Origin of the sequence: Pseudomonas caspiana, assembly GCF_040224095.2 — a bacterium.
Classification (GTDB): domain Bacteria; phylum Pseudomonadota; class Gammaproteobacteria; order Pseudomonadales; family Pseudomonadaceae; genus Aquipseudomonas; species Aquipseudomonas caspiana.
The window spans coordinates 3,104,050-3,218,386 of the sequence record NZ_CP167995.1 but is presented as its reverse complement, the minus strand read 5'-3'; the positions used below and the strand labels follow the sequence as shown (position 1 = coordinate 3,218,386).

The window sequence follows — 114,337 nt, the reverse complement described above, 5'->3', positions numbered from 1 at the left end:
ATACGCCCAGCGGCGACCGGGCTGATGGGAGAGCCAAAATGCGGGTTCAGACCAAGGCCGGAAAACGCAAACTCGCTCATGTTGGTGCGACCCAGCAGGATAGCCCCGGCTGCTCTCAGGCGCTGGACGACAGGCGCATCGCTGACCGCCGGGGGCGCATCGGCAAGTACTTTGGAGCCCGCCGCGGTGACCTGCCCGTTCACATCGAACAGGTCTTTGATCGAAACCGGCAGACCGGCCAGCGGGGAGGGCACATAGCCCGCAGCGCGAGCCATATCACTGGCTCGCGCCGTTTGCAGCGCGCTTTCAGCATCCACTGACAGGTAAGCGCTGCCGCCCTGGGCGCGGTGCGCATTGATTCGCTCCAGAGCCGCGCTGACCAAGGCCTCGCTGGTAGTAACGCCCTTGGCAAGGTCCTCAGCCAGTTCTCTGATTGGCTTCATCTGCATTACTCCGCGACAGGCAACGGTTCGACGCTGTAGACGTGGCGCAGGCTGCGATCAAGTACAGGGTCAAACAACTCCATTTCGAACGCTTCGCCATAACCCAACTCACCGATCACCGGTTGTGTGCCGCAGAACATCGCAGTGCCTTGCGCCAGGCTCGCCGTGTCGTTGAGTTTGCTCAGCAAGGTGTCGGGTGCCAGCAGGCTGGTGACCGGGCCTTCCTGGTAAAGCGTGCGAGCACCGTCACGTGTACGCCAGGTGCGCATGATCAGTTGATCCCAATGACCCTGCACCTCATCGAAACGCCAGGCCGTTGCGGCAATCGGCTTGTCGCACATTTGCTTGGAAACCGTCACATCGAACGCTTCAACCTTGCGGTCGGTGTGGTCCGAGCCCAGGCCGACCAGCAGGCCCACGCTGCTAGGGATCAGCACGAATTCGGTTTCCCCTGAAGAGTCTTTGCCCGGAACCTGGATAGTTTCGGACGGGTTAAGCAAGCTGGCAGCTACGCGATAGAAGCACGGGATTTGCGTGGGGCGGCGAACGCCGAGGGCTTCCAGTTCCGCAATATGGTGCTCCACAGCCTCGCTGTTACGGCCAGCCCAGCCCGCGATGATCAAGTGATCGATGTCTACGGTGACTTCGCCGTGGTTGGCGACCTGAAGATTAAGCTGAGTCAAGGTGTTGCCCTCGTTAAAGATGGAAAGAACACCAGTGCGATCTGAAGTTACACTGATATATCACAGGATTATCAATACGCAATTGGTATGCCAGCCACTTGTCTAGAGGATTAATAACTCTATTTATCAGTTGGTTATGGACTTTATCTGTTGTATGGGGATCAGGCCAAAAACGGACCGTGTTACCAAAACGCACCACTTTTGCGCAGGCTGTGCATGCTAATGGCGCGTTTCTGTTACCGGTTTGAGAGGCAGTGGAAGCGACAATCTGGATGAGATGAAATACAGTGATATATCAGCAACGCCATTGAGGATTTTCGTATTGCTCGATTCAACTGACCTGCCCAGCGCCGATCCGGCGGAGAAAACCGCCGTGAAAGGCGGAGCCAGCCTGCGCGAACTGGCGTACCTGCAGATCAAGCAACGGATCATTTCCTGTCACCTGCGCCCAGGCGAAGCCATTAACGAGGCGCAACTGACGCAGTTGCTGGGGCTTGGGCGAACACCTGTGCATCAAGCGCTGCACCGCCTGGAAATGGAAGGCATGGTGACGATCCTGCCGCGCAAGGGCGTGATGGTGACGCCCATTTCGCTCAACGACATCCTCGACATGATCGAGGTGCGTCGAACCAACGAGGAGTTGTGCGTGAAGCTGGCGGTAGAGCGCGCTCAGGAGGAAGACTTCGTACGCATGCGTGAAATCATCGGCCGCACTCAACCGTTGCTGGAGCGGCGGGACGTGAAGGGGCTGATGGAAGTCGACTTGCAGTTTCACCTGGCTATTTCCGCTGCGGCGCGCAATCGGGTATTGGCTGAACTGCTACGCACGCTGCATGAAAAACAGGCGCGTTTCTGGTTTCTGACGTTGTCTGAAATGCACCACAGTGAACGCATCTATGACGAGCATTTGCAGATCCTCACTGCAATGGAAAATCGCGACAGCGAGGCCGCTATCAAGGCTATCCATCATCACATCGATGACTTCCGCCGAGCCATCGTGCGTACCCTCTAGTCGCCATCGGCCCCATCGTTTTAGAACCTGCAAATCCCGTGGGACGCCAATGCACTCGGCGTTCCGATCAGGGTGCCTCCTATGAGATGTCGAACACTCTGGCGTGTTACTTGCGTATGCAACCTGCTTGCTGACGCCCTCTGCGTGAGTTGATCAACTATTTTTGTACGGGCAGTTGTGCATGAACATGAAGTTTCTGGAAACATTTGTATGGGTCGCCAGGCTGAAAAGCTTTCGCCTGACCGCCGAAAAAATGTTCACCACTCAAGCCTCCATATCCAACCGCATTGCCGCTTTGGAGGAGGAGCTCGGCGCAAAGCTGTTTCTTCGCGACTCCAAACGGGTATCGCTGACGCCTGAGGGGGAGCGGGTACTTGATTATGCCGAGCAAATGATCGATACCCTGCACGCGCTTCAGCAATCCATCAGCGCCACCAGCGACCTCAAGGGATGTATGCGCCTGGGCGTCATGGACACCGTGATCCATACGTGGTTGAGCCCATTTGTATCAACCTTGATGGAGTGCTATCCCGCGGTTGAAATCGAACTCACGGTCGATACATCGCTCAACCTGTGCGACCAGTTGCAGAAGGGTTATCTCGATCTGATCGTGCAGACCGATATGGTGCGCAGTGACTCGGTGCGCAACCAGCATTTGGCGGTACTGCCGATTGAGTGGATTGTCCCGGCCGGGTCGATCTATGAGCGCAGCTATGCGTCCATTGAGGAGCTGGCAGGGGAACGCATCATCACGTATTCGCGTAACTCCCGTCCGCATCAGGACATTCTCAATCTGCTGCATGCGGGCGGTGTCGAAAGCCCGCGCATCAGTTGCGTCAACTCTGTCGCCGCCATGACCCAGTTGGTTTGCGATGGCTTTGGTATTGGCGCGTTACCAACCGCACTGGTCAGCAAAGAGCTGGCCGATGGCAAGTTGTTCATTCTCGAGAACGTCGCCCGACCTCAGGCGCTGGACATCATCGCCTGCTGGCGCGCCGGAGTGGGTCTGGAGTTGACTGAGCAAGTAGTCAGCATCGCCAGCCATACGCTGGAGCAATATGCCCGCCAGATGGGGCCGCAAATGGTGATTCTCAGCCGTCCCGATAGCAGCAGAAAAACACCTGGAACCATTTGATTAACATCGATTCCGCTGGCGCGAAGCTTGCCCGCGAATCAGACGATGCGGTATCTGACACCACCACGTTTTTTCGCCTTTCGCGGGCAAGTCGAATGACTGCCCACTCGCCCCAACAGATCCCGAGTCCGCAGCCTGACGAGTGACGCTCTACTTCTTACCCTGCCGAAGTTTTACGTAACTGAGGCGCATGTCATTGGCCCAGCCATCCAGGACCGGCTTGACGTCATCCACGGTCAATTGGGTCTTATTGTTTTCCAGCGGTTTGCCACTGCCTTTGCGCACCACCTGGGCCAGGACCTTTTTGCTTTGTCCGTCGAGAAAAGCCGCTTCGGTGGCGATTTCCACGTTCTGGTCACGGCCACCGGCCGCTGTGTTTACCGCTGCTGCCACGAGTGCAATCGGGACAACTTCGTAAGGCCTCAGCCCCTCAGTGCTGGTCGACACTGCGGTAATCGCCGGACGTACGACGATGGTATTCGGGCCTGGCCCCTGAGCTAACGGCATGTCCTTGCCAAGTTCACGTTTGAGAGCCGCATCGAAATACCGGGTGATTGATTGCAACGCCTGGGCCGAAATCACGGCGGTCGGCTGCGGCTGAGGGTAAAACTGGCTAGGTTCGATGTACACATGGGTGTACTGATTCAGTTTGATGTCTGGATCAATCCAGCGCATGACCGGCGCGCCAGTCGCACTTTTTTCGGGCTTGAGCAAACTGTAATCCTTGAGGAAACCCGAGTATTGGCTTGGGTCGACCTGTGAACTGGCGCAGCCGACCAGACCCAGGATGGCGCAGCAAAGCATTGTGTTGAGCATCGGCATTTTCATCGCAACTCGTCCTTTTGTTGTTGTTCACGATCAAGAGCGTGATCTCGTACTCCAGTGGCGTGTGCGAAAGCCGATATTGCCATGCCCGAGCACGAAGCCAAGCGAGGTGTGCCAACGGTTCCGTGCCATCCGACACCCTGTGTGGGCAGCAGCGAGTGCCGTCATTTCCGGGGGGGTGGACGAACGATGACTTGCATGACTATAGACGGCGGGAACAAAGCCTCCACCCGCACGCGACCGCCGTGATGCAGGAAGTGCGGCAAAAGCTCAGGCGATGTCCTCTGTTTATGTAAAAAAGTCTGACGGGGATAAGCAGATGGTGTCTCAGGATAAGAAGTAACGTAACGTTCGAGGACCGATACTGAAGAACACTGTTTAAACTTGCGCACTCTTATCATGCGCAATTTATTTGAATGCCCGGCTGGTATTAGTCAACAGACAGCGACCGTAATGATGCCCGGTTCGTCAGCCAATTTTTAAAGTGTTTTTCCTCGGGTTTTTAAAGAAACTGAAACGTCTGCCGTTGCGCCAGGTTCACGCTGCCAGGTACATATTCCATTTGATTGCCCGATGCAGGATCGGGCCAACTCAGGTGAATACTGAAATTTTTTCCTGTACCGATTAACTTTATTTTTTATCAAAGGCCTTTATAGGCCGAAGAGTTAACTCATTTGATCTGCGGTGTTTTGCCCCGCACGCATTTATACGCGCGACATTTTCGGGCGAAGCGGCATCCGCTTCCTTCATAGCTGACGGGGTAGCTACACATGCTTTTGAGACAATTGAACATCGCCAGTCGTGTCATTACCTGTTTCGCTTTGATCGTGCTGATTGTGGGAGGACTGGGTCTTTTCAGTCTTCACCAAATGGCAAGCGTCCGTAACGAAGGTCTGATTATTGAAAACAGTTCGCTACCTGGTATCGCGTTGGGCGACGACATAGCACTGGCATTTTCCAATACGCGGGTAGAGGCCGTGAAACTGGTGTCCAGCGATGAGCCGCAATTGCAAACCGCCTATAACAATCTGCAATCGCAGCTCGAAGCGTTCAATGGAGCGATCGCCGCGTATCGTCCATTGATCGGTTCAAAAAACGAAGCCGACCTTATTGATGGTATCGCCGCGTCATTTGGACAATACAGCGCAACTGCGGGACGTGCCTTCGAATTATTGAAGAACCATCAGCAAGAGGCCGCCCGTAGTCTGGTGATGGTGGGGATGGCGACTACTGCTAAAGAGATTAATCATTATCTGAAGCAATTGGAGGAGTTCAACGATAACGAGAAGTCGACTGCCAGCGATCGCGCAAGTGATGCTTACGATAATGCTGAACTGGTGATCTGGTGGGTGCTTGCGTTTGCAGTGCTGGCGACGGTTTTGCTTGCCTGGCGTCTGACCGTCAGTATTGCCGGGCCTATCAGCCAGGCGCTCAGCGCGTCTGAAAAAGTGTCTTCCGGGGACCTGCGCAGTCAGGCGCAAGATATTACCGGCACGGACGAAGCGGCAAAGTTGCTGCAGTCGATGGAGCGGATGAGGTCCAGCTTGCAGTCCACGCTGGCCCAAGTGGGTGGTGCTTCAGACCAACTCGGCTCGGCGGCGGAGGAGATGGATGCGCTGATGCGCGACAGCAACGCGGATCTCAATGTGCAGAACGGCGAAATCGAGATGGCCGCCACTGCTGTGACAGAGATGAGTCAGGCCGTTGAAGAAGTTGCGCGAAATGCAGTGGCGACTTCCGAGGAGTCACGCTCCTCTACACAGGCTGCACGTGAAGGGCAAGAGGAGCTCAACAGAACGGTCAAATCCGTTTCCGAGCTTGCCGAGTACGTCGCCAGCGCCTCAACTCAGGCACAACTGCTGTCGTCTCACACCAAAGATATCAGCCGGGTATTGGAAGTCATCCGCGCAGTCTCTGAGCAAACCAACCTGCTGGCGCTTAACGCAGCGATCGAGGCCGCGAGGGCAGGGGAAGCCGGTCGTGGCTTCGCGGTGGTGGCTGATGAGGTCAGGGCACTGGCGCACCGTACGGGTGAGTCGACGCGGGAGATCGAAACGATGATCGGGAAAATCCAGCAGGGTACAGCGGACACCGTAACCGCGCTGTCTTCTAGCACCGAGCAAGCGGCCCACACACGCAACCAGGCGGAGTCCGCAAGCCAGGCGTTAGCGTTGATTGCATCGTCGGTGGCCGGCATCGATGAGCGCAATCTGGTAATTGCCAGCGCCTCGGAAGAACAGGCTCAAGTCGCTCGGGAAGTTGATCACAACCTGGTGCGCATTCGTGATCTGTCAGCGCAGTCCGCTGTTCGCTCGGAACAGACCATTGGCGCGAGTGTGGCGCTTGCGCAACTTGCGAGTGAATTACGAGTGTCGTTGCAGAAGTTTCAGCTTTAAATCGCTGTGATCCGTAAAGCTGGCGCTCTCGAGTCACGCGAGGCAGCGATGGCGGTGTATCAGCCTTAATGCTTCGCAGACTTCGGCAGCTCCTACAGAAAAGCGCGTTTATTCAGATAGTCAGGCTTCAGGCTCGAAGGTGGGGCGAGCTCGACGGTGCGGCAGTAATCCATGAATAACCGGGTTGCGCGAGTGGGCTGGTTATTACGTAAATACGCCATTACCAGGGTCGAAGCGGGCATTTCATCTTCGATATCAAGCTGCGCCAGTAGCTCGCCGTCGTAGGTTATGTTGGTGCAAGGCCGTGTGACCAGTACCGAAAACCCCAGGCCCTGGCCGACCATGCAGCGCACCATTTCAATCGAGGGTGAGCTGTAAGCCACCACCGGCGCGTAGCCTTTCTCGGTAAAGATATCCATGAAGTAGGTTCTGCTGGGCACGGCGTCCAGCAGGATCATGGGTTCCTGACTCAACTCGCGCAGTGTCACTGTTTGCTGCTGGGCAAGAGGATGCGCTGCTGGCAGCAGTGCATAAGGCTTGTGCGGTGCATTCAAGGCTTCTTTGTGGATCGTCGCACCCAGTTCAAGATCGTAAAGAAACGCCAGATCGAAGCGACCGCGGTGCAGCCCATGCATCAATTCGTGTTGCTCCCCGTCGCAGAGCTGAATAGTCACGTCGGGATAGAGTTGTTTAAAACCGGCAACAAGCCTGGGCATATACAGCGGTGCGGCTGATTCAAAACAGCCCAGTGCGATAGTGCCGGATACATTTTTGCTCTCTGCGCGAGAGTCCTGTTCCAGTTCTTCGGAAAGTCTCAGTAACTCTTTGGCCTTTTCGTACACTTTTCCACCGCCGGAAGTCAGGGACACCCCTTGCGCGTGGTGACGTACAAACAGTGGCTGATTGAAAGCTTCTTCCAGATTTTTTATCGCCACGGAAATAGATGGCTGCGAAATATGCAGCTGTCGTGAAGCCTCGGCAATACTGTCCATTTCAACGGCAGTGACAAAGTACTTGAGCTGTTTCAATGTGAAATGCGTCACCGCGTACCCCGCCAACAATTGGCCATGAATGGAATCGCCTGAATAGCTTTTGCCTATGCTTAGCGAAGAGCGTGCCAGGCAATACGATTCGTGCTGATTCGGGTATTCGGCTGCCAGTCAATCCTTTAATCAGTGCTAAACGCGCTGCGCCTTAACTAATCCATTGCTCTGTACGGCCCACAGAATCTGGGGCTTGCACTGAAAGTGAGCGAATCAAAGCGGGTAAAACAGTTACCGCCCTAATAATGTGCGGCATATTCAGCGCAGGGTGAATAGTTTCGTTGTGCTGTTGCATTGAGCATATATCGCGCCGGTTCTGCTTAGGATTTTCCTACGCTATGAGCAAAAACTTACTATTGGGTCGTTCGACACAACTTCGCTCATGATGGCCTCAGAAGGGAGAGCGGGGCAGCGCTCAATATTCAACTTGCGTTGGATGTAACCCGCCATTGTTCTTAGCCGAGTACTTAGACGAGCGAGCCGACGATGACGTTTGACTGGAAATACATGTTTGGTCTGTTCAGCGATACCGAGTTCTGGATGGCAACGTGGACCGTCATACAGCTCAGTACATTGACCTGGCTGATCAGCATTGTTTTGGGCTTCGTCGTAGCGCTGGCCAAACAATCTTCCAGCCCGCTGATCAACTTGCCTGCTCGGGGCTATATCTGGTTGTTCCGCAGTCTGCCTTTGCTGGTGTTGCTGATATTCGTCTACAACTTGCCACAGGCGCTGCCCGCCACGTCCGCGGTGTTGGCCAACCCGTTCTGGGCCGGGTTGATCGCCCTGGTGTTGTGCGAAACCGCTTATGTCGCGGAAATCCATCGCGGCGGGCTGTTGTCGATTGCCAAAGGGCAAAGCGAAGCAGCCAGAGCATTGGGATTACGCTTTGTCGGTACGCAGTGGCGCATTGTGATTCCACAGGCGCTGCGCGTGGCGTTGCCGTCGCTGACCAACGAATACATTTCAATCGTCAAGCTCAGCTCGCTGGTGTCGGTGATCTCGCTGACCGAGATTTTGATGGTGGGTCAGCGCCTGTATTCGCAGAACTTTCTGGTCATGGAGACCATGGCGGCGGTGGCATTTTACTACGTGCTGATCGTTACCGTGTTCGACTTCCTGCTCAAGCGGCTGGAGCGTTATCTGGATGTCACTCAACGCAAAGTGGTGCGTGAGCCTGACGCTGAAATGCTCCAGCTTGCCACTCGGGAGCGTGCGGTAATTGATCGTCCTGTCCCCGACTTCACAGGCCCGGCACTTCAGGCCACCAAATTACACAAGGCCTACAACGACATTGAAGTGTTGGGCGCAGTCAGCCTGCAGATTCATCCGGGGGAAGTGGTGTCGGTGATCGGGCCTTCCGGCTCGGGCAAGACCACGTTGATCCGTCTGCTCAATGGCCTTGAGCAGATCGATAACGGTGATATCAGGATCAATGGCCAGCCGTTTATTCACCTCGTCCGTCAAGGTGCGCAACCGCCGCGCTACGTCGAGCATACAGAGCATCGTCTGAACATCGGCATGGTGTTCCAGAGCTTCAACCTGTTTCCGCACCTGACAGTGCTCAATAACTTGCTGCTAGCTCCGCGTTATCACCGTTTGGCTTCAGCGCAGGAGTTGAAGCAGCAAGCGTATGAGTTGCTGCACAAGGTCGGCATGCTCGAGCACGCCTGGAAATACCCGCATCAGTTGTCCGGCGGGCAACAGCAGCGCGTGGCGATTGCCCGTGCGTTGATGATGCGTCCGCAAATCATGCTGTTCGATGAACCCACATCAGCACTCGACCCGGAGAAGGTCAACGAGGTGCTGCAGGTGATCGAAACCCTGGCGAAGGAGGGTATCACCATGGTCATCGTGACCCATGAGATGAACTTCGCCTTCAAGGTCTCTGACCGAATCGTATTCATGGAGAAAGGCCGGGTGGTCTGCGACGACAGCCCGCAGGCCCTGCGCGATGGACAGCACCCGCGAGTGGAAGCTTTTCTGAAAGATGTTTCGTTGGCTTGAAACCTTAACGTTTTGTTTGCAGGGGAGAAGAACATGATCGAGCAATGGCAGATCGACCAGTTTCACGCGCAGGGTTTTCTGGTCGTTGAGGGCGTGCTGGCAGCCGACGAAGTAGCGGCGTTGCAGCATGACTTCGACCAGTGGGTGGAAGACAGCCGCACTCAAGACCGTGCGTGGGGACAGACGCTGGACGGTCGGCCGCGTTTCGATCTTGAAAGCGACCATCGCCCGGATCATCCGTCGTTGCGGCGCGTGACCTCGCCGACGGAAATCTCACCGGCTTACCAACAGACTGCCTTTCAGTCGCGCATGGCCGCCATTGCTGCGCAATTGATCGGAGGCAACGGCACGCGCTTTCATCACAGCAAGATCAACTCCAAATTGCCGCACACGGCCACCCAGGTGAAGTGGCATCAGGACTTTCTGTTCACGCCGCACAGCAACGACGACCTGGTGACAGCGCTACTGATGATCAGTGACGTAACTCCCGAAAATGGCCCGCTGAATGTCGTGCCGGGCAGCCATAAGGGCGAGCTTTGGTCACATTGGCAGAACGGACGTTTCACGGGGGCAGTGGAAGACGCGGTTGTTGAAGAGCATTGCCAGCAACCTGTGGCCTGTTATGGGCCTTCGGGTTCGGTGTGCTTCATGCACACCCGATTGCTGCACGCCTCAAGCCCGAATGAAACCGAGTTCCCGCGCACATTGTTCATCAGCGTGTACGCCGCAGAAGACGCGTTGCCCTTCGGGGAGAACCCGCTGCCAAGCGAACACACCGGCTTGATGGTGGCGGGACACGAAAGCGGCCTGGTGCGCAGCACCGCGAACCAGATCCGTCTGCCGCAGAAACCCAAGGGTGCTTCGTTTTTTGTACAACAGGCCGGAAACGACCTGGCCACTGCCTGATGCCTGAATAGCCACTGCCTGAACCTTACTGACTCCACGAGGAATACTTATGAAGCTGACCCGTCTGTTCGTTCGTCCCGCTGCGATGGTTGTACTAGGCGCTGCGGTTGCCATGGCTTCATCGATGGCTTCGGCTTTCCAGCAGCCAGGCAAGATCATTGCCGGTTCCGACATGACGTTCTATCCGTATGAGTACATGGACAACAACCGTCCAGCCGGCTTCGACATCGAGTTTCTGGATGGTCTGGCTAAGGTCATGGGGATGAAGGCCGAGAATCTCGACACCCGTTTTCCCAACCTGATCGGCGGGCTGCAAGGCGGCCGGTTTGATATCACCAACTCGTCGATGTACATCACCGCCGAACGCCTGAAAGTCATCGACATGATCCCTTACCTGAAAAGCGGGGAGTCGATTCTGGCGGTCAAGGGCAGCGCGTATCAGCCAAAGACTCCGGAAGATTTCTGTGGCCACAAGATCGGCTCCATGGCCGCCACGTCCTGGCTGCAACAACTGCAGAAACTGTCCACCGACTACTGCGTAAAGAACGGCCTGCCGCCTATCGCGATCAGTGAATACGGCACTGATCCGCAAACCACTCAAGCGATGCTGGCTCACGCGGTTGAAGCTCAGATCACCGACGCGGCTGTGGCGCGGGGCGTGGTTGAAAAGCTCGGTAACCGGGTAGTGATTTCATCCGAGACATTGATCTATCCGGTGCTTAACGGCTTCGGCGTGAAGAAAGGCAACGATGTCGTCCGCAATGCGTTGATTGAAGGGCTAGAGAAGTACAGCAAAACACCTGAATACAAGGCTTTGCTGGACAAGTACAAGTTCCAGGCGCCGACGGCGGATGACATTGCAGCGCTGATGCCCAAGCCCTGATTGGCACGTTTGCAGACGCGCAGTAAACGCTGAACCTGTAGGAGCTCACCGAGGTTACGAGGCCAGCGATGGCGGAGATCAGACATCCAGTGATCGCTGGCCTCGTAACCTCGGTGAGCTCCTACAGGACTGGTTTCAACCTGGAATTTTGCCTTTATTTGGCAGGAGGATTTTCGACATGGCCCTTAACTTCGAGGAGCAGACGCGTCTGGATCTGGCGGCGACCTTTCGCATCATTGCTCACCTGGGCATGCATGAGGCGGTGGCCAACCATTTCAGTGCGGCCGTTTCATCTGACGGAAAGCAGTTTCTGTTGAATCCGAAGTGGAAGCATTTCTCGCGCTTGCGTGCCAGTGATCTGCTGCTGCTCGATGCCGATGATCAAGACGCCGCGCAGCGACCGGGTGTGGATGCGACAGCCTGGTCCATTCATGGACAGATGCACCAGCGTCTGCCTGAAGCCCGCGTGGTTTTGCATCTGCATCCGGTCTACACCACTGCGGTGGCGTGCCTGGCGAAGCCGCACATTCCGGCAATCGATCAGAACACGGCCCGCTATTTCAACCGGGTGGCGATAGACGAGCTTTACGGCGGTATGGCCGACACCACCGCCGAAGGTGCTCGCCTGGTCGGGTTGCTGGATGGCAAAAGCCGCCTGTTGATGGGCAACCATGGCGTGATGATCACCGCGCCGACAATAGGTGAGGCATTCGACGACATCTGGACCCTGGAAAGAGCCTGCCAGATTCTGGTCACGGCCTGGTCCACAGGTCAGCCATTGAAGACGCTGCCGGACGATGTCGCAGAAAAGACAGCCCGCGACTGGGAAAAGATCACCGATTTTTCGCAGCAGCATTTCGAAGAAATGAAGTGGCTGATGCTTCAGGCGGATCCTTCACTGGCCGACTGACCCAAACATTTCACTGACTGTATACGCGTCTGCGGATGCCGTAGGGCTTATCGCGCCTGCACGCTGACATTTTCGTTATTTTTACTGCGTCAACCCGTCACAAAGGGCGTGTTGAAGGATGCCAGGATGACCGAACACATCACAGAAATTGACACGCTCGTCGTAGGGGCAGGGCAGGCCGGTGTCGCCATGAGTGAACACCTGAGCCGACTGGGCATTGCCCATCTGGTGCTGGAGAAACACCGCGTTGCCGAAGCGTGGCGCAGCGGCCGCTGGGATTCGCTGGTCGCCAATGGGCCGGCCTGGCATGACCGCTTTCCGGGCCTCGAATTCGACATGGACCCGGACGGGTTTGCCGGCAAAGAACAGGTCGCCGACTACTTCGAACGCTATGCACGTAAATTCAATGCACCGATCAAGACCGGCGTCGAGGTCAAGCGTGTGACCCGCAACGTGGAACGTGCCGGTTTCACTGTGGAAACCAGCGCGGGTACTTACATCGTCAATCATCTTGTGTCTGCGACCGGGCCGTTTCAGAAGCCCGTCATTCCATCGATTGCGCCCAAGGATGACGCGCTGCACCAGATCCACTCGGCGCAGTACTTCAACCCTCAGCAATTGCCTGCCGGCGCCGTGCTGGTGGTCGGGGCGGGCTCGTCCGGTGTACAAATCGCCGATGAGCTGCAGCGTTCCGGTCGCCAGGTCTACCTGTCAGTGGGGCCTCATGATCGTCCACCGCGAGCCTACCGCGGCCGTGATTTCTGCTGGTGGCTTGGCGTCCTCGGGCTGTGGGACAGCGAAACCGTGCAGCCCGGAAAAGAGCACGTCACGATTGCCGTCAGCGGCGCGAGAGGCGGCCAAACCGTTGATTTTCGCCGCCTTGCTCAAGCGGGCATGACGCTGGTCGGTCTGACGGAAAGCTTCGGCGAGGGCAAGGTGCGCTTCCAGAATGACCTCGGCGAAAACCTTGATCGCGGCGACGAGAACTACCTGTCGTTGCTCGATGCCGCCGATGCGTATGCCCGTCGAAATGGTCTGGATTTGCCACTGGAACCCTTAGCACGTGAGCGCGTAGCTGACGCGGCATGTATCACTGATCCGCTGCGTGAGCTCGATCTGGCTGAGGCCGGTATCAGCTCCATCATCTGGGCCACGGGCTATTCCCAGGACTACAGCTGGCTGCAGGTCGATGCGTTCGACGCCAAGGGCAAGCCGATGCATCAGCGCGGGGTGTCCAGCGAGCAAGGTCTGTATTTCGTAGGTCTGCCCTGGCTGTCGCGACGCGGCTCGGCATTCATCTGGGGCGTGTGGCATGACGCTAAACATGTCGCTGATCAAATCGCCACCCAGCACAAGTATCGCTCGTATGACCAGGGCAAGCGTGCTGCCCCCGCTGTTCGGTTGCGCAACGTTAAAGGTTGAGCGTCGTTAATTGGGCGCAGGTCGCGCGCCCCCCAGTGTTCACAGGAGTTTTCCATGGCTACCCCGACTCACACGCGTATTCGCATGTTCAACACCAAAGATACCTACCCCAACCAGAGCCTGGACAACGACCTCTGCCAGGCGGTGCGTGCCGGCAATACTGTGTACGTACGGGGCCAGGTCGGCACCGACTTCGAGGGGAACCTGATCGGCCTCGGCGACCCCGGCGCTCAAGCGCATCAGGCCATGAAGAACGTCAAACAACTGCTGGAAGAGGCCGGTAGCGATCTGTCTCACATCGTCAAAACCACCACCTACATCATTGATCCGCGTTATCGCGAGCCGGTTTATCACGAGGTGGGCAAGTGGCTTAAAGGGGTGTTCCCTATTTCTACCGGGTTGGTGGTCTCAGCTCTGGGTCAGCCGCAATGGCTGATGGAAATCGACGTGATCGCCGTCATTCCCGAATAAGGACTTTCGTCATGACCTTTTCCATTGCTGCACGTTGCGCCGAAACTGGCCAGTTGGGTATTGCCATCAGCTCATCAAGCATCGCTGTCGGCGCCCGTTGCCCCTGGCTGCGCGCTGGTGTTGGCGCTGTGTCTTCGCAAAACATCACACTGCCAGCCTTGGGCTCGCAAACGCTGGATTTGATGGCGCAGGGCGCGTCATCTGCTCAGGCATTGGAGCGGTTGTTGGTAGACCAATCGTTCATGGAATATCGGCAAATTACAGCAATTGATCACTTGGGCCGTGTCGCGCATTTCAGCGGCAGCGAAACGCTCGGGCTCAACAATGCCGTCAGCGGTGAGCAGTGCGTGGCGGCCGGCAATATGCTGGCTAATCCTCATGTGATCAACGTTATGGTGCAGGCTTTTGAGCAGGCCTCAGGGCATCTGGCTGAGCGTCTGTTGCAAGCCATGCGCGCGGGACAGGCAGCGGGCGGAGAAGCCGGACCGGTACATTCCGCAGCGCTGAAAGTAGTGGCTGATGTGCCTTGGCCTATTGTTGATTTGCGTGTCGATTGGGCCGAGCATGACCCGATCAATGTTTTGGGAGACCTGTGGCAGGCTTATCAGCCGCAGATGCAGGATTATCTGGACCGCGCCCTGAATCCCGCCGGAGCACCAGGTTACGGCGTACCGGGAGATGATCGATGAGCGACAGTCGTGAGTTATTGGCTCGATTGGTGGCATTCGACACGACCAGCCGAGAATCGAATCTGGCGCTGATCGATTTTGTGCGTGGTTACCTCGATAGCCATGGCGTTTCCTGTGAACTGATCTACAACGCGCAAAAGACCAAGGCCAATCTGTTCGCGACCATCGGTCCGGCGCAAGTTCCTGGCATCGTCCTGTCTGGCCATACGGATGTAGTGCCGGTAGACGGCCAGGCCTGGACTTTTCCGCCGTTCAAGTTGAGCGAGGAGGAGGGTAGGCTATACGGCCGTGGCACCGCCGACATGAAAGGCTACATAGCGTGTGTTCTGGCGATTGTTCCGCAGTTGACGCAGAACACGCTGCGCATGCCTGTGCACATTGCTCTTTCCTACGATGAAGAAGTGGGATGCCTGGGCGTTCGTTCATTGCTGGAAGTGCTGGGTTCAAGGCCGGTGAAACCGCTGCTCTGTGTGATCGGTGAACCCACGGAGTTAAAGCCGGTGCTTGGGCACAAGGGCAAAGTAGCCATGCGTTGTGATGTGCATGGCCTGGCTTGCCATTCGGCCCATTCGCCCAGTGGTGTCAACGCCATTGAGTACGCGGCGCAGTTGATCAGTGAGCTGGGCCGTCTTGGGAAAGCATTGCAGGCTGAAGAGCTGCAGGATGCGCGTTTTGATCCACCGTTTTCAACCGTACAGGTTGGCGTGATCGGCGGTGGAGCAGCGTTAAACATTGTTCCCGAACATTGTCGTTTTGACTTTGAAGTGCGCTCGCTGCCGGTACAGGATCCGCACGGCGTTATCACTGCCATGCAGGCGTACGCACAACATAACCTGCTACCCGCGATGCAGGCTGTCAGCGGGTTGGGTGACATCCGCTTTACCGAGTTGTCGAGTTACCCCGGCCTGGATACTTCGATGCACAGCCAGGCCGCAGAATTGATTGCGCAGTTCTGTGGCTCTCGGGCATTCGCAACCGTTGCCTTCGGCACTGAGGGCGGGCTATTCGATCAATCAGGAATTCCGGCGGTGGTCTGCGGCCCAGGTAGCATGGCGCAGGGACACAAACCGGATGAGTTCATCAGCATCGGCCAGCTTGAGGCGTGTGATCAGATGCTGAGACAGGTGTTGGCGTTTGTACGGCGCTAACCTGTCAAGCGATCCGCGTAGTGCTCACAGCGCAAACCACGGATCACACCCATTCTGGAAGATGTTTTTGCACTAACTTTGCGCTGGTTAAGCGCTGGTTATGTACTAGTTTGCACTAGAGCCCAACGTATTAATTAGTTAGCAGTAGCACAGCACATAAACACAAGTCGCTGTACATCTTTTGGAAGTTTTCGACGTGGATGGCAGCCAGTCTATTGGCGTCAGAAAATAAATTTTAAATTCTCCTAAACTTATACGAAATCTTCGCCGATAGGTGTAACAAGGTGTGTAAAGGCTAAGTCGCTACCGAATCGTCATGGATTCGAGTAGGTCGCCTTGTCACAGTTAGAGCATGGAGCGCTATTGCTGTTACTCCAACGAGATTTCGTCTATGTCTATAAGAAACATGAATATCGCTCCCCGGGCGTTTCTTGGTTTTGCGTTCATTGCTCTGTTGGTTATAGCGCTGGGTTTCTTCGCGTTGAACCGCATGAGCTTGATTCGCCAAGCCACGGTGGACATGGAGACCAATACGTTGCCCAGCATTACGCTGATCGGCAACGTCAATGAATCCGTGCTCCGCCTGAGAGTGTTTTCACTGCGCATACTGGTCAATCGCGAGCCGGAAATGCTACAGGAGAGTGATCAGCGGATTGCGGAGATCATTACTCAATTACAGACTGCGAAGTCTGCTTACAGTGCATTGCCAGCCGAGGCTGATGAGCGGGCTACTTTTCAACAGTTTGACTCAACATTAGGTCAGTATCTGGGGTTGCTTAACCAGGCGGTGCAACTGTCGCGTGATAACAAGGTTGAAGAAACTCGCGCCATGATCAACACCAGCATGAGACAAACTTCCGACTTGATGACCAAACAACTCAAGGACCTCGTTGATATCAACAGGGCCGGTGCTATTGCTGGATCCAAGTTAGCCGGCCAGCAGTATGACGGCGCCACGGTTGCTATTATTGCTGTTGCCGTTATTGCTTCGTTAATGACGGTATTACTGGCCTGGTTACTCACGCGCAGTATTGTGGCGCCTTTGTCCCGAGCCGTGAGTGCTGCCCAGGAGATCGCTGCGGGCAACCTGACCAAACATATCGAAGTGGATGGCAAGGACGAACCGGCACGCTTGCTTGAAGCACTGGTCATCATGCAGCAGAACCTTCGTAAAACTATCGAGATGATCTCAGGATCGGCCACGCAACTGGCCTCTGCAGCGGAAGAGTTGAGCGCTGTCACTGAAGAGTCTTCGCGTGGCTTGCAACAACAGAACGACGAAATTGAACAGGCTGCGACCGCGGTGAATGAAATGACGGCGGCTGTGGAGGAGGTTGCCCGTAACGCGGTTTCGACATCCCAGGCTTCTGAGCAGTCCACTGACACCGCACGTCAAGGCCGAGACAAAGTCGTGCAGACTGTACAAGCGATTCAGAACATGACTCAGGACGTACAAACCACCTCGACTCTGGTCGAAGGCCTGGCGGAGCAGGGCCGGGACATCGGCAAGGTGCTGGATGTCATTCGTTCGATCGCCGAACAAACCAACCTCCTGGCATTGAACGCGGCTATCGAAGCCGCGAGGGCTGGGGAAGCAGGTCGTGGTTTTGCTGTAGTCGCTGATGAAGTCAGAGCATTGGCACACCGCACTGCGCAATCGACACGCGAGATTGAACAGATGGTCGCCGGTATTCAGAGTGGAACCGGTAATGCCGTTCAGTCGATGGCGTTGAACACTAGCCGCACGCAAACCACTCTGGAACTGGCCCGCGCTGCCGGAGATGCTCTTGAGCAAATCACCGAAGCCATTTCGCAAATCAATGAGCGCAACCTGGTGATTGCCAGCGCCTCTGAAGAACAGGCTCAGGTTTCTCGTGAAGTGGATCGCAATCTGGTCAACATCCGCGACCTGGCCACTCAATCAGCTGCAGGTGCTAATCAGACCAGTGCCGCCAGTCATGAGCTGTCGAGACTGGCAGTAGACCTGAACGGCATGGTGGCGCGCTTTGTCATTTGATGAAGGATAGCCAGTGCCGCGGGTACTGCGCTGTCGCACTGCCAACATAGGCCTGTAGGAACTAACTTGTTGGCGAGACGTAGGGCCTGCTAGCCAGGAATTACGCATCGCCGACAAGTTGCATTGTGTTTGACAGGTGCGGTGCCGGGCATCCCTTGCACCGCGCTTTCGCCTTAATGCACCAATATCAGTGGACAGGGCTCAAGGGCTGGGCGAGGGCGGACGTACGCCGTTCGCTGATGCGCTCCACGGTTTCCATATGCTCCGTTCCCCACACGCAGAGCGCTCCCAGCGCTGTGGCCAGTGACTGCCCGAAAGGTGTCAGCGAATATTCGACCTTCGGCGGTATCTCCTGATAGTCGATACGGGCAACGATTTCATCGCGCTCCAACTCCTTGAGCTGCTGGATCAGGACCTTATCGGTTACGCCACCAATCGCACGTTTCAATTCGCCATAGCGGTGAACATCCCGCGTCAGGTTATAAAGAACCAGTGGCTTCCATTTGCCTCCAAGCACCGCGAGGGCTGCTTCGAGCCCGCATTTAAATGTGTTGTTCGACATTATTCTGGCCGCTCCGTTGGTACTTACCAAAAGGTGCATACTATTCAAATAAATAGCGTCGATCTACAGTGAGTCCTCACATTCTGAGGGCACCATCATGAGCAGGCTTACCGGGAAAGTAGCAGTAATTACTGGCGGCAATAGTGGTATCGGCCTTGCCAGCGCAATTCGTTTCGCAGAGGAGGGTGCACAGGTCGTCATCGTGGGTCGACGGCAGGAGCAGCTGGATACGGCGTTGCAACTGATCGGCCATGACGCGATGGCGATTCAGGCTGACATCTCGAATCTGAACGACCTCGATCGCGTCTACGCCGAAGTCAAAACTAACCTGGGCCGGATTGACGTACTGTTCGCAAACGCGGGGTTAGGCGATTTCGAGCCACTTGGATCGATCACCGAGGCATCGTTTGATCGCACGTTTGGCATCAACGTCAAAGGCACGCTGTTCACGGTGCAGAAGGCGTTGCCGCTGATGAGCACGGGCGGCTCGGTCATCCTGACCGGTTCGACAACAGGGACCATGGGCACACCGGCATTCAGCGTTTACAGCGCAACCAAGGCTGCACTCCGTAATTTCGCCAGAAGCTGGGCGCTGGACCTTAAAGGTACGGGGATTCGCGTTAACGTCATTTCGCCAGGACCGATTTCTACACCGGGACTCGACTTGGCACTGGCGCCGACTGGCCAGGCAGAGGCCATTGTTGACGGCATGATTGCGCAGTTGCCGGTTGGCCGTATAGGGCAGCCCGAAGACGTTGCCGCAGCAGCTGTGTTCCTGGCGTCCGATGAGAGCAGTTTCATGACCGGTAGCGAAATGTTCGTGGATGGGGGATTTGCTCAGGTTTGAGCTGAGCAGAGGTTCTGCCAATTGAATCTGGCTGGATAACGGACCACCAGCTCAAACGCTCACTTTGGTGGCGGTACCGGGCATCTCATCCAGCCAGATAATTCGCGGTGCGCAGGCACATTTTTGGGCTACTCGACGGCGTTGTGGGGTGGACCTGTGAAATCCGCGTGAAAAAAATTACTTTTCTAGATGTTTCAGATTGACATCGAGATGTTGCGCTCGCTATAAAGCAGATGTTGTACGACGACAGACGAATTGTCGTCGACCAAAGCTAAAAATAAAAACAGAGTGTCGTCCATCATGAGCCCAGATCGCTTGAATATCTCGCTGATTGCCGTCGTTGCAGGTTCAGGTTTTATTGCACGCCCACGGGCGCAATCAAGCCCGGCGCTGCCGAACCCTCAGTACACCCGATAACCTCAGTTTTAAATCCGACTCCAGCCATCAGGCGTGGAGGGCGTACACCTGCGCTCTCGAAATGTTGTCGAGAGAACCATCAGCATAATCCAATAATAAAGTGATGCTATGAACGTTAATGAAGCGGTACACGCGCAAAGCGTTAGCCACGCCATAGGCAAATATCGATGGACGATCTGTGCGCTGTTGTTCTTTGCGACGACGGTCAACTATCTGGATCGTCAGGTTCTTAGCCTATTGGCGCCGGGCCTTTCAACCCAGTTTGGCTGGAGTAATACCGACTACGCCAACATCGCCTCGGTCTTCCAGTTCGTCTATGCGATTTCCATGCTTTTCGCGGGTCGCTTCGTCGACAAGATCGGCACCAAAGCAGCCTTCATGGTCGCAATCGGTGTGTGGTCGACAGGTGCGGTGATGCATGCGTTTGCAGTGCCGCTGGGTGAGGGAATAGCCTCTATATCCGGCGCGTTGGGCCTCGCTGTTATTCCGGTATCCATTGCAGGGTTCATGCTGGCACGTGCAGTACTGGCGATTGGTGAGTCGGGTAACTTCCCGATTGCGATCAAGGCCACAGCTGAATACTTCCCGAAAAAAGAGCGCTCTTTCGCGACGGGTATTTTCAACTCGGGTGCCAACGTGGGCGCGATTCTGGCGCCGATTTCTGTTCCGCTGATCGCGGCTGCGTGGGGCTGGGAGGCAGCATTCATCGTTATCGGGATGCTTGGCTTCGTCTGGCTCGGTGCGTGGATTTTCCTGTATGAAAAGCCGGAGAATCAGACCCGATTGACGCCTGAGGAATTGGCGTACATCCGCAGTGATGTGGTTGTGCCCGCAGACGCCCGTACCGCGGTGGATACAGGCAAAAAAGTGTCGTGGTTCAAGCTGCTGACCTATCGTCAAACCTGGGCGTTTGCTTTCGGCAAGTTCATGACTGACGGTGTGTGGTGGTTCTTTCTGTTCTGGTTGCCGACTTACCTTGGCGCCCAGTACGGCATGAAAGGTCAGGCAATTGTTTTACCGCTGGCCGTGCTCTACAGCATGACGATGGTGGGCAGTATTGGAGGAGGCTGGTTCCCCAGCTATTTCATGTCACGTGGGGATAAACCTTACGACGGTCGCATGAAAGCCATGTTCGTGATCGCGCTTTTCCCGCTGCTCGTGCTGCTGGCGCAGCCGTTGGGCTATATCAGTTTCTGGATACCCGTCTTGCTGATCGGTATCGGGGCATCAGCGCACCAGGCCTGGTCGTGCAATATCTTCACCACGGTGTCCGACATGTTTCCCCAGAAATCCATTGCCTCGGTGGTCGGTATCGGTGGCATGGCGGGTGGATTGGGAGGCGTCGTCATGACCAAGGTCGGCGGATGGGTTTTTGATTACTACAAAGCCGTCAACGATATTCACACCGGCTACATGATCATGTTTTCCATCTGTGCACTGGCTTATCTGGTGGCCTGGAGTGTGATGAAGGCATTGGTACCGCGACACAAAGAGATCACTGATCTGTAAACCTTCGACACAAGCAGGACATGGCGTGCGGTCGATAGTCTTTGAGAGATTGCCATCGAAGAACTGCGACCGCGTGCTTTCATCATTTAGCACGCCGACCAGGGCCGACCAGACAGGTTGGATCGCGATTGGCTGGCATCAGTTATTTAGCGATAACTGATGACAAGCAGCGCGATTGGAGAATGGCAGCATCGAATCAGAGTTAAATGATCACCAGAAGCACCGCCGTAGAGAAACCCATAGGTACGCATAATGTATATTATGTTAAATCTGACGCTATGTTAGAAATGTTCATGAGCTGCCTAAGCCACTAGTACCCGGAAGTAAATGTACAAATTACTGAGGAGTAAATATCCGAATCCGGGGATCCCGCCCCATTTCGGACATTTACTTCCGTCAACCAAAGCTCATACGGTTGATGGTAAGGATTGCTCCACGATTTGATAAGCCTGCGGCCCAACAAAGCCCAGGTGTGCTGTCCATGGCAAGCGGCGATGTGGCCAACTCCTGCTCAATGGCCCAGGTGGTCGGCAGCCCCAACGCAGCGACGCGCACTTGGACCTGCCGCTGGCCAGGCAGGTGTGAGATATATGGCGCCGCTGTACCAGTGGCCACAGGCCGCACATCTAGGGGTACTCGCAGGAATTGGACAAATTGTCCGCTAAGCCGATGTGGCATCCGGCTCAGTCAGAAAACGCATTCAAAATGCCCGCATCAGCAGGCCAAGGTGTGACAATCCTTTCCCCATAGGATGGACTCCTACTTAGATGAGGAGCCGCTTGTATTGCCCAAAATCGACGTTCGATGGTGCACGATAACTACCGTCAGTACTCGCTCAGCAGAAAGGATGCAAAACTGTCTGCCGGTTTGCTCGACCCCTCGTATTGGGGAGCGACGAAAATCCATAAGTAGTCCATGCATGCAGAGCAATGTAAGGACTCAGTACAAAGCTTTACCATTGATAAGATCACTGATGAACACTCCATCATCTTCAATGATGACGGCAAAGGTAAAAAATCGTTGACTTGTTGGCAAGTCGGTAAAACAAAGACGTCATCTACCTCGACCTTTACCACTGCAAATTCCGCCCTAGGACGGATGGCGTGGCCGCCCTCCCCTGAGCTGGATTTCCGCTAATGGGGGTTGGCGGAAATCGGAAAATTGGGTGCTTAGGTGTCGCCGGCTACAGATAACTTGTCGCCGGTTACAGATAAATGGAATCCCCCTTTTTGGTCGTAACTCTTTGATTGTGCATGGATTTAAAATTTCACTACCAACGAACACTCTTTCTGAGAGTCTTAGATCGCTGGAATTCTTGGCATTCAACGCCTTACAAGCTGAGCTCGTCGGTGGGGTTTTCAGCGATATGTGATTCTCAGCGATGCATTCTTCCAGTGATCCTTGAACGGTGAAGTCGTTAAAAAGCCTTGGAGTGCTTGGTTTCACTACGTCGGATCAAATTTGTCTGGTGAATTTTGTGTAACCATCCTGTGGTCTTTTCCAGCGATCATCGATGATCGCTGGAAAAACTAAAGTCAGGCAGTGACGCAGCCAGTTCCTTTCTCGAGCTATTCCTGGAAAGGGTCAACTGATGTTTGTGATAAGTGTCGCTCCCCACTAAAGCTCATACGGTTGATGATAAGGATTGCTCCACGATTAGTTACGTGCGGCTTAACGGAGACTAATGACCCGGCATAACCGCTTGTGATGGGTTTGCCGCTGATGATATCGAGCGGCTGGCGCAGCAGGTGATCGACAGTCCGCTGCAACGCAGCCAACATGATTCAGGCGCTGTTTTCGATCATCCGTTGATGACCAATTGCAGGAGGCGGCACTGCCGCAGAGGCCTGTCCGGAGTGTGGAGCGGAAAGTCGAGTAGTGAGCTTAAGCGGATGAGGCCTTGCGCTCACGCCGCACCCAGCACGTTCCAGACACTTCCTGATTTGCCATTGGCGTAGTATTGTCCCAAACACCCTGTCAGGAGGACTAAACATGATGTCATCGATTGGTACCCCAAAGCAGCCAAAGGCTCGGGTGAAGAAAGCATTCCAGGATCCGGTCGTGGTGGTGGAGTCGGCAGCATGTGTAGGTGATGCCCACTTCCAATATTTCGGTGAAACGGGACGACTTTTGCGATCTGAGTCGAAGCCGCAGCCTAAAAACCGAGTCGGGCAAGGTCCGAGGGTTTAGATTAGTAAGCAATACGGATATCGCTATAACCGCGGAGCAGATGGCCTTGTTTGAACCTGACCGTCATGAGCGCACCCTTTTTCTATTGGCGACGCTGTTTGCGATGTAAGAACTCGGAAGTAATATTAGAGATAAATTGTGAAGTAATTAGCTGGTAGCGTCGTTTGACGCCTTGTTCACCATTTACCTCCTAGCTCTCACCTTGCAAACCAACGCACTCTCATTGTCAGCAAATTACTTCCGTAAGCTTATCTCCGAACGCGTTATCAACTGATTGGTTCATAATTGGTCTGCGGCGAAAGCTCCGCCAAGTGACGAAAAACCGCCAAGGCCATGATTTTATGGGATTAAAACCTCGATACCGCCTGTGGTCTTTTCCAGTCATCATTGATGATAGGTGGAAAAACTTAAGTCAGGCCGTGACGCAGACAGTTCCTTTCTGAGCGATTTCTAAACTGAGGGCTGGCACTGTTGTGATCAGCCAGCTAGGCGTCCAATTGGCTCACTATCATTGCCACTCTGCAAAGCTATGTCGAGAAACCTACTTGGCCCCGCGGACCTGCTCCGAAGAATCTCCCGAGCCTCAGTTTCGATGGTGGATTTCAAATGCCACTTAAGCGTTTTGACTTTTCGCCGTCCTTTCATAGATTTTCTCCACGCGCTGGGTTGTTTTGAGCCTGACGCCTGATAATACGGCTAAAAAACTCGTCCCTTGCAACCAACCCGAGATCATCAGAGGCCAATGCAAGATCGATTTTCACCGAGCATACCCTGCACCCGCCGCTCCTGCTTAATCTAAGAAATCGTACCGAAGAAGCAGCTTTAGCCGCCACGCAAATTGAGCAATTGCAAACGTAGCATCGCTTCATCGCGCTGAGGGCTATTCATCACCCCTACGATTTCCAGTAAAGGGCTGACGAGGTATTTCTTTTCGCTTAATCGAGAAAGCAAGCGCGCCATTCCATGGCTCACGTGGCAAAGGCATACAACCTAGAATAAAGGGTTCATCAAATGGGAAACTTTAATGCTTCGCTCCGGGGTGTTCTGACGCTTGCTTTTAAGGTGCCGCTGCACTTTCACTTAAGCGGGGACCTAGGCGTGCTTAATCCTCTGTTCTAACTCGGTATAGTCCAGTTTCCCCAACAGCAACTCCCCCGTTGACGACCAACACATAAGGGGTCTTTTGTGGGTACTTGGAGCGGTTGCGACTTTTGCTCTCAGAAGGGTTGTCTGAGCTACCCGCCGGGAACTGCAAGAGTAAAAGCGCGCCAGCTGATAATGCGCACGTTAACTGAGTCATTTTTTTTCCATCCGCGAGCATCTCTTTCTGTACATCTTCGGGTACGCCAACCTTCAGCGGCACGCGCTCCCAGTCGTCAGGTGAGTCAAATTGGACAAACATTGCAAAGCCTTTTCTATCTTTAACGACTTTCAAGACTGCTTCATTACCGGGATGATTGGCGAAACTACCGACAAATCCGTCACAGGAGTAATCAGCCGCAGTTACTGTCGTGCCAAAGGTCATTGCAATGAGCGAAAGAAGCGTAATAAAGGTCACTTTCGAGACTGGTAAACAGAGAAATTTAAGCATGGAAAGTCCTTTATGGATGTGATTTGACTCAAGGCGTAAGCCATCACCAACAAGGGGCTTATTCTACGCGGTAGCGGTGGATCTGTCAGGCTGCGAAGATATCGATGCGCTGCTGAAGTTTTGCAAAAGGGATCACTGGGGCTGCTGATTTATCAGGCTACCCCCGCCCCTTGCAACGCCATATGTCGTTAAAAAAGAGAGTCGCATCTGGTGTAGCAGGCGTTGTCATGCGATCCGAAATAAGTTGAATAACGGTTTATCCGCTCCTCAACCTCGGCAGCTGGGACGTGCTCCGGCAGCCCCTTGATGCTCGCACCCAAGACATAAAGTGGGCTGACATATGCACGAAAATAATCAGTTACGGAGGGAGCCTTCCTGTTCCAGTATACGAACGGCAACGGTTGTCGAAGGAAGCTGGAACGTAACCGTCCGGGCAACACACCTTCCTGACACCGTCGCTTGAGGCGATGGTGTCCACCCAAATATAGGTGGACACCATTTTTAGCCTTTTTAAGCGGACGCCCATGCCACAAGAACGCCGTTCCTATTCCAAGTCCTTCAAGGCCCAGGTCATTGCTGAGTGCGCCCAACCTGACACTTCAATTGCCAATGTCGCCTTGACCCACAACCTCAATGCAAACCTCGTCCATAAATGGATTCGGGTGCATGCACAGAAAAACCTGACACTTCAAACCGCCTTCATCCCGGTCAAGACATCGCCGCCGGTGCCGATGCATCAGGCCCTTCCTGCCACGATCCGAATCGAAGTGCCGCATTCAAAAGGCGTAGTCGTGGTGAGTTGGCCGGCAGAAAATGCAGCGGCGTGTTCTGCTTTCCTGCGAGACCTGCTGCGATGATCCGCATCGACTCCATCTGGCTTGCCACCGAGCCCATGGACATGCGCGCAGGCACTGAAACTGCGCTGGCGCGGGTCGTGGCGGTGTTCGGTGCGGCGAAGCCGCACTGTGCTTATCTGTTTGCCAACCGTCGTGCCAATCGCATGAAAGTGCTGGTGCATGATGGCTTGGGGATTTGGCTTGCTGCCCGGCGCTTGAATCAAGGACGTTTTTTTTGGCCGGGCGTGCGGCACGGCTCTGAAGTCGAGTTGGATGCAGAGCAACTTCAAGCCTTGGTGCTCGGCTTGCCTTGGCAACGCGTCGGTTCCGGAGCAGCCATCACGGTGCTCTAATTCGCCTGCCATGGCCTGCTTGCCAGCGCAATTGGCCCATCAGTCTATCGCCGCCACTAGCCCTCTCTGGCAAAATCGGCGGCATGACTTCGCATCCGAATCTCGATCAATTAAACCCTGAAGAACTGCGTGCCTTGGCGGCGCAGTTGATCCAGCGCGTCGAGACGATGGACAAGCAAATCACTCATCACAAATCGGTCAACGAGAAGCTGGCCCACGAGATCGCGCTGCTCAAACGCTTCAAGTTTGCCAAGCGCAGCGAGCAGTTGAGCCCGGATCAAGCCAGCCTGCTCGACGACTTGATCGATACGGATATCGCCGCTATCGAAGCCGAGTTTGAGGCGCTGCAACCGGCACCTGTCGAAGCCAAAGTGCGCCAGCAACCCAAGCGCGCACCGCTGCCACCGCAGTTTCCTCGCACACTGATCCATCACGAACCGGACAACAGCCACTGCCAGTGCGGCTGCGCACTCAAGCGCATCGGCGAAGACGCCAGCGAAAAGCTCGACTACACGCCCGGCGTGTTCACAGTCGAACGCCACATCCGTGGAAAGTGGGCCTGCGAACAGTGCGAAACACTGATCCAGGCGCCGGTACCGGCGCACGTCATCGACAAAGGCGTCCCGACCGCAGGCCTGCTGGCCCACATCATGGTGGCCAAGTTTGCCGACCATCTGCCGCTGTATCGCCAAGAGAAAATCTTCGGCCGCGCCGGGCTGCCCATCGCCCGTTCGACCTTGGCGCAGTGGGTGGGCAACTGCGGCGTGCAATTACAGCCGCTGGTTGATGCGCTGCGCGAAGCCGTGCTGACGCACGACGTCGTTCACGCCGACGAGACGCCGGTACAAATGCTGACGCCTGGTGCGAAAAAAACTCATCGCGCTTACGTCTGGGCCTATGCCACCAGTCAGTTCTCCAACCTGGCGGCGGTCGTTTACGACTTCAGCCCGAGCCGCGCTGGCGAACATGCCCGAACCTTCTTGGGCAGTTGGAACGGCAAGCTGGTCTGCGATGACTTTGCCGGCTACAAGGCAGGCTTTGAACTGGGCGTTACGGAGATCGGCTGCATGGCCCATGCCCGCCGGAAGTTCTTCGACTTGCACGTGACCAACAAGAGCCAGGTCGCCGAAAAAGCGCTGAACTACATCGCGGCCTTGTACGAAGCTGAACGAGAAGTCCGAGAGCTGGAGCCGGGTGATCGGCAGCGAATACGGCAGGAAAAAGCAGCGCCAATCGCCGACGCACTTCATACCTGGATGATCGCCCAAAGACAGCTTGTGCCTGAGGGTTCGGCCATCGCCAAGGCGCTGGATTACAGTCTCAAACGCTGGATAGCGCTGACGGTGCCGTGCCCATCGATAATAACTGGTGCGAGAATCAAATCCGGCCGTGGGCTCTTGGGCGTTCGAACTGGCTGTTCGCGGGATCGTTACGCAGCGGTAAACGTGCAGCGGCGATCATGAGTTTGATCCAATCGGCGCGACTCAACGGCCATGATCCGTATGCTTATTTGAAGGACGTCCTCACGCGCCTGCCGACGCAGCGGGCAAGTGAGATTGCGGAGCTACTACCGCATAGGTGGCGACCGGTTTAGTTGCGCAAGACGGGATGCCCGGACGCACCTCCAACTGGTGCCATTACCGGTCTACTTAGCCTTTATGCTGGTTATCCATGCATTCCTCCCTACAGCTTCGCCCGGTTCAGCCGATAGTTTTCGTACCAAGAGAAGCGCGGCAATTCGATCCTGTAACAAAGGAGAGTAAGCGGCTTTTGAGGAAGATCTCTTGGAATGCTTTCATTACCTCATAACCATAAATGAGAGATGGGCACTTTTTAACGCCTAAGAAAGCACTCACAGACCTTGAGTGATCGAGAACCCGATGAATTTATTAGCGCCTGCCCTGTTCGTTACCAACCGTGTTCGATTCCCCATGAAATTCGCAATTTTGGGATTTATTGTCCTGATTCCTCTGCTCCTGCTAGGCACCCGGGCGATGCTTTCACTGAACACGAGCATCACGGGCATCAAGCATGAACAGGTGGGTCAACAATACTTGTTGGACGTCACCCCTATCCTGCGTCTAACCATGATTCAGAGGGCGCTGACACACGGCATGCTCAGCGGTGACACCAACGCAGTAGCCAATGCAGCACGCAATGCTGAAAAGCTTAACGATGCCTATGCGACTCTTGCTGCGCAGGACGCAAAATTTAGCACCCAACTGGCAACGACAGACCGAGTTCAGACGTTGCGTACCGCTAGTGTGCAGCTGGTTGAACGCGCCAAAGCAGGCGAAGCACCTTTGGTGATCTTTTCCGCGTGGAACGACCAGTTAACCGACCTAATGAATTTCGTTTACTACATTACGGCCACTTCCGGCATGATTTTGGACGAAGATGCAGGTTCGTTGTACCTCATCGATCTAAGCTCTATACGTCTGCCTCGGCAAATAAATCTGGTCGGACAGATTCGCGGTCTGGCCAGCGGTTTTAGCGCTGACCGTCCTCTGGACGACACCACTCGTATTTTTGCCCAGACTTTGTTGAAACAGGAGCTGCTAATGCGTCAAGAGTTGCAGCAGAGCCTTTCCCTGCTTCGCCGAGAAGAGCCGAAATTATCTGGTGTAGTTCAGCCGTCTGTAACAACAGCCATTACCGACCTGGAAAATCTGCGTAAAGACCTGGTGGACTACCTCGATCCGAGCAAGCGCTCAAACGTGAATGCCAACACCTTGGGCGAGCGTGGAAACGCCGTCGTTGCTCAGTTTTACAAAGCTCAGGATCAGATGCAGGAATCGCTGCGAATTCGAATTGATGAGCGTCTGAATACACTGAGTAATGAGCGTACTTTCGGCACTGAGCTATTTATCGCCATTGCGATACTGCTGCTCTATGCGTTCGTCGGCATCTACAAGGCTCTGCGGATTGGGGTTGATGAGCTCCTAGCTGTGACGGCACGTATTGCTCAAGGCGATCTGAGCGCGCGCGTCCGAATCAACAGCCACGATGAAATCGGTGATGTAGGCGAGGGACTTAACCGCATGGTAACGGCCTTCTCTGGCTCACTGAGCCAGGTGGAGCGTAGCTCGCATTCAGTCTCAGATGCGGCAAAGCGACTAGAGATCTCCATAGGCCAAGCCAAAGCCTCAATGAACTCACAACAGGCTGAAACCGAGCAGGTTGCTACTGCCATCAACGAAATGACCGCGAGCGTTGCCGACGTGGCCCAGAATACCGAGGGCGCAGCACGTGCCGCTGAATCTGCAAGCAGTGCGTCTAACGACGGCTTGAAAGTTATGATTGAAACAAGTGCCGCTATTGAGGCGTTGGCCAACGAAGTGGAGCTCAGTGCAAGCAAAGTCGAAGCGTTAGCGACACACAGCAAAGAAATCGGTGGTGTCATCGAGGTCATCAGTACCATCGCGGATCAGACTAACCTGCTGGCCCTCAACGCGGCCATCGAGGCGGCGCGAGCTGGCGAGCAAGGCCGTGGTTTCGCGGTCGTGGCTGACGAAGTGCGGACTCTGGCCTCGCGCACACAAAACTCCACAGAAGAAATTCGACGGATCATCCAACAGTTGCAAGGCGCTACTGATGCCGCTGTTCAACAGATGAAAGCTGGGCAAACCCGAGCTAGGGAATGCATTCAGGCAGCGAGCCAAGCGTCTGGCAGCCTGAACCAGATCAATGAAGCAGTAGACGGAATTGTGGGCATGAACACTCAGATTGCAAGTGCGGCGGTGCAGCAACATTCGGTCTCAGAGGATATCAATCGCAACGTCATCGGCATTCGAAACAGCAGCTTAATCGTCATGGAAGGCGTAGAGGACAACGCCGTAACGGCTGACGAGCTTTCATTGCTCGCTAATGAACTTCGCAGCGTAGTCGGCAAGTTTAAGTTATCCAGCAACGCTTGAAAGGAATCTCAAGCGTTTCAATTGTTGATAGCACGAGAAAGTGCTTTGATCGGGTCTGACTGGGGTGATGATGCCCGGCAGTCCCTGATCGACATTGAGGGCTGAGCTTCATCGTTGCGCAATCTCGTAAAACAATAGAGCCAGCTACGCTAGATGACTTGCCCGGACGGTTACGCTGGAACCGAAGTAGGCACAAGTGTTGCGGCCCCCAATCCAGTCATCTAGAAATGGCTGGCCGATCAATCCACGAGCCTGACGGTCGAGTTCCACTTTTAGTGTGCACAATGCGGCTGACGCCCTTGCCATCGCAGGATCGACACTCACACAGCGCAAATCTTGGGGCTGTCCTTTCGTTGTCACCTTATCCATTAGTAACCTCCTTCTCATCAATACGCAGGCACCACTGTCGTCACGATTGCGCCACCATTCGCCCGCGGAGTTAGTACTTGGAATAAATCAAAGAAATAATCAGCTGATGACGTCATTTAACGCATTGTCCGCCTTTCTCCTCCACGCTCTCAACCCGCTGAACGCTGCATTAGAGTACCTAGAAGTAAATGTACAAATTACTGAGGGTAAATATCCGAATCCGGGGATCCTGCCCCATTTCGAACATTTACTTCCGTCAACCAAAGCTCATACGGTTGATGGTAAGGATTGCTCCACGATTTGATAAGCCTGCAGCTCAACAAAGCCCTAGGTGTGCTGTCCATGGCAAGCGGCGATGTGGCCAACTCCTACTCAATGACCCAGGTGGTCGGCTGTCCCCAATGCAGCGACGCGCACTCGGACCTGCCGCTGGCCAGGCAGGTGTGAGATAAATGGCGCCGCTGCACCAGTGGCCACGCGCCCCACATCTAGGGGCGCTCGTAGAAATTTGACAAAATCGTATGCTAAGCCAATGTGGCATCCGGCTCAGTCGGAAACCGCATTCAAAATGCCCGCATCAGCAAGCCAAGGTGTGAAAATCCTTTCCCCATAGGATGGACTCCTACCTAGATGAGGAGCCGCTTGTATTGCTCAAGGTCGACGTTCGATGGTGCACGACAACTACCGTCAGTACTCGCTAAACAGAAGGGATGCAAAACTGCCTGCCGGTTTGCTCGAACCCTCGTATTGGGGAACGACGAAAATCCATCAGTAATGCGTGCAGAGCAACGTAAGGACTCAGTACAAAGCTTTACCATTGATCAGATAACTGATGAACACTCCATCATCTTCAATGATGACGGCAAAGGTAAAATCGTTTACTTGGTGGCAAGTCGGTAAAACAAACACGTCATCTACCTCGACCTTTACCACTGCGAATTCCGCCCTAGCACGGATGGCGTGGCCGCCCTCCTCTGAGCTGGATTTCCGCTAATGGGGGGTGGAGAACTACAGGCAGGCGTTGACGCAGACAGTTCCGTTCTGAGCGATTCCTAGCTGGGGCAACCGATGCTTTTTCAATCGAAAACTGAAGGCTTGCACGGTTGTGATCAGCCAGCTATGCGTCCAACGGGCTCCCTATCATTGTCACTCAGCAGTGCAAGATCGAGAAATCTACCTTGCCTTGCGGACCGGCCTCGAAGGATTTCCCTAGCCTCAGTTTCAATGGTGGATTTCAAATGCCACTTGAGCGTTTTGACTTTTCGCCGTCCTTTCATAAGTTTTCTCCACATGCTGGGTTGTTTTGAGCCTGACGCATGAAAACTCGTCCCTTGCAACGAGGTCGACATCATAAGAGGCAATGCAAGTGCATTTTCGCTGCTCTGGCCTACATCGGTAACGATGTAGTGGAATCGAAACAATTCGCTCGGTTTTCTATCGATTTTCATCATGAATGCTCTTCTTTCGAGAAGGTTCTCCACACGCCTATTTTACCTGTGCAAGCATCCTGAATTCTTATTCGCGTATTGTTCTTCATTGGATAGGGGAGATTCTGGACTGGAAAGAAGTCGGCAGCAGCAATTTCTGAGTCTGGCTGCCAAGCCTGTCTAGTTAATATTTTGCATTGAAAGTAGATTACTAGATCTGACCTAAATGGGGCAGAATAAATGCCAACGAGCCTTTCGACAATAACGCGGCATCCCGTTTCCTCAAAAACCTCCCGAATGACACCCTGCTCGGGCGATTCTCCATGCTCAAGCCGCCCGCCAGGAACCGTCCACCCGAAAGGTGCGTAGTTCCTCTGTACGCAAAGAACCTGTCCGTCTTCGTTGACGATATTAGCAAATACACCAATGGTGGTCATAATCAGAACTCCTCTCTGCGCGAAAAAGCTTTTGCACTGGTCATATTTGTGAACTTTAGAATCAAGTCAGCTTTCTTCTTTATTCTACCGAATTCAAGGCCTGATCAGCGGAGCCTTCTTTTCACGAAGAATGCGTTCACAACCTATCGAACTCATTCCAAGAGATGCACCGCTTGAACCTGTGGTTCGACTTGAGTCTCACGTCTCCTAGGGCTTCGAGTTTCTAGCCGGAGATGGGCAAATCTCAGCAAACCCATTTCGCCTGAACATCAGCACCGCGACCCGCCACAGGAGGATGCGGCCTCCCGAGCCTTGACACCCTTGCAATGGGACTATGTATTGGAAACTGCGGAGCAATTGATTAGAAATCGGTTTTCTTAGCCCATTCAAGCGCTTCTCTACAGACCCCCCTTGTGATGCCCCGGAAACTCGTCAGAACTTTTGAAATAAAGGCTCCGTGCAGTCGGTGTATATTACCTTGCACTGGCTACCATTATTCTTTTTATTACAAAATGAAATTGCATTTCGACTAGCTACTTCTATAGAAGGTCCTGCAGCAAAACTTCTAATTATATTTCCCATATGCTCAGGCTCAGCGATTGCTGCACACCTGTTCAAATAAACATAGAGAACGCTACAATTTTTTTGACTTTCCGCTTCGCACTTTTCTACCGCATCTTGCTGGGCATCAGCTTTCTTCAATTTACCCGTAGACACGCCAAGATTTTCATTTCCATCACCCGCAATGGCTCCCCAAGTTTCTATCCATTTTCCGCTTGGGCGCGGCGGCTCTTGAACTGTGTTTCCTTGCGGAATAGGAGCACATGCAATCGCCCCTTGACCACCAATCTGATACTGCCCTGGCGGACAACCTTGTGCCCAGGCGCCACTAGAGAAGAGTAAAATGGAAAAAGCTGAGAGGCTAAAATAATTCATGACGCACCCATACATATTTTCAATAATATTTAATTTTGTTAACGACTTAATTAAACATCCTGGTTGCTGCCTTGTCCAGCTTGCCCACTTGAGCCTATGGGCTGTGATGCTTGCATTGGTGCGGCACCCGTGACTCTGGTTGTTCCAGTAGGTGAGTTGTTCTTTTGTGAACCATCACCACCGTTTGCGATCTGCTGTGGTGTGTAGGATCCGGCTGGCTGCCCCTGTGGTCCAGCCGCAACGTATTCAAATCAGTGGGCGAGCCACGAGTCCACTACATCTACGCCGTACTTGGCTTTCCACTCCTTAAGTGTGCGATGATTGCCCCCTTTCGTTTCTACAACCTCCCCGGTTTCAGGGTTCTTGAACACCTTGATCACTCGAGTTCTACGGGTTTTGCGCTCAATGACGGGCTTTTCGGTCTTGAGTCGGGGAGCAGCAGATTGGGGATCAAGCACCGCCACCACATTTTTCAGGCTGAATCCGTAATCAGCTAACAGGTTGCGCAATTTTTTTTCGAATTCGATCTCTTTCTTTAGCCCTTGATCGCCTTTCAGCGCATCCAGCTCTTTGAGCTGCTCAGCCAATTTTCTTTCCAGCAAACGAAACTCTGCAAGCTTGGACATTTATAACTCCATCACGTATTGGAGGTTGAATTGGGCGGGCAAACCGAGGAAAACCGGCTCACTCGCGGTAAAGCGTTTAGCGCTCTGGTAAACGGTTGTGTACTCAGCCGGGTTTCCTACTGGCTTTTTAAACGAACGGCACTTACCTGACTGAGCATGCTTTCCTTACTGAACGCGAAAGTCATCACCACGGAACTGGCATCAGGGTCGACTATAGCCCGCCTCCGGTTATCCCGAACCACGACTCTGTCAGGCAGATTCTCGACAATCGTCCACGTACTGGACGGCGTAAATGATCGGATGAGCGCCGCCTTGTGGGTATTCAACGGAAAATATCGCGTGACCACATCGCTGACATCGATCTGTTCAAACCCGACCGGTTTTCTAGACGCGTAAATCTCTTCAAACATGGCGTTCAGGTCCGTAGACGCGCCCCATGGAAAGCCGGGATCTGTCAGGCATTGTTTCAACCACTGCTCATCGCCCTCCTCGGCCCAGAGCTCCACGTCGAGACTGGCCAGCGGTTGTTTATCAATCTGGTCATAAATACGTTGCGTGTCTGCATCCGGAGCATCGGACCTGGCACTCCAGCCAGCACTGCCTTCAACGCAATTCTTGATACCAGGTTTGCACGTCGCAATCAGGTTTGGCTTCCTGTCAACGATATCTGCCACAGCACGGGTCTGATACAGGTCCCCGCTGGCCCAGTCCTGAGAAAGACTGCAGACCCGGTTCTTATTCTGATGAAAGCGAGTCCCGAAACAACCGTAGGCATATGAATCCGCTTGTGGCACAAACTCACATGCAACGTTACTTCCGGCGAATCGCCCGCCTGTAAATCCTGCATCAAACTTACTTTGATCAATAGCTCGCTGAACCAACTCAGGTTTCGCCAATGCCTGATCTGAAATCCGACCCAGTTGCCGGGTACGCTCATGGATAGCTTTCAGCACAATATTGCTCTGCGCCTGCCGGGTGTATGGCTCACCTGTCCGGGTATCAATACTGTCACGCAGTTTCCCGAGACTTTGATCTCTTGCGGTCATCCAGCGACGCTGGCTCGCAACCAGCATGCTGCGAATCCCAGCATCATCTGCGCTCTTCAGTATCGACGCATAGGCTTTACCCATTGCCGCATCAGCAGTGAGCAGGCGGGAATCGGCGCATATCAAATGTTCAATTTCGGATGATGCCTTACCACAATCCATGGATCGCGCCAGAGCATGCTGCGAGGAGAAAGCCAGCAAAATAACTGCAACCGCGGGGTACTTCATTAAGAGGATCCTTGGTGGTTCTTGATCTGACATTTACCGGGACATTGTTGACCGGGATTTACAGACAGCCCTCCTCCCGATAGTTGCCGTCAACATAAGCCAGCGTATCGCCCGGCCCAGGCTGCCAGCGGACCCTGGCAGTCACTCTGCACGGTATCCATCCCTCGCGTCGTACAGCACCGTAATAACCTGCACTCTCAAACCATGTGGGCTTGAAGCCTTCCTTGTTGAGTTCGCGAATGAAATCACCCGCAGGCATACCCAGAGGAAAACGGGCGCGCAGACGACTGTCAAACTCCGCAGACGCGCCGTTCCATGAAGTGGGTAATCCATCAGTCAGAAAAGATGGCGAACGCACTGAGTCCCACATCAAAAAGATGAAAACTCCGATGACAACCCCTGAACCGTATAGCGCTGCATGTCGAAAAAATCTTCTAACGTTCAGTCCAGGAGCTAGTTCCATAGACAACCTCTTGATGGTTTCTGATCCTGCTCGCTTGTCATGACTCGCGTTTAGTGGTGGGCTTGCAAAAGATGTAGCCAATTACAGCAATTAATTCATTCATGCCCGGCCGTTTCAATAGCACATTTGTGCTATTTGCAGGCTCTATTGCGCATGGCAATAATTGCCACATCCTCGGTGTACAAGCCCATCGCCTATGCAAGCGCGCAGGTCACCCCTGCCGGGGGTGGGGAGCATTGAAGCCCGCCAGGGCCGAGTCAACGCGGTAATGTGCTGGCTCGGTCCCCAAGATCCGCCCGCGAAGCGGCCCACCAAATTAATCTGATCTAAATCCGCATCTTCAAGAGATATAGCCTTCCCGATCACTCTAGGGATAACGCGTTTCTGCTGGCGGTGAAGGCCCGCTTGCAGTTTATTGCGTGCAGGAAAACACCGTTTACGTTGACGGTCGCTCTGTTTCGATTGATGCCGTGGAACTCATGACAGAACAGCTGCAGAAGCTTGAAATCACTATCCGCGAGCTTAAGACAACAGTTAACGGGAACAAGCTTATTGAGTCTCAAGGGTTAACTCTTGAAGCCGAGACATTGGTCAAGCAGGCGCGGTCGACCTGGCTACCGCTCATGTCTGATATTGGTGAGTCCCAGCGATTTAATGCTCTGCACGGACTTAGCCTACTCGCAGACGATCGCAGATTAGCAAAGCTTGAACAGCTGAAAGCTCTGTATGCTGGGACACAAATAGGGGATTAATTGAATCGCTTGTCCAGCCCCGGATCAGGCCTTGCTTGATCCCGACCAGCGAGAGGGCCAAATTGGCCAAGATAGGTGGCACGTCCAGGCCCAATCAATTACTGCCTGCGAACACTATGAACCAGTCCACTCAGGCTTTGCTAGAGATCGCCATTGGAGAGTTCAGAGAACTATCCCCTCAGTCGACTTCCCACGAGGGCAGTATCCCCTCCATGTGAAAACGGTCCGCTTACTGAGTGATACCGCGTTTGGGTAACAGGCTACCCTCGGGCGTACTACTCTGGTGACAGCCCAGAATCATAAAAAAATCGATGGCTGCCCCGGAGCAACCGTATTCGCGCCCTTCCATGTGCAGGATGGTCCTCGATTCGATCTCGGCGCAGACATAAGCGATGGGTTGTCAGGAGTGCCATGGTTTGTTCGAAATCAGGTACGAGATATCAAGTGCAATCCTGTGCCGGAACTGGCTCGTGATGGATCAGCGTGCTTGGTAACTCAACCGGTAATAGGGTGCGCTTGGGCTTCTGCTTTTCTCGGCCGGAGTTATCACTGCCTGCAAGCTTTGAAGCTCTGCTTCAATCGTTGCGATATCGGTATCGATCAGGTCATCGAGCAGGCTGGCTGCTCGGGATTCATTTGCTCGATGCGTTTGGCAAACTTCAAACGCTTGAGCTGCGCGATCTCGTGGGTCAGTTTCTCGATCAGCGTTTGGTGTGGATGATCTTCTTGCCCATGGTTTCAACGGTCTTGCCAATCGTCTCAACTTGTTAGTCTAGCAGCGCATCTACCATCTTGCCCATCGTGTCGACCTAGTGGTCGAGCGTTTCGACACGCTGCATTAACTTCGCCGCCAAGGCGCGCGGTTGTCTGGGTTCGCTTTCAGTTGATTACGCCCGTACAAGTGGCCGTGTTTGAGCAACACTATAAGTAGTGGCAAACGCTAACCACTGGCGCCGCGTTCTCTTGGCCTGAGATCAGCGGTGTATTCCTCCGACTAGTGTATCTTAGCTAAATTGGAAGTCTTCCTCTGCAGCACTCACAATGAGCCCACGCGAAAATTAATGCCCATCAGCCACTAGTACATCTGTACTATTCAAATCCGTAAGCTAACGGTTGATTATTATCCACGCGACTCGGAGTTACAGTCGCCAACTTATCAAACAGGTTTTATTAACGTTAGATGAAGGTAATGAGACATGAGCGAGAAATTGACTGTACGTGAACTCAGCGAAAACGAGATGTCACAAATTGGCGGTGCCATGACAGTGAGCGACGGGGTAAAAGCGGTTGGCGTAGTGGCCGCTGCCGCAGCGTTGGCGCCGGTTACTGCTGTCGGAGCTGGCGCGATCCTTGTTGGCGTGGCAGCCGTCGGTGCATTCGACGCCTATCAGACCTACTCAGCGCTATAGAACTTCAGTTGCGAGGTCTGGGGTATTGGTGACGACGTATCCAAACCAAACACAACAGTGGAGTGTGTGTTGTGATTCCTGATCGTGACAAACTTTTTGGAAAAACCGTCAATTCGCCAAAGATGTTCTGGCTTGCTGCCGTATGCTTCCTTATGGCAGCAATTATAGACTTGGCTTGGAATGAACTTTGGTTAGTGGGCATGTTTGCTGCAGTGGCCACTGCCATCCAACTTTTGGAGTATAATAGGGAAAATAAAATTTACCGTTGAAAATGTAAATATATAAAAAATAATAAACTGGATTTGCCTGAGTCTCCAATTGCCTCTGACTCTCGATCGGGCTAGAAAAATTACATGTTGCTAGCATCTGGATGTGAAGTTTATGGCTAACGAGCCTCGGGCGTCCTTTCTAAAAAACTGTTTGGAAAGACGCTTTCCTGCCAGTGTAAAGAGGTTTGAAATGATTATCCTCAATGAGCAAACAATCGAGACCTTAGCAGGCTTCAGTTCGTCCCAAGCTTATGCACTGACTGACATCGAATTGCACTGCGCTGCAGGTGGTGGAGATTTTACTATCATGCCAGTGCCAGGTCCCGGCGTGATCAAACCTGAGCCGATCTGCACCCTCCCATTTCCCGATGTACCCCCGCCGTCAGACATTCGCGGGCCTTTCGTGAGCTGATCTGCTACACGCCCTTACCCGTTATGCAAGTAGGGGCGTGTTGACGCGTCTTTCGCGAACCGAGAACAAATGCTAGCTCAACTCTGAAAGCCGCGACGGTTTGTGCAACAGGTGCGATTACTCACCGTGTACTCTCTTGCTGCAGCCGCAGGCTGCCCTATTCGAGTAGGAACGTAAGCGTCCGCCAAACGCACCTTGCGCAATTTGCCGGGCGCCCATCTAACCGTCTCGATACCTTTATTCTCGCTTTACTTCAGTTGCTTCTCAAAACGAATGTCACCTTCCGGTAGGTTCTTCACGGGCTGCCAGCCAAGGTTTCTATAGAATCCGCTCGCACGGCTTGCTTCAGCGGTTTCTAACCATATCTTCTGATGGCGTTGAAATAGAAAAGTCTCTGCTTTATGCATCAGATTGCGCCCCAACCCGTACCCTTCGAATTCCGGCAAGACGAAGACCGCGAACACGCAACCATCTTGAATATCGACCATCGAAAAACCGACTGGAACACCACAGACCTCCGCGACCCAAGCGCACGGAGTCTCTGAAATTGCCTGACTTATAGCTTCAGGCGTTATGCCTATCTCCGTTAACTGATCTTGGGATAAGTGATTTTCCCGAACACTGGTTCGAATCTTAAAAATCGCATCGATATCGGCAAGTTTTGCAAGCCGGATTACTGCGTCCATGGCATCTTCCTTTTTTTCTATCCGTGTGATGGAAGCATCCTTACATATCCGGGCTATCAAGGGTGGCTCCAATTGTGTGGCAACAACTCCCCAATCTCACTTGCCCGCTGTGTCGGCAGTCGTGTCAGCACATCCTTCAGATATGCAAACGGATCATGCCCATTCATACGCGCCGATTGGATCAGACTCATGATCGCCGCCGCCCGCTTACCGCTGCGCAACGAACCGGCGAACAACCAGTTGGAGCGCCCAAGAGCCCATGGCCTGATCTGGTTTTCGACGGCATTGTTATCTATAGGCACAGCACCGTCTTCCAGGTAGCGCGTCAGCGCTACCTGGCGTTTAAGACTGTAATCCAAGGCTTGGCTATTGCTGATCCGTTGGGCACAAGATCGCGATGAGTCAGCATCCACTCGTGCAGTGCTTTCGCCAACGGCGCTGCTTTTTCTTGCCGTATTCGGCGGCGATCCTCATCACTCATCTCGCGCGCCTGGCGCTCAACTTCGTACAGGCCGCCAATCGAGTGCAGTGCCTGTTCGGCCAGTTGGCTTTTATTCGCCGCGTGCAGATCGAAAAACTTGCGACGCCCATGAGCCATGCAGCCAATTTCGGTCATGCCTTTCTCGAAACCGGCTTTGTAGCCAGCAAAGTCATCGCACACCAGCTTGCCATTTCAGGAACCAAGGAAGTTACGCGCATGCTCACCGGCGCGACTCGGGCTGAAGTCATAGACGACCGCCTTAAGTGCCGAAAACGGTGTAGTGCAGTAAGCCTAAACATAGGCTCGATGGGTTTTCTTTTCACCGGGCGCAAGCATCTGCACCGGCGTCTCGTCGGCGTGGACAACTCGTTGCGCTAGAACCGCTTCTCGTAAAGCATCAACCAGTGCCTGAAGCTGTACACCGGTCTGTCCGACCCATTGAGCCAGTGTTGAGCGCGGGATCGCTAAACCGGCGCGTCCAAATATTTTCTCCTGCCGGTACAGCGGCAAGTGATCAGCGAACTTCGCCACCATCACATGAGCCAGCAAACCTGCGGTCGGAATCCCCTTGTCGATCACTTGAGCCGGAACTGGCGCTTGGATCAGTGTTTCGCACTGGCGGCAGGCCCATTTTCCACGCACATGCTGTTCGACGGTGAACACGCCCGGTGTGTAATCCAACTTCTCGCTCAAGTCCTCGCCGATGCGCTGAAGCTGGCAGCCGCAAGAGCACTGCGTGTTTTCCGGTTCGTGATGAATCACGGTACGTGGAAACTGGGCTGGCAGCGGTGCACGCTTGGGTTTTTGACGTGTTTGCTCAGGAGCCGGGGTCGGCAAGAGTGCGCTCAATTCGGCGTCGATAGCTTCAAGATCAGTATTGAGCAAGTCGTCAAGCAAGTTGCCTTGCTCGGGGCTGATCTGCTCACTGCGTTTGGCAAACCTATGCCGCTTGAGGACGGCAATTTCATGAGTCAGCTGTTCGATGAGGGTCTGATCGTGATGGATCTTCCTACCCATGGTGTCGACCTTCGACATCAACTGCGCTGCTAACGCACGCAGTTGGTCGGAGGTCATTTGGTCGAGGTTGGGCAAGGAAGTCATGCCCTGGATTTTACCAAAGCAGATCGCTGTCGACAGCACGCCAAGACGCGAATTACATTTTAAAGCAGTGTGATGGTGCCTCCAGCGCCGACACGCTGCCAAGGCAGGCCAAGCACCAAGGCCTGAAATTGTTCGGCGTCCAGTTCCATCTCGCAACCTTGTCGAATACCTGGCCAATGAAACTTGCCCTGGTTCAACCGTCGTGCGGCCAGCCAGACACCAATCCCATCATGCACCAGGACTTTCATGCAGGTAGCACGGCGATTGGCGAAAAGATAAGCACAGTGCGGCTTCGCCGCACCGAACACCGCAATCACCCTGGCCAGAGCGGTCTCGGTGCCAGCACGCATATCCATGGTCTCGGTGGCGAGCCAGATGCTGTCGATGCGGATCATAGGGCAAATCCACGGACAAACTGAGCGCAGCCCTCGGGATCGGAAGCGGGCCATTTCACCGTGATGGTTTGCTCGCCAAATGGCAGCTCAATAACCGCCGACGCTTGAGCCTTTGGCTTGGGATTGACCGGCGCGACGTTGACGGGAACAAACGCTGGCAACACGACTGCTTGCTGATCACGAAAAATCGGTAACCAGCGGCGTACGACATTAGCGTTGATACCGTGACTCATCGCGATGGCCGCCACGGAAACACCAGGCTGTTGGCATTCGTGAACCACTTGGGCTTTAAAGGATTTTGAGTAGGACTTGCGTTCACGCATGGCGATCCTGATATTAAGGGTAATTGCGTCCGCTTAAATTACGCGGACACAATCGACCTTAATGCCGGGGGTCGGAAGGTGTGTTCGCCGGCCCCTTACGTAGGAACGGCTTGTTGGCTGCATTAAATACCTGCTTAAAAGGCTAGAACTGGTGCCCACTTAAATTTAAGTGCACACCATGTCTTGGCTTTGAAGGGCTAGGTAAATGACTTGGCCGGACGCATACGTTAGTGTACATATCAGCGCTAATTGGTACGGTTCTGTCAGCGATAAATGGCACCGTGCCGAGCCGAGCAGGATTCCCGGAATCGCTGGTTTCGAGAAAGCTCCTGGGTTCCTGAAGACTGGTTCGATCACTGAAACGGGAAATGACTAACGTCGATGCGTGGTGTTGCAATCGTCGGTACTGATACCGAAAGTAGAGAGAGTCATTTAGCGTCCGCTGTCAGCCATTGACGGCTCGTTTTCTGCTTTCTGGCAGCACACAATGTGATCGGGACGCTGTGGAATTTGGAGGTAAATGTGTTCGGTAAGATCTTTGGCAAGAAAAAGAGCGTAGTTGAGGATCAAGGCGCGCAGAAGGCGGCGATGCTTGATGCGGCGATCGAACAGGCCAGTGCTGAAAATCCAGTCGTTCATTTGAAAATCGGTGCGGAGGAGTTAGTCCAGCGGCTGCTCGCCGGGATGAAAAAAGAGCGGGGTGTCCACGTCGAGAGCCTTCTGGGTATTCTCGGATCGCTTGCCGGTTTCTGTGTCGTCGATAGCGTTTTTAAGCAGGTGGCCGCTTCGAACCGTAGTACCCGAGAGTGCGGCATCTTGGACGTGGAAACAGCGGATGGCAGTCGCTACTATCTCGGTGATCCGATGAACCATTTGCTTGCCGGAACTGACCTGTCGCTTTGGGCACTTGTAGCTGGCATGATCAATCATTTAGGAAGCCAGAATTATCCTGACTTTGCCGAGATTAGCGGTCACGTTGCCGGTACACTAGGAGGACCGGAATTTGGTCATCCGCGCGTCCCGGAACAGCACAAGCCGAATGACCTCCCGATCAACTATGTCCGTGATCTCTGGCCGGTCGTTTTGCCGATAATTGAGCAGCGTGTTCCGGTGTTGCAAGAGCGTGTGACTCTGTTCGGGTTCGCCGTGCAGAATGTCATTGAGATGGGCAAAGACGTAATTCAACCAGCTATGGCTGGAAGGCTGGTTATGGAGTGCGCCGTGCCGATGGCAAAGCTCGATCCAGCTAGGATTGCTGTTTAAGTCGCTCTCCTCGCTGCGATCTTGCAAACGAATGTGGAGTGTTGTGTTTCGGCTGCCCGAGATGGGTGGTTTTTTTCGGGTATTGGCCCAGTTAACTGAAGGCCTTTCGGCCGTTTTTTGTCCTTTTCGGCAAGTAGATATGCCAGTGCTGGCCACGGGCGTTAGGCAGGAGGTGACACCAGTCATTTTCACTCTGCAGAGCGTTTTCCGGGGGGGGGACGGTGGTGTGCTCCCACTGACTGAACAGGCACTGGCGTACATTCCACATCCAGCGTCGACGCAAGGCTGATGGGCGAAACGACAGACCTTTCCACACACCTGCGTCATCGATCGCTCCGAAGGTGACATCGTGACGCGCTTCGACAAGCTCGCAACAGATTTTGCGGCGATGCTCTCATTGACCTGTGTCATGCGGTGCTTGCGACAATACTGCCTAAGCTTGTTCAACGCTCATTCCTGCAGAGCCGATACAGCACTTCAACATGCTGGCACGAGTGAAGAAGCTAGGGCGTTGTGCTTAGCAAAAAGCGCCGCGCAACCAGATCAGGCCAGGTAATCAGGATGCGCGGCTGCAGTGCCTATCAGGGTCAGCTCCACATGTTCAGGTGCGGAAAGGTCGCCTGGGAGTGCAGTACTACCGACGCTGGAGCTGGCGACGCTCGCCGTGCTGAACGTCAGGTTGCTGTCGTCGAGTTGTCCGGCAAAATTGCCTTCAAGCACCAACTCGAAGCGTTGGCCGTCCGCATGGGCCTCGAAACTTTTCAGATAGGTGCGAGTATCGTCTGCGTTGTTACCGATCAACAAGGTGCCGTCGTATCCGTTCCCGATACCCGTAAAACCCAGATCACTAAGATCTATGCGATCCTCGGCGGGATTGAAATCGAGTATACGGTCACTGCCACTGCTGTCAGTGGTGCGAAAGCTGTCTTCCACGTTGGCATAGCGAAACACATCGTCTCCTGCACCGCCGGAGAGCAAGTCGCGACCGAGATTGCCTTGCAGCACATCGTCACCTGCCAGGCCACGCAGGATTTCATCGGTACCCAAGCCTTTTAATACATCGCTGCCAGACGAACCCACTAAACGGGTGTTGTCGTCCGTGCTGCCAAAAGTAGTGTCCAGACTACCATCGGTATTTAGCCGAACCACAGCAAAATCACTGCCGCCATTGGCGAAGGCGCTCCCTCCGAGCAAAATCCTGCCGTCATCCTGCAGAGCGATGGCTTTGCCTGAGGCGTCATCGCCAGGCAGGTTGATGCTGACCGAACCTTGGTTACCGAAACTGACGTCGGGGCTGCCATCGGCGTTGAACCGCAGGACGGTGAAGTCATCGTAAGAGGTGGTGTTAGCTAGCAGTATTTTGCCGTCGTCCTGCACCGCCAGACCGCCGCCATAGCCGCCCACATTGTTTACCTCCAAGACGCCATTGATGCCAAAGTGGGTGTCCAGTTCACCGTCCGCGGTGTATTTGAGCAAGCTGTTCTGAAAATCGGGCGCGCCTTGGACAATTAGGCTGCCGTCCGCCAGGGATGTCAGGCCTAGCACGAAGTGAAGCGTTCCAGGGGCTTGCAGCGTCAGGATTCCATTTGTGCCGAAGGACAGGTCTTGTGTGCCATCGGCATACAGTTGCGCCACTTTCAGCGTGCTTCCCTCGACGGCCCCCACGAGCAAGCTGCCATCTGTGTTGACTTCTACTACCGGTGCGTGGCCGAACTCGCTGGGCAGGCTGGCCTGGGCATTGGCGTTGAACACGGCATCGGCTTTACCGTCTGGGCCCCAACGCTGGACGATGGGGGTATTATCATGACCTTCGTGGGCAGCCAGCACCGCGCCATCGACCTGGACGCGAAGGATGTAGTCCTTTTCGATGGGGATCTGCTTATGAATCACTAGCCGCCCTGCGTTGCCGTAGCTGTCATCCACGCTGCCGTCGACGTTCAGACGGGCCAGGGAAAAGTCTCGGCCGTAGTCATGATTGAGGGCGTCATAGGTGAGGCCCGCGACTAATACTGAACCGTCGGGTTGTATGACCATGTCGTAGGCGTCATCGGCGTATCCGCTGATGTCGACGACCATCATCCCTGGGGCGCTGTAGGTAGTGGCCATGTATCCATCCTCTAAAATATCCGGAAGCGTTGACTCTAACTCGAGCCTAGGAGCATTAGTTGATTATAGGCATTTCACTAATTCCTACACATCGCAATCCTCCGAAAAAACGCCCCCTGCGCGATGCTTTGGGCTCGGTTTATCAGGCCCTGCACCGTCAGACCCGATACGGCTCAGTTGTACACACCGGCGACCCGCACAGGACGCAACTGAACTGACCCCGATTCAAGGATAGGTCTTGGTGCCGTGCTTGAAAAAATTCAGTCACCAATGTTCAGACTGCCAAGGTCAGCTGCCAGTTGCAGCTTGGCGTTATGCCAGTTGACCAAAGATTCCACGCGCTTCTGCGTTGCTGAAGCCAAATCGTTCTGCGAACGCAGAAGCTCCAGAATACTACCCACACCTGCTTTGTAACGACCCTGAGCAATTTCATAAGACTTGCTCGCACTTTCGACAAACAGACGACTGATGGCCAGTGCCCGGGTTCTGGATTCCAGCGCCTGCTGACTCTTCCAGACGCTGAGCGCAATATTGTTTTCAACCTCATGCAACGCCTGTTCGCGAGCAGCGCTTTCGTAACTGGCAGCCCTCGCCCTGCGCCGATTCAGAAAGCCATCGAAAATCGGCACCGTGATTTGCACGCCGATTGTCCAGGTGTCTATCTCCTGCCGGGTGGAAACCTGCTCGACGGGCGTGTCCTGGCGGCTGTAGTTGCTGAACAGTGAAACGGTGGGGCGGCCTTGGGCTTTTGCTGCGTCAACTTTTGCCTGACTCGCAGCCCAGTCTGCTCGGGCTTTTTCTATGGCCGGATGTGCCGCCTTGGCCTGCTCCATCAGCGCATTGACGTCGCCCAGAAACGCCACGTCTTCAGCGCCTGGCTCATCCAACGCAACCAGCTTAAGCGGGGCCGCAGGCGATAACCCGAGCTGGCTGGCTAATTCACCTCTCGCGGCGGCCAAGTCGCCTTCCGCCATCACCCGATCCAGTTGCGCTTCGGCAAAACTGGATTGCGCCTGCAGACGATCAGTCTGCTCACCGGCACCAGCATGGTATTTCGCTTCAGCAGCTTTCAAACTGTTCTCCGCAAGACGTTCAGCACTGACTTTGGCCTGTAGCAGTGCGGTATTAGCCTGCACCTGATAAAAGACCTTGGCGGTGGCAAGCATCGACTTCTGCACTTCTTCAATACGGCTGCTACTAGCGGCGTTTAGTAACTGGCGGGCACTTTCGACTTTTGCCGCGCGAAGCCCGAAGTCGAAGAGCACCCAGCTCATGTTCAAGCCATAGATGCTGGTACTGGCGTTCAGCCTTGAATTGGCTTCGGAGAAACCCGGATAACGCGTGGTCTTGCCGGCGCGACCTTTTTGAAACTGCCCTTCCACGGTCGGGTAGTAGGCCGAGTGCTCAGCGTCTATTTCCACCTGACGCGCCATCTCGGTCAGCCAAGCTTCGCGCAGCTTGGGGTCGGCACACAATGCGACAGACACCGCAGTCGAGAGGTTCAGGGTATCCGGAAGCCGACTGGAACCAGGGCACACCTCCACGCGGTCATCCGCCATGCACATCGTCGCCAGCAACATACCGGTGGCACCCAACAAAACCCGCCCGCCGAAACCGCGCATCACGGCTCTGAGCCCCGCGATGACGGCTCATCGAGCACTGGGCCGTCGTAGGCAATTCGACCATTGGCAAGCGCCACGACCCGATCCGCCGAGCGAATGGTTTCCGGTCGGTGGGCAACAATGATCCGGGTGATGTTCAAAGCCTTAAGCGCCTGATTCACCGCCGCTTCGCGAGCAATATCCAGATGGCTGGTCGCTTCATCGAGAAACAGCAACTGTGGTTTTTTATACAGCGCCCGCGCCAGTAATACCCGCTGCTTCTGGCCTCCGGACAATACCGTGCCCATGTCGCCCACCAGGGTGTTGTAGCCCATCGGCATCTGTGCAATATCATCGTGGACGGCGGCCAGCCGTGCGCAATGCTCGATCCAATGCTGATCGGCACCTGTCTCGAAAAAGCTGATGTTGTCGCCAATCGATCCGCCGAACAGCACGTCATCCTGAAGTACTGTACCTGTCAGGCGCCGCAGCCTGCTGACATGCTCAGGCCTGACCGGCAGGCCATCCAGCAGAACACTGCCCGCACTGGGTGCCAGAATGCCGAGCATGACGTTGAGCAAAGTGCTTTTGCCGCCGCCCGATGGACCGACGATGGCGACCGACTCGCCTGCGCGGACGTGGATCGACACACCGTCCAGCACGTAAGGTTCATGCTCGGAATAGCGAAAGCGCAAATCACGCACTTCAAGGCTAGGCACGTTCTCAATGCTGGCTTCATCGAACGCATCCACGCCAGAAACCGGCTCGGCATCCTGCAGCACAATGTCGGCCAGGCGCTCGCCATGCAGCCGCAGCATGATCACGTCGACGATCTTGTCGATCAGCCCGGCGACGCGGCCGTTGAATTGCTCTTTGTACGAATTGAATGCAATCAGCATCCCGGCACTGAACTGCCCTTCCAGCACCAGCCTGGCGCCCAGCCAGATGACAATGATCGTCACCAGCCCGAAAAGTACGCCGTTGAAGGTGCGATAGGCCAGTTGCAGTTTCTGGGGGTGCAGGCCAGCGTTGATTTCCTCTACCAGCAAGGCGCTCCAGGCGCTGCAACGCTGCTCATGACGATTGAACAGCTTGATGGTGCGCACGCCGCGCACGCTTTCCAGAAAGTGCGATTGTTGACGCGCCGCATGGACTAGCTGGTTCTCGCTGGCACGCCGCAACGGCCCGAACCAGGCCCAGCGCGCCAAAGCATAAATCACCATCGCCACCACGGCCACGAGCGCCAGCTTAGGGCTGTAGGCAATCATCAGTCCCAGCGTAATGACCGTCATCAAACCGTCGAGTATGGCTTCGATGAACGATGTGGTAACTGTCTGCTGGATCGACTTCAGAGAGCCGAAGCGCGAGACGACATCGCCCAAATGGCGGCGCTCAAAAAACGCTACCGGTAAACGCAGCAGGTGAGTGAAGACATTAATCTGCCACTGCGAGCCGAGCATCGTGCCCAGGTACATCAGCGCCCATCCGCGGGCCAGCGCAACGGTGTGCTGAATGATCAGCAAAATGCCGAATCCGATGGCCAGCACCGCCAGCAGGTCAAGATCGGCACTGACCAGCACCTTGTCGATCACGGTCTGCATGAAGAACGGGCTGAGAATGGTGCACAGCTCCAGCGCCAGCGCCAGCAGCAGCACGTGGGCGAGCACACGGCCAAACCCTTGCACTCGTCCCAGGAGCTTGCGTAACGGAATGGGCGGTCGGGCGGCGGCCGGCTGGAAATCACTCTCGGGCCACACCTCCAGTGCGACGCCGGTAAAGGCCGCTGACACCTCATCAAGCGACAGTTTGCACAGGCCACGCGCGGGATCGTGCACCACCGCGCCCTGCGCAGTGACTTCCCTGAGCACCACAAAATGGTTGAAGTTCCAGTGCAGCACGCAAGGCAGTTGCAGTTGACCTAGCGCACTGAGTTCGACGCGCAATGCCCGGCTGCCCAGCCCGAGTTGCGCGGCCATGCTGCTCAGCTGCTTGAGGTTGACGCCTTTCATCGATGGCGAAAGACGTTCGCGCAGGGAAAACAGGTCGCTGTGTTGTCCGTGGTAACTGGCAATCATGGCCATGCATGCCAGGCCGCACTCCGTGGCTTCGGCCTGCAGTACCACCGGCAGTTTTCTTCCGACCCCGAAAGTGAATGCATTTTTCAGGTTCAAAGTCGCTTTCCTATTCCGCGCAAAGGCTCAAGCAGCCACTCATAAAGCGGCAGCTTTTCCTGCATGATGTCGGCGTCCAGCTGCATGCCGGAGCGCAAACGGTCGCGCTTGCCCTGCCCTTCGATGGTTTGAGACGCCAGCGCGACCGTGACTCGATAGAAAGGCCCCTGCTCGCGCATCTGTTCGGAGACATTGCCCAGCGTCATGACTTCATCGGCGGGCAATGCGGTACGTGAAATCGACGAAACCGTTCCCGGTTGCAGGCCGAAGCGCTGATAGGGATAGGCCTGGTAGCGCAACATCACGGTATCGCCCGCGCGCACAAAGCCCACCGAGCGACTGGGCAGGTACAACTCCGCGTGCAGTTTTGCATCGACGGGCACGATGCTCAGCAGCGGCCGCGCACTGTCGACCCGTGAACCATTGGAGACCGAAAGAGCGGTTGCCTCACCGGCCGTTGGCGCGGTGATCAGGATCTCCCGTTTGGCTTCACTTTCGACCAACTGGTCCTGATTTTCGGCCAGCCTGCGTTGCAGGTCGGCCAGTTGCTTGCTCTGGTTGAACGGCAGCTCGACCAGCTCCGCGCGCAGCCGGGTGCTTTCAGCGCGCACGGTCAGCAGCGATCGATTGAGTTCTTCACCGCGCAAGCGCATGTCCAGCACAGCGTCTTCTTTTTCCTGAAGCTGATCACGTGACACGTAATCTTGGCGTTGCAGGTTGGCGTAGCGTTCGGCAATCCCTTTGGTCAACGCCAGCCGCTGACGCGCTAGGTCGATTTGCGCGAGTATTTTTTGCTGCTCGGTTTCCAGCGCTTCGACCTGACGCTTTTTGCCGTCCAGCTCCTGCTTATGAAGGGCCAAGGTCTCGTCGATCTCTTGAGTCAGACTCTCCTGGCGGCGCTTGATCGACAGACTAATCGCCCGTTGTGCACCGCCCGTTTCGCCGTTTAGCGTATCGCTGGACAACGCCATCAACACAGCATCGGCGTTCACCGGCTGTCCTTCAGTGATGCCTAGATTATTGATTACCCCGGCTTGCGGTGCATAAATCCTGATCAGGCCCGACTCAGGCAGTAGCACACCGCCCGCAGCGGTACGCTTGGTGTAAGTAGCGATGGTCAAAAACAAGCCCATGCAAACGCAGAACAGTAGCGCGACGGCCGCCGCCAAGCGCATCGACAAAGGGCTGACTAACAAGACTGTACCCAACGTACTGCGCTTTTGCGCGTCGAGTGCTTCAGAGCGAAAGAGCATGAATGTAGATCGCTTCAATCATGAGGAATGCACCATAAAAACAAATCTGCCTCCATTTTTTTTCACTCAAAGGGCAAACTGATGCCTGAAAGCCCATGCAGCCTTAACTTGATTAACTGATATAAATGTACAAGCCGAAGGAAAATGTCTGTGATTAACAGGGTGGGTATTGGAGCTTTGACAGCCGTCAACCTCAATAGCACATATGACCTAGTGGCATAGTGCTACTATCGTCAATAGGACATCTGTACTATTGCTACAGTGCTGAGAGAGTGACTTTAATAAGCATGTCATACGCAACTCTTGGCTGCGTAGACTTATTTTATATATCCGTTAAGGTGGAATCTCATGACTCAAGCAATTATCCGAGAGCAAAAACACGAAGCGCTTTCTGCTGGTCAGCAAGTCCGACTGCTGAATGAAGCAGAGCTCGAGCAAGTGGGTGGAGGTATTGAGTTCAGTGCATTTGGTTATACTTTCGCGGGTGGGGAGTCATTTGCACCCGGCTATAACTACGCATCTATCACTAACTCGAGCGGCATTCCAATTTATTACACCACTTGGTAGAGCAGAGAAAGATATTGCATGACTGTTACGGACCCGACGACAGTCGGGTTCGTTTTTAATTGTAGATATTGTATAGATGTCAATACGGCGCTGCCCTGCCCACGCTCACCGTTCTGGTGGCTCTATTTGGTGTGGCATCAACCATCCGCCAATCGAGATCGCTGAGACCTTTTTTCCGCAAGCGAAGGTTAAAGGTGACGGAGAGCCTGCATCTGTGACGTTCAAGCTTTGTCTGAAACGCTGCTAAACGGTCTTCCGGAACCCGAAACTTACTGCAGATCCAGCATTTCCCAACAGTATACGGAAGTGAAAGTATAAATAACTTAGGAGTAAATATCCGATTTCGTGGATCTTGGCCTTGTAACGCAGGCCAATTTAAGGCGAGATCCGGAATAAATCGGCCAAACCTTCTGTTCCACCAAGCCGGAGTTGGTAGTTACGAATGCTTTATAGTCTCACTATGAATCGCTGTGCGAGTATGTGTCTTAGCTGGCTTGATTCAGCCAGATACCCAATGATGCGGCAGATGTAAATTAATCTCGTTGAAAGAAGTGGCTTGCTGGTCGAGCATGCTTTTCACGATGTTGGTGATCGGGTTCATCCAGAACGGGCAGGAGAATTGATGCTTTTGGATTAGGTAGAAGAAATTTTCCGAGTGCCCAGTGTGTCTTTCGGCTAGTGCTCTCAATCTTACAGATTTCATTACTGGTCACTCGACTTCCTCAAAGTTGGCGTCAAGCTGGGCTGAGTGATAGCGTAGTGCTGGCGTGTACGAAGCCACGGCTTGAAACTCTCTTGGCCCTCCGGGCGCTCATCCCTCAACCTGCGCCCCCCGCCCCGCCCCTTCTAAATGGCGCGGCGGGCATCTTCGGACAAATCGAACCTATATTCTTACCATATCTTTAAGCGTGGGAATCATTGTACTAAGCTCCCCAGAGTCGTCATGATTAAATACTTTTAAACTCTTCCATCAGCAACTCTGCAAACTTGTCTTTTGCTTGATGAAAATGAACATTCTTATTCCATATAAAATAATTTTTTATTGGTAGCAAATCACTGAACCAATATCCACTTATCCCTCCAATTCGCCGAAACTGCTCATAAATCCCTCTTGGAACTAGTGATACTCCAGCCCCTGAACTCACACACCCAAGAATGGTGCCATAACTTGCTATGCTTGTTAAGGTGCTAGCTACGCCATGTTTAACCAGCCAGTTCTCCAGTGACTTCCTGTACGGACATCCTTCGGGCCACATAAATAGATTCTTTCCAGTCAGATCCTGAGGCCTATGTATTTCACCAGCCGACGGTGACGCAATTAACACCAACTCCTCTTGATAGAGCTCCATGCGCTCAATATCCGGGTGCTCGTTACTGACAGCAATAATTGCTCCATCGAGGCTATGGTCAACCACATCATTCAGTAGCTGTGACCATACTCCTGTACTGAACTCCATCTGCACGGCAGGATGGTTATTATGGTACTTTGATAGCAAGTTGGGCAGACGGCCTGTAGCAGAAGATTCTATCGCGCCAATCCTTAATACGCCTGATGCTGCTGATGCCGGGTCAAGAGCTCTTCGGGACTCTTGGCACAATGACAAAATTTTGTTTGTATACTCAAGAAATAAACGTCCTGAAGGGCTTATGACAAGCCCTCTGCCCTTTCGTATAAACAAAGAAACGCCCAGTTCTTTCTCTAAAGCCTTTATTCTGTTCGTTATGTTTGACGGAACACAAAACAATAACTCTGAGGCCCGAATTATACTGCCCTGTTCGGCAACCACCTTGAACATGGTTAGCTGTGCGAGTTCCATTCCATTGCTCACCAAAAATGAATGATGAGCTCAGTATAAGTTACTTGTCGCTAACCAATCAAGTAATTTACCGTCGTGAATTCTGATTGCAGTGAGGAAGTTCAATCAGATTCACCCGACCAGCCCTCAAGGACAAAGAAAAAATCATGAGCTCAACATTATTGCAAAGTCGCTTTGAAGCATTTAATGGCAACCAGTCTATGCAAGAGTTTGGTGAGATTTTTATTGAGGCACTACCCCAGCACATTGGTAAGTTGAAGATACCTGGACGGACGTTAATTGACAGTCATCGAAGAGAGCCTGTTATGGCCAAGGTCACCCATGCAGACCAGCTTCAGGACATGATGCTAAAGGTGCTCAATAGTCCTATTACACAGGAGGCGCAATCATATGCTGAACGTGCTTTTGACGCATTCCTCAACAAGCAAAATGTCGATTCCGGTGTTTAAAGTTTTTCAATGGATGGAATGAAACCCACAAAACCACCAGTCTGGTCTCGGCTAAGATCATCATGCGCTTGTCGGCAGACGCCTTATCTGTCCCAGCTGCTAGCCAAGAAGGTTACCATAATGTAATGGCTCATATGCATGAGGTTGCGAAGGATGATTTCGGACTTGGCCACAAGGGTCACGACGGTATGTATCACTACATGACAGCAGCTTTCGGCGCGACATCCTGGGTAAGTAATCAATACAAGGTAAATGAATGCAACGCGTTTTCGGAATTTTTATACAATGCTGGGGTAGCCGAACATAAATCCCCCATGAACTCAGACGAGCACAAGATCTCCATTATGGATGCCATGATGGTGTCGATCGCTTCTGAGCTTTGGAATGGGCGTGAGTACAACTTTATCGCTCAGCATATTGAGAGCAAGCTGCTTGCATTCAATCCATCGCTGAGCAATAACGTACAGGCTTTACGAAATGCAAAAGGTTATGTAATGGGTCATGCCGGCGAAGTGGAAAACAGACATGGCCTGCATGCTTTGGCAGCTGCACAAGCGTATGGTCGAGTAGCGGATATAACTTTCAAGGTGGATCGTTTAAAGGAAGTCATGCTCGATTACAATGGGCGCGTAGGCAAAGCATTCAAGGCTATGCACAACGCCTTGACCGCTAGCATATAGGCGCCATGATCAGGTGGTGAGCTTAATTTGGAGAGCGACTAGCCTTATTAGGGTTTTTTGTTGCATTTACACCTAAAAACCAACATGCCGAGGGTATCCTAATTGGCAGCTTTCGCCAATTAGGATACATAGCCTGGCTAATATCTTTCTTGAGAGGATGCCATCATGCATTGCCAAGATATCAAGGCCTGGCCGGATTTATCACATGAATTTTGAACACGCTTTGATTGCGTTAGGTTTTTTTGCTTTTTGCGGCGGACTAATCGACGCTGCCGTTGGCGGTGGTGGTCTTGTGCAATTGCCAGCGCTTCTTCACGCTCTTCCCCAGTACAGCTTGGCCACTGTCTTTGGAACCAATAAACTAGCTGTATTAGCAGGGAATTCCTTTTCTATATTCAGTTATCTAAAACGAATAAAAATCATATGGAGCCTGATGCTGCCAACAATGGTTTCGGCATTTATTTTTGCATTTGTTGGAGCTATGTCCGTATCTCTCATTCCTAAGAGGCTAATGGAGTATATTGTATTCTTTGTTTTGATATCCATGGCCGGATACACTTTTATCAAGAAAGACTTGGGGATGACGAGCTCTCACACGTATTGCGGCACCAGAGAAGTACTGTTAGGTGTATTCTTTGGTGGAATCATCGGATTTTATGATGGAGTATTTGGGCCTGGTAGCGGCAGTCTCCTACTTTTTGTTTTTGTTAAATATTTCGGCTTTGACTTCCTGAATGCTTCCGCCTCTGCGAAACTGGTTAATTTAGGAACATTTAGTGCAGCACTTATTTTTTTTGTTCCATCTGGCAACGTCCTATGGGCAATAGGTGGGGTCGTCGCGCTGTGCAATATAGCGGGATCCTTAACAGGGGTTTTCTTGGCACTCAGGTATGGAAGTGGATTCATCAGGATTTTCTTTTTGATTTTGCTTATTTTTTTAATAGGAAGAATGGGACTTGCTATATTCTCGTGACTTATTAGGCCTTTATATCTAAACACGTTATTTCATAGGTTGCTTCCAGGCTAGTGTGATCGCCTCTAAATGGATCGATAAGCCGACTCCATCATCTAGGTAGCTAGGTCGACGATCTTCCAGAGGAGCACGACGCTAGTTCTTGATCGTCATCGGGCGTGGTTATTGGTGATTGGTTTCCATCGCGCTCAGAGACTACGTGCCCCTAGAGATGCTCGGCGCTGCAAAGCTAGAGCTTTCCTAGGTTGGCAGGCTGCACAAGCTGGAGACTTGACTAAGCTTGCAGTAACGTCACATCCGTTTTACAGAACGCAGCCGCCCGCAGCGAGCTCAACGAGGGGCAAAGGATATGCGCAAGAAATCTCGGTCATGGTTCATCCCTCTTCTGATTCTGTTCGCGGTCCTTTGGGCCTTCGGTAAAAAAGAAACGCCTCCAGCTCAGGCTCCGCTTAGTCAAAAGGCAACGCCGAACACATTAGTTTCTGCTTCATCACCAGCAATCCAGCCAGCACAGACCCCACCAGTCGATCAGTTCGTAAATACGGACAAGTTGAATCTGCGCAATCAGCCGGGTGGCAAAGTCATCTCTACCCTGCAACGCGGCGATAAGGTACAGGTATACGAAAAGAAGGATCAGTGGGTTCGCATTAGCGCGGATGGCCAGCCAGCTAAATGGTTGTCGTCGAAAAGTCTGTGCAACGGTGCGAGTTGCTACGCGTTTTCCAAGCCGGAACCAGTCCGAACAGCGCGACCTCTTGCACAGCCGATTCCTAGCCAAGTACCGAGCTACGGATCATCTTGCCCTTGCTCCTCTGGGAACGTCTGTATAGGGCCGAGGGGTGGTCGATATTGCATCACTTCTGGAGGAAACAAGCGCTACGGCGTTTGATTCCATAACACAACACCCTTCAGGCTCTAGGCCTTACCGAGCCACACAGGAAGCTCTCTGCAAAACTGCTGTGTGCCAATGGTTTAGTCACCAGCCGCTACCTATGATACGTAGCTAGCCTTGTCATCATGGATCCAACTATGCCTCAACCTTGGTACAACACACGTCCAGCGCCCGTTTTCATGACCGTCTTTTACTGCGTCATCGTCTTGATCCAAGCAGGTGTTTGGGCTGTAGAGGACGGCTTGGAGCAAGTCCGCTTCGGTGATATCTCTATCCTAGTGTTCCTCAATATCTGCTTGGTAGCGATGCTGATGTTCGTAGGCGGCTTGATGCTTTTAGCCAGAAAAAAGGGTAGTTCGCTTTGCTTCGTTCTTGCCTTGGTGTTAGGCGTGACATTTTCCCTAAGCCGAATGGGCAGCGGCTCGATAATCCACCTGCTCACGCTTCCAATGTTTAAAGAATACGCCTTGGTTTTCGGGATCTGGATCTATAGCCTCCAATTGCGCACCACCGGCTATTTCCTAGCTAAGCAACCTGCCGGCTGACTTCTGATTGAGATCAACATGGGTGTAGCTCTATAAGAGCGCGCTTCCCGTTAAAGCCTCCATACCTGCGATATACCCATTACGTGAAGGAATAGTGGATACGGAGAAAGTGAGTTATTGCTCGGAGCGCTTACCGGCGCACCAAAAGCTCAGCCCAGAAAGGGCCATCAAGGCCCCCTCTTCACTCAAGCGGGTGATTACTTGGACAGCCACGACTCAACAACATCCGAACCATGCTCAGCTTTCCAGGCCTTCAGTAGTTTGTGATTCCCACCTTTGGTCTCAACGATCTCACCGCTATGCGGATTCTTGTAGACCTTCAACGAACGCGCCTTCCGTGTGCCCTTCTCTGACGGCGCCGGCGGTGCTGACTTACCGCGTTTCGCAGCCGCAGGATCCAGCAAGTTGACCACGTCACGCAGACTATAGCCGTACTCAGCAAGCAGACCACGCAGTTTGGTCTCAAACTCCATTTCGGCCTTGAGACCGGAGTCATTTTTCATGGCATCCAGCTCGGCGAGCTGAGCGGCTAATTGTTGTTCGAGTTTTCGGTATTCAGCTAAACGAGACATAGTTTTCCTTAGATGATGGGCTATAGCCTATTAGTAGATACTAAAGGATAACCACGAGTCCAGTCGCTTAGTCCAAATAGGTCTATCGGCCCGCCTTTCATCACCATACGCGGCGAAATATTAAACTTCAGACTACTTTAAAGTCATCACCACATGGAAGTAATGAACATGAATAGGACACGCACATCTGCTGAAGCCAAGCTTTGGTTACAAAACCACGGGATATCAATACAGGCCTTTGCTCTGGCTCATGACCTGGACGCTGCAACCTGCTACCAAGTGCTTAATGGTCGTAAAAAGGGATTGCGGGGCAAGGCTCATCAGGTAGCGGTTGCGCTAGGTATCAAGCCAGACCTATCCAACGAGGACTTACCACAAGGCGTTTCTGGCCCAAACCTGTCGAAGCCAACCGTGATGCATTGATCTGTTTTTGAGGTGGCAACCGGCCAACGCGTTGCCACTTACGACTAGGAGGAAGAACATGATAGCCCTTAATCAGGTCGTCCCTGGTGGAGTGCTATGCAAATCATTTACGTGCTCTGTTACTCCATACAAGAGCCCCGACATTCGCCTTCACAGCTCTACGTAAAGCCGCTCCTCAGATGGAAATCCGACCGCGCCGGATTTTACCTTGTTGGCTATCAGCGCCAAGCGCTGTTCACCGTCCTGAAAGACTTGGATCATACGAAGTATTGCTTGGGCATCAGCAGAGTTTCCAGCAGCCTCAAGGCGGTCAGCGATTCGCGAAAGCTCAACTGATGACCATTTAAGGTCAGAGCTGATCCCTACAAGATCGCGTATCACTTGGGCGTTTGTAGCACCTGTTATCATCTTGATTCCTCTTCCGTGTTCGACGGGTAACGAAGCATCCATTCAAAGCCAATGGCGGCTATTAAATCGCTTTTGAGAATGCCTGGGAGTACAGCCAGCCGTTTGTACTGGCGCAGGGTTTCCTGAAGGTAGTGCTCAATCATTTCGCCTTTACTGTCCAAAGCTGATCGATTTTTGTCATGAAGCTGCTGCTCATGAGGTCGCGTCGCATAGCCCAGCTAGGCGCTTCCGGTACGCTTGCTGCTCGGAGCATCCCGCGTCCCCATCGAAGATTAATCTCATCGAGAACGCTCATGACTTTGTCGGCTGCTGCGGGTTGCGAATGAGCGAACAAGTCATCTGTGAACTCACCAGGTTGACGAAGATCCATCAGCAGCACTTCCACCTTGGTGTATTTGAAGCCTGGTCGGAACAGACGATTGACCGCCTGGTGACACGGGGGGTTAATTATGCTGCGTCTAACCCTGTTTAACCGTAAGCCTATACGTTGGGCGACAGGGATCTAAACATCGCATTTGCGGTCTCACTGTCGCTAATGTCGACACAGCGCAATTAGCCCGGAAGAATTAACCGCAGGGAGCATGCTAATGATCACATCCTCACCCCCTTTAAACTTTCTTTTCTGCTGCAGCTTCCTATGTTTACTGTCCGGATGTGGAGCGTTGACAGATGTCCGCTCTTTTTCCACGCCCTACACAATGCCGAGTAGTGCAGAGACTGCACGCCTGAGGGTTATCAGCGATGGCATGGTTAGAGGCGTTCCCAAATCAGATTGCGTCAACTTCCGCCTTCCCGGTGCTGGCGTGATGGTCGTCGCACGGGATGGTTACGCTAACCGCAATGGGGAACGTCTGGGCATGCCTCCTACCGCTGCGCAATCATCGTCTACAGTAATGAGCGAGCTTCAGGTACCTGCAGGGCAGCCCATAGCGTTCCATTACATTGGAGATCGTTGCTACAACATGTTTAGCTTCGTGCCCGAGGCTGGAGCCGATTACGAGCTTGAAGCCGCCGGGCGGTATCGTTGCGCGGTCAGTCTCAAGCGAATGCTAGTGGGAACAAATGAGGCGGCAGCGGCGCCCCTGGCAGAAAGCAAACTGTGTAACTGGGGGGATAATTTCTAAAGCAATTCGCGATTTCTACACAGGCAAAAATCGACACTGTAACCCTCTTGTACCGATGCAATAATAGGAGCATCGGATCATGTCGGCTCCCGACTTCATCACCTGGTTTGCTATGAATAAGATCTTATTAATTTCTTTTGCGACCCTGCTAGTCGGCTGCGTTGGTCATTACCAGCAACCGTCGCTAGCTGCACCCCACGCGACGCTTGACGCCAAATGGGCAGCAATGAGCTGATATCGGGGGGCTTTCAAGGCTACTGGGCCTACTACAATGCCATCTGCCTAAAAGCAGAAAACGGCGGTGTGCTAGGGGACATTTCAAAGTCCGATGCGGCAAAAAACCGTTTTTTAATCGAGCCTAACAAGCGCATCTATGTACAGGCACTTAGCTCTGGAGGCTTACAACGTGAGGCTGCTGACGAGCCTAAACTCCTCATGGGCTGCGTGAACATCAGTAGCTTCATCCCTGAGGCTGGAGCGACCTATCAGGTTACCCATTCGGCTCAAAAATCCAGCTGTTCCCTTGAGGTCTTAGATATGAAGACAGGTCAATCACCCTCCTCTCTCATCGTTGAGACTGTTACGAAGGAGTGCGGGCTGAAATAGATATGCGCAAACGCTGCCAATAAGAAATTCGCCACGACATACTTCTGAAATATCACGTGATCTTGGGATCCTGCGTACAATATATGTCCCCAAGATTTTGAATACGCTCACCAATGAAAAAGCTGTTTTACGTCCTAGCGCTACTCATCTCTGTCACTGATCCCGCCCTCTCAGCACCTCCATCTACATTCTCTGAAGCTAAAGTCGTAGCCAAGCAGAAGGTCTATCTCGACCAGGCTAAAAGTGCTCAGGGAGATTTGTACTGCGGTTGTAAATGGGAATGGGTTGGTAAGTCCGGCGGTCGTATCAACGCCGAATCCTGCGGACTTCAAGCTCGCAAGCAAGAAACCCGAGCCGAGCGGACTGAATGGGAACACATCGTTCCAGCTTGGACATTTGGACACCAACGGCAATGCTGGCAGAACGGCGGTCGTGAACATTGCGTGAGTGATGACCCGGTATTCCAGGCAATGGAAGCAGATCTATTCAACCTCTACCCCGCCGTTGGCGAGGTCAATGGAGACCGTAGCAATTTCAACTACGGAATGGCCTCCGGTGTAGCACCACAGTACGGCCAGTGTAAAACCAAAGTAGATTTCGAACAGCGCGCTGCTGAGCCACGTGACGAGGTAAAAGGCCTGGTAGCACGGACGACCTTCTACATGTTCGACAGGTATAACTTGAGCATGTCTCGGCAGCAGCAACAGCTCCTGATGGCATGGGACAAGCAGTTTCCAGCGACGGATTGGGAGAAAGAACGAAACAAACGCATCGCAGCTATCATGGGGCATCCGAACCCCTTCGTGACCAAAGACCGTATTTGGACTCAAGGTTACAAGACCGTGGGTGACGGCATAGTCAGCTCCCTTCCGGCAAAGGCGGCGCCATCGCCAAAGCTAACCACAACAGGTCGGTCGACGCCTGCCGGGGACATCATCGGGAATAGCAAAAGCCACGTGTATCATCTGCCTGAAGGTTGCCCAAGTTACGAAAAGGTATCAGCAAAAAATCAGATAGCCTTTGAGTCAGAATCCGCAGCTCAATCGGCTGGGTACAGAAAAGCTAGCAATTGCAGATAGCTGCTTGACACTCACGGGCTCTAATTAAGCCCGTAAGTGGCTGGGTAAATAATTTCCTAACCCTTGATGCACTTTCGTTAGCTGCGGGTGCCGATGGTTAAAGTCAGTAACGCACCTTGGAGCTTTCAAGGTGCTGCCGGACTGAGTGCTTAGACTACGGTTAGCCAGGGTCGATCACATAATTCATGCACACCGCTATCTGGTAGATGGCTCCAGGTACGAAAGGCTTCACGTCCTCTCTAACGTCCTCGTCTTCGAGCTCTTGTGCCGTTAGGTGGCAGAGGTCATCTATGTCGATGCCTATTGATGCAGCCGTGCTCAAAATAGCTATTAGTGCTTCTCTAGTTTCTCTAGCTTGACTGTCCATGCCGACGATCTCCTTTCTGATCTCCTTACCATAGCGGGAATGCCAGATAAGGCAGGATCAATTCGAACTAACGAAAGCTTTGGCAGTAGCGTCAAGGAATACGTCATGCGCTTTCAGACGTGCATTACGCCTCCGATCAGGATATCTGGCATCCATCCAAGTACAGATGAATCGCTGGATTAGCGCCGTTAACTGAACTCTGCTTACAGGCCAGTCCTTACTCTGCAAAGGTCCCCTCCCGGAAACCAAACGCTCGTAAATGCTCCACCGCAACCGTCAACAAGGTCGTCTTGCTCGCACCATCGGCCTAACATGATTCCGTCAAGACGTGTCTACCGGACGCTTACCCTTATTCAAGTCGCCCTAGTATGCCTAGCCGTCCAGCGGAGTCTTAGCGTGATAAAAGTGTAGTAGGAGTCGCTTGTAGCAACCAAGTATGAAAAGCACCATTGCTAAAGGGGCTCATTCGCGATAAGGCGTTGGCGGATGCTAGCAATCACGTCTGCCGGCTCAAGCTCGCCGAGTGCCACCAGGTTAAGCTCTGCCTGGGTCTGTGCATCGACCTCAAGACCTTCGAGCCGCTGGGATGCGATCGCGTTGGCCACAGCCCGGCGGCGCTCTTCGATTTCATTTGTGTCAAGCATGATTTTTTCTCAATTCTAATCGTGCGGGCTTCCGCTGCAAGGACGGGCAATTGTTTGGCCAACTCCGTTGGCATCCACATGCCGACGCGTTCTTAACCGTGCAGGAGCTAGTTTACAGCGGCCATGACCCGTTGGGACATCTGGCTGGCGCGCTGCCGACTGAGGCCACTGTTCTGAGCGATTTCAGGCTGAGACTTTCCGCCGAAAAGCAGGCGCCGTTTGCTCCGAATTTTGTCGAAAGTGAGCCGTCCTAGCCGTGGCTGGATGCTTTCAACTCCGCAGCTGCCATTGGCAAGCTTTGCATTACTACAATATTACCAAGTCATTGAGGTGGGACGTGATCCCCTATCTTTGATCTTGTAACACTCCTAAACCCGCATGATTGTAAAAACTGTCAACATTTAAGGGCATCTTTGGCGATCATAGCGATGCCGCAGCCTGATGTAATCGACACGATCACATGCGTATCCGCGATTGCCCATCCTATTGACGTGGGAAATAGACGTTCTGCTACATGGGGGCCAGAGGCAGGGCAGTACGGATATCGCAGGCGGCTCATTGGCTAAGCCACTGCGTCATCAATGGAAAATCAAGGGCAGTCCATCAAAGCTTGAACTTGCCCACCAGCGTATTGAAAGAAATCGCCAGACGCGACAATTCCTGACTTGAAGCGTTGGTCTGGTTTGCACCGGCGGATGTCTGGGTCGACAGGTCTTGGATATTAACCAGGTTGCGATCGACTTCACGCGCTACTTGAGCCTGTTCTTCGGCTGCGCTGGCGATCACCAGGTTGCGCTCGTTGATTTCGCTAACCCCAGCGCTGATTCGCTCCAATGCTAGGCCCGCCTCGGCTGCCAGCGACTGTGTACTTTGAGCCATCGACTGGCTTTTGCCCATCGACTGTACGGCTTCGTCAGCGCCTGCGCGTACTATCTTGATCATCGCTTCGATTTCGCCCGTGGAGGCTTGAGTGCGATGGGCCAGCGCCCGGACTTCGTCGGCGACTACCGCGAAGCCCCGGCCCTGTTCGCCTGCCCGAGCGGCTTCGATGGCGGCATTGAGAGCTAACAGATTGGTTTGTTCAGCGATGCCGCGAATCACGTCCAGCACCTTGGTGATGTCACGAATCTGACCAGCCAGGGTTTCGACACGCTGCGTGGAATCATTGATGTCCCCGGCCATGGTGTTCATCGCCATTACCGTCTGCTGCACTTGATACTGGCCTTTGATCGCATCTTCTGCAGTCTGGCTCGACACTTGGGACGTACTGACCGCATTTCGGGCAACCTCTTCCACTGCGGCAGTCATCTCGTTTACCGCGGTCGCGGCTTGCTGGATCTCATCATTCTGACGAACCAGCCCACGTGTGCTGTCTTCGGTGACTGCGGTCAACTGTTCAGCAGCTGAGGCCAACTGATCAGATGCGTCCGCGATCTGCTGCACGGTGCCTTTGAGGTCTTTTTGCATGCTGGACAGCGCTTTGAGTAGTTGCCCGGTTTCATCCTCGCTGTTCGACGTGATCTCTTTGGTCAGGTCGCCCTGAGCGATGCGAGTGGCACTTTCCACTGATTGATAGAGCGGTCGGGTAATCATGCGCGTGACCACCAGTCCCAGAATGATGGCGGCAGCGGCTGCCACAAGTCCGCCGATAATCAGAGCCCAGGTGACTTGCTGGTTGGTATCGTTTCCTGCTTTGGCAACGTCAAGCGCTTGTCGGGCATTTGACTCGATCATGATATTCACTTCACCAATGGTCTTGCGATACGCGGGGTTCGCAGTTGAATCAGCAAACTTGGCGGCCTGATCGACGTCACCACTTTTCAGCAGCGAAAAGATGTTTTCTGCGGCTGCGACGTACGCAGGCCAGTCCCGCTCGAAGTCATTACCTGCCGCGCGCTCGTCAGCTTCCAGAGGAGTGGCGCGATAGATTTTGAATTGTTGCTCAGCTTCTGCCTGGTTATCCTTGAAAGACAAAACGACCGCGTTGATTTCTTCCGGCGCAGCTTTGCGTAACCCCAGGTTGATGGCTCTGAACATGTCCCGGTGGGTGGCAATCACGTTGGCTTTAACCGAATCGGTTTTCTGGATCGAGACCAGATTATTGCTGACCGTGCTCTGCAACAGACCGTATATGGTTGAGATCCCGCTGTACCCCAGCGCTGCAACACCGACAGTGATGACCGCACATAGGCCAAAAGCGAACAGCAGCTTGGATTTGAGCTTCAGATTGAGGAGCTGGGACATGGGGTTTACTCAGGGTGGTTGTTGTTAGAGTCGAGGGTTTCGAGCATTAGGAACCTCTCTAGCATTATTATCGACTGGACGGGGCCAAACTTTATTGATGTACCAATGCTTCTGGTGGGCTTGCGGTGAGAAAAAGTGAATACATACGTGCGGATGTAATGCACTGTTTTTTCTAAAATAAATTCAACTTTCGTTAAAACCTTTCTCTGAACAGATGCTTGGCGAGAATGGTGCAGTCCAATTGCCAGAAAAAGCCGCTCTTACATTTCATCTGAGCGCTGCGCAGTAATCGAAGCTATTTTTAACACTTCTCAGCAGAGGGAGCGGCCTAGGCGCGATGATCGTCAAATGCTCAATGGCATCTTCTGGATTTGTGCTCTGGCGAGTAAAAATTGACCGCGTATGCGCTGCCGCTATGTGCTTGCCAGCAAGGGATGTGACAGCCGGGTTTTGCGTCTAAAGGCAACCACCACGGTACACAGCGGTTAATTCCTATGCGCAAGCTGCATCGTCAGCCTTTACCCGGCCCGCCTCGGTTGCTTAACGGACCTCATGCAAACAACGCAGATTGAACGGCGGTTCACTTTGCTCAAGGAAAAACGTTGGAGCTTGACACGTTGTGACAACTCGCTAGCAGCATAAAAAGCCATGGCGACAGTGAGCTGCATCGAGAGATGCTTAGGGCTTGATGTCAGGCAACCCCTAGCACATTTGTACTATTGTTTAATTATCATGCAACAAATACCATTTTATGTGTTGCCGTCGTTATTGATTCAAATACTGTATTGAGTATGCAGCCCCATAAAGAATAGCTCCCGCTAAACTGCCTGCGGACTATCGAGGTTATTTATTATGTCGAAGACACATTTAAAAAATAATGATTTTATATTAAAGCGTGTATTGACGCCGCGCAACACAAGAAAGTTATCCTATATTTTTTTGGATAAAAAAGCTTTGCGCTTCTAACTACATAGAGGCTGCAACCTCTTAACTGGGCGAGCCGCAAAGGTCAATCGCACTCATTGCGATGAGTCAGGACAAGATATTTTAAATAGATTTTCTTGATGAATATTTAGCCAGCAGAGAAAAGTCTGAATGTCAAACAGTTATATGGAGCTGCTAAGCCTAGGTAATGAAGCTGAAAAATTGTCAGCTGAAATCTTCAAACTGTGCGCAGAAGTCAATAAGATTTACGACAGCGTTTTTACGGTCTATGAAGATCTTGGTGTTATTCAGAATCTAATCTTAGAGCAACCCGAGATGATATGCTCTAGCTATCAACTGCCGGATACGCTACGCGTCGATTTAGAAAAGATTATCGCCTCTATGCTCGTCCTTGAAAAAAGCATGAAGGCTCGTTTAGCCTGTTATGGTTTGCAGTTGGATCTTCTTCGCTCCAAAGTTGAAAACTTAAATCTAATTCAGCATGAATTTAGTACATTGGAATCCAGTACGGCCTTAAAGTCCAAGCTACTAAGCAGCTTGGATTTTGTCTGCGAAAGAGTTGCGTTGCTCTTACGTGCAGAACGATTTTAATGTCAGAGCGCTGAAGAACACCGCTGATGATATCGCTTCAACAGCGTTGAAGCCCCCAGTCCCTTACAGCGCGCTGGCGCGTGACCCGGCAGAGTCCAGAAGGCCTGATAATGGTTGCCGCAGGATCAGCGTTGGCTCACATGCCTGACGAGCATCTCAGAAATCCGCGATGTACCTGCGCTACTAACGAATTGCAACGTCGCGGCGGCTATCTGGGATTTTCTTCGAGAGTTCTTTCAGTGATCTCAGACGAGTGACCTGCCGCGGCTAGGGCAACCTCAATTGATCAACACAGTTAGTGCCTCACGATACCGCACGCGCTTAGGCCAAAGGGCCAGCGTCAGGACTCAAATGCCCACAATTACCGGATGATAATCAGCGCCAAGTATTTACAAGTGACTCATCAAATGTTCGCTCGAAATCTCCAGCAATTCAATAGTACACCTGTACTATCGAAAAGCATCACCTTCTGGATTACAGTTTTTCTGCCAGACCTGAGGTTTACATATCGCCAAGCAGGATCACCGTTATGTTCAGCCCTTTGTTTTCATCGTATTATTCACTGCATCATATGCTCACACCTGCCCAACCGGCATGACCAAGTGGGGGGAGTCGGAATCCCGCAGTTCGGTTCAGTGGTGTCTCCAGAATGGAACCTTCGCCTCATCAAATCGCAAATAGGAGGATTCTAAAAACTTCAAGATTGTCTTTATTTCAAATGACATCCAATTTCGATCGTGTCATTGAGAACCCTTTGGTGGAAAATTCGTATCAGTTATACATTCTAACTTCGTTATCAGGTAAGCAGTATTTATGAGGGCGATTACATGAAGCCTTGGCTCACAGCCTTCACTGTTATGGGTTTGCTTCTTTCATTAGGAGGATGCAACGTGTTCTTGATTACCGGAAATACCCCGACAGCTTCTGATCACCTGGCCGTTCCTTCCGATATGTCAAACCAGCGTTTTTTTGATTGTGCGGAGTCCAGCATCAGCAAACTATCGGAGACCAATAGTTCATGGCAGGAAGTCACGTTAAAGGACAGTGCGAACGGCGTGCTTGAATCCGGAAACTTTGATGAGAAGAATATCGCCGGCTTCCGCGCCCGCATTGAGCGTGCGCAAGGGACCAGTGAGGCGCAAATCGTGATCAAAGGCGGTGGCGCCTATTTTATCGACTTGGGCGTGGCGCAGGCGATAAAGGACTTCAGAACCACGCTGGCCTCGTGCGTTTCAAGCCCGCCGTAGCAACCTGAGCCCCCTCCCCTGAATTGAACGGCGCATGCCTGGTATGCGATGCAAGCAACCACTCAATTCGCCAGCCGTACCCGATTGACAAGCCCATCATCTCGCGCAGCCGGGCTGTATCGGAATGACAGGTATTTACTTACAAACACTAATAGTTATCATTCGCTCAAAAAACTAATACAAAAGGTATATACGGTGACTCGATCGCGCATTTATTCAGCGTCCCTGTCGTTGCTGGGCATTCTGGTTGTCCCTGATCTGCAGGCAGAGACGGCGTCCGCGCTAAACCTGCCCGCAACCGCTGTGAACAGTGAATACAGCGAGCAGAGCTACAGGCCAACCGAAACCAGGAGCGCACTGAAAATCGATGCTCCGCTGCGGGACATCCCGCAAACTGTCAACGTTATTCCCCAGAGCGTGATCAAGGATCAGGGGGCGCAGTCGATGGAAGACGTACTGAAAAATGTCCCCGGCATCGGCCTGTCCAGTGGCGACGGCCAGCGCGATCAGGTCACCATCAGGGGTTTCAGTGCCGTTGGTGACATGTACATCGATGGCATTCGTGACGATGCGCTGTACTTCCGGGACCTGTCCAACATCGAGCGGGTGGAAGTCATCAAGGGCCCGGCCGCAGTGCTTTATGGACGCGGCTCATCCGGTGGCCTGATCAATAGCATCAGTAAAAAACCTGATTTCGCCCCAAAGCAGGAAGTGGGTACCAGCTTCGACAGTGAGGGCAAAAAGCGCACTCAATTTGATGCTGGCTGGGCCGATCAGCAGCAAAACGACAAGGCATTCCGGGTGACCGGTGCACTGGAGAACAGCGACACCTTCCGGGATGATGGCTACATCGACCGCAAGGCCATCGCACCTTCGGCCTACTTCAAGCTCTCGGATGATCTGGAACTGGATCTGGGGGCCAGCTATTTGTATGACAAGCGCCTGATTGACTTCGGCATCCCCGCACGAGGCGACCGCCCGGTCAACGTGGACCGCGACAAGCGCTTCGGTGCCGCCGACCCGGATGATGACTACACCCGCAGCGAAGTGTTCTCGTTCACGGCGGGTATCAACTACCGGATCAACGACGATTTCAGCTTGAGCAATACCAGTCGTTACTACCACTACGACCTGGATCGCAACAACACACTTGCTGACTCCAGCCCCACCCGTTTTGTGACTGCTCCCAATGGTGAACTGCTGGTAAAACTCAATCGTGGCAACGTGCAGCGCAAGGAGGATGGGTGGTTTAACCAGACCGAACTCAAGCAGCGCGCCGTGCTTGCCGGGATGAACCACAATCTGCTCTACGGTGTGGAGTTGGGCCGTCAGGTGAAAGACCAGTCAGTATTCAACCGATCTGATGTGGCAAGAGTGCCGGTGTACCGCGATGCGTTGGTCGACGTGCCGTTCCAGGCCAGCACGCAAACCGCCAAGGGGGCCAATACTCAGGATACCGCTGGCTTCTACATACAAGACCTGATCGAACTGACACCACAGTGGAAGGCTCTGCTGGGTGTGCGCTACGACGTATTCGATCAGGAATACTCCGATGACCTGACGCGCAACACTATGTCCCGAACCGATACGACGTGGAGCCCGCGAATTGGCCTGGTTTACCAGCCTGATCAAGTGCAGTCCTACTACGTCTCGGTGAGCCGTTCCTACCAGCCCTCCGCCGAAACCTTCGCACTGAGTACCACGAACCAGAATCTTGAGCCCGAGGAAACCACCAACTTCGAGATCGGCGGCAAGTGGGACCTGCTCGACAATCGCCTCGCTTTGACAGCGGCGCTATTCCGGCTGGAACGCACCAACATGAAAACCAGCGACCCGGCGAATCCGACCAGACTGGTACTCGCGGGAGAGCAGCGCACTGATGGCCTTGAGCTGACCGCCACCGGACAGCTGAGTGATAAATGGCAGGTCTATGCCGGTTACGCCTACCTGAGTGCGGAGATCACCAAATCAACCAGCCGAACCAACGGTGTCGCCAACGAAGGTCAGGTGCCTACCTTGACGCCGCGCCACAGCGCAAACCTGTGGCTGGTGCGTTCGTTGACGCAAAGCTGGCGTGTAGGCATGGGGGCAAACTATGTGGATGATCGCTACACCGCACTGGATAACACGGTGGTCATGCCAGCCTACACGACAGTAGACGCCGCGCTGCTGTACAACCAGCCCAAATGGGACATGGCCCTGCGACTGCGCAATGTCTTCGACAAGGACTATTATGCTTCGGCGCACGGCTCGGTAGACCTGATCATGCCCGGCGCACCCCGCACGCTGGAGCTGAGCACCAACTACCGTTTCTGAGTACAGACCTTGAGAGAAAGCGTCCGAAATTGTTGGGCGATAGTTTAAGGCGCTGCATCGTGCAGAACATCTGTGCCTGATTGAATTCGTTTCCACCAGATTGGTTTGCTGTGCAATTTAGTTTAACCAGCCCTAGTGTCATCACATTTACCACCATGAGGACAATATGCGCCATCCAGTGAGGCTATTGTTGATAGTGCTGCCAATGCTTATGGGCGGATGCGGAGGACCGGTGCATCAGGATTACGGTGACGGTTTCCCGCTCGTTAAACCCATTGATCTTGTCCACGCTGGCGCGACGATTGAGGTGCGCTTCGAGCTGCCACCGCTCGAGGCGGATGCCACTAGGCCCCGCACCTTCCTGATTGGATTGCGTTCCGGTGGGCCACGCAAGCGGCCCGATTTGAAGCCTGGAGATGAGGACTTCCTTGAAAATGCTTACTTTCCCTTGAAGGTTCAGCTGTGGAAACAGAATGGTGACGAGGAGACGCCAGTCGTACTTCACGAGCTGAATCGCGATTTGCCAGCGGTGTGGCAAGGCACACGCTATCGAGAGGCGACAGGTGACATATTCCCCTACAGAAGTGCCGTCGGCGCGGACTCCAATAGCTTGCTGAAGGTCGGCAAATATGACACGTCAATGGCCTACTTGGAATACGAGGTCGCTAGTGCAGAGTCCGAGAATTTGACACCTGGCAAATACCGATTGAAGGTGACGAACCTTCAAAACAACCTGGAGATCTCTCATATTAGGGCTGAGCTTCTGGTTGCCCACTACAATGTTAAATAGACATGACTCATATTCTCGTCGCAACGCGAAGGCATTGCACGGCGCTAGCTGTTTTCCCTGCGAGAAGCGTATCCAAAAGCACCACCCCGCATTATTAAAATGTTGAGCGTCAACAGGTGAATCTTGATTCCAGCAATTCAATAGCACACCTGTGCTATCGCAAATCATTAGCGGGTCAATTACTGATTCCCGCTGGAGTGATATTTAAAAGATTCATTGAGGTCGAGTAATCAATATGCTTCGTGCAACGATATTTCAATGCTGACACTCGCTGCCTCACTCTGCCCTCTGCGCAGCCTACGGCAGATCCTACAAAAAATGCATTCTATCTAGGAGCTTGCTTGTTTGATTAGGGCGAATTCCTTCGCAAACAAGCTGGTGCATTCGCAGCATCCTTATCGTCAGGACTGCCTGACTTCCTGGTTAAATCCGCTCCGATAAACGCGCCATGATTAATTCACCCTGAGGAGTCAGCCATGCAACTGCACCCTTCATTGAAGTCCTTGATACCGGAATGCAGTCAATGGCTTGATCGGGCCCGGACCTCGGGCGATATCGACCGCTACACAAGCGCCGTGGAAGAACATCTCGCAGTTGCCGGCCGCCTTAGCCCCAAGGTCGGAACACAGCTTGAACGAATCAGCCACTTTTGGAGCGTCGCCGCCTGCGACGCCTACTTTCGGGCGGATCTGGATGAACTTGCCTGTTTTTTCAGGTGGACGATTGAAAGTCGTGCGCTGGTGCTGCGCTGGGATGCGGTACCCAGTCAGCTGCGTCCACAGCTTGGCAACTGGCCCCAGGAGTACTCAGACAGCCTGCGTGCTGCAGGCCCTACGGTCTTGTCTCAGTGGGATACAGGCAAGATCAGCGCGCAGCGCTTTCTGGAAATGGCGGAGAAAGACGCACGGCTCAATCTGTTCCCTCAGTCACGTCGAATCGCCCACAACACCCACGATGTGTTTTTTACGTTTCTGTTCTGCGATGCCTATGCACTGTCGACCCTGTTTGAGCCACGCAAGCCCTTGATTGCCGCCTATCAGGGGCTTCTGGATAACTGGAAGACCCAGGACCAGAACACTTTTGCGCACCACATGAGCCAGGCCGCTGAATTCCATATCAGTCGGAGTAAATACAGTACGGGTTCGAAATCTTACGAATTCGACTACGACTTTGATCGCGTCTTCCCGATAGAGTTACTGGCCGTCCTTGCGCTTCGACGTCGGGACAACCTTGCGGATTCTCCAACGGGTTACGTGCTGATTGATGGGCCGTGGTCGGTGGTAAAGGAACTGCCTTGCGCTACGCCTCACTCTCTCATCGCGGCTGTTCTGAAACGTGTAAAGAGTGGCTATCCGCAATTCCTGTGACCGAAGACTCTGCAGACTCCAGCAAGAGAAGCGCAAATGACTACCAGGCAATTACCGGAAAAGAACAGTTCTATGTCCTGCAGACTGATACGCGCGGCGGTGGGCCCGGGACGGACGTTGAGATCGACAACGTGGATGCACTTTTAACGCCTCCTAGCCGCATTCTCAGGCCTGTAAACGGAGGATTTCCTTCACTGCCAGAGGTACCGCATTTGGTGCATGCCAACAAGTCAAAGCGAATGCCCCGTGATCTTGAAGGTGGATTCAGCGGTTACTGGCTGGTTTCCGAGCGTCTGAAGCAGGTCTTCGAATCCGTAGATCCAGATGGATTCGAGTTTCTGGCCTGTGACTACACGCTGCCAGATGGTTCAAATGGCCCGCCGCATTACCTCTGTGACGTTGTACGCATGATCGCGGCATTAGACGAAGAAAAATCAACTTATCAAGTTCGGACAGGTCATGATTCGACACTGGCAAACCGTTCAGAATAATGACCTTTCTAGGTGGCGCACATCTCGCCTTCAAAAAGGATCTTGTGGGTTCTGCCCATGTTTTCCGCATGGCCGAGAAGAAATCGTCGGTCATGTGTGATCGCGTGATGTACACCGCGATCAGAAAAGCCGGTATTGGCGTCAAGCCAAGTTCTGGTGGTCTTCTATGGCGCGACGCTGCCGATGTGTAAAAGTCCCGCCTTGCGGCCGATGACCAAGAAAACTCATCGTTTCAGTCAACGCCTGACACTCCCTGAAAGCCACACCAGGTGAGCGAGTCCGTCCCAGCGAAAAAAAATCCAATGTCGACCAGTACCCAACCATCCAGGGATGAGTCGAATGGCACCTCAACTCAAATGTCAGCCGATCATTTCGTGACATGGCTGCAGCAGGCGATTGCATCGCGCCGACTCGTCATCAACGACGCTAAGGCGCTGGTGCATATCGTGGCGGATGCCGTCTATCTGGTAAGCCCAGGTGTGTTTCAGCGCTATGCGCAAGAACATCCTCAAATCGCTGACTATGCCAAGCGTGAAGATATGGCAGATTGGCAGTGGGCGCAAAAAAGATTTGAGAAATTGCATCTACACCGTAAGCAAGCCAATGGCCTGAAGAACATCTGGACGTGCGAAGTAACCGGACCTCGCAAATCGCGACGGCTCCACGGCTACCTGCTTGAGCGTTGGCAGGGTGTATTCGGGGAGCTTCCGCCAAACAACCCATACCTGACGCTCCGGGAAAGAAACTTACAACCGCCGACCCATACGGACGCATCCACTTCACTTGATGCCTGAAGGTGTACCCCTCATTGGCCTGCCTGCACTTACCCAGACCCTCAGCGTCACCAAACGTCAATTGCATGGATCACTCCTCAACGTAGGCGGGTAGTGTCGCGCTTCTGGGATTCGTTGTTCGGAGTTCCTTAGAATTTATTAAATTGAGGAAGAGAGCACTTTGAATATATTATCTCACACTGATTTTTTGTCTCACCTATGCATTTTGACAGCGCTCTCTCCTCTGCCTCCTTGATTGAGCCACCGGTTGCCATCCCGCCTAAACCTGAACCGCCAATGGAGTTAGCAAGAGAGACACATTGATTTTGATATGCCAGTTCCACCTTACAATTTACTCCTCCACCTGTAGAACATTGACGAAGCGCCTCTTCCTCAGCATCTTTTTTAGTAAGCTTTCCTGAGGTAGCGCCCACGCTACTGTCCGAGTCCCTAGCAATCGCCCCCCAGGTTTTGATCCACTCGCCGTTAGGTACAGACTTCACTGGCTCGCCTTGGCTGGAGTCCAAAACAGGCTCATCTGGAATACACTGAATACTACCCATCTGAGTACCTATCGGGCAGCGTGTTTGCGCATAACCATCAACATGCGTAAAAACTGCCCATGAGCACAAAAAAATCAAAGAGCAATATCTCATTGCATGCCCCGCATGTGGTAATCAAAAATTTCTGAGAGGGTCTCTGTTTGCAGAGCCATTAAGCCTGTTGTTCGTCGGCTATCATTCCCGGTATCAGTGGATACCCGAGCAGCATTATATCCACTCAAACGGCCCCGGCGCATCCTCGATGGTCATCGTGATCCGGTACGCCTGTGTCGGATGCGGGTTCTTCTCGTAGACCGGGTCGCCGTCGGCAGTGGTCTCGCCGCTGCCATGCCTTTCAGACCCAGTATTCATGGGGTTACATCCTGCTAAGAAAACCAAGACAAGAGAGCTAGCAATTTTAATTCCCAGCTTCCCTTTCATGCGGCCATCGTGCGCTTTGCAGAACGTTGCGCGGCTGCCATGGAGTTCGCAAGTCGTTCACTGATGCGGTTAATGTTGACGCGATGTATCAACAAGGCAATGAGCATGATTGCAAAGACCACCCCAAACTCGGGGAACTTCTTCATGACATCCATCACATAGGGAACGCACGCCGCAGCCACTGCAAGCATGAACATCAGCAGCGTCATTGCAGTCGCGCTGACAATAACCTGGCGAAGCTGTTTCAGTTCTTCAGTAGGTTTTCCCTCTGCTTGCAGCTTTCTCCAAACTGTCAAAGCACCAGCAATGAGACCCAGCAGCATTGCAACTATCGCGAAGTGCAATAAAGCACAGATGGAAGCCGCATACTGTGCAAGGTCCAGCAGGACCATGAACGTAGTTCGATAGGCCAGGACAACCAAACTTGCGGTCAGCAAGGTTGACATCAGCAGGATAGTCAACATGCGCCGAACGCCCTTTGGTGACCGGTACCAATGTGCGTTTTGGGAGGGAAACACGCTATCCATTACATCGCTCCTACGAGCTCTATTGAACTAACGGCGAACGTGGTCAGGGGTGCGGGACGAGCTTTAGGGGATGTTTGTAGGAAACGCTTTTGGGCAAATGCTTGCAAGCATCTGTGCTGAGACAGGGATGAATCATTTGGGAGGTATCACAACGTAAGCTCCCGTCGCGGTGTCTACCGGCAGCCAACAATCAGTCGGCACCCAATCTTTCAGAAAGCTAAAGGAACATTGGTGTAGAAGGGGGTAACTTCTTAGAAGACCGCCGTTTGCTTCAATGAATTAACGGTGACGGCATACAACAGAAAAGCTGCGAACAAACCACGCTTTTTCATTATTATCCCTTGTCTGAAGCATCAATTAATCAATAGGGCTTGAAGATAGGCTCTGAACAATCCTTATATATAATCTTACAGTCACTTCCAGGATTATTTTTTCTGCAATCCGAAAGGGCATTTTGGCTTGTTCTTTCGATAGAGCGTCCATTCGAAACAATCATGGTTCCTCCATTGATGGGGTCAGCGGCCGACACGCACTGATTTTCGTAAGAAACAACTATATGACATTTTCTATTACTAGCGCCTACGCACTTTGTCAATGCATCCTGCTCAGCATCTGATTTATCCAGCTTACCTACAGAGACGGCGATATTATCCACACCATCGCCGGCAACCGCCCCCCAAGTTTTTATCCATTTTCCGCTTGGGCGCGGCGGCTCTTCAACTGGGTTTCCTTGCGGAATAGGAGCACATGCAATCGCCCCTTGACCACCGATCTGATACTGCCCTGGCGGACAACCTTGTGCCCAGACGCCACTAGAGAGGATTAGAATGGAAAAAGCTGAGATGCTAAAATAATTCATGCTGTACCCATAAACATTTTATGAATTTATTCTATTAACGAATCGATTAAACATCTTGGTTGCTGCCTTGTCCAGCCTGCCCACGTGAACCTATAGGCTGTGATGCTTGCATTGGTGCGGCACCCGTAACTCTGGTTGTTCCAGCTGGTGAGTTGTTCTTTGGTGAACCATCATCCCCACCCTTTGCGATCTGCTGTGGTGTGTAGGATCCGGCTGGCTGCCCCTGTAGTCCAGGACTTGCCGCACCGCCACGATCAAATGCCGAATACGCCATGAACGTCCCCATATTACCCTGCCAAATCGCCGCCGCCAACGTTGGCACGCTAATGATCAACCCGGTCATGATCAGCCCGATGCCGCCCTGATGTAGGGCTTGGCTAGACAGTCCTTCTGCGTTGCCCAATGTGATGAGTCGGGCAGCCCAGTAGGCCGCGGCCACTTTTGCTGTGAATTTCAGCACCATCGCCGTGACCACCGACAGCATTGCCATCGAGAACAGCGTGCCTAGTACATAGAACAGCCATTTCTTGAACAGGTCCTTGGTCTGATCGAAGATCAGCGCCAGGATGGAAATTGGCACGCTTCTAAGCAGGAAGGCCGTAGTGAACTTGAACAGCAGCAGCGCGATGGTGCTTACCTAGGTTATGGCGCGGCTCATCAACTCCGAGCCGAAGGCCTAGATTTCCTTGTTGAAGTCCTCGCTGTCGATCGGCTAGTCCATCGCCCTACATGGCACGCGTCGGTGTCGGCGGGGTCATGTCCGGCTGCGACCGCTGCGTATCCAATGCCTGGGATTGGCGGATGCTTTCCTGCAACGGAGGCAAACTCTCGGACAAGTCCACTTTGACTCGGAAGCCCGGGGTTTGACCGACGATCCACACAGCGTCCTGGAGACTCAGCAGCATCGACACTACAGCGAAGTGCAATACAGCACAGATGGTGGCCGCATACTGTGCAAGGTCCGGCATGACTATGAACGAAGTTCGATAGGCCAGAACAACCAAGCTTGCGGTCAGTAAAGTTGACATCAGCAGGATAGTCAACATGCGCTGAACGCCCTTGCATTTGGGGAGGGAAACACGCTATCCATTACATCGCTCCTACGAGCTCTATTTAACTAACGGCGAACGTGATCAGGGGAACGGGATGAACTTTTAGGGATGCCAGTTGGAAGTCTTATTGGCCACGCGGCTCTTGCGTATCTAAGCTTCGCTTGATGATGAACCTAGCAGTGCATTCAGGCATGTATCAGAACTTTTCAAAGATTGGATCCGAGCAGTTGGAATAAATAACTCTGCACGAACTATTATTTAGAGAAGTACAGTCTTTTTCTGCCTGGGCTGTAACTTTCTCAAGTGCCGCACCCGCAGTGTGTTTGCCTTGGCTGCACAGGCTTTACAGACGATTGCAGCATGTGCAATCCGCACTGTCAGCAGCACGACAACGGCAACGTGCAGCATTGCACCGACAATGGCCACATAGTGCGCAAGCCCGAGCAGGACATTAAACGTCGTGCGATAGGCCAATGCGATCAGGGTGATGGTAAGGGCGAGCATCAAGACAACAACGATCATCAGATTTCGAAGGCTCTCGGCAGACCGATACCAACGTGCCTCATGAGGGAAGAGCGCTCTATCCACTGCATCGCTCCTATGACGTGCGAGTTACCTACTTCGTAGAACCTGAAGTACCCTGGGGCGTGCCATGCCTGTGCGCGATGGGGCAGACCCGCGCAAAGATCTGTGCCGACGCTACATTGAAACAGTATGGGTTGGTGAAAGTATGGTTGGTGCGTCTCAATAATATTTAAATATCGGTTCCGAGCATGCGCTATAAATTACTTTGCACTGATTTTCCGGATTTCTGCGCTCGCAAGCTGTCTGTGCGGATGCAGATGCGTTTTCAATTGTTTGATCTGCAAAGAATTGTACATTTCCCACCAAGTTGGGTTTACCATTAATCTGTGGTTCCCCAATGGCAATACATTGATTTCGATAAGATAAGCCGATTTTACAATCTTTTTCGCCGTGCTTTGCGCAGCGAGCGAGTGCATCACTCTCCGCTTCCGTTTTTGAAAGCTTTCCGGTAGTCACCCCGAAATTCCGCTCCAAGCCCAGTGATCCCATTGCAACAGCACCCCATGTTTTAATCCACTTGCCAAGAGGGCGAGGTTCCGCCGGCTGCTGAGCATTTCCTTGCGGGATGGGCGCGCATGCTGCTACTCCCTGACCTCCGATGGGATACTGGCCAGGTGGGCAGCCTTGCTCTGCTCTGGCAGTCACCGAGAAAACTAAAGATAAAACGCACACATAGAAAAAAATTCTCATCGCGAGTAAACCTATATTTCTTAACTGAAGCTACTATCTTTAGGACCAGCTAAGCCACGCGACCCAGATGGCTGTGAGGTTATACCTTGATCTGGATTTCGCGCTAGATTACCGTTGCTAACGTTCCCGCCGCTGAGTTCGCTAGAAGGTCTGTTATTGTCTCTTCCAATCTGCTGCGGCATATAGGACCCGGCCGGTTTCCCCTGTGGTCCAGGACTTGCTGAGCCGCCACGATCAAATGCTGAATATGCCATGAACGTTCCCATATTACCCTGCCAAATTGCAGCCGCCAATGTTGGAACGCTTCTGATCAACAAGGTCATGGCCAGTCCGATACCGCCCTGTTGTAGGGCTTGGCTAGATAGTCCTTCTGCATTGCCCAATGTGATGAGTCGGGCAGCCCAGTAGGCCGCAGCCACTTTTGCCGTGAATTTCAGCACCATCGCCGTGACCACCGACAGCATTGCCATCGAGAACAGCGTGCCGATCACGTAGAACAACCACTTCTTGAACAGGTCCTTGGTCTGATCGAAGATCAGAGCCAGGATGAAAATTGGCCCGATCCCGATTAAGAAGGCCATGGTGAACTTGAACAACAGCAGCATCGCCCCAGCTGCCATCGGCGGGCTGGCGGTGCCGAAGCCCGCCATCAAGATAGCGCGGCCTTTCTTCTCCAGTGCCTCCGGATCGGTGGCGTCGACGCGCACCGCATCCAACGCGGTGAGGGGTACCTGCGTGTAGGCAAGATTTTCGTCGATCGCATCGGAGGCGGTGCTGTCTTCATCACCCGTGAATAGACCATGGATCTCCTTGTCCAGGTTTTGGGTCATGGTCTGGTGCAGCATTGCCCCGTTAACCCCGACAGCGGAAGCAAGGCTGATGATGATCGCGACCTTGCCGGCCTTGATCATGGTCGCCATTGCACTTTCACGCGTCTGCCCGGTTGCGATGCGATAGCCCAGAATCAGTACCCACAGAGTGGTCACTGTCAAAGCGATCGTACTGACCCACCTCATAGCGCGGCTCATCAACTCCAGGCCGAACTCTTGAATCTCGTTGCTGAAGTAGTCGTTGACCAGTTTGAAGAAAACGAACTCACCGAGGCCGATATCCGCTAAAGACTAAGTCCATGGCGTTTTCTGCTAGGAAACGCTGAACTTCGTTATTGTTGGCAGCAAGCGCTCCTTGGCTGGTGCCACCTAGGTTGCGCTATCCGGCCCCTTGAGCCGCTTGGCAAGCGTAAAATCTTGATCGTGCTGCTTTGATCGCTGGGGATGAGCGGGAACTCCAGTTAGGACTTGTCCAGTAGCTCAGGGACAGGGCGAGGTTCCGGTTGTGCTTCAGGATCGATGTACTCGCTCTGCAATAGCGTGCTGACGAAGGCTTTCTGTACCTCAATGTCGTTGGCGGAGCGCTTCAGGAAGCCACGAAATCCTGAGCCGCACACGCCGCCACGCTTGCCTGCGCAGGCAGTTGTTTGTTTCCGACGAGTGACGGCGCGCTGTACAGCGTAGTGGCCGAGATCACCTACATTGCCAGCAGAACGGCTCCGCGGGTTCGCCGGTAAAGTGCGCAGAGCAGGCTAAGCGATGGACCGAGACTCTCAAGCAGTACCAGCAGCAGATCGATCACTATCAGCAGCAGCTCATCAAGCTTCAGCGGTTGAACCTAGGGGCGTCCACCATGGCTGACAACTTTGCCGAACGTCCAGAAGGCTATGGCCTGGAAGACGACTGCACGGGTGCCCCAGAGACTGGCCTCTCAGGGGGGGCAGCAGCAATTCAAGTCTCTGGCCCCTAACATGAAAGGCAAAATGGTGGAGGAGTAAATGAAGGTCTGCACACGCATGGTGCTGGCAAAAAATGCCAAGTACAACGAGTCGGTACGCATGCTCAAGCGCCTTATAGAACGCAACAACAAGTTTAAAGCGATTGAGGCGCAGCGCAGTGATTAATCTGACCAAAGCCGATGGGGGCTATCAGTTCTCATTGCTCTTCAAGCGAGAAGCGTACTGGATGCTGTAACGCATTCAGGATGAGTCGCTGTAATCGATAGCCTTGGTCGGGGCTATGAGCAATGACCTATACCGCCCTCTTGAAGACTACATGAGTGTCATAGCACGTAGTACATCCGTACTATTGCGCGACTCATGCGATGAAACTTAACCTAAAAGCAAGAACAGATGAATGTTTTCGTTTCATCAGCGGCAGATTGATACAGCCATAATGGTGTCCTATATGCATACATTGACTGTGGAGTTAAATACCGGCAGATGGCCCGACCCTATGGATTCATTTAAACGCATGCGACTCACCTTTGAATAAACGGTAGGCCCTGATGACAATACCTTATCTCCCACTGCAGGCTTGGAACAAGCACTGGAAGCTCAGGGGCGAGTCGGTGTACTGCCAGCATTGTGGTTATTCACAACATCTTGTCGATCCGCATCCGTTCAAACATGCGCCCCACTGCCCGCACTCCTCCGTGCTTTATCAATCGCCCGGGCGCGATTTAGGTAAGATCATTGAGCAAAAGATAAAGGCAGGATTGTTCTAAATACTCGCTGTTCTGGAATCCTTTTTTGTAGATATGCCCCCGATATCCATCCCTCCATGCTTGCGCGCAGCGCACATAAATGTGTAGGAGTTATCCGGCTCGCATTCACGCCTATTGATCGACGAATGTATCGCATAAACTTACGCAATGTGGATCGCCCCCCCCCCGGTCGCTCCACTAAAAGGATTCCAAATCAGGTAGCTATATTATTTATCTGACAGGAGCGATCTTGCTGGCCGTCTCTCACGCACTTACTTCAATGCAGCGTCATACAAGCGCGGTCGTGCAATCCGTCAAAACTTAAGTCTTGGGCCCGCCACTACCCCCGGAGTAATTTCCTGGGGTCGATCAGTCCAGGTCATGAGCTTTGATAGCATCCCGTATGGCACTGAGAACTGTTTACAGGGTGCGTCATCGGTCATGTCTGAAAGGTTTGCCGACTGCGTCGCGCCGATACGCAACGCTCTGAGCCAGTCCTTGGCGCGGACTCTATATTCTTCAGCCAACCGGAAACGTGCGCCTTCGAGCTCGTAGTAAGCGTTGCGGATGATAGTGCTTCCATCGTCCCGATTGAGGACTTGGCAGGCTTGGCCGATCAGTACCAGACGCTCGATCCGAATGGTAATGGTCGCCGTGTCCTGCCACTGCTTCCAGGACCGCAAGTTCATCACCTCGGCGGGGACGGTTTTGCCTGACGCGAAGACACTTTGAATGTACCTCTGCTCTGAATCTATCTGGTGCCAGGCCAGCATCTGCGCCTCGGTGCGGGGAAGCCAGTTATCCCATAGCGAGAACATCTGGTCATGTTCACTGCGGCTTGCGCTGTATGGCATGCAAATATACGCACCTAGATACGGAGTCCGGCAGGTCCATTGATAAAAACGGGAGGGTTCGATCACTTACCACACTGGCGATACGGGCGTCTTCTACCGACTTGCCAACAATGCCAACCATGATGGCCGGAAGTCGAACATAACCAAATTGATAGTCTGGCCTGAATTCACAAACGATGTTGATCGGCGCCAGCTTTATATCGGCAGGGGCACAGGGCGTCTCATCAAGCGCCACAACATCAAACCACTGGCGCATGAATTCGCGCATTTTCGGGGATCTGAATGTAAGGTCCTCGGCTGATAAGTCACCCAGCGCTTCAACGGCATCCACTGGCTGATAGGCCGGCGTCAAGGCTAAGACTGGGACCTGAGCGCTGCAATGCAGGCGGTTCGGTTGAGGGCTGGACCGGATGAGCTGCCTGACATAATCAATCTCCCCTTGTTCGCACGACAGGAATGTTGATGCGTATAAAGGTGCGTGTTTTCATCGAATACTGTCGAGCGCTTTATCACGTCGATTTTATAAATAGAGCTTACGCAGCGGATGCCGCAACGCAATAGCACACGTGTGCTATCGAAAATCATTGGCGAGTGGACTACGGTTAATGTCAAGACACCTGATTTAAAGGGTTCATCGAATGGGAAACTTTAATGCTTCCTTCCTGGGTGTTCTCAATGCGCTTACTCACACCCTCACTTCCGGCGTTTGCCCAAACCACTCCCCCCCAGCGGAGTTGCACCTGGCAGGCCCCAATTTGGGCCGGATTTTGGCTTGTCGAGAGGTGAAGCCCCTCCCCCTCCCCTTACCGGTAAATGTTCGAAAAATGGGGTGCCAAGCGATTTCCCTTTGAGAATGCATATGAACGCCTCCAGAAAAAAAATGGATAGAGTCGAGTTCACACTGGGAAAGTCCGCGCGATGGATAGCCACATCTGCATTGCTGTCACTGGTAGCCTGTTCATCTACGCACGCTGTCGCTTCAGGCCAGCTAAGCGCTTCATTTACAAAAGCCAGCTCGGACTGCTCCCGCCTTGCTGCAACCGAAGATCGACAAGCCTGCCTGTTAGCCCTGCCAGAAGCTGATTGCAAGCTGTTGGGTGCATTGTGCATCTCATTACGTGAAACTCGTTCTATCGACGAAAAATTGACAGGAATCGAAAGGGAAATCCTCAACAAGGCCCATGTTCGTTACGCCAGCTATGCAGTAGACGATCCTGCTTATCTGGATGATCTGGAAAAGAACTTCAATGCTGCATCTAAGGCCTGGCGCACCTATCGAGATGCCTATTGTCAGGCCGAGCCATTGGTGCAGGGCATGTCTCGCAATGAACAAGATGCCCTGACTGCAGACTGCAGGGTAAACGCCACTCAGCTACGTATCGAACAACTGGAACAGTTGATAAAAGCCATTCCTTAGGGACGAAGATGACGCGAGGATATCGCTACGACGCGTTAAGTGGTTACGTTTCGAAATGCTTGCGTACAACGCTGTAGCCTTGCCAGCGAGTTGAATACTGACGCCGCCTAAGCCTTGCAACACAACACCGGAAGTTCCGGCGGGTCCGTATGCTCAATAACTGCACCGCAACCGCTGGCAATACCGGCAGACCCACCTTGAAATCGTCCACGCATTGCTATAGCTCCCAACAGCTGGGCTGCAACTAACCAATCGGTGCTCAAGCAATTGCGTGGGAAAAGTACCAGGTATGTCGTTGATATCCCCCCAGCCACCCCGTCCAGATATCCGAGTCGCCAGCACCCGCCAGTACGCCTACTACGTATGCACACGCAGCTTTCAAAGTGAGTCTGTCGACTCGGCGGGATGTCTGGTCGGCGTCAGCTGTGAAGCGCCAATCGACTCACTGACTGGTGAATCCGCAAGCGTAGCCGCACAATAGTTGCACTCGAACGGCGTGGTGGTTGTCATGTCAATACTGTCGGAGGCGCACTCAAACTACACTCTGGAGTCAATGGGGCACTGTCGCATTTTGGGACTGCCTTGGCGTTCAGAAGCAACGCGTATCGGAAACCTGCATCCATGGTTCAATTATTCCTATCCTTTCCTTCTTCCAGAAGCAAAACGGTCACATTTAATACATATTATTGAGTCTTTATTCAATAAAAGCTAAAGCGCAGCTGAGTGCATCCATGATTCGCGCCTTCATACTGTCCGCCCCATTTCTAGTAAATATCTTCGTCTGCCAAGCATCGCCAAAAGCGGTCGAGTTCTGGTACGGGCACAGTGACGCCAGCGCTCGTGTGATTTCAGAGCTCTGCAACCGTTTCAACGAATCGCGCAACGACGATTCAGGGATCACTTGTATTCATCAGGGTAGCTACGAGCAGGTATTACAGAAGACTGTAGCTGCCTACCGTGCCGGACAAAGTCCCGCGCTGGCAGAAATCTACGACGCTGCTACAGCAGATATGCTGCTGGGAGGAGCAACGTGGGATGTAGAAACCCTTATGGCCGCATATGGTAAGCAGTACGCCGCAGGTACATTCGTCCCTGCGTTGCGCCGTTACTATTCCAACTCCAACGGTCTTATCGCGGCGCAACCATTCGCAGCATCCACCGCTATCATGTACAGCCACCGAAATATGTTGGCGTTCGCAGGGGTTGATGAGCCGCCAAATACTTGGGAGGCCTTCGAAGCAGCGTTGAAGTCATTGAAGGAAAAAGGCATTAAATGCCCCTTTGTCACGGATTTCACACCCTGGATATGGCTTGAGCAGGCTAGTGCTGCTCAAGGTTCGCTGGTAGCCAGTCAGGTCAACGGAACCGCAGGCTTGAATGCACGCTACCTTTTCAATAAAGGCAGCCACCCACAGCTCATGAGTGATCTCGCCCGCTGGACTAAATTCCGATGGGTAAAAGATCAGGCGGCAACCCGCACGGGCCTTCAAACCCAGGCGTTTGCGAGTGGCGAATGCGCAATGCTATTGGACTCTACAGCTGCATGGAGAACCATAAGGGAAGCAGACATGACGGATATGGAGTTCACCGTACTTCCTGTATATGCGGGCACCCAACGACATGCCAGCGTGCCCGGCGGCACTGCTCTGTGGGTTTTGCGAGGGCACAATAATAAAGACTACGCAGTCGTGGCCGCATTTCTGGCTTTCCTGCTTCGACCAGAGAATCAATTATATTTCAGCCAGCAAACAGGGTACCTCCCCGTCACATCGGACGCTACCAATCAGATGCTTCGCACTTTGTATGAGCCTACCCCAGTGTCGATGGGACTCGCTTCGCTGATGGATGGTCACGGTCAGGTTTCACCTGCATTACGTAGCGGATTTATGACGCGTCTGCGCTTGATCTGGCAACAGCAAATGCAAAACGCACTTACTGGGCGCCAGACTACCGATGAGGCCCTGCAGAACACGGTGACACGCGGAAATTCACTACTCGCTCTATTTGAGGAAACCTACGGTGAATTCCCTCGCTATTAACTACCGACGTTACTGGACCGGACTTCTCATATGAACGCCAACGCGGTTTTCCCACAGAAGTTTCAGCCATTGTTGTATGCATTGCCGCAGTTGCTTGCGTTGGCGATCTTCTTTTACTGGCCGGCGATTCAAGCCTTGTGGTGGTCCCTAAACAGAGTACAGCCGTTCGGCGGCCGCGAAACTTACGTAGGCTTGGACAATTATCGACGAATACTTACTGACCCCGGTGTGCTTGACTCTCTGCAATCCACGCTGATCTTCAGTCTGTCAAGCGTCTCCCTGTCAATAGTCATGGCGCTGATCCTAGCAGCAAGTCTGGAGCTCAACGTGCGAGGCAGAAGGCTATGGCGTAACCTTCTGGTATGGCCGTACGCAGTCTCGGGGGCTGTAGCAGGTATTATTTTCAATTTGCTGGCTAATCCGGTGATTGGTCTATTGGCATGGCTGAACGAGGTGGTACCTGAACTATGGGCACCTCATGCTAATCCGAACCAAAGCATGGTGCTGCTGATCGTGGCTTATTCTTGGTGCCTCATGCCACTTAACTTCGTCATATTAAGTGCCAGCTTACAATCGGTACCCGACGACTATCTCGCAGCTGCGAAATTAGACGGAGCAAACGCTTGGCAGCGCCTGCGCGATATACAGTTGCCCATGATCACGCCGTACTTGCTTCTGGTTTTTGTCATTGACCTGCTTGAAAGTCTTTCAAACAGTTTTGGACTGGTAGATACCCTGACACACGGCGGGCCAGGCGACGCGACGAATATCATCGCTTACAAGATTTACAGTGATGGATTCATTGGACTCGATCTTGCGGGCTCCTCCACCCTGTCTGTACTGATGCTAATGGGGGTTATTATATTAAGTTTTATTCAGTTCAGAGTCTTGGCGAAACGCAAGCGTATAGAAAACCAGCCATGATAGAACGCAAACGGTTATCAAACTTTCTAGCCTACGTGAGTTTATTGCTAGGTTTGGCGTTCGCACTAGGCCCGCTATACGTCGCGGTCTGCTCCGCAAGTGTGACTAATACACAACTGTTGGCGCAAGGGCTCGCCGGTTTGCCCGGCGACCAGTTCGTCGCAAACGTGGCACAAGTGAGTCAGCGTATAGACCTAATTCGCTTGCTGGGCAACAGCCTGCTGGTCGCGACGCTGGTAACACTGGGGAAGCTTGCGTTATCGGCGCTCACCGCATTTGCGGTGGTCTATTTCCGAAGCCGTTATACATCTATTATTTTTTTCATAGTCCTCGGCTCACTATTGCTACCACTCGAGGTGCGCATTATTCCGACCTATGCCGTGGCCAGTAATCTGCTGGGACCGCTGCTAACTTTTATGCAGGCAATTGGCATCACGAGCTTTTTAGTACCGAACATGAACATATTAGACAGCTACTCAGGGCTGGCCTTACCGCTGATTGCCTGCGCCACGGGGACATTTTTGTTCCGACAGTTCTACACAACACTGCCGCCCGAACTGGCCGAGGCCGCAAGAATGGATGGCGCCGGTCCTTGGCGTTTCTTCATCGACATTCTCTTGCCACTGTCAAAAACCAACTTTGCTGCGCTAGGGACGATTGTATTTATCGGTGCCTGGAAGGATTACCTATGGCCTCTAGTTGCAACCAATCGAGAAGAAATACGTACGCTAGTACTAGGGGTAGCCCGTTTTATGCCGACCGATACAACTCAGACTCCCGAATGGAATCTATTACTGGCGGCAGCTGTGATCAGTCTTTTGCCACCTATTTTGATAGTTGCATTAATGCAGCGCTGGTTCATTAAAGGAATTGTTGGAGTGGAAAAATGAAGCCTTACAGACACTGGGCTCGTGCTCCAAGCATAATGCTAAAGCGCTTCTGTAAAACTTATAATAATCGGTTGATTCTTGACAATATTGATCTGACTTTTAACGCCGGCGAATTAAGCGTAGTTCTTGGTCCCTCAGGCTGCGGAAAATCAACACTGCTGCGTTTAATCGCGGGCTTGGACGAAAGCAGTCAAGGGCAGGTCCTGATTAATGATGAAGATGTGACTCGCAAGCCTCCTGAAGCGAGAGGGTGCGCCATGGTTTTTCAGAACTATGCACTTTACCCACATATGAGCGTTAGGGAAAACATTGGGTATGCGCTTAAGCTAGCTGGTGTTGACCGATCCGAGCGCGACCAACGTGTGCTTGAATGCGCGAAGTCGCTCGGCATCGATACACTGCTGGAGCGAAAGCCAGCACAACTTTCCGGGGGGCAACGCCAACGTGTAGCAATCGGTCGCGCTTTGGTGCGCAAGCCGGCAATTTTGTTGTTCGACGAACCTCTGAGCAATCTTGATAATGCATTGCGCCATGAGTTACGGCAGGAGATCCGACGACTGCACAAAGAGATTGGAGCGACTATTCTCTATGTGACCCACGATCAGACAGAAGCCATGAGCCTTGCCGACAGGGTTATCGTTCTCAACCAGGGTCGAGTGGAACAGGTCGGTGCACCTTGCGAAATCTATGACTATCCCAACAGTACTTTCGTAGCGAGCTTTATTGGCACCCCGTCGATGAACCTGTTGCCAGTGCGCCGAGATCCAAGCAATGGTCTCTATCTAACCGACGGCCAACGACTCCCATACAACCTAAACGGCACCATTGATGAAGCCAGCCACTACGTACTCGGTTTACGCGCACAAGCTATGTCTGTGACAACGCATGGGCTAATGGCTCGTGTCGAGTCCTCAGAGAACCTCGGCAGTCATACCCTGCTGTATTGTGATTTGGCAGGACAGCCCTGTGTGGTCAGCCATCCTGGTCGAACCAACCTTGCTCAAGGTGATTGGGTGCGAATCACCATTTTAGAGACACCACTGCTTTTCGATTTGGCGAGTGGCCGGCGGCAGCCATTGTCTCTTGTTCCCGTACCGTCGGACTCATGCACCTTCTTTCCCGGCTAAGACCGTTACTTTCTTCTTTCTGCTAGACGCTGCGGCACGGTAAAAATGTTGCACCTCGCAAAAGTCGATGCATGCGTAACTGCGTAACCATCAGGCGAAATCGCTCTGGAAGTCATCAAATCCAGGGTAGGCGTTTACCACTTCAATTCATGCTCGCACGACATGTTCCTAGTGCTGTCCTGTGCGCATAGGACTTTACTCCCAGAACGTTATTGAGTCAGCGTGGAGTCGACAGACTCACTCAAAATATTCGCAGGTGTAATTGATTCGTCACAAAAACACGCTACGTTACCTCAAAATTAGAACGTTCTAATTTGCGACAAAATAGTGCTTTCAAGCTCCAGCAGCCAAGTATTAATGGAATTAATCTAATGACGAACGTCAACACGCTTCGCCGTGCCTTCATGTTTCAAGCCTGCGCGATGACCGCCGGTGTCGCATTTGCCTCGTCCTCTGCATCAACAAAGTTAACGCTGCCTCGAGCAGCGAATGACAAGCCGTACGATGTCGATCGAAAATTCCTTGAGAATGGAAAAGCTCGCCCGTTTGCCGGGAATACCATAATTAGCCAGATCCCCCTGCGCACCCCAATAAATGAAGCACTTACGGTAGTCAGAAATACAATTGCGACTTATGACTTCAGCCACTGCCTTAGCCTATTGCCACCGTCCAGCTACCACATGACTGTCTTTGAAGGGGTAATTGACGAAAAACGTAAGGCGCCGTTTTGGCCCAGTGACGTGCCACCAGATGCATCAATACAGGCATGCACACAACACTTCATTGCGCGCCTGAAAGATTTCTTTATCGACAAAAACTTCCAGATTCGGATGCAAATCGATGATTTCAACGTTTACAAGGACAGCGGCGCAACAGTGCGATTGGTTCCTGCCAACTTGCAGGAGAGTCAAAAGCTTCGTGATTTGCGAGATCGTCTAGCCCAATGCCTGGGTATTCGCTCCCCTGAACACGATGACTACGGATTTCACATCACGCTGGGCTATCTGGTGCAGTGGATGAGTGCTCAACAAATCCGAGACTACGAGCTAGTTCAGAAACGTTGCAGGGCGTATCTGCAGAAAGCCCTAGGTGTTCTGGAGTTGGATGGTCCTCGTTTCTGCACCTTCAACGACATGCTGGCTTTTGATGACAAATTCGCCATCGGCCAGCGCCCTGAAACGCTTTGAGCTTTTATACCAACGTAGCTATAGCGAGCATGCATATGTCATCGTTTAGTCCATGTCGACGGCCCAGTCCGGATTACTATCAAGAACCCCTAATGCCTGTAGCTGGCGTTGTGAGGGCGGCTGATACATCAATAAAACTATCAACGCCCCGCCCTCCTGATCACCATGGCAGTATGATTCTTTTGTGTTTGTTTATGGCCATGGGTACCCATGGTCTAGTGGGTTGGCTCTTGATGCAAAGCCCCGCAGACATCGAAACCACTCCACCACCGCTGCCTGTGGTAATGCAATTAGTAGCGCCCCCCGTTGCGCCACCAATGAGCACATCAGCCCCATCAGAACCTGAGGCAGTTACCCCACCTCCCAAAACTCCAAAGCCAGCCGAGACACCTGCACCTCCAAAAACGAAGCCAAAAACTACGCCAACGCAGGCCCCCAAAAAGATCGTCACGGCGAGCAAAACCCCTTCACCAAGCCTGCCCGCAGAACAGCCAGGCAAAACAACCGCGGAAGCGCCTCGACAGTCGGCTCCCTCCTCTGCGCCTGCGCCTGAACAACCACTGGTGGGACCATACGGACGCGCGGGTTACCTGAATAATCCGCCACCGACGTATCCCCCCATCGCTGCGCGCTTGCGGCAGCAAGGCGTGGTAGTGCTGAGAGTGCATGTCCGGGCTGACGGTCGTCCTGAGCAGGTTCAGGTGTTCACGTCGAGTGGGTTCGACAGTCTGGACCAAGCGGCTATCAAAGCAGTTAACCAATGGACATTCATGCCCGCCAAGCGCGGAGAAGTCGCCACGGATGGCTGGGTAAATGTTCCTCTCGCCTTCAAACTCTCAAACTGAGGTTACTTATGAATAACGCCTACGCAACCCTTATCACTCAGCTATCTCTCGGCATCCTGTTGTTCTTTTCCGTCGTTACCTGGGCGCTGCTTTTACTCAAAGGCCTTAACCAGTGGAAACAAAGCCGAAAAAGTCGTGACTACATACATGCTTTCAGAGCCGCAGAAAACCTCGAAGCCGCGCTGACTGTGGAGCATAACGGCAGTGCCGCATCGCGTTTAGGAGCAACCGGCGCTCAGGTGTTGACATCTCGACAAGGCATAACCGAACTGGGCCATCCCTGGAGTCGCCAAGACTTGCTAGAGCGTAATTTGCACCAGTTGATCGTTGACGAAAGACGTGCCATGGAAAATGGCCTTGGCTGGTTAGCGAGCATTGGCAGCACAGCACCTTTTATCGGTTTATTCGGCACAGTGTTCGGCATCATTCATGCGCTGAGCGCTATCAGCACAGCTAAGTCCGCGAGTATAGCGGTTGTCGCCGGCCCCATCGGTGAAGCACTGATTGCCACCGGCGTCGGTATCGCGGTAGCAGTCCCCGCAGTACTTGCATATAACTTCTTCATGCGGCGGGTGAAAACGCTTGTTGCTGACCTGGATAAATTTGCAGTCGAGTTTCTCAACCTATCGCAGGTCCATGCATTCCAATTGCAACGTCCGACATCGATACACCGCGGCAAAGAAAAAAGCGTACTTAGCGGGGTAATGTGAAATGGCATTTTCAAGCAATCAAACTGACGACGTAATTAGTGAGATTAACATTACCCCTCTGGTTGACGTAATGCTGGTCTTGCTAGTGACGTTTATCGTTACCGCTCCCTTGCTGACCAATTCTATCGCCCTGAACCTGCCCGAAACTGCAGCAACCGGTGAGGCGACACAACAACATTCTGTTGCCGTCAGCGTGGACGCGACAGGCCAAGTGTTCTTGGATAAAAATATCCTGTCTATAGACCAACTACCCGCAGCATTGCAGACACTGCATCAACAGGAACCTGACACCGCAATCACATTGCGTGCGGACCGCAGCGCTGAATATGGGAAAGTCGCACAAGTGCTAGCTGAAGTCCGCAATGCCGGCATTACCCAGTTATCAGTGATAACAGAAACGCCCTGAACCCACTATCCACGCCTGCATTCTCATAGTTCCCTGCGGCCTGAAAGGACACGAGTTACATGAATTCCAAACCGATGCTGAATTGGCAACGGCTCCCCGCCGCTTGCCTGAAAATCACCTTGACCCTTCCTGTTGTTTACTCCGGCCATGTACTTTGCGCCGAAGCAGAACCCGTGCAAGAGCCAAGCGCCGCGGCCACCACGCTGGGCACTGTCTCAGTCATAGGCGAGGGCGAAACACGCCAAGTTCACCGCGTCACCGAGCAAGATACCAAGGCCTATTCCGCGGGCAGCAATCCTATGAAAGTGCTGCAGCGTCTGCCGGGGGTTAACTTCCAATCCAGCGATCCTCTTGGTCGAGAGTTGGGTAGTCAACGTATTAGCCTGCGTGGGTTCGATATGCATCATTTAGGCTATACATTGGATGGCGTTACCTTGGGTGATATGAGCTTTGGTAACTCCAATGGATTGACAATCAACAGGGCAATTATTCCCGAAAACATCGCCAGCACTGAGGTAGCTCAGGGCACTGGTGCGTTAGGCACAGCCTCAAACAGCGATTTAGGCGGAACACTTAGATTCTCAAGTGCCAACCCAGATCAGACGCACGGTCTTCGTTTATCGCAAACCTTAGGCAGCTTCGACACCACGCGTACTTTTTTACGTGCTGATACCGGGCAGTACAACGGCCTGGCCGCTTACGTTGCTGGGGAGAACTACGACGCGGATGCCTGGAAAGGTGACAGCCCGCAGCGCTCGCACGCATTGAATGCCAAGATCACTTATGATTTCGGCGAACACCACTTGAGTTTCTTTCACAGTCAATCGGAGTCCAAAGAGTCAACGATTCCTTCACTTTCACGTAGCCAGATTGATCGACTCGGATACAAATGGACCAACTACGCACCTGATTGGCAACGAGCAGTCAACGCCGCAAACGGCATTTTTAGCGGCGGCGTAAACAGTGTAAGCGATGCTGTTTACAACTCGAGTAATGTACGTAACGACGAACTCGACATACTCAGCGGCTCGTTCACGCTCAATGATGCGCTTCTGCTTGACGCGACCGTTTATCACCATCATGACTCAGGTGCTGGCAACTCCTACTATCCGTTTGTTTACACCAGCGGCGCCACTACAGTTCCGAGCAATTCGATTCGAAGTACCTTTTACGGCATTGACCGGACGGGTGTTCAGAGTTCGTTGTCTTACTACGTTGGAGATCATATTTTACAGGCCGGCATGTGGATCCAGTCCAACAAAAACTCAGCGGATCGTTACCTATTTGACACAACAGGCACTGCGCCACAGAGCGGGATTGTCGATGTCAGCGGCTTGCCTCTTGCAGCAACAATCCAGGCACAGGATTACAACGACCTCACCCGTCAGTTCTACATTCGCGACACCTGGACGCTGCTAGATAACCGTCTCAAGCTTGAATACGGAGCAAAGCACGTCGTTACCACATCAACAGTCAAAGGCTCGGGCAGTTCCGCCAGCGGTTCCCTAGAAGCGCGTGACAATTTCCTTCCACAGATTGGTGCCACCTACAAAATTGATGAGCAAACCGAAGTCTTTGCCTCCTACGCAGAGAACATGGCGGCCTTCCCCAGCGGTACTTCCAGCCCGCTCTTCACTAGCCAAACCACGCTGGACGCACTTAAAGGCCTAAAGGATCTGAAGCCGGAAAAATCCAAAACAGTTGAGCTGGGCATGCGCCACAGCACTCCGCTTTATACGGCGTCCGCTGCACTGTATGGAACACGCTTCGATAACCGGCTATTGGCTATTGCCAATTGCACCGGGATTTTAATTTGCCAGAACGGCGTGGCCAACGTAGGCGGAGTAAGCAGCAGAGGCGCAGAACTTTCGCTGGCACTGACCCCCGATCCGCAATGGCGATGGTCTAACACCATGACTTACAACAGGAGCGTGTATGAAGACAATTACAGCAGCAACGGCAACGTGGTCGATGTCAAAGGTAAAGACGTAATCGACGCCCCGCGATGGATGGTTTCCAGTAGCCTGGACTGGCAGTCAGACCGGTGGAGCGCTGGTCTGCAAACCAATTACATGGACAAAAGATATTACACCTACACAAACGACTCGAGTGTTGATGCCTACTGGGTCACCAACGCCAATGTTGGGTACGACTTCGGTAAGTTGGGGGACTTGAAGGACACCAGGCTATCACTCAATCTCGTAAATCTTTTTGATCGCCGCTATATCTCCACAATCAACACCGACTCTAGCGCGGCTACCGATCCAGCTGGCAATCTTCAGATCTTAAAAGTAGGGTCTCCACGGAGCGCCTTCGTCACCCTAAGCACACGCCTGTAATGCAGGTTCCTGCCCCCAAAGGCCGGACGCCAGACTGGCTTTTGGGAGCACTCGTGGATAATTTCCGGGCAGTTCAAAAAACGACGTCCTCAAGAACTGACTCAAGGGCGAAAAACGCTGCCGATTGGTAGCTAACGTTTTCATACGAACTCAGCCTTCCAGCGTGGCTTGTGAGAGCGTTCAACTTTGGTGTGTAGTTCGACCTCTAGGAGAGGAGTTGCGCGCAAAGCATGCTCCGGTAAAATCAAGTATTACGCTAGGCTTGGCGTTATCCAGCTGTAGCCTGCGATGGAATCGCCCACCCTAGAGAATAGCATGCGAAGTAAAGTTAAAAGGATCACCATAAAGGATGTCGCGGACGCCGCAGGGGTAAGCTTTCAGACCGTATCGCTAGTGATAAACCACCCTGAAAAAGTCGCCACGAAAACCTTGATGAAAGTTCAAAACGTGATCCGCGAATTAAATTTCGTACCCAGTGTGGCCGCTCGCTCGCTAAGAAACGTTCCACAAAAAACAGTCGCATGTATTTTTTTCGGAGAGCGTGCCGCCTATGACAATCGTTCTCCACAGATTCAGGATACCTACTGGAACAGCGTCATGCAGTCCCTGGGTCTGGCGGCGGATGAACTAGGTTACTCACTTCTTCAACGCAAACCTTCAGCACATCAAGCGCCGGCAGTTGAAGAAATACTTGAGCTTTACCAATCAGGCAGCATCGTCGGTATCATCGCAGTGGTTGAACAGCCCGAAAATCCTGTCCTGACAGAGCTCAGTCGCCATAATGTACCCATTGTTTTGTTCGGCACAATGGACCCAAAATTTATGTATGTTGCGCAGTCAAATAGACTCGCTACTGCACAACTCGTTGATCATCTCTACAGTGTTGGCTGCTATAAAATTGCTTTTGTTGCGGGCGATAGGAATGGACATACCAACCAGGATATTGACGAGCGTTATTTGGGTTATCAGGACGGGCTGAGGAAATACAATTTGGATATCGACTCTCGGTGGAATCTTGCAGGCGACTGGTCGATGGCCAGTGGCCTGAAAGTAGCGCAAGAGCTCTGTTCCTGCGGATCGCGCCCTGATGCGATGATTTTTGCGAGCGATCGAATGGCACTAGGGGCTCTAAAAGGATTATACGATTTGAACCTACAGGTGCCTGCCGATGTGTGCGTAGCTGGCTTCGACAACATGCAATTTGACGAGTTTAGTATTCCCACATTAACCAGCGTGGAGTCACCTCTCTACTACATGGCGAATAAGGCAGTTGAGCTTCTGCTCAAAGGAGTAGCTGGCTTAGCGGTTAACGAAAGCACGCATGTTGTATTTCCCGCCAACATCGTAATCCGAGATAGTACGAAGCGGACAACCATCTAAAACCGAATAAACCGCCTTACCACCCTGGCGTCATCGCGCTCGTTGGCCAAGGCATAGGACTCAATCTTGACGATTCTCTCCTGATCCAGGGTCTCTGGCGCCTGCTAGCGCTCCTATCGCCAACGGGTTTCGCGTAGACGGAATGGCGGACATCGGCTTGCCAGATTGCTCATCAAAATCGGGATTGAACCGCACGCAAAATCTTTGTAGGTAAAATATTCTCAAATCTCCAAAACACTGCTCAGAAATTGGAACGTTCTAATTTTCGATGCTATGATGCATTCAAGCGTGATTTCTATGGATTTAGAATGATGATGAACGTCAACACGATTTGCCGTACCTGCGTGATTAAAGCTTGCACAAACGACCGTCGCCTTCGCACTTGCATCCTCCTAGAGAGCAGCAGAGCTCGTACTGCCTCGGAGCGGGAATTACAAGCATAAATATGCGAATCAGAAAATATCTGAGGATGGTGAATACCATAACTAGGTAAATTCGCCTGCGCAGCTCATAAATAACGCGCTTAAAAGTATGAAGATCTGTTGCTACTGCCTTAGCCACAGTCAACATGACTGTCTTTGAAGGTTTTATTAACGAGAAAACGCAAGATACCGTTTTCTTCCAGCCGTTAGCTGGATAAGGCACTGCCATGTCAATGATAACGATACTAACCAGATGTAAAGACCTGGAGGTAATTCATGCGCTATTGCGCATGGCGGTGATTGCCACCTCAGCGCTTTACACGCTCATCGCCTATGCAATGGACGATATAACGGCTACGCGGCTTTGGGCAATCTTGGCTTATTGCTTCGCCTTCAGTGTTGTTAACACGGGTTTGATCATACTCATCCTGCAAAAGCCCGGCGCTTCAACTCCGCGCAACATGTTTGCCCTAGTGGTCGACAGCATCGTCGGGATTATCACGATTACCATCGGGGGCGAAGCGATGCTCCCAGTCTATTCGGTCATGTTGAGTATGGCCGTATGCTACGGCATGCGCTGCGGACGCACCTATCTGTTGCTGGCCACCGCATTCGCCATGGCCTCGCTTGCGCTGATGATTAAATTAACACCCTACCTTCAGCAGCGCCCTACCGTTACGGTGATGATGATCCTCGCAATGCTGGTGATGCCGATATTCGTTTATTTCCTTCTCTCGCGCATGCATATGGCACTGGAGGAAACTCAAGCGTTGAATGAAGCTAGGTCACGCTTTCTGGCACAGGCCAGTCATGACCTGCGTCAGCCAATTCACTCCATCAGTTTGTTTACCGCCTGCCTGCGCGACGGGCAACTGGACATTAATGAGCGGCGACTGGTCGACAACATAGAACGGGCGTTGAGCGCCGTTGAGCAACTTTTCCGCTCGCTGTTGGATATGTACACCCTCAATCAGGGCGACATAGAGGGGCATCTGGAAAACATCGATGTCGACGCGTTACTGAGCAATCTGGTCATTCAGAACAGTGAAGCGGCCAACTGGGCAGGCGTTGCAGTCCGGCTGCGACCGTGCCGTCAACACGTTCGATGTGACGCCGCGTTATTGCGCACGCTGTTGCAGAATCTGCTTTCAAACGCCTTCAAATATGCACCAGGCAAATCGGTTTTGATCGGCTGCCGACAGCATAAAGGCAAGCTGAGCATTGGAGTTTATGACCTCGGACGCGGAATATCGGCGGAACATCTGCCGCACTTGTGCAATGAATTTTATCGTGTTCGCGATAATCGCGACCGAGACATCGAGGGCGTAGGCCTAGGGTTGAGCATTGTCAGCCGTATTGTTCGATTATTGAAACTTCAGCTTAGCATCAAGTCGCGCCCGGACCGGGGTACATCCGTGATCATCAGTGATCTGCCCATCGTGCCCGCAAACATTGAAGCCCTAGCGCCTGACATCGACTGGAGCAAACGCCTGCTCGGTGGTTTGCGTGTATTGCTGATCGAAGATAACCACAACGTTCTGCAAGCTACCGCGATGCTGTTGCGAAAATGGGGCTGCGAGGTGCAGACCGCTTCAGTAATCCCCCAAACACGGGTGGATTGCGACATCGTCGTTACCGACTTGGATCGAACTGCGACAATTAGCGACATAATTACTCACCTGCGAGAATTGCAAGGCCGACGTATACTGGCAATCGTGATAACCGGCCACGACCTCCATCACGCACAACAATCAGTGGATAGCCCATATATCTCGATAATGTCCAAACCTGCGCGCCCTGCTGAACTTCGCTCATTACTGCTGAGCTTCAAAATAAATCAGATGCAAAGTCCGGGTTGCTCGCGCCGCTCCATGACTTAGTACCCCTTGTCGCGGCCAGTATTGACCGGATCAACGTGCTTGAACGTCTCAGGCGGCCGCTGAGACTCAGGCTTGCAGTTAAGTACCGCCATTGCATCAACGGATGCCGACGCGCTGTTGATGTAGACCGCTGTACCGGCCCCGCCAACGACCGCGGAACCGGCCAACAACAGCACCAGTGTGACTACTTTGATGTTGAGCATTCAGTACCCCTTATTCGTGCCGGTTTGTTGAATGGTGCCGCTGCCTCGCTGCGCATACGGGATGCGATAACTTGATATTTCTGAAAAAAGGGCTTTTCTCTTATCGGTTAAAATCATATAACAGACAGCCCTGCCCCTGATAGTTGCCGTCAATGTAAGCCAGCCTATCATCCGGCCCTAGCTGCCAACGCACCCGCGCAGTTACTCTGCACGGTATCCATCCCTCACGCCGGACAGCACCGTAATAACCGGCGCCTTCAAACCACGTGGGCTTGAAGCCTTCCTTGTTGAGTTCACGAATCATGTCACCGGCAGGCATGCCCAATGGAAAACGGGCGTGCAGACGACTTTCGAATTCCGCAGGCGCGCCATTCCATGCAGTCCGCAATCCATCTGTCAGATAAGATGACGATCGCACCGAGTCCCACATCAGGACGATGACGACTCCGATGATGATCCCTGCACCGTATAGACATGCACTCCTCAGGATTCCTCTAACGTTGAAAGCAAGAGCTAGTTCCACGTACCACCCCTTCAAGGATTTTAATCGCGCCCATCTGTCATGATTTGCATTTTCCGCGTTAGACTCTTATGCAGCAAAAATGCGATGATTGAAATAAAAACACCGAGCAAGATATGTAATTTATCCCCCTGATGCCGCCTATAAGATGAGAGGGATAATTTAGTTCTTATCCTCAGCAGTCAAGCCGCCCCACTACCAACCGAAAAGAACCTGCGACATTGGAACTATAGATCTGCATCCAGAAACATCGGAGCTTTGAACTATGCCTTGTCGATTGACCTTTAAAGTCACCGTGCAGGAGGACGGAATGCGTCTGGGCTGGTAAGTTTCCACGACAATAGGGCGACCTTGCGAAGTATCGACATAACTCCCAGTTTGAACGTTCTCATAGAAACTGCGGTCCGTTTGCCAGATGAAATCTGCGTTGCCGTTGGCATCTTCGTTGGTGTACGTAGCGAGGTATTCGTTAAGAGTGTCGTGATTGATTGACATCATGAGTGGATACTTGAACGACGAACCCATAATATTGGTCACTTGGGGGATAGTATCTTCGATATGTTGCCCTTGTACACCGTCCACTACGTTACCTACAGGATTGACTACTGCGCAACCGGTCAATGTTAGGGTTAGTAGTACCGCAATCGGCTTAAACATTTTATCGCTTCTCCAGCATTACATTAATAAGAACTAAATATCTGAGCTATAGCACGCTACCTATCATTTCATTGACATCTTTTCCCTTAGCGTCCTTTACGCTGTTGAGGTGTTGGCTCGAAAGCGATGTGCACCCGCAACGATGTGTATTGGGTAATAACTGCAAGCACGACAATCATTTGGTACCACGGCCCATCTTGGATGCGCGCAATTTCGTCCTCAATGGGTTTAATGACGACTAATGCTTGGTCCAGGATTTCACTTGGGTCATTGAACATTGGAGTGCCTGAGCCGCCGCCAGCAAGGGAACCTGTTTGGGCTAAGCCTTCGGCTGTGCCTATGGTTAACGTCGGCCACGACGTCACGAGAAACGCAAACAAGCCGATGCCCGGGAGCTTACGGAAGAAAAGTGCGGTGAAATCTTCACCGCACTGTGCCCAGAATCGCGCAACTACTGGAAACGCGATTGAGGCGAGAGTGCCTATAATCGCCAGAGCGCGGTGTGTGATGATCCCAAACCCGTTGGAGACCACATTCTGAACATTCAACAACAAATGAGTGAGGAAGCCTGTGTTGGTTGGGTCCATCGCCGTTCGTCCTATTGCTTAGGTGCAATGGCTGGCTTGGTTTGCGCATCCGGCCACCATTGTGAAAGCGGCTTCGCCGGCTCCACTGTGGACGGTGCGAAAGCATCGGACCGCTTCGGCTTGCTGGCGGATGCATGTTCGCCTGGTGCAGGGCATGCACGCTGCGCCGCGTCGCCATAGGCTTGCGCCATATTCAGCCGAGTCTTCAAGTTATTGGCTGCGCTCTTTCCGTAGGTGCGGTCGATCAAATCGCTGCATTCGGCATCAAACAGTAACGCGCAACCGCACTTAGCTGGGACAGTCTCGGGGAGCTGGGTGGGCGCTTCACAAGTGAATGAGGCCTCGCAGGTCTTTCCGGCTACGACCGCCTGCTTTGCCTTGTCGACATCCGGCTGCTCTGGGCAGCCTGCGAGGCTTACAGCAACAAGCCCTAGCGCGACGAAAAGGGGGACGTTCACGACCACTCTCCAACGAGTTTGGCAACTAGCTGACTGGATTTCTGGAAGGCTTTATCGCTGCTGTAGGCGTTCTCCATGTTCCGCTGCGTCAGGTGATCGCCTGACATCTGCCGGGTCTGTTCCTCAAGCACGGCTTGGTTAATCGCCGCCGTTTGTGCGTTGAGCTTCATCATTTCCTGCCCGACAAGCATGTTGATCTGGTTACCGGCCTTCGTGGCAGCGATCGCAGCTGTCGCCGACTGCGGGGCCTGCCCCGTCGTCTCTAACTGCTGGTACGCACCGAACACATTGCCCGGCAGAAAAGTCAGATTGCGGCCCTCGTTTGCAAACTGCTGGATCTGCAGGTTCAATTGATCCATCTGGGTCTTCTGATGCCCCTGCTTGGCATAGGCCGAAATTTGCTGGCTCTGCTGCAAAACATGGGTCACTAGGTTGCTGCAATTGGCGCTACGCCCGTTCCTGGTCGTTGTCCAGTTGGGCAAGCGGCTGAAACGCAGGTCTGCTGTCGCCGCCCTGGCCGTAGAAGCGCACACCCAAGTGATCGGTGGTAATGCGCGAACTGCCGCCCTTGTCGAACACATACTTTTGACGAACGCTGTCAAACCGGAAAACTCCATCTGATATTCAGTCTTTTCATCGTTTAAGCTCGTCATACTCTGACTCGCTCGAATCACTGACATGGGTCGTATCGTGAAAAAAATCATATCCGTAGCTTTGGATTTTTTCGATAGTACAGGTGTACTATCCGCCCCCCCCCTGATTTCAATATCCACAGTCTGCATCAGTGCCTCAGCTCCGTGGCATTCACCAAAGTATTAGCGCACCCTTGCATCAAAACGTGTTGAAAAAAGGCGTGACGCAGATTCAATTTCGGTCGCGCCGCGCGTTACTTTGTCTGCTGGCTGAGTCGGCACTCCAAGCGACACCAATGCGCATATCAAATGGCCTTGAATCATTCTTCACGCATAAAGGCTTGGTACAGTCCGTGTAAATCTAAAAGCGAGACCCTCCACTCAGTTCACAACTTCATTGCGCTCGACTTGCTTGTTGTAACTTTGGTGCTCCCGCCGTCCCGGTTTTGGCTTGAGTCGATGTGGCGCTTGCCAGTGCTCCACATTGATTTCGAAAGATGAACTCCACTTTGCAGCCATGAAACCTCGCAGTTTCAAATTGATCGAGTGCATCCAGCTCAGACCTTTTTTGAGGGCATGCTAGTAGAAGCCCACGCTTGCGTTGTCTCATCAGCGCCCGCAATTGCGCGCGACATCTTTATCCATTCTCCACCGGGTTCAGCCAGTGCGGTGCTGGAGGGCACGGAATCAGGGCCAAACTGGGGACTACCTGTTGCGACTCCAATTGGGAAAGAGGTCTGAGCGATTGTCGGCTGCGAGGCAATTAGGCAGAGAATGTGATTTTCCAGCATTGCGCGCAGGCAGGCTGCCGTCAGCGACAGAACAAACATCGCATCCAACTCGCAACACCAGGAGTTGGTACGCATGCTCACAGATATGGTCGTCCGGCAAGCCAAAGCCACCGACAAGCCCTACACACTCGCAGACTTTGATGGTCTATTTCTTCACGTCTCTACTGTTGGCGGCAAAGCATGGCACTTCCGCTACACCTGGGTCGGACAACGTGCACGGATTTCGCTTGGCAGCTATCCCGAACTGTCTCTGCGGGAGGCTCGTGAATTTCGTGACCAGGCCCGGGCGCTCGTCGCCAAGGGCATCAACCCACGCACAGACCGAAAGCAAAAACGCCAGGCCATCCGGTTGGCTGGCGAAAACACCTTCATGGCGGTCTACGAAAAGTGGATGGAACACCGGCAACTGACCCTCGAAGAAGGTCGTCAGACTTCGCTGGAACAGATACGCCGCGTGTTCAAACAAGATGTACTCCCTTACCTCAAACGCTACACCATCTACGAGATCACCCGTACGGTACTACTGGAGGTGATCGGCCGCATCGAGAAACGAGAGTAACTGTCCGTCGCCGAAAAGGTCCGCACCTGGCTCAAGCAACTCGCCGACTACGCGATGGTGGTCATTCCGGGCATGGTCGAGCACCCCGCCATCGATCTACACGTGGTCGCTGTGCCGTTGCCGCCCGTTTAGCACAACCCATTCCTGCGTATGCCCGAGCTACCCCTGTTTCTGCAGACACTTCGCAAGTACCGAGGCATGCAGATGACCCAATTGGCCATTCGCCTGTTGCTGCTGACGGGTGTACGCACAGGGGAACTACGTCCGGCCACACCGGACCAGTTCGATCTGGAACAAGGTTTGTGGATCATCCCGGTGATGTCGCTCAAGCAGCGCAAAATGCTGACCAAGAAGAAGCGAAAGCGCGTAACTGACATCCCGCCCTACATCGTGCCGCTGCCTGTGCAGGCCATCGAGATCGTGCGGCACATGCTTGATCAGTTTAACCCCGCGCAAACGTATCTCTTTCCGGGCGTAAAGCAGATCAGTGCCCGCATAAGCGAAAACACGGTCAACCGCGCAATCGAGCGGCTGGGCTATGACGGTCGTCTCACTGGTCATGGCATCCGGGCGACGACTTCAACAGCACTCAATGAATTGGGCTATCCAAAGATATGGGTCGACGCGCAACTCTCACACGCTCACCCCAATCGCATCAGCGCCACCTACAACCATGCCGAGTACGTTGCACAGCGTCGGCTAATGATGCAGGACTGGGCTGATCGGCTGGATCTGTTCGAGCAAAATCAGGTTCAGATTGCCAGCACGCACCTCACCATCCACCTTCAGGGCGTTCCCACGATTGCCGGTCAGAAGGTCACGCCGCTGCCGGCGTTGGGCCAACACGCTCCCATCATGCTGGTAGCACCCAATGAGCAAACGATGCCAACAGTCGGCGCCGGGACTCAGCGGCTCTCTACAGTACAAATGCCTGAATACGCTCTACCGAAGATCTCTGAGGTCCAGCGAGAGCGATTGGAGGTACTGAACATTTTTGAAGGGCCCGACAACCTGGTCGTCGCGGACTATGCCAAGCTCGCGGGCAAATCGCGTCGGTGGATTACTTACGAGATCCAGGCCCGCAACCTGCTTTCGATTCAGTTGGGAAACAAGGGGCAGCGGGTACCGGTGTGGCAACTGAACATGTTCAAGCGCCGCTTGGTGCAGGCGGTACTCAAGCGTCTGCATCGTGGCGTTGATACATGGGATATCTACTACGCCTTGACGCGACCTTGCGAGGAAGTTGAAGGCAAGTCGACCATTGAAACGCTCACCTCGGACAATCAGCAAGCGATGGTTGAGGCGGTTTGCCGGGCCGTATCTGAAGCAGCGACGCCAATCGTTGAGAAGCGAGTCCCCATAAACAGGATTGCCGAATGCATGTCTGAATTTTGAGGGGGGTATGAAGGCCGAGCAAGGCGAATGGGGCTTCAAAAGTCATGTCTAAGGACGAGGCCCCAAGTGCTTCTCTAATGGGTAGTCAAACCGACAAGCCTTACTGTTCCACTTACACTGGTGTTCCGTCACTCTCGCAGCATAGTCGAAGTCTGACGCGTTCGACGCTTATCAGGAGGGCCACATGAAACATTGGCTGAAAGTTTTCACTATCATTAGCTTGGCGATCTCCTCATTAGGAGGATGCAACGCGTTCCTAGCAACCGGGAAGATCCCAACAGCTTCCGATCACTTGATGATTCCTCACGACCTGCCGAACCAACGCCTGTTTGACTGCGCCGAACTCAGCATCAGCCAACTCTCTGCAACCGATAGTTCTTGGAGAGAGGTCACGCATAAGGACATCAGTAATGGAGTGCTTGAATCCGGAACCTTTGACGATAAGAACCGCACCGGTTTCCGCATGCGTATCGAACGTGCGAAAGGGGCGAACCAGGCGGACATAACGCTGAGAGGTGGCGGTCCCTACTTTATTGACCTAGGGGTGGCACAGGCGATGAACAACCTTAAGGGCTTGCTAGACTCGTGCGTCTCTAGCAAGTAGCAAAGCATTCATGGATTGAACAGAGCATGCCCAAGTGTACGATTGAAGCAAGATCACTCAATGTTGTGGGTGTAGCTGGACACGATTTCTGGGTTTTGCGCGATGAGCAGCGTAAAGCTCTAGCTGAGCTACACGGCCTGGCCACTGATCGACAAACCGGCGAAACACTTACAATAGGTACTGACGAGGCTAGGCATTCCCTTCGTGCTTGGAACCTTGCGCTCGATGGTGCCTATGCAGCCTCAGTTGGCACCGACGTGAGTCGAAGTACCTTCATTGAGGATAACCAGCAATCACGCACCGTCGTCATCGGCGATAAGGATGAGATCCTTGCGCGTTGGAACACTGCTGTTAAAGCGATGCCAGAACTCAACGCACTGAATCTGAACTATCCCAAGTATGGCTTCAAGGTCTTTGGTGACACCGTTAATAGCAATTCCGCCTTCCGAACCTTTGGCGAATTGATGAGTTTACCGGTAGAGGGTTTCCCTGGCAGGGTCGAGCCGGGCCTTGGCAACCGTATGCTGTCAGAGGAACGTATAGAGGAACTGCGCTACCGCGAGCAACCAGCCCAGAACCGGGAGCTAGAGCGCACCCCGGCCAACGATCCAATACGCCAGGGTCATCCTGATCACGCTTTGATGCAGCAGATACGCGAGAAGATCGAAGGACTAAAAAATTCCGGTCACGTGCAAGCTGCAGACAGCGCCCGCATTAGCGCCAGCGTGTATGCGCTCGCCAAGCAAAACAACTTCAGTAGCGTTGACGAAATCGCACTGAGCAAGCAGACCAATGCCGCAGCGCCCGGCGAAAAAATCTTCATTCTGCAGGGCGCTTCAGACAACCCTGCAACCCTGCGCGCATACATGCCGACTCAGGAGGCGATACAGACGCCAGTTGAGCAATCTTTCGAAAAGGTGCGAAAACTGCAAAGCAGTGAGTCGGTAACGGAGCGCGCGCAGCAGCAGCCTCCGCACCAGATTCCGGAGCAAGAAGCTCGGCAGCGGCCGACTGTGCCCTCTCTGTAGCCTCTTTTTTGCCGATAGCAGCGATGCACGACAACGCCATAAACGGTCTATCAAAATCCCGCTCCAGTTTTCACCTGAAACGCTTGTTTTCCGTGGATATCGCTACACGTGACGCTCGCTCGACAAACCTTTCAACTGCAGGTGGGAGAGCATTAACCATCTGCACCCGGCAGTTGGGAGAGGTAGTTCCAGTAAAGCTCCCGATTCCCTGCGTTCGCGTAGCTGGAAAGAATCTTGAGGTTGCGCTCAGTCAATCCACTCATGTCCTACTCCCAGTAATACGCGGTTCACCCAGCCTTGGTGCGAGCCAGAACGCTCCTTACATCGTCTTCCATGCGCTTCCAGTCTTTCAGAAACGCGCGTTTATAGTTCAGGCTGATGGAAAGCTTGTTCTCGATATCAGAGAAATAGTGGACGCAACTTGCGGCAACTGCTCCTTCCTCGTGGACCACTTCATCGCCTTCCAGCCGTACGCCATCCCCGCGGAATTTTCTGCTATCGCACTTGATAAAAGAGATGAGACTGCCACTGGAGTCGCGCGCGACATACCAGTCGTCCTCAAAAGCAGGATTACGGATAGGTGGCTTCCCGTAGTGGTCTTCGTACGTTTTCGAATATGCCGCCATCTTTGCCTCGTCGATGGCATATGGCGTTAGCCCTAAAGTCTCCGGTTGTGCAATGCGCAGATCTAGTCTGTCGACGGGATTACCCCGTTCGACCGAACTTGCCTCAGTGCGCTTTTCGTTGGAGGAATACCGCGCTAACAATGTATCGATAGGGATACGGTCCACATAGTCGATCGCCACAGCGATTTCCTTGCGGAAATCATTCGTGCGCGGGTTCGCCCGCGCGCCTGGCGGGGTCGGCGTCAGATCCGGCCACTCGATGATGAGCGTCACCCCTTCGCCTGGCCAAGGCGCGATCTGGCTATCCAGATAGTTGGCAGGAATGCGGAAGGTATTCGGTCCCAGCTTTACGTCAACAGGGGCATCAGAGTAGGTATGCCCATTGATGATACGGCCCGTATGTACAGTTTTCGACATGTTTGAACTCCCTTCTTGTTCGGTCGGCGGCGTCCGTGCACACGCGCTGCCAGTCAAAGTAACGGCGAGTGCAAGTGTCAGGTACCGGCCGGATGACATCCGCATAGGGCCACTCCATTGCAAATTTTGCCGTCAATATAAGCAAACCTCTGGCAAAAGGGACAGGAATAGCATCACTTCCCTCAACGAGGTAGGAACCACCGTACACGCTGAGGAACTGAAGATTGTTTCCGGCTTGATGAACTCGCTCGTGATTGTCGCAAAAGTATCGTGAGCTGCGGGTATCGCTAGGGCTCTCTAGTGACGTGAGGCGTCGTGTCACTTGCTCTGATGCATATGCAGGCGAACGCATGATGTCGTTAACCACACCTTTCGCATCCAGGCCGTCTATCGAATGGGAATAGATCAGTCGATAGGCTTGGTAAGCAGTCAGATCAACGTTGCCGCTGGTGTCAGTTGCTTGGGCGAGCGCTGCAATGTCAGCGCTTCGGGTTTGGCGGGTTGCATCGTTCATGTCAGAGTCGTTCATTCATGAGTGGGACGGATCAGCGAAACTGCGGGTAGTCCCTGATCAGTCGCTCTTCAACGGCCTGAGCAAGTGGGTGCGCTTCAATGGTGTCGATGTTGCGCAAGACTTTCCAGGGTTCATCGATCAACAAGTGATCGACGTCGAAATCCGGAAGATTGTGCTTGCGGCGCAGCGCTTTGACGGCGAGAAGTTCAGCCGGAAAGACGCGATCAATGGTTGCATCAACTCGAAACGCTGCTTGTCCGTGTTCTCTTTGCTTCGAGAGATGTGGAAGTCAGCAGCCACCTGCATGACCGCTTGAAACTTCACTTCATCATCGGTCTTCCAGTGTTCAAGCACCGCCCGATACCCAGGAATAAGTGGGCTGAGGGGGACGAAGCTCGTTGGGATGTTAAATTCAGTGGAGAAGAGTTCTACCGCAAAAGCGTCGGATGTTGCGCGTTTAATTCGACGCATTTGCGGCATCGTGTTGATGCGCTGATCCTTCTCAGCCATCTCGATGTAAAGCTGAGCACAGGTCGAAGCGTCGTCCCACCAAGACAGCATTAAAGGCCCCATTGCCTTCATGCTGTCTGAGAATTCTTTAGGCCAGTTCCCAAGGTCCTGGCGCATGTCCGAATACATCCCCATCCACCGGAAGAACAGCGCTCGGAGTTGCACTGCGTGCTGGATGGACTTCGACAGGGTTTCGATGTCGGATCGGAAGAAGGCGTCGCAGCACGTTACATCGAGCACAAGTGCTAGATCGCTGAGCTGGATCGCCGCTTTTTGGTGCAGCTCACCGGGTGTGTCCAAGAATTGCTGGATTGCCGTCTCTGCCTGCTCAGCCTTGCCTTTCGCGTGGGCGTTCTCCATCCACTCCTGACACTCAGCAGCTATCTTTCGAAGGGATGGATAGGGGGTTACGTTCATGATGGTTCCGTTCCTTGATTGGTGCGCTTACGCCGCGTCAATGCCTATCCCTTCTCTGAGTTTGGAAGCCATTGCCTGATTGCCTGGAAGCATCGCACCGATGCGCTGTCGGGCCAACTCTTGAAACGCCCGAAAGACTGTCATAGCTCAACTCGCTTCGCTCAGCAAGTGCAGACCAGAAGCGGTGCTCGTCCAGGGTTCTCAGCTAAGAAGGAGGTCCCTATTCAGGTCAAATTGCTTTGAATTTCCCCTTCCGTTCAGCCCGTTAATAATTAATTTTAGTATTTTACTAACGGCCGATCTATCACACATCCCCGGCAGCATCGTGCGTCTCCATTAGTCTCAGCCGGTGATTCTGACTCTAGCCAAGCTTGCCGCCATGCCACATAACGTTCCTCCCACGCTCCTAGGCGCTTTCAGCGTCACTGCACCTACCCATGCGCTGCCCCTGATGCGGATGCGCGTCAGCTGTGGCTTCCCAAGCCCTGCTGAGGACTTCTTCTCCGCAGAGGACACGCTCTGCCTCAATCAGCACTGCATCAGCAACCCGCCAACAACCTTCTGTGCCACGGCCGAGGGAGATACACTGGTTTGTCTCTCCATGGTTGCCGGTTGATGCTCGACCCACCGTCGTCATGTACTCCCAACCGCTGAGCTGGGTAGAGCCGAAAGCGTAGACGATAACCCAAGAGAGAGGCGCCGCCGGTGCCAAAATGTGCATGTCGGGCCCGCCCTGCGAGAGCATTGTCGTTTCGACTGTTGCGCGATCCATTGCGCTTTGCTGATACAGGATCGGCGGAAAAACTGTAATGGCTCTGTGGATCTCTTGTCTTTCCTCAGTGGCGGCCGATTTCGCAAAGACAGAAGCAATTGCCAACGCGACTGCTATTCCGAATATCCGTTTCATAGCGGTTTCTTGGTAGGCGCAGCGGGTGCTGCGAAGCAATAATAATTTGGTAGGTAATGTGCGACCCGCAGCAGCTGTCGGAATTCGTATACAAATTGACTTCCGATCCTATGCACTATCCAGGCTGATGGCGATCAATGGCCGCCCTGCGCAAGATGCGGTCTGATGCCGATACTAACAGTAGCGGATACGCCCGCGGGGTCGTTCGGCATTGGCTCGAAGCGAGCGGGCCGCAGGGCGTACCTGCGGCCTTCTTGATCGACGCGCATGTCGTGATCGACCGGCCCGTCGATCCTGCCAAAATCGGGGCTGTAATGCCTGTGGTAGAGAGTGCAACATGCCGGGGAACGTATACTCCGGCCACTTTCCCTGGGTCTGGCCGACACTTGCAGTACCGGCTGCGCCGCGCTCAAAATACGGTCGCAGGGAAGAACGCACAACTTACATGCCCGGAGGCAGCCACATGGCCAGCACCACCGAGATCGTAGCACTGCTGTCTGCCACCGATGCAGAGGGCCGGGTCGATCCGATGGCCTACGAAGCGCAACGGTTGATCCTGCAGCACCAAGGCTTGGGGAGCGTAGACTACCGCGACGTGGCGGTCGGCATGGTCCGCATCTATGCCGCCGTGGTCGCCGCCGACCCGCACAAGCCGATCGACCAAGTCCGCAGCGCCGCCACGCACGCGTGGCAGCATTGGGAACAGGGGTTGGCTCAGGCGCAACGCGATGGGCGCGAGCGCGAATACATCGGCAGCGCGGCCGGAGTGGAGATCCGGGCCACCCTGGTGCCGGCAAGCAAAGTGAGCAAGCTCGGCAAGGCCGCGCAGATCATGGAGGACATCGCCCCCCGCGCCGCCGCCGAGGCCCGCGAAGGCCTGGCCGATGCGCGTGCCCACGACGGCGCTGAGCATGCGCCCGAGCGCCATGCGGGCTTGCCCGGCCGCGCTCGCGCCTACGCCGAGGGGCTGGAGGAAGTCGGCCAGGCCGCCCGGCGTGTTGGTGAGGCCGGCGAAGTGCCGCAGCAGATGCTGCGCGGGCTGGTCGGCCAGGCCCGCCAGGATGGCCAACTGGACGATCTGGTCCGCGCCGCGCGCGCCACCGACAACGTCGAATGCCTGCTGCGCAGCGGCCAACTGGAACCGCACGACCTGACCGCCATCCTCAAGCGCACGCCGGGTGTCTTTGACGGCAGGATCGATTTCCCGACGGCCCTAGACCAAAGTATGCAGGGCGTGGACCTGACCTGGCTCACCACCCGCCAGCTCGGCGACATCGGCGAAGCCATCCAAACCCATGACCTGGTAAAGCAGGGATATAACGACATCGTCGCGATCAAGAACCGCTCCGGTCACGGCATCGATCTGGTCGGCCGCAGCCCTGACGGTGATCTGGAGTTCTTCGAGATCCAGACCTCGGCCAAGCGGCTTGAGCGGGCGATTGACGCCCAGGGTCACTGGGATCCGAAGAACACGATACCTGGGCTGAAGTCGATCGCTCAGGATATCAGCAGGGAAATCGGCCCGGAAGCCGAGCACATCAACGCCACGTGGGTGTGGCTCAATCTGAGCCGGAGCCCGGACGCGCCGCACTTGCAGATCGAACGCAAGTTAGATCCATGGGTCAAGCCCGCAGCGCCGAAACAGACGATGCTGACTCCTGGCGATGCCGACCACCCAGACCACGCCGCATTTGACACGATACTGCGCACGGTGCAGGGCGACGGCCGTTGGAACGTTGCGGAAGGCCACAATATTGCCGCGAGCCTGCTGAAGGAATACAAGGCCGATCCGCTGTGCAAGACCCTGGACTCGGTGCGCATCGGCGGCAGCACCGATACGCCGCGCATCTTCGCGGTCAGTTCGCCACACGGCGACAGAGGCCCGGATTTCCATGTCCACGTCCAAGCCGAGCAAGCTGCGCAGCGCCCGGCGGCCGAGAGCTTCGCTCAAGTCCAACAGATCAACCAGCAACAAGCGCTGACCCAGGAAACAGAGCAACAGAACCTGGCTCACCGCGGCCCGAGGATGAGTTAATGGCGGCAGGCAAGAGCGACAAACAGTTGCCAGTATGGCATCCCTCGCTGAAGAAGCTATTCAAGTCCTGTGACAGATGGATTGAGTGGGCGCTCACCACGGATCGCAGGCCGACGAAATATCTGGAACGCATCGAAGGGTGCCTGGCGCAAACTGGTATCCTGAAAGGCGAGGTCTGGCTGGATTTAGGCCAAGCCGGTCACACCTACGCCATGCAAGCCTGCGCCCTCAGCGGCCAGGGCCGACTGGACGAACTCGCCCAGCCGCTGCGCTGGGCAGTGGCAATGCGCTCCATCGCATTTCGTTTCGAAGCCGCCGTAACCCTGGCCTGGACCACCGAGCGGCAACCGTTGCTGTCGTTCGGGACAAGCATGAAAGTGGCAGCGACCGCGATGCTCTCGCAATGGGACGCCACCGAGGCCGGCGCCCGCTTCCTGATCCAGGTCGCGCACAAGGACCAGGCCCTGAAGCCGGACGAGTGGCGTCGCGAGGGTTGGGGCAAAGGCACCAACGACGCCTTCCTGATTTTCCTGTTCGCGCAGGCCTTCGGCATCCCCACCCATTACCAACCGGTGCATCCGCTGATCCCCGAGTATCAGGCGGTGCTCGACCAGTGGCGCAGCACCGACGCAGCGGTGTTCCAGACCGCGATGCAGGCCGCGGCCGACTGGCATATCACCCGCAGCAAAGACAGTACCGAGCGCAATACCTATGAGTTCGATGAAAGCTTCAATGGCGTTTACCCCGCCGAATTGCTTGCCGTGCAGGCCCTGCGCCAGCGCGACGGCCTGCCACATTTCGATACTGGCCATCTGCTGATCGACACGCCGTGGGCCATCCTGAGCAAGCTGCCCGAGTGCCCGCCGCATCCGCTCGCTATGGCGGTGGAAGAGCGGGTACGCCGGGACTATCCGGATTTCCGTTGAGGCGAACACCTCAGACACAATGGGGCGATGGGCCAGTAGCTAGCGCCTAGCGCGGCAGCGTGGCCTCCAGTTCTCGGTCCACCTGCACACCGTCGACCCATTAGTGGACGGAAGCATCGACACGACGACCCTTGGCAAAAATTGTTTGACACCCAAGCTGCTGGGGAGCGAGCAACACCGGCATATCTTCGCACCGGCTTGATCGAGTTTCTGTGCTGCCTCTGTAACTACCAATCGCCAAAGGACCATCGCTGGAGTTTGAGAAAAGCCACTCAGCAACGGGCACCACGCATCAAGGTCAGCACGGCGCGCTCGACATCATGCTGAAAGTCGTAGCGCAGCCCCTCCAATTCCGGAAGCGCAATCACTTGTGCCGCGACATCGATCGGATTGCTGAGCGGCCACAACCCGATGATCAGCGGTAGCGCGTATTTGATCACCTCCTCGAACGCATCTACCGATATCTCTGGCAAGCGCGCATGGAAGGCCTGCGCAGCCTGATGCCGCAACGCCAACAAGTTGCGCTTGAATTCGACCATGCGCTCGAACGACAACTTGCGCTCCAAAATGGACGGCATGATGCTTGTCAGCCGGCACAGCAAAGGACGCGCGCACAACGTCTGCGCAAAGACCGCTGCGATGTCCTCGACAGTTGCAGCGGCCTTGCCGTGTGCCAGCGCTACTCCAAGTTCGGCCTGCCAGCCGGCGTATTCCTCTACGAGCACGTCTATCAGTACAGCTTCGCTGCTTTCGAAGTAGCGATAGACGTTGGACTTTGTCATCTGCGCCTGGCGTGCCAGCTCATTGATTCCCAGATCAAGCGCGCCCGGGCTGTCATCCAGCATCGCGCGAGCAGTGGCTAGAAGGTGGCGGCGGCGCTCCTCTTTTTGCTCAACCGAGCGTGCGCGGACATATGGCGTGAACGAATTCATAGGAAGACCTGTACCTCACTTGATAAAAGACCGATGGTCTTTAGATTAAGGACCATCGGTCTCCAATTTTGCCTGAAAGCCAGGATCCAGGCCACGTCATCCACCACGCACAGAGCTATCACCATGCCAAGCAACAACACAGACTGGGTAATTGTCACCGGCGCTTCAAGCGGTTTCGGCGAAGAATTTGCTAGGCAATATGCAGCTAAAGGCCACCCGTTGATTCTGGTCGCGCGTCGGCTGGACCGCCTTCAGGCCCTGGCGGCTACGCAGCGCCACGAGCACGGAGTGGAAATCATCACCGAACAAGTAGACCTGTCAGATGTAACCGCCATAGCGGCCTTGCATTCCAGCATCCATGAGCGGGGCATTGGGGTGGAAATCCTCATCAACAACGCCGGCCACGGGCTACAAGGCACCTTCCTGGACACTTCGGTTCAAAGCACTCTGGATATGGTGCAGTTGGATATCGCCAGCCTCACCGTCATGACCCGACTGTTCGGCGCCGACATGCGCCAGCGCGGTCACGGCAGGATCATGCTGGTTGCCAGTCTGCTGGCGCTCTGGGGTGTGGAGGACATGGCTGTTTATGGTGCATCCAAGGCATACGTCCTGCGCTTGGGAGATGCGCTGCACCGTGAATTCAAGCGCGATGGCGTCACCGTGACCTCGCTGTGCCCCGGTATGTCCAACACAGGATTCGCTCAGGCTGCGCAGCAAAAGATCACCCTCGGATTGAAGCTGGCGATGATGCAGCCAGCTCCGGTAGTCCGTGCGGGCATCCGCGCCCTCCACAAGGGTCGTATCAGCATTGTCCCCGGGTTGGGCAACAAGATCGGCGCGGCCATTATCTGGGCCACCCCGCGCTGGCTGCACCAACGCTTATTTGCGCACGTCATGAACGGTTGAAAGGGTGGTTGATCACTGACGATGCCACTTCGGTTTGCGACGACGAATCTGCAGTTGCTGATCGCGGTACAACCGCTCCAACCGTTTGTAGTTCACGAGGAGTCCTTCCTGTCGCAATTTAAGAAAGATCATCGCTACGCTACAGCGGCGATGGGGATGCGCCAACGCAAGGATGCGTCCGCGCATTTCGACGTTGCGGTCTTCGCGCGGGCAATAACGCAGCGCAGTGGCGCTCATACCGATCGCTGCCGACGCACGACGCTCGCTAGCACCACGCCCGATCCACTCGCGCATCAGCGTACGACACGCAGGTGCGCTGACCAAGCGCATCCATAGTTCGTCCGTGCAGGTGATTCAATGCATTGGTAGCCGTCGATGGATGTCGTCGGCGCTCAGTAGACCCAGTTGACTCGTCTACGCCGGAGCCTCGGTACATAATGCGGTCTAATCTTGCCGCCCATACGAGATAAATACCCTCAATTATAATGGGTTGGACGAGGCTTACTGTTCCCTTTGCCCGAACTTTCTCTGCGGGAGGCTCGTGAACTTCGTGAAACAACTAATAGTTTGATTATGCGGAAATTTTTCATTCAGCATAAGAAAAGATATCGGGTGTAGATATCGCTCAACATGCTAGCGCTACGCAATCAAGCCAAATAAAGTCAAGCTGCCTTTTTATCAGCCCATGCTAGTTGCCTGCCAGGGCATTGTCGGGTTTACATAGGCAATATTCATGGGATTGCAACGTGTCAGAAAACGTAAAGACAACTACAGCATTGACATTAAACTTATACGCCGGGTCATGTTGTAGCACCTAGCAGCGCTCACGGTAGCTCTCCAAGGCTGGGATGACATCTGAAGTGTAGCCAAAAATGAAAATCCATTTCGCGAACAGTATACTATGGTGGCCCCATATCAATTTGAACGCATCCTTGCGAAAGGAGCGATCCAGACTCTACATCAAAATCAACAATCTTCATCTGCTTATCGGCCGTAACAGTAATTGTGCAACTTTTTGAGTAGCGGACATCGCCCATGTAATTGGTGTGTACCATGACGTTATTTTGCATTTCAGAAGTGCGGTTTGTTATTTCCTCGCGAACTACTGACGTGTCGCGAAACCATCGCATTTGAATGGTATTGCCGTCCTGTGAAGGCACAAGGCGGTCAGGTTTTCCAAAAAATTCCACAGCGTCTTCTGCAGGTAGACCTTTCCACTGGCTGCGTGAGTAAAGCTCCGGAATGCTGTCCATCTGCGCGCAGCCTGTACACAGCGCAATGGTGAGAATTATCCAGTTCCTGTTCACATAAGCCCCTTAGCGATAAGTGTTATCGAGTAGCTGCCCATACAGAAAAAAGTCATTGCGAAGGAACGCCCAACATCATCTGCATGTCTCTAATCACACTTTTTGCCGGCCGCTCTTTGACTGCGGGGGCAGTGCCGATGGCATCGGCGGGGGTCGTCTTCCAGATTTGTTTACGAGTGACATCGGCCAACTGTGCAACGTTGAAATCCGGCCCAGGCAATGGAAACATACCGTTCTTCTCGGCGCTTTCTGGATGGCAGACAAATTGATAGCCGCGTTCTGTCCAATTAGCGGCAAGGGGTATCCAGCTAGGCGGCAAAGGCGCATCCACTTTAGTTCCTGATCGCATCTGGGCAGTTGCGCTAATAACGCGGACCAATTTGCTTTGACACTGATATTGAAATTTATACTTGACATACTCTGGACCATTTGCCATTTCGTGGACCTGCAGCACATCCAACGCCCTTGCAAACTCTTTCATGCCGCTTTGTTTCGGGACTTCAACTACCGAACCGGCGTCAGCATAATAAAACTCTCTGTTCGGTTCTTCACCACGCCCAAAGATCAACCACCATTTCGCATCAGCATTTGCAAATCCGGAAAAGCCAAGCAGCGCAGCGCTTAGGACACTGATAGCAGAATAACGACTCATAATAGGGCCCACCTAGCCTTTAAATTCGTTTAACAAAGTACCTTCGTTACGGCGCGATCACAATAGTACAGATGTACTATTAGGGATGGTCTGATCAACACTACCCAATGACGAGACATGTGACATCGGCACGCTGAGCCTTTGCCTATGAACGCCTCGGCTGTGGCGCCGCCCTGGGCTCCTGTCGCACCAGTGAAGAGGATCGTACGGGACTGCTGCATTCATTCTCTGCTGCATGTGATGCGCCGATCAAAAGGCGCCAAAACATTACTATTGTTGAAACGGACACTCGTGTCCACTTTAATCTCATGCAGATGGAGTGGTAATATGCGATATTGATGTCATGCAGAATGAGCGAAAAGATACGGTCCGAAATCGTGCGGAGTTGCTGGCGGCGGCGGAATCCGCCGTGGCGGTGTATGGCGTGGACGTCGCGTTTAACCTGATCGCCAAGTTGGCCGGCGTGGGTCAGGGCACCCTCTACCGTCACTTTCCCAATCGTGACACGCTGATTCAGGCACTGCTGGAGCGATCCATGGACAGCCTGGAGTGCTTTGCAGCGCAACAAACTGATCATGATGCGATGTTTCGAGTGCTCGAATTCTACGCAAGTCAGATCGAGAAGCACTTCGCGCTTGCCACCTGCTGCGGCGTCGTCGATCCGAACCACATCGGCTTTATAGCGGCGCGCAGGCGTTTCGCTGAGATTATGAGCCCGCTCCTGGAGCGAGCTATCGCGGCGGGTCTCTGCAAGCCCGCGGTCACGATCATCGATATAGGTTCGCTGGTTGCCATGCTGACCGCGCTTCGAAGCGGCACGGGAGGCGAGACCAGCGTGTCTACCCCCAAGAGGATGCTGGCCTTGATGTTGGACGGTATGCGCCGCACCTGAACTTTCCTGCGGGAATTTACGCATATCCTAACTGTAGACGCCTGCAAGCGTAGCGGCCTTTGCTCTGAATCTCGGAGCGGTCATGACTCATGCAACTCACTGGTCAAGTCGAATGCAAACAGGTGGTCAATAGCAACGCAAACGACTGGTCAGCGTGAATGTAAATGGGCGGTAAGATGCTGCGCACCAGTCAAGCAGAGGCGACTAGCTGGCCCCTAGATTAAGCGAGCAGTAAAACTGCTAATTCATTAGCCTAGACCACTCCATACGGGCTCGTATCAGGGGCAGTCCACATCACCCTTCACCAAGTCGCGGCAGTATCGAATCTCATG

General features: G+C 53.4%; 109 protein-coding genes and 10 pseudogenes (2 of these 119 running past the window's edge). 61 read left to right on the top strand and 58 right to left on the bottom strand.

What is annotated here, in order from left to right:
* On the bottom strand, window positions 1-443 hold the 5' end (the start) of the coding sequence (locus tag ABRP31_RS14790) for an amidase (protein WP_349970162.1). It extends 898 nt beyond the left edge of the window; only the first 443 of its 1,341 coding nucleotides appear in the window; the start codon lies at window positions 441-443; its stop codon lies off the left edge, out of view.
* 5 nt (window positions 444-448) lie between these two features.
* Complete coding sequence (locus tag ABRP31_RS14785; protein ID WP_349970161.1) at window positions 449-1,126, bottom strand: DUF2848 domain-containing protein; 678 nt, start codon at window positions 1,124-1,126, stop codon at window positions 449-451.
* Between the two features lie 322 nt (window positions 1,127-1,448).
* Between ABRP31_RS14785 and ABRP31_RS14780 the strand changes: the two genes are divergently transcribed.
* Both ABRP31_RS14780 and ABRP31_RS14775 read left to right on the top strand, forming a co-directional pair.
* The gene (locus ABRP31_RS14780; protein WP_349970160.1) at window positions 1,449-2,138 is read left to right on the top strand and encodes a GntR family transcriptional regulator; all 690 of its coding nucleotides are present in this window, start codon (window positions 1,449-1,451) and stop codon (window positions 2,136-2,138) included.
* Window positions 2,139-2,319: 181 nt separating this feature from the next.
* A complete protein-coding gene (locus ABRP31_RS14775; RefSeq protein WP_349970159.1) occupies window positions 2,320-3,273 on the top strand; it encodes a LysR family transcriptional regulator in 954 nt (317 codons plus the stop codon).
* Between the two features lie 150 nt (window positions 3,274-3,423).
* Here ABRP31_RS14775 and ABRP31_RS14770 read toward each other — a convergent pair whose 3' ends face one another.
* Window positions 3,424-4,101: a DUF3313 domain-containing protein gene (locus ABRP31_RS14770; RefSeq protein WP_349970158.1), complete on the bottom strand. Its 678-nt coding sequence runs from the start codon at window positions 4,099-4,101 to the stop codon at window positions 3,424-3,426.
* 767 nt (window positions 4,102-4,868) lie between these two features.
* Here ABRP31_RS14770 and ABRP31_RS14765 point away from each other — a divergent pair.
* Both ABRP31_RS14765 and ABRP31_RS14760 read left to right on the top strand, forming a co-directional pair.
* Window positions 4,869-5,636 (top strand): annotated as a pseudogene (locus tag ABRP31_RS14765) (MCP four helix bundle domain-containing protein); the annotation flags it as partial.
* Entirely contained in the window at window positions 5,622-6,494 is an 873-nt protein-coding gene (locus tag ABRP31_RS14760; protein ID WP_372489441.1) for a methyl-accepting chemotaxis protein, read from the top strand. The pseudogene ABRP31_RS14765 and the gene ABRP31_RS14760, both read left to right, overlap by 15 nt.
* A gap of 92 nt (window positions 6,495-6,586) precedes the next feature.
* Here ABRP31_RS14760 and ABRP31_RS14755 read toward each other — a convergent pair whose 3' ends face one another.
* Complete coding sequence (locus ABRP31_RS14755) at window positions 6,587-7,537, bottom strand: LysR family transcriptional regulator (RefSeq protein WP_349970155.1); 951 nt, start codon at window positions 7,535-7,537, stop codon at window positions 6,587-6,589.
* Between the two features lie 486 nt (window positions 7,538-8,023).
* Here ABRP31_RS14755 and ABRP31_RS14750 point away from each other — a divergent pair, with 486 nt between their 5' ends.
* From ABRP31_RS14750 to ABRP31_RS14710, 9 genes are all read left to right on the top strand, one after another.
* A complete protein-coding gene (locus ABRP31_RS14750) occupies window positions 8,024-9,544 on the top strand; it encodes an amino acid ABC transporter permease/ATP-binding protein (RefSeq protein ID WP_349970153.1) in 1,521 nt (506 codons plus the stop codon).
* 33 nt (window positions 9,545-9,577) lie between these two features.
* Window positions 9,578-10,450, top strand: coding sequence for a phytanoyl-CoA dioxygenase family protein (locus tag ABRP31_RS14745; RefSeq protein ID WP_349970152.1), 873 nt, complete (start codon window positions 9,578-9,580; stop codon window positions 10,448-10,450).
* A gap of 49 nt (window positions 10,451-10,499) precedes the next feature.
* Window positions 10,500-11,333: an ABC transporter substrate-binding protein gene (locus ABRP31_RS14740; RefSeq protein ID WP_349970151.1), complete on the top strand. Its 834-nt coding sequence runs from the start codon at window positions 10,500-10,502 to the stop codon at window positions 11,331-11,333.
* Between the two features lie 178 nt (window positions 11,334-11,511).
* Complete coding sequence (locus ABRP31_RS14735; protein WP_349970150.1) at window positions 11,512-12,243, top strand: class II aldolase and adducin N-terminal domain-containing protein; 732 nt, start codon at window positions 11,512-11,514, stop codon at window positions 12,241-12,243.
* Between the two features lie 126 nt (window positions 12,244-12,369).
* Window positions 12,370-13,665 (top strand): NAD(P)/FAD-dependent oxidoreductase, encoded by a 1,296-nt coding sequence (locus ABRP31_RS14730; protein ID WP_349970149.1) that lies wholly within the window; start codon window positions 12,370-12,372, stop codon window positions 13,663-13,665.
* A gap of 54 nt (window positions 13,666-13,719) precedes the next feature.
* A complete protein-coding gene (locus tag ABRP31_RS14725) occupies window positions 13,720-14,136 on the top strand; it encodes a RidA family protein (RefSeq protein ID WP_095101531.1) in 417 nt (138 codons plus the stop codon).
* Between the two features lie 11 nt (window positions 14,137-14,147).
* Window positions 14,148-14,825 carry a DUF1028 domain-containing protein gene (locus tag ABRP31_RS14720; RefSeq protein WP_349970147.1) on the top strand — a complete coding sequence of 226 codons (678 nt, stop codon included), beginning with the start codon at window positions 14,148-14,150 and terminating at the stop codon, window positions 14,823-14,825.
* Window positions 14,822-15,973 (top strand): acetylornithine deacetylase, encoded by a 1,152-nt coding sequence (argE, locus tag ABRP31_RS14715; RefSeq protein WP_349970146.1) that lies wholly within the window; start codon window positions 14,822-14,824, stop codon window positions 15,971-15,973. Before ABRP31_RS14720 ends, argE begins: the two co-directional genes overlap by 4 nt.
* Window positions 15,974-16,364: 391 nt before the next feature.
* Window positions 16,365-17,990 carry a methyl-accepting chemotaxis protein gene (locus ABRP31_RS14710; protein ID WP_349970144.1) on the top strand — a complete coding sequence of 542 codons (1,626 nt, stop codon included), beginning with the start codon at window positions 16,365-16,367 and terminating at the stop codon, window positions 17,988-17,990.
* Between the two features lie 187 nt (window positions 17,991-18,177).
* Here ABRP31_RS14710 and ABRP31_RS14705 read toward each other — a convergent pair whose 3' ends face one another.
* A complete protein-coding gene (locus tag ABRP31_RS14705; RefSeq protein WP_349970143.1) occupies window positions 18,178-18,552 on the bottom strand; it encodes a helix-turn-helix domain-containing protein in 375 nt (124 codons plus the stop codon).
* A 97-nt stretch (window positions 18,553-18,649) separates the two neighbouring features.
* Here ABRP31_RS14705 and ABRP31_RS14700 point away from each other — a divergent pair, with 97 nt between their 5' ends.
* Together ABRP31_RS14700 and ABRP31_RS14695 are read left to right on the top strand one after the other, a co-directional pair.
* Entirely contained in the window at window positions 18,650-19,399 is a 750-nt protein-coding gene (locus ABRP31_RS14700) for a glucose 1-dehydrogenase (RefSeq protein WP_349970141.1), read from the top strand.
* A 525-nt stretch (window positions 19,400-19,924) separates the two neighbouring features.
* Complete coding sequence (locus ABRP31_RS14695) at window positions 19,925-21,325, top strand: MFS transporter (protein WP_087264303.1); 1,401 nt, start codon at window positions 19,925-19,927, stop codon at window positions 21,323-21,325.
* Between the two features lie 3,012 nt (window positions 21,326-24,337).
* Here ABRP31_RS14695 and ABRP31_RS14690 read toward each other — a convergent pair.
* Both ABRP31_RS14690 and ABRP31_RS14685 read right to left on the bottom strand, forming a co-directional pair.
* Window positions 24,338-24,475, bottom strand: coding sequence for a hypothetical protein (locus ABRP31_RS14690; protein ID WP_349970139.1), 138 nt, complete (start codon window positions 24,473-24,475; stop codon window positions 24,338-24,340).
* Between the two features lie 142 nt (window positions 24,476-24,617).
* Window positions 24,618-25,106: a hypothetical protein gene (locus tag ABRP31_RS14685; RefSeq protein WP_349970138.1), complete on the bottom strand. Its 489-nt coding sequence runs from the start codon at window positions 25,104-25,106 to the stop codon at window positions 24,618-24,620.
* A gap of 524 nt (window positions 25,107-25,630) precedes the next feature.
* Here ABRP31_RS14685 and ABRP31_RS14680 point away from each other — a divergent pair.
* The 5 genes and pseudogenes from ABRP31_RS14680 (at window position 25,631) to ABRP31_RS14660 (ending at window position 30,212) form a co-directional block, all read left to right on the top strand.
* Window positions 25,631-25,963: a transposase gene (locus tag ABRP31_RS14680; protein ID WP_003317539.1), complete on the top strand. Its 333-nt coding sequence runs from the start codon at window positions 25,631-25,633 to the stop codon at window positions 25,961-25,963.
* A complete protein-coding gene (gene tnpB, locus ABRP31_RS14675; RefSeq protein ID WP_004409766.1) occupies window positions 25,960-26,295 on the top strand; it encodes an IS66 family insertion sequence element accessory protein TnpB in 336 nt (111 codons plus the stop codon). Before ABRP31_RS14680 ends, tnpB (ABRP31_RS14675) begins: the two co-directional genes overlap by 4 nt.
* Before the next feature lie 83 nt (window positions 26,296-26,378).
* Window positions 26,379-27,889, top strand: a pseudogene (locus ABRP31_RS14670) (IS66 family transposase).
* Window positions 27,890-28,175: 286 nt separating this feature from the next.
* Window positions 28,176-29,336: pseudogene (locus ABRP31_RS14665) on the top strand (HAMP domain-containing protein); the annotation flags it as partial.
* Window positions 29,337-30,212: a methyl-accepting chemotaxis protein gene (locus ABRP31_RS14660; RefSeq protein WP_370661146.1), complete on the top strand. Its 876-nt coding sequence runs from the start codon at window positions 29,337-29,339 to the stop codon at window positions 30,210-30,212.
* Window positions 30,213-31,690: 1,478 nt separating this feature from the next.
* Here the strand turns inward: ABRP31_RS14660 and ABRP31_RS14655 are convergent.
* From ABRP31_RS14655 to ABRP31_RS14630, 6 genes are all read right to left on the bottom strand, one after another.
* Entirely contained in the window at window positions 31,691-32,032 is a 342-nt protein-coding gene (locus ABRP31_RS14655) for a hypothetical protein (RefSeq protein ID WP_217664696.1), read from the bottom strand.
* The gene (locus tag ABRP31_RS14650) at window positions 32,029-32,445 is read right to left on the bottom strand and encodes an NUDIX hydrolase (RefSeq protein ID WP_217664570.1); all 417 of its coding nucleotides are present in this window, start codon (window positions 32,443-32,445) and stop codon (window positions 32,029-32,031) included. The genes ABRP31_RS14655 and ABRP31_RS14650 overlap by 4 nt, the downstream gene beginning before the upstream one ends.
* Window positions 32,446-32,877: 432 nt before the next feature.
* On the bottom strand, window positions 32,878-33,381 hold the full coding sequence (locus tag ABRP31_RS14645; protein WP_080764625.1) for a DUF4189 domain-containing protein: 504 nt from the start codon (window positions 33,379-33,381) through the stop codon (window positions 32,878-32,880).
* 251 nt (window positions 33,382-33,632) lie between these two features.
* Entirely contained in the window at window positions 33,633-34,007 is a 375-nt protein-coding gene (locus ABRP31_RS14640) for a histone-like nucleoid-structuring protein, MvaT/MvaU family (RefSeq protein WP_217664569.1), read from the bottom strand.
* Window positions 34,008-34,123: 116 nt separating this feature from the next.
* Entirely contained in the window at window positions 34,124-35,281 is a 1,158-nt protein-coding gene (locus tag ABRP31_RS14635; RefSeq protein ID WP_349970136.1) for a DUF6393 family protein, read from the bottom strand.
* A gap of 58 nt (window positions 35,282-35,339) precedes the next feature.
* Entirely contained in the window at window positions 35,340-35,639 is a 300-nt protein-coding gene (locus tag ABRP31_RS14630; protein WP_152525143.1) for a hypothetical protein, read from the bottom strand.
* A gap of 524 nt (window positions 35,640-36,163) precedes the next feature.
* On the opposite strand from ABRP31_RS14630, the gene ABRP31_RS14625 reads away from it, so the two are divergent.
* Window positions 36,164-36,496: a hypothetical protein gene (locus tag ABRP31_RS14625; protein WP_349970134.1), complete on the top strand. Its 333-nt coding sequence runs from the start codon at window positions 36,164-36,166 to the stop codon at window positions 36,494-36,496.
* A 464-nt stretch (window positions 36,497-36,960) separates the two neighbouring features.
* Here ABRP31_RS14625 and ABRP31_RS14620 read toward each other — a convergent pair.
* Window positions 36,961-37,239, bottom strand: a pseudogene (locus ABRP31_RS14620) (transposase); the annotation flags it as partial.
* Window positions 37,240-37,692: 453 nt separating this feature from the next.
* On the opposite strand from ABRP31_RS14620, the gene ABRP31_RS14615 reads away from it, so the two are divergent.
* The gene (locus tag ABRP31_RS14615; protein WP_217664566.1) at window positions 37,693-37,905 is read left to right on the top strand and encodes a hypothetical protein; all 213 of its coding nucleotides are present in this window, start codon (window positions 37,693-37,695) and stop codon (window positions 37,903-37,905) included.
* A 71-nt stretch (window positions 37,906-37,976) separates the two neighbouring features.
* A complete protein-coding gene (locus ABRP31_RS14610; RefSeq protein WP_349970133.1) occupies window positions 37,977-38,174 on the top strand; it encodes a hypothetical protein in 198 nt (65 codons plus the stop codon).
* Window positions 38,175-38,834: 660 nt separating this feature from the next.
* Here the strand turns inward: ABRP31_RS14610 and ABRP31_RS14605 are convergent.
* The 5 genes and pseudogenes from ABRP31_RS14605 to ABRP31_RS14585 all read right to left on the bottom strand — a co-directional run bounded on the left by ABRP31_RS14605 (window position 38,835) and on the right by ABRP31_RS14585 (window position 41,572).
* The gene (locus ABRP31_RS14605) at window positions 38,835-39,272 is read right to left on the bottom strand and encodes a GNAT family N-acetyltransferase (protein ID WP_349970132.1); all 438 of its coding nucleotides are present in this window, start codon (window positions 39,270-39,272) and stop codon (window positions 38,835-38,837) included.
* A 56-nt stretch (window positions 39,273-39,328) separates the two neighbouring features.
* The gene (locus ABRP31_RS14600) at window positions 39,329-39,439 is read right to left on the bottom strand and encodes a transposase domain-containing protein (protein ID WP_349970181.1); all 111 of its coding nucleotides are present in this window, start codon (window positions 39,437-39,439) and stop codon (window positions 39,329-39,331) included.
* 99 nt (window positions 39,440-39,538) lie between these two features.
* Window positions 39,539-40,770 (bottom strand): annotated as a pseudogene (locus ABRP31_RS14595) (IS66 family transposase); the annotation flags it as partial.
* 143 nt (window positions 40,771-40,913) lie between these two features.
* Window positions 40,914-41,249 (bottom strand): IS66 family insertion sequence element accessory protein TnpB, encoded by a 336-nt coding sequence (tnpB, locus tag ABRP31_RS14590; RefSeq protein ID WP_349970131.1) that lies wholly within the window; start codon window positions 41,247-41,249, stop codon window positions 40,914-40,916.
* On the bottom strand, window positions 41,246-41,572 hold the full coding sequence (locus ABRP31_RS14585; protein ID WP_217664562.1) for a transposase: 327 nt from the start codon (window positions 41,570-41,572) through the stop codon (window positions 41,246-41,248). The genes tnpB (ABRP31_RS14590) and ABRP31_RS14585 overlap by 4 nt, the downstream gene beginning before the upstream one ends.
* 522 nt (window positions 41,573-42,094) lie before the next feature.
* On the opposite strand from ABRP31_RS14585, the gene ABRP31_RS14580 reads away from it, so the two are divergent.
* A complete protein-coding gene (locus ABRP31_RS14580; protein ID WP_349970130.1) occupies window positions 42,095-42,835 on the top strand; it encodes a hypothetical protein in 741 nt (246 codons plus the stop codon).
* A 94-nt stretch (window positions 42,836-42,929) separates the two neighbouring features.
* Here the strand turns inward: ABRP31_RS14580 and ABRP31_RS14575 are convergent.
* The 5 genes and pseudogenes from ABRP31_RS14575 to ABRP31_RS14555 all read right to left on the bottom strand — a co-directional run.
* Window positions 42,930-43,181 (bottom strand): annotated as a pseudogene (locus ABRP31_RS14575) (transposase); the annotation flags it as partial.
* Between the two features lie 197 nt (window positions 43,182-43,378).
* Window positions 43,379-44,941 (bottom strand): M10 family metallopeptidase C-terminal domain-containing protein, encoded by a 1,563-nt coding sequence (locus tag ABRP31_RS14570; RefSeq protein WP_231672713.1) that lies wholly within the window; start codon window positions 44,939-44,941, stop codon window positions 43,379-43,381.
* A gap of 260 nt (window positions 44,942-45,201) precedes the next feature.
* Entirely contained in the window at window positions 45,202-46,563 is a 1,362-nt protein-coding gene (locus tag ABRP31_RS14565) for a TolC family protein (protein WP_372488754.1), read from the bottom strand.
* The gene (locus ABRP31_RS14560) at window positions 46,563-48,713 is read right to left on the bottom strand and encodes a peptidase domain-containing ABC transporter (protein WP_349970128.1); all 2,151 of its coding nucleotides are present in this window, start codon (window positions 48,711-48,713) and stop codon (window positions 46,563-46,565) included. Before ABRP31_RS14560 ends, ABRP31_RS14565 begins: the two co-directional genes overlap by 1 nt.
* A complete protein-coding gene (locus tag ABRP31_RS14555) occupies window positions 48,710-49,966 on the bottom strand; it encodes an HlyD family efflux transporter periplasmic adaptor subunit (protein WP_349970126.1) in 1,257 nt (418 codons plus the stop codon). Before ABRP31_RS14555 ends, ABRP31_RS14560 begins: the two co-directional genes overlap by 4 nt.
* 348 nt (window positions 49,967-50,314) lie before the next feature.
* Between ABRP31_RS14555 and ABRP31_RS14550 the strand changes: the two genes are divergently transcribed.
* Entirely contained in the window at window positions 50,315-50,533 is a 219-nt protein-coding gene (locus ABRP31_RS14550; protein WP_349970125.1) for a hypothetical protein, read from the top strand.
* Between the two features lie 947 nt (window positions 50,534-51,480).
* Here ABRP31_RS14550 and ABRP31_RS14545 read toward each other — a convergent pair.
* The gene (locus tag ABRP31_RS14545) at window positions 51,481-52,350 is read right to left on the bottom strand and encodes a LysR family transcriptional regulator (RefSeq protein WP_349970124.1); all 870 of its coding nucleotides are present in this window, start codon (window positions 52,348-52,350) and stop codon (window positions 51,481-51,483) included.
* 146 nt (window positions 52,351-52,496) lie between these two features.
* Between ABRP31_RS14545 and ABRP31_RS14540 the strand changes: the two genes are divergently transcribed.
* The 5 genes from ABRP31_RS14540 (at window position 52,497) to ABRP31_RS14520 (ending at window position 55,889) form a co-directional block, all read left to right on the top strand.
* Entirely contained in the window at window positions 52,497-52,799 is a 303-nt protein-coding gene (locus tag ABRP31_RS14540) for a hypothetical protein (RefSeq protein ID WP_349970123.1), read from the top strand.
* Between the two features lie 125 nt (window positions 52,800-52,924).
* Window positions 52,925-53,479: a hypothetical protein gene (locus ABRP31_RS14535; protein WP_349970122.1), complete on the top strand. Its 555-nt coding sequence runs from the start codon at window positions 52,925-52,927 to the stop codon at window positions 53,477-53,479.
* Window positions 53,480-53,684: 205 nt separating this feature from the next.
* Window positions 53,685-54,452 carry a TSUP family transporter gene (locus ABRP31_RS14530; RefSeq protein WP_349970121.1) on the top strand — a complete coding sequence of 256 codons (768 nt, stop codon included), beginning with the start codon at window positions 53,685-53,687 and terminating at the stop codon, window positions 54,450-54,452.
* A 349-nt stretch (window positions 54,453-54,801) separates the two neighbouring features.
* A complete protein-coding gene (locus tag ABRP31_RS14525; RefSeq protein ID WP_349970120.1) occupies window positions 54,802-55,341 on the top strand; it encodes an SH3 domain-containing protein in 540 nt (179 codons plus the stop codon).
* Window positions 55,342-55,481: 140 nt separating this feature from the next.
* Window positions 55,482-55,889 (top strand): hypothetical protein, encoded by a 408-nt coding sequence (locus ABRP31_RS14520; protein ID WP_349970119.1) that lies wholly within the window; start codon window positions 55,482-55,484, stop codon window positions 55,887-55,889.
* Between the two features lie 197 nt (window positions 55,890-56,086).
* On the opposite strand, the gene ABRP31_RS14515 is transcribed toward ABRP31_RS14520, so the two are convergent.
* A complete protein-coding gene (locus ABRP31_RS14515; RefSeq protein ID WP_217664550.1) occupies window positions 56,087-56,461 on the bottom strand; it encodes a histone-like nucleoid-structuring protein, MvaT/MvaU family in 375 nt (124 codons plus the stop codon).
* 153 nt (window positions 56,462-56,614) lie between these two features.
* On the opposite strand from ABRP31_RS14515, the gene ABRP31_RS14510 reads away from it, so the two are divergent.
* A complete protein-coding gene (locus tag ABRP31_RS14510; RefSeq protein ID WP_372488750.1) occupies window positions 56,615-56,884 on the top strand; it encodes a DNA-binding protein in 270 nt (89 codons plus the stop codon).
* A gap of 150 nt (window positions 56,885-57,034) precedes the next feature.
* On the opposite strand, the gene ABRP31_RS14505 is transcribed toward ABRP31_RS14510, so the two are convergent.
* Both ABRP31_RS14505 and ABRP31_RS14500 read right to left on the bottom strand, forming a co-directional pair.
* The gene (locus ABRP31_RS14505; protein ID WP_349970117.1) at window positions 57,035-57,292 is read right to left on the bottom strand and encodes a hypothetical protein; all 258 of its coding nucleotides are present in this window, start codon (window positions 57,290-57,292) and stop codon (window positions 57,035-57,037) included.
* Between the two features lie 139 nt (window positions 57,293-57,431).
* Window positions 57,432-57,722, bottom strand: a pseudogene (locus tag ABRP31_RS14500) (DUF4113 domain-containing protein); the annotation flags it as partial.
* Between the two features lie 910 nt (window positions 57,723-58,632).
* Between ABRP31_RS14500 and ABRP31_RS14495 the strand changes: the two are divergent.
* Window positions 58,633-59,022 carry a hypothetical protein gene (locus ABRP31_RS14495; RefSeq protein WP_349970116.1) on the top strand — a complete coding sequence of 130 codons (390 nt, stop codon included), beginning with the start codon at window positions 58,633-58,635 and terminating at the stop codon, window positions 59,020-59,022.
* Between the two features lie 113 nt (window positions 59,023-59,135).
* The gene (locus ABRP31_RS14490; RefSeq protein WP_349970115.1) at window positions 59,136-60,101 is read left to right on the top strand and encodes an endonuclease; all 966 of its coding nucleotides are present in this window, start codon (window positions 59,136-59,138) and stop codon (window positions 60,099-60,101) included.
* A 160-nt stretch (window positions 60,102-60,261) separates the two neighbouring features.
* Here the strand turns inward: ABRP31_RS14490 and ABRP31_RS14485 are convergent, their stop codons facing one another.
* The 4 genes from ABRP31_RS14485 to ABRP31_RS14470 all read right to left on the bottom strand — a co-directional run bounded on the left by ABRP31_RS14485 (window position 60,262) and on the right by ABRP31_RS14470 (window position 63,356).
* The gene (locus ABRP31_RS14485) at window positions 60,262-60,468 is read right to left on the bottom strand and encodes a hypothetical protein (protein ID WP_349970113.1); all 207 of its coding nucleotides are present in this window, start codon (window positions 60,466-60,468) and stop codon (window positions 60,262-60,264) included.
* Between the two features lie 452 nt (window positions 60,469-60,920).
* Window positions 60,921-61,112: an antitoxin VbhA family protein gene (locus tag ABRP31_RS14480; RefSeq protein WP_349970111.1), complete on the bottom strand. Its 192-nt coding sequence runs from the start codon at window positions 61,110-61,112 to the stop codon at window positions 60,921-60,923.
* A 107-nt stretch (window positions 61,113-61,219) separates the two neighbouring features.
* Complete coding sequence (locus tag ABRP31_RS14475; protein WP_349970179.1) at window positions 61,220-61,378, bottom strand: TrfB-related DNA-binding protein; 159 nt, start codon at window positions 61,376-61,378, stop codon at window positions 61,220-61,222.
* A gap of 337 nt (window positions 61,379-61,715) precedes the next feature.
* Window positions 61,716-63,356, bottom strand: coding sequence for a methyl-accepting chemotaxis protein (locus tag ABRP31_RS14470; protein ID WP_349970110.1), 1,641 nt, complete (start codon window positions 63,354-63,356; stop codon window positions 61,716-61,718).
* A gap of 1,095 nt (window positions 63,357-64,451) precedes the next feature.
* Between ABRP31_RS14470 and ABRP31_RS14465 the strand changes: the two genes are divergently transcribed.
* The 8 genes and pseudogenes from ABRP31_RS14465 to ABRP31_RS14430 all read left to right on the top strand — a co-directional run.
* A complete protein-coding gene (locus ABRP31_RS14465; protein WP_349970109.1) occupies window positions 64,452-64,892 on the top strand; it encodes a hypothetical protein in 441 nt (146 codons plus the stop codon).
* A gap of 827 nt (window positions 64,893-65,719) precedes the next feature.
* Window positions 65,720-66,139: a hypothetical protein gene (locus ABRP31_RS14460; RefSeq protein WP_349970107.1), complete on the top strand. Its 420-nt coding sequence runs from the start codon at window positions 65,720-65,722 to the stop codon at window positions 66,137-66,139.
* 195 nt (window positions 66,140-66,334) lie between these two features.
* On the top strand, window positions 66,335-68,455 hold the full coding sequence (locus tag ABRP31_RS14455; protein ID WP_349970106.1) for a TonB-dependent siderophore receptor: 2,121 nt from the start codon (window positions 66,335-66,337) through the stop codon (window positions 68,453-68,455).
* A gap of 166 nt (window positions 68,456-68,621) precedes the next feature.
* Window positions 68,622-69,245 (top strand): hypothetical protein, encoded by a 624-nt coding sequence (locus ABRP31_RS14450; protein ID WP_349970105.1) that lies wholly within the window; start codon window positions 68,622-68,624, stop codon window positions 69,243-69,245.
* Window positions 69,246-69,721: 476 nt separating this feature from the next.
* The gene (locus ABRP31_RS14445) at window positions 69,722-70,612 is read left to right on the top strand and encodes a hypothetical protein (RefSeq protein ID WP_349970104.1); all 891 of its coding nucleotides are present in this window, start codon (window positions 69,722-69,724) and stop codon (window positions 70,610-70,612) included.
* Window positions 70,609-71,103 carry a DUF1629 domain-containing protein gene (locus ABRP31_RS14440; RefSeq protein ID WP_349970103.1) on the top strand — a complete coding sequence of 165 codons (495 nt, stop codon included), beginning with the start codon at window positions 70,609-70,611 and terminating at the stop codon, window positions 71,101-71,103. Before ABRP31_RS14445 ends, ABRP31_RS14440 begins: the two co-directional genes overlap by 4 nt.
* Entirely contained in the window at window positions 71,103-71,294 is a 192-nt protein-coding gene (locus ABRP31_RS14435; protein WP_349970101.1) for an imm11 family protein, read from the top strand. Before ABRP31_RS14440 ends, ABRP31_RS14435 begins: the two co-directional genes overlap by 1 nt.
* A gap of 159 nt (window positions 71,295-71,453) precedes the next feature.
* A pseudogene (locus tag ABRP31_RS14430) lies at window positions 71,454-71,897 on the top strand (conjugal transfer nickase/helicase domain-containing protein); the annotation flags it as partial.
* A 128-nt stretch (window positions 71,898-72,025) separates the two neighbouring features.
* Here the strand turns inward: ABRP31_RS14430 and ABRP31_RS14425 are convergent.
* The 9 genes from ABRP31_RS14425 to ABRP31_RS14385 form a co-directional block, all read right to left on the bottom strand.
* Window positions 72,026-72,439 carry a DUF4189 domain-containing protein gene (locus ABRP31_RS14425; protein ID WP_349970100.1) on the bottom strand — a complete coding sequence of 138 codons (414 nt, stop codon included), beginning with the start codon at window positions 72,437-72,439 and terminating at the stop codon, window positions 72,026-72,028.
* Window positions 72,440-72,646: 207 nt separating this feature from the next.
* A complete protein-coding gene (locus ABRP31_RS14420) occupies window positions 72,647-72,790 on the bottom strand; it encodes a hypothetical protein (protein ID WP_349970099.1) in 144 nt (47 codons plus the stop codon).
* A gap of 65 nt (window positions 72,791-72,855) precedes the next feature.
* Window positions 72,856-73,323, bottom strand: coding sequence for a hypothetical protein (locus tag ABRP31_RS14415; protein ID WP_349970098.1), 468 nt, complete (start codon window positions 73,321-73,323; stop codon window positions 72,856-72,858).
* A 424-nt stretch (window positions 73,324-73,747) separates the two neighbouring features.
* The gene (locus tag ABRP31_RS14410) at window positions 73,748-74,245 is read right to left on the bottom strand and encodes a DUF4189 domain-containing protein (protein WP_349970097.1); all 498 of its coding nucleotides are present in this window, start codon (window positions 74,243-74,245) and stop codon (window positions 73,748-73,750) included.
* A gap of 46 nt (window positions 74,246-74,291) precedes the next feature.
* On the bottom strand, window positions 74,292-74,864 hold the full coding sequence (locus ABRP31_RS14405) for a type IV secretion system protein (RefSeq protein WP_349970177.1): 573 nt from the start codon (window positions 74,862-74,864) through the stop codon (window positions 74,292-74,294).
* Window positions 74,865-74,970: 106 nt separating this feature from the next.
* A complete protein-coding gene (locus ABRP31_RS14400) occupies window positions 74,971-75,291 on the bottom strand; it encodes a hypothetical protein (protein ID WP_349970096.1) in 321 nt (106 codons plus the stop codon).
* Between the two features lie 264 nt (window positions 75,292-75,555).
* Entirely contained in the window at window positions 75,556-75,819 is a 264-nt protein-coding gene (locus ABRP31_RS14395) for a hypothetical protein (protein WP_349970095.1), read from the bottom strand.
* A gap of 222 nt (window positions 75,820-76,041) precedes the next feature.
* Window positions 76,042-76,572, bottom strand: coding sequence for a DUF4189 domain-containing protein (locus ABRP31_RS14390; protein ID WP_349970094.1), 531 nt, complete (start codon window positions 76,570-76,572; stop codon window positions 76,042-76,044).
* A gap of 20 nt (window positions 76,573-76,592) precedes the next feature.
* A complete protein-coding gene (locus tag ABRP31_RS14385) occupies window positions 76,593-77,588 on the bottom strand; it encodes a type IV secretion system protein (protein ID WP_349970093.1) in 996 nt (331 codons plus the stop codon).
* An 812-nt stretch (window positions 77,589-78,400) separates the two neighbouring features.
* On the opposite strand from ABRP31_RS14385, the gene ABRP31_RS14380 reads away from it, so the two are divergent.
* Window positions 78,401-78,526 (top strand): hypothetical protein, encoded by a 126-nt coding sequence (locus ABRP31_RS14380; RefSeq protein ID WP_349970092.1) that lies wholly within the window; start codon window positions 78,401-78,403, stop codon window positions 78,524-78,526.
* A gap of 895 nt (window positions 78,527-79,421) precedes the next feature.
* Here the strand turns inward: ABRP31_RS14380 and ABRP31_RS14375 are convergent.
* Together ABRP31_RS14375 and ABRP31_RS14370 are read right to left on the bottom strand one after the other, a co-directional pair.
* Window positions 79,422-79,961 (bottom strand): hypothetical protein, encoded by a 540-nt coding sequence (locus tag ABRP31_RS14375; RefSeq protein ID WP_349970091.1) that lies wholly within the window; start codon window positions 79,959-79,961, stop codon window positions 79,422-79,424.
* Window positions 79,936-80,229 carry a hypothetical protein gene (locus tag ABRP31_RS14370; protein WP_349970090.1) on the bottom strand — a complete coding sequence of 98 codons (294 nt, stop codon included), beginning with the start codon at window positions 80,227-80,229 and terminating at the stop codon, window positions 79,936-79,938. The genes ABRP31_RS14375 and ABRP31_RS14370 overlap by 26 nt, the downstream gene beginning before the upstream one ends.
* A gap of 591 nt (window positions 80,230-80,820) precedes the next feature.
* Here ABRP31_RS14370 and ABRP31_RS14365 point away from each other — a divergent pair.
* The 12 genes from ABRP31_RS14365 to ABRP31_RS14310 all read left to right on the top strand — a co-directional run bounded on the left by ABRP31_RS14365 (window position 80,821) and on the right by ABRP31_RS14310 (window position 95,527).
* Window positions 80,821-81,378 carry a lysozyme inhibitor LprI family protein gene (locus ABRP31_RS14365; protein WP_349970089.1) on the top strand — a complete coding sequence of 186 codons (558 nt, stop codon included), beginning with the start codon at window positions 80,821-80,823 and terminating at the stop codon, window positions 81,376-81,378.
* A gap of 731 nt (window positions 81,379-82,109) precedes the next feature.
* Window positions 82,110-83,417 (top strand): extracellular solute-binding protein, encoded by a 1,308-nt coding sequence (locus ABRP31_RS14360; protein WP_349970088.1) that lies wholly within the window; start codon window positions 82,110-82,112, stop codon window positions 83,415-83,417.
* A gap of 30 nt (window positions 83,418-83,447) precedes the next feature.
* Window positions 83,448-84,341, top strand: a complete 894-nt coding sequence (locus ABRP31_RS14355; protein WP_349970086.1) for a sugar ABC transporter permease — start codon at window positions 83,448-83,450, stop codon at window positions 84,339-84,341.
* Complete coding sequence (locus tag ABRP31_RS14350) at window positions 84,338-85,231, top strand: ABC transporter permease subunit (RefSeq protein WP_349970085.1); 894 nt, start codon at window positions 84,338-84,340, stop codon at window positions 85,229-85,231. Before ABRP31_RS14355 ends, ABRP31_RS14350 begins: the two co-directional genes overlap by 4 nt.
* Window positions 85,228-86,358 (top strand): ABC transporter ATP-binding protein, encoded by a 1,131-nt coding sequence (locus ABRP31_RS14345; RefSeq protein WP_372489413.1) that lies wholly within the window; start codon window positions 85,228-85,230, stop codon window positions 86,356-86,358. The genes ABRP31_RS14350 and ABRP31_RS14345 overlap by 4 nt, the downstream gene beginning before the upstream one ends.
* A gap of 371 nt (window positions 86,359-86,729) precedes the next feature.
* Window positions 86,730-87,545, top strand: coding sequence for a DUF1868 domain-containing protein (locus tag ABRP31_RS14340; RefSeq protein ID WP_349970084.1), 816 nt, complete (start codon window positions 86,730-86,732; stop codon window positions 87,543-87,545).
* A 563-nt stretch (window positions 87,546-88,108) separates the two neighbouring features.
* A complete protein-coding gene (locus tag ABRP31_RS14335) occupies window positions 88,109-88,390 on the top strand; it encodes an energy transducer TonB (RefSeq protein ID WP_231672117.1) in 282 nt (93 codons plus the stop codon).
* Window positions 88,391-88,398: 8 nt separating this feature from the next.
* The gene (locus ABRP31_RS14330; RefSeq protein ID WP_096133253.1) at window positions 88,399-89,100 is read left to right on the top strand and encodes a MotA/TolQ/ExbB proton channel family protein; all 702 of its coding nucleotides are present in this window, start codon (window positions 88,399-88,401) and stop codon (window positions 89,098-89,100) included.
* A gap of 1 nt (window position 89,101) precedes the next feature.
* Window positions 89,102-89,506, top strand: a complete 405-nt coding sequence (locus ABRP31_RS14325) for a biopolymer transporter ExbD (protein WP_096133254.1) — start codon at window positions 89,102-89,104, stop codon at window positions 89,504-89,506.
* A 59-nt stretch (window positions 89,507-89,565) separates the two neighbouring features.
* Window positions 89,566-91,845: a TonB-dependent receptor gene (locus ABRP31_RS14320; protein ID WP_231672118.1), complete on the top strand. Its 2,280-nt coding sequence runs from the start codon at window positions 89,566-89,568 to the stop codon at window positions 91,843-91,845.
* Window positions 91,846-92,160: 315 nt separating this feature from the next.
* A complete protein-coding gene (locus tag ABRP31_RS14315; RefSeq protein WP_349970083.1) occupies window positions 92,161-93,225 on the top strand; it encodes a LacI family DNA-binding transcriptional regulator in 1,065 nt (354 codons plus the stop codon).
* A gap of 655 nt (window positions 93,226-93,880) precedes the next feature.
* A complete protein-coding gene (locus ABRP31_RS14310; RefSeq protein ID WP_349970175.1) occupies window positions 93,881-95,527 on the top strand; it encodes an ATP-binding protein in 1,647 nt (548 codons plus the stop codon).
* Here the strand turns inward: ABRP31_RS14310 and ABRP31_RS14305 are convergent.
* The 6 genes from ABRP31_RS14305 to ABRP31_RS14280 form a co-directional block, all read right to left on the bottom strand.
* On the bottom strand, window positions 95,524-95,730 hold the full coding sequence (locus tag ABRP31_RS14305) for a hypothetical protein (RefSeq protein WP_096133256.1): 207 nt from the start codon (window positions 95,728-95,730) through the stop codon (window positions 95,524-95,526). The two genes, ABRP31_RS14310 and ABRP31_RS14305, sit on opposite strands and share 4 nt — an antisense overlap.
* A gap of 100 nt (window positions 95,731-95,830) precedes the next feature.
* Window positions 95,831-96,253, bottom strand: a complete 423-nt coding sequence (locus tag ABRP31_RS14300; RefSeq protein ID WP_349970081.1) for a hypothetical protein — start codon at window positions 96,251-96,253, stop codon at window positions 95,831-95,833.
* Between the two features lie 192 nt (window positions 96,254-96,445).
* Window positions 96,446-96,907, bottom strand: coding sequence for a hypothetical protein (locus ABRP31_RS14295; protein ID WP_217664519.1), 462 nt, complete (start codon window positions 96,905-96,907; stop codon window positions 96,446-96,448).
* Window positions 96,908-96,993: 86 nt separating this feature from the next.
* Window positions 96,994-97,494, bottom strand: a complete 501-nt coding sequence (locus ABRP31_RS14290; protein ID WP_217664518.1) for a hypothetical protein — start codon at window positions 97,492-97,494, stop codon at window positions 96,994-96,996.
* 11 nt (window positions 97,495-97,505) lie between these two features.
* The gene (locus tag ABRP31_RS14285; RefSeq protein WP_231672123.1) at window positions 97,506-97,952 is read right to left on the bottom strand and encodes a hypothetical protein; all 447 of its coding nucleotides are present in this window, start codon (window positions 97,950-97,952) and stop codon (window positions 97,506-97,508) included.
* Entirely contained in the window at window positions 97,949-98,605 is a 657-nt protein-coding gene (locus ABRP31_RS14280; protein WP_217664516.1) for a hypothetical protein, read from the bottom strand. The genes ABRP31_RS14285 and ABRP31_RS14280 overlap by 4 nt, the downstream gene beginning before the upstream one ends.
* 843 nt (window positions 98,606-99,448) lie before the next feature.
* Here ABRP31_RS14280 and ABRP31_RS14275 point away from each other — a divergent pair.
* From ABRP31_RS14275 to ABRP31_RS14265, 3 genes and pseudogenes are all read left to right on the top strand, one after another.
* Window positions 99,449-101,329 (top strand): annotated as a pseudogene (locus ABRP31_RS14275) (tyrosine-type recombinase/integrase).
* 184 nt (window positions 101,330-101,513) lie between these two features.
* Window positions 101,514-101,933, top strand: a complete 420-nt coding sequence (locus ABRP31_RS14270; protein WP_349970079.1) for a hypothetical protein — start codon at window positions 101,514-101,516, stop codon at window positions 101,931-101,933.
* A gap of 26 nt (window positions 101,934-101,959) precedes the next feature.
* Entirely contained in the window at window positions 101,960-102,961 is a 1,002-nt protein-coding gene (locus ABRP31_RS14265) for an XVIPCD domain-containing protein (protein WP_349970077.1), read from the top strand.
* Between the two features lie 287 nt (window positions 102,962-103,248).
* Here the strand turns inward: ABRP31_RS14265 and ABRP31_RS14260 are convergent, their stop codons facing one another.
* From ABRP31_RS14260 to ABRP31_RS14245, 4 genes are all read right to left on the bottom strand, one after another.
* Window positions 103,249-104,004, bottom strand: a complete 756-nt coding sequence (locus tag ABRP31_RS14260; protein WP_349970075.1) for a hypothetical protein — start codon at window positions 104,002-104,004, stop codon at window positions 103,249-103,251.
* The gene (locus ABRP31_RS14255) at window positions 103,952-104,518 is read right to left on the bottom strand and encodes a hypothetical protein (RefSeq protein ID WP_217664513.1); all 567 of its coding nucleotides are present in this window, start codon (window positions 104,516-104,518) and stop codon (window positions 103,952-103,954) included. The genes ABRP31_RS14260 and ABRP31_RS14255 overlap by 53 nt, the downstream gene beginning before the upstream one ends.
* 138 nt (window positions 104,519-104,656) lie before the next feature.
* Complete coding sequence (locus tag ABRP31_RS14250; RefSeq protein ID WP_349970073.1) at window positions 104,657-105,445, bottom strand: hypothetical protein; 789 nt, start codon at window positions 105,443-105,445, stop codon at window positions 104,657-104,659.
* 406 nt (window positions 105,446-105,851) lie between these two features.
* Complete coding sequence (locus ABRP31_RS14245) at window positions 105,852-106,352, bottom strand: hypothetical protein (RefSeq protein ID WP_349970072.1); 501 nt, start codon at window positions 106,350-106,352, stop codon at window positions 105,852-105,854.
* 463 nt (window positions 106,353-106,815) lie between these two features.
* Between ABRP31_RS14245 and ABRP31_RS14240 the strand changes: the two genes are divergently transcribed.
* Window positions 106,816-108,387, top strand: coding sequence for an XVIPCD domain-containing protein (locus ABRP31_RS14240; protein WP_217664510.1), 1,572 nt, complete (start codon window positions 106,816-106,818; stop codon window positions 108,385-108,387).
* Window positions 108,387-109,313 (top strand): hypothetical protein, encoded by a 927-nt coding sequence (locus tag ABRP31_RS14235; protein ID WP_217664509.1) that lies wholly within the window; start codon window positions 108,387-108,389, stop codon window positions 109,311-109,313. Before ABRP31_RS14240 ends, ABRP31_RS14235 begins: the two co-directional genes overlap by 1 nt.
* 272 nt (window positions 109,314-109,585) lie before the next feature.
* Here the strand turns inward: ABRP31_RS14235 and ABRP31_RS14230 are convergent, their stop codons facing one another.
* Entirely contained in the window at window positions 109,586-110,245 is a 660-nt protein-coding gene (locus ABRP31_RS14230) for a TetR/AcrR family transcriptional regulator (protein WP_217664508.1), read from the bottom strand.
* Between the two features lie 123 nt (window positions 110,246-110,368).
* Between ABRP31_RS14230 and ABRP31_RS14225 the strand changes: the two genes are divergently transcribed.
* Window positions 110,369-111,154 carry an SDR family oxidoreductase gene (locus tag ABRP31_RS14225; protein WP_349970069.1) on the top strand — a complete coding sequence of 262 codons (786 nt, stop codon included), beginning with the start codon at window positions 110,369-110,371 and terminating at the stop codon, window positions 111,152-111,154.
* 27 nt (window positions 111,155-111,181) lie between these two features.
* Here ABRP31_RS14225 and ABRP31_RS14220 read toward each other — a convergent pair.
* The 3 genes and pseudogenes from ABRP31_RS14220 to ABRP31_RS14210 form a co-directional block, all read right to left on the bottom strand.
* Window positions 111,182-111,481: pseudogene (locus ABRP31_RS14220) on the bottom strand (IS3 family transposase); the annotation flags it as partial.
* A gap of 572 nt (window positions 111,482-112,053) precedes the next feature.
* Window positions 112,054-112,461, bottom strand: a complete 408-nt coding sequence (locus ABRP31_RS14215; RefSeq protein ID WP_217664506.1) for a hypothetical protein — start codon at window positions 112,459-112,461, stop codon at window positions 112,054-112,056.
* A 52-nt stretch (window positions 112,462-112,513) separates the two neighbouring features.
* Entirely contained in the window at window positions 112,514-113,113 is a 600-nt protein-coding gene (locus ABRP31_RS14210; protein ID WP_217664505.1) for a hypothetical protein, read from the bottom strand.
* Between the two features lie 343 nt (window positions 113,114-113,456).
* On the opposite strand from ABRP31_RS14210, the gene ABRP31_RS14205 reads away from it, so the two are divergent.
* A complete protein-coding gene (locus ABRP31_RS14205; RefSeq protein ID WP_217664504.1) occupies window positions 113,457-114,005 on the top strand; it encodes a TetR/AcrR family transcriptional regulator in 549 nt (182 codons plus the stop codon).
* Between the two features lie 278 nt (window positions 114,006-114,283).
* Here ABRP31_RS14205 and ABRP31_RS14200 read toward each other — a convergent pair whose 3' ends face one another.
* A protein-coding gene (locus ABRP31_RS14200; protein WP_349970068.1) for a hypothetical protein crosses the window boundary here: on the bottom strand, window positions 114,284-114,337 show its end. 162 nt of this gene lie beyond the right edge of the window; the window shows 54 of its 216 coding nt (coding positions 163-216); the start codon falls outside the window, past its right edge; it ends in the stop codon at window positions 114,284-114,286.

What these genes read in the sequence shown, in the direction of transcription:
- ABRP31_RS14775 (WP_349970159.1), top strand. Translation starts at nt 2,320, where the DNA reads ATGAACATGAAGTTTCTGGAAACATTTGTATGGGTCGCCAGGCTGAAA.
- ABRP31_RS14770 (WP_349970158.1), bottom strand. Translation starts at nt 4,101, where the DNA reads ATGAAAATGCCGATGCTCAACACAATGCTTTGCTGCGCCATCCTGGGT.
- ABRP31_RS14760 (WP_372489441.1), top strand. Translation starts at nt 5,622, where the DNA reads ATGGAGCGGATGAGGTCCAGCTTGCAGTCCACGCTGGCCCAAGTGGGT.
- ABRP31_RS14750 (WP_349970153.1), top strand. Translation starts at nt 8,024, where the DNA reads ATGACGTTTGACTGGAAATACATGTTTGGTCTGTTCAGCGATACCGAG.
- ABRP31_RS14745 (WP_349970152.1), top strand. Translation starts at nt 9,578, where the DNA reads ATGATCGAGCAATGGCAGATCGACCAGTTTCACGCGCAGGGTTTTCTG.
- ABRP31_RS14740 (WP_349970151.1), top strand. Translation starts at nt 10,500, where the DNA reads ATGAAGCTGACCCGTCTGTTCGTTCGTCCCGCTGCGATGGTTGTACTA.
- ABRP31_RS14735 (WP_349970150.1), top strand. Translation starts at nt 11,512, where the DNA reads ATGGCCCTTAACTTCGAGGAGCAGACGCGTCTGGATCTGGCGGCGACC.
- ABRP31_RS14730 (WP_349970149.1), top strand. Translation starts at nt 12,370, where the DNA reads ATGACCGAACACATCACAGAAATTGACACGCTCGTCGTAGGGGCAGGG.
- ABRP31_RS14725 (WP_095101531.1), top strand. Translation starts at nt 13,720, where the DNA reads ATGGCTACCCCGACTCACACGCGTATTCGCATGTTCAACACCAAAGAT.
- ABRP31_RS14720 (WP_349970147.1), top strand. Translation starts at nt 14,148, where the DNA reads ATGACCTTTTCCATTGCTGCACGTTGCGCCGAAACTGGCCAGTTGGGT.
- argE (WP_349970146.1), top strand. Translation starts at nt 14,822, where the DNA reads ATGAGCGACAGTCGTGAGTTATTGGCTCGATTGGTGGCATTCGACACG.
- ABRP31_RS14710 (WP_349970144.1), top strand. Translation starts at nt 16,365, where the DNA reads ATGTCTATAAGAAACATGAATATCGCTCCCCGGGCGTTTCTTGGTTTT.
- ABRP31_RS14705 (WP_349970143.1), bottom strand. Translation starts at nt 18,552, where the DNA reads ATGTCGAACAACACATTTAAATGCGGGCTCGAAGCAGCCCTCGCGGTG.
- ABRP31_RS14700 (WP_349970141.1), top strand. Translation starts at nt 18,650, where the DNA reads ATGAGCAGGCTTACCGGGAAAGTAGCAGTAATTACTGGCGGCAATAGT.
- ABRP31_RS14695 (WP_087264303.1), top strand. Translation starts at nt 19,925, where the DNA reads ATGAACGTTAATGAAGCGGTACACGCGCAAAGCGTTAGCCACGCCATA.
- ABRP31_RS14690 (WP_349970139.1), bottom strand. Translation starts at nt 24,475, where the DNA reads ATGGCGCGCTTGCTTTCTCGATTAAGCGAAAAGAAATACCTCGTCAGC.
- ABRP31_RS14685 (WP_349970138.1), bottom strand. Translation starts at nt 25,106, where the DNA reads ATGCTTAAATTTCTCTGTTTACCAGTCTCGAAAGTGACCTTTATTACG.
- ABRP31_RS14680 (WP_003317539.1), top strand. Translation starts at nt 25,631, where the DNA reads ATGCCACAAGAACGCCGTTCCTATTCCAAGTCCTTCAAGGCCCAGGTC.
- tnpB (WP_004409766.1), top strand. Translation starts at nt 25,960, where the DNA reads ATGATCCGCATCGACTCCATCTGGCTTGCCACCGAGCCCATGGACATG.
- ABRP31_RS14660 (WP_370661146.1), top strand. Translation starts at nt 29,337, where the DNA reads ATGGTAACGGCCTTCTCTGGCTCACTGAGCCAGGTGGAGCGTAGCTCG.
- ABRP31_RS14655 (WP_217664696.1), bottom strand. Translation starts at nt 32,032, where the DNA reads ATGATGAAAATCGATAGAAAACCGAGCGAATTGTTTCGATTCCACTAC.
- ABRP31_RS14650 (WP_217664570.1), bottom strand. Translation starts at nt 32,445, where the DNA reads ATGACCACCATTGGTGTATTTGCTAATATCGTCAACGAAGACGGACAG.
- ABRP31_RS14645 (WP_080764625.1), bottom strand. Translation starts at nt 33,381, where the DNA reads ATGAATTATTTTAGCCTCTCAGCTTTTTCCATTTTACTCTTCTCTAGT.
- ABRP31_RS14640 (WP_217664569.1), bottom strand. Translation starts at nt 34,007, where the DNA reads ATGTCCAAGCTTGCAGAGTTTCGTTTGCTGGAAAGAAAATTGGCTGAG.
- ABRP31_RS14635 (WP_349970136.1), bottom strand. Translation starts at nt 35,281, where the DNA reads ATGAAGTACCCCGCGGTTGCAGTTATTTTGCTGGCTTTCTCCTCGCAG.
- ABRP31_RS14615 (WP_217664566.1), top strand. Translation starts at nt 37,693, where the DNA reads ATGAGCGAGAAATTGACTGTACGTGAACTCAGCGAAAACGAGATGTCA.
- ABRP31_RS14605 (WP_349970132.1), bottom strand. Translation starts at nt 39,272, where the DNA reads ATGGACGCAGTAATCCGGCTTGCAAAACTTGCCGATATCGATGCGATT.
- ABRP31_RS14600 (WP_349970181.1), bottom strand. Translation starts at nt 39,439, where the DNA reads ATGAATGGGCATGATCCGTTTGCATATCTGAAGGATGTGCTGACACGA.
- tnpB (WP_349970131.1), bottom strand. Translation starts at nt 41,249, where the DNA reads ATGATCCGCATCGACAGCATCTGGCTCGCCACCGAGACCATGGATATG.
- ABRP31_RS14585 (WP_217664562.1), bottom strand. Translation starts at nt 41,572, where the DNA reads ATGCGTGAACGCAAGTCCTACTCAAAATCCTTTAAAGCCCAAGTGGTT.
- ABRP31_RS14570 (WP_231672713.1), bottom strand. Translation starts at nt 44,941, where the DNA reads ATGGCCACTACCTACAGCGCCCCAGGGATGATGGTCGTCGACATCAGC.
- ABRP31_RS14565 (WP_372488754.1), bottom strand. Translation starts at nt 46,563, where the DNA reads ATGCGCGGTTTCGGCGGGCGGGTTTTGTTGGGTGCCACCGGTATGTTG.
- ABRP31_RS14555 (WP_349970126.1), bottom strand. Translation starts at nt 49,966, where the DNA reads ATGCTCTTTCGCTCTGAAGCACTCGACGCGCAAAAGCGCAGTACGTTG.
- ABRP31_RS14550 (WP_349970125.1), top strand. Translation starts at nt 50,315, where the DNA reads ATGACTCAAGCAATTATCCGAGAGCAAAAACACGAAGCGCTTTCTGCT.
- ABRP31_RS14545 (WP_349970124.1), bottom strand. Translation starts at nt 52,350, where the DNA reads ATGGAACTCGCACAGCTAACCATGTTCAAGGTGGTTGCCGAACAGGGC.
- ABRP31_RS14540 (WP_349970123.1), top strand. Translation starts at nt 52,497, where the DNA reads ATGAGCTCAACATTATTGCAAAGTCGCTTTGAAGCATTTAATGGCAAC.
- ABRP31_RS14535 (WP_349970122.1), top strand. Translation starts at nt 52,925, where the DNA reads ATGGCTCATATGCATGAGGTTGCGAAGGATGATTTCGGACTTGGCCAC.
- ABRP31_RS14530 (WP_349970121.1), top strand. Translation starts at nt 53,685, where the DNA reads ATGAATTTTGAACACGCTTTGATTGCGTTAGGTTTTTTTGCTTTTTGC.
- ABRP31_RS14525 (WP_349970120.1), top strand. Translation starts at nt 54,802, where the DNA reads ATGCGCAAGAAATCTCGGTCATGGTTCATCCCTCTTCTGATTCTGTTC.
- ABRP31_RS14520 (WP_349970119.1), top strand. Translation starts at nt 55,482, where the DNA reads ATGCCTCAACCTTGGTACAACACACGTCCAGCGCCCGTTTTCATGACC.
- ABRP31_RS14515 (WP_217664550.1), bottom strand. Translation starts at nt 56,461, where the DNA reads ATGTCTCGTTTAGCTGAATACCGAAAACTCGAACAACAATTAGCCGCT.
- ABRP31_RS14510 (WP_372488750.1), top strand. Translation starts at nt 56,615, where the DNA reads ATGGAAGTAATGAACATGAATAGGACACGCACATCTGCTGAAGCCAAG.
- ABRP31_RS14505 (WP_349970117.1), bottom strand. Translation starts at nt 57,292, where the DNA reads ATGATAACAGGTGCTACAAACGCCCAAGTGATACGCGATCTTGTAGGG.
- ABRP31_RS14495 (WP_349970116.1), top strand. Translation starts at nt 58,633, where the DNA reads ATGGGCAGCAATGAGCTGATATCGGGGGGCTTTCAAGGCTACTGGGCC.
- ABRP31_RS14490 (WP_349970115.1), top strand. Translation starts at nt 59,136, where the DNA reads ATGAAAAAGCTGTTTTACGTCCTAGCGCTACTCATCTCTGTCACTGAT.
- ABRP31_RS14485 (WP_349970113.1), bottom strand. Translation starts at nt 60,468, where the DNA reads ATGGACAGTCAAGCTAGAGAAACTAGAGAAGCACTAATAGCTATTTTG.
- ABRP31_RS14480 (WP_349970111.1), bottom strand. Translation starts at nt 61,112, where the DNA reads ATGCTTGACACAAATGAAATCGAAGAGCGCCGCCGGGCTGTGGCCAAC.
- ABRP31_RS14470 (WP_349970110.1), bottom strand. Translation starts at nt 63,356, where the DNA reads ATGTCCCAGCTCCTCAATCTGAAGCTCAAATCCAAGCTGCTGTTCGCT.
- ABRP31_RS14465 (WP_349970109.1), top strand. Translation starts at nt 64,452, where the DNA reads ATGTCAAACAGTTATATGGAGCTGCTAAGCCTAGGTAATGAAGCTGAA.
- ABRP31_RS14460 (WP_349970107.1), top strand. Translation starts at nt 65,720, where the DNA reads ATGAAGCCTTGGCTCACAGCCTTCACTGTTATGGGTTTGCTTCTTTCA.
- ABRP31_RS14450 (WP_349970105.1), top strand. Translation starts at nt 68,622, where the DNA reads ATGCGCCATCCAGTGAGGCTATTGTTGATAGTGCTGCCAATGCTTATG.
- ABRP31_RS14445 (WP_349970104.1), top strand. Translation starts at nt 69,722, where the DNA reads ATGCAACTGCACCCTTCATTGAAGTCCTTGATACCGGAATGCAGTCAA.
- ABRP31_RS14435 (WP_349970101.1), top strand. Translation starts at nt 71,103, where the DNA reads ATGACCTTTCTAGGTGGCGCACATCTCGCCTTCAAAAAGGATCTTGTG.
- ABRP31_RS14425 (WP_349970100.1), bottom strand. Translation starts at nt 72,439, where the DNA reads ATGGGTAGTATTCAGTGTATTCCAGATGAGCCTGTTTTGGACTCCAGC.
- ABRP31_RS14420 (WP_349970099.1), bottom strand. Translation starts at nt 72,790, where the DNA reads ATGAATACTGGGTCTGAAAGGCATGGCAGCGGCGAGACCACTGCCGAC.
- ABRP31_RS14415 (WP_349970098.1), bottom strand. Translation starts at nt 73,323, where the DNA reads ATGTTGACTATCCTGCTGATGTCAACCTTGCTGACCGCAAGTTTGGTT.
- ABRP31_RS14410 (WP_349970097.1), bottom strand. Translation starts at nt 74,245, where the DNA reads ATGAATTATTTTAGCATCTCAGCTTTTTCCATTCTAATCCTCTCTAGT.
- ABRP31_RS14400 (WP_349970096.1), bottom strand. Translation starts at nt 75,291, where the DNA reads ATGTTGACTATCCTGCTGATGTCAACTTTACTGACCGCAAGCTTGGTT.
- ABRP31_RS14395 (WP_349970095.1), bottom strand. Translation starts at nt 75,819, where the DNA reads ATGATCGTTGTTGTCTTGATGCTCGCCCTTACCATCACCCTGATCGCA.
- ABRP31_RS14390 (WP_349970094.1), bottom strand. Translation starts at nt 76,572, where the DNA reads ATGAGAATTTTTTTCTATGTGTGCGTTTTATCTTTAGTTTTCTCGGTG.
- ABRP31_RS14385 (WP_349970093.1), bottom strand. Translation starts at nt 77,588, where the DNA reads ATGAGGTGGGTCAGTACGATCGCTTTGACAGTGACCACTCTGTGGGTA.
- ABRP31_RS14380 (WP_349970092.1), top strand. Translation starts at nt 78,401, where the DNA reads ATGAAGGTCTGCACACGCATGGTGCTGGCAAAAAATGCCAAGTACAAC.
- ABRP31_RS14375 (WP_349970091.1), bottom strand. Translation starts at nt 79,961, where the DNA reads ATGCCATACAGCGCAAGCCGCAGTGAACATGACCAGATGTTCTCGCTA.
- ABRP31_RS14370 (WP_349970090.1), bottom strand. Translation starts at nt 80,229, where the DNA reads ATGCGCGAATTCATGCGCCAGTGGTTTGATGTTGTGGCGCTTGATGAG.
- ABRP31_RS14365 (WP_349970089.1), top strand. Translation starts at nt 80,821, where the DNA reads ATGAACGCCTCCAGAAAAAAAATGGATAGAGTCGAGTTCACACTGGGA.
- ABRP31_RS14360 (WP_349970088.1), top strand. Translation starts at nt 82,110, where the DNA reads ATGATTCGCGCCTTCATACTGTCCGCCCCATTTCTAGTAAATATCTTC.
- ABRP31_RS14355 (WP_349970086.1), top strand. Translation starts at nt 83,448, where the DNA reads ATGAACGCCAACGCGGTTTTCCCACAGAAGTTTCAGCCATTGTTGTAT.
- ABRP31_RS14350 (WP_349970085.1), top strand. Translation starts at nt 84,338, where the DNA reads ATGATAGAACGCAAACGGTTATCAAACTTTCTAGCCTACGTGAGTTTA.
- ABRP31_RS14345 (WP_372489413.1), top strand. Translation starts at nt 85,228, where the DNA reads ATGAAGCCTTACAGACACTGGGCTCGTGCTCCAAGCATAATGCTAAAG.
- ABRP31_RS14340 (WP_349970084.1), top strand. Translation starts at nt 86,730, where the DNA reads ATGACGAACGTCAACACGCTTCGCCGTGCCTTCATGTTTCAAGCCTGC.
- ABRP31_RS14330 (WP_096133253.1), top strand. Translation starts at nt 88,399, where the DNA reads ATGAATAACGCCTACGCAACCCTTATCACTCAGCTATCTCTCGGCATC.
- ABRP31_RS14325 (WP_096133254.1), top strand. Translation starts at nt 89,102, where the DNA reads ATGGCATTTTCAAGCAATCAAACTGACGACGTAATTAGTGAGATTAAC.
- ABRP31_RS14320 (WP_231672118.1), top strand. Translation starts at nt 89,566, where the DNA reads ATGAATTCCAAACCGATGCTGAATTGGCAACGGCTCCCCGCCGCTTGC.
- ABRP31_RS14315 (WP_349970083.1), top strand. Translation starts at nt 92,161, where the DNA reads ATGCGAAGTAAAGTTAAAAGGATCACCATAAAGGATGTCGCGGACGCC.
- ABRP31_RS14310 (WP_349970175.1), top strand. Translation starts at nt 93,881, where the DNA reads ATGATAACGATACTAACCAGATGTAAAGACCTGGAGGTAATTCATGCG.
- ABRP31_RS14305 (WP_096133256.1), bottom strand. Translation starts at nt 95,730, where the DNA reads ATGCTCAACATCAAAGTAGTCACACTGGTGCTGTTGTTGGCCGGTTCC.
- ABRP31_RS14295 (WP_217664519.1), bottom strand. Translation starts at nt 96,907, where the DNA reads ATGTTTAAGCCGATTGCGGTACTACTAACCCTAACATTGACCGGTTGC.
- ABRP31_RS14290 (WP_217664518.1), bottom strand. Translation starts at nt 97,494, where the DNA reads ATGGACCCAACCAACACAGGCTTCCTCACTCATTTGTTGTTGAATGTT.
- ABRP31_RS14280 (WP_217664516.1), bottom strand. Translation starts at nt 98,605, where the DNA reads ATGACGAGCTTAAACGATGAAAAGACTGAATATCAGATGGAGTTTTCC.
- ABRP31_RS14270 (WP_349970079.1), top strand. Translation starts at nt 101,514, where the DNA reads ATGAAACATTGGCTGAAAGTTTTCACTATCATTAGCTTGGCGATCTCC.
- ABRP31_RS14265 (WP_349970077.1), top strand. Translation starts at nt 101,960, where the DNA reads ATGCCCAAGTGTACGATTGAAGCAAGATCACTCAATGTTGTGGGTGTA.
- ABRP31_RS14260 (WP_349970075.1), bottom strand. Translation starts at nt 104,004, where the DNA reads ATGTCGAAAACTGTACATACGGGCCGTATCATCAATGGGCATACCTAC.
- ABRP31_RS14255 (WP_217664513.1), bottom strand. Translation starts at nt 104,518, where the DNA reads ATGAACGATGCAACCCGCCAAACCCGAAGCGCTGACATTGCAGCGCTC.
- ABRP31_RS14250 (WP_349970073.1), bottom strand. Translation starts at nt 105,445, where the DNA reads ATGAACGTAACCCCCTATCCATCCCTTCGAAAGATAGCTGCTGAGTGT.
- ABRP31_RS14245 (WP_349970072.1), bottom strand. Translation starts at nt 106,352, where the DNA reads ATGAAACGGATATTCGGAATAGCAGTCGCGTTGGCAATTGCTTCTGTC.
- ABRP31_RS14240 (WP_217664510.1), top strand. Translation starts at nt 106,816, where the DNA reads ATGGCCAGCACCACCGAGATCGTAGCACTGCTGTCTGCCACCGATGCA.
- ABRP31_RS14235 (WP_217664509.1), top strand. Translation starts at nt 108,387, where the DNA reads ATGGCGGCAGGCAAGAGCGACAAACAGTTGCCAGTATGGCATCCCTCG.
- ABRP31_RS14230 (WP_217664508.1), bottom strand. Translation starts at nt 110,245, where the DNA reads ATGAATTCGTTCACGCCATATGTCCGCGCACGCTCGGTTGAGCAAAAA.
- ABRP31_RS14225 (WP_349970069.1), top strand. Translation starts at nt 110,369, where the DNA reads ATGCCAAGCAACAACACAGACTGGGTAATTGTCACCGGCGCTTCAAGC.
- ABRP31_RS14210 (WP_217664505.1), bottom strand. Translation starts at nt 113,113, where the DNA reads ATGAGTCGTTATTCTGCTATCAGTGTCCTAAGCGCTGCGCTGCTTGGC.
- ABRP31_RS14205 (WP_217664504.1), top strand. Translation starts at nt 113,457, where the DNA reads ATGCAGAATGAGCGAAAAGATACGGTCCGAAATCGTGCGGAGTTGCTG.